Source organism: Hydrogenovibrio sp. JE_KL2 (assembly GCF_009296185.1).
Classification (GTDB): Bacteria; Pseudomonadota; Gammaproteobacteria; order Thiomicrospirales; family Thiomicrospiraceae; genus Hydrogenovibrio.
In genome coordinates, this window is the sequence record NZ_WBJR01000003.1 from 1 (window position 1) to 115,343 (window position 115,343).

Below are 115,343 nucleotides of genomic sequence, written 5' to 3' on the forward strand. Positions count from 1 at the left end.
GGACCATAGCGAGATGGAACCACCTGATCCCATTCCGAACTCAGTAGTGAAACGTCTCAGCGCCGATGGTAGTGTGGCAGGTGCCATGTGAGAGTAGGTCATCTCCAAGCTTATATTCCGAAAACCACTCTAGCGAGTGGTTTTTTTTTAACCATAAATTAACAAAAATCAACTCCTTAAGCGATTATTCTTTCTAGGTTTTTACTAATTTGTATTCGTTTTCGCGCCTCTGTATAATACCGATACAATTTTATAAAATGGAAACTACATGGAACAGCAGTCTAGCTATACTAAAGAAGAATTATTGAAATGTGGCCGAGGAGAATTGTTCGGTCCAGGTAATGCGCAACTACCTTTGCCTCCAATGTTGATGTTCGATAGAATTTCCCATATTTCGGAAGAAGGTGGGGCGTTTGGTAAAGGTCAGATCAGAGCTGAGCTAGATGTTACTAAGGATTTATGGTTCTTTGAATGCCATTTCAACAACGATCCAGTTATGCCTGGCTGTTTGGGCTTGGATGCAATGTGGCAATTAATAGGATTTTTCCTTGGGTGGACCGGTGGTCCAGGTCGAGGACGAGCTCTTGGTTCAGGTGAAGTCAAGTTTTACGGACAAGTTTTACCTAAGGCTAAAAAAGTTGAGTATGTAATTGATATGAAGCGTGTGATCAAAAGAAAGCTATACATGGGTATTGCTGATGCACACATGTTTGTTGATGGAAAAGAAATTTATTCTGCGGCTGATTTAAAGGTCGGTTTGTTTACTAATACGGATTCTTTCTAATTATGAAGCGAGTAGTCATCACAGGTATAGGCATTGTTTCAAGCCTAGGGAATAGTAAGGATGAAGTTACCGATTCACTGCGAAAAGGTAAATCAGGCATTGTATTTGCCCCTGAGTATGCTGAAAATGGAATGAGATCGCAGGTACATGGTGCCATTAAGGATTTGAACTTCCAAGATCACATTGATAGAAAGCAACTTCGTTTTATGGGTGATGCTGCGGCTTATAGTTATATTGCAATGAAACAGGCTGTTGAAGATTCTGGTTTGAGTGAAGATCAAATTTCAAACCCTAGAACAGGTTTGGTTGCTGGGTCTGGTGGTGGATCTAATTCAAATGCCACCGATGCCGTTGAAATTGCTAAAACAAAAGGTGTGAAGCGTGTTGGGCCTTATATGGTTACTCGTACAATGGGCTCAACAGTTTCTGCCTGTTTGGCAACGCCATTCAAAATCAAAGGTATTAATTACTCTATCAGTTCTGCATGCTCAACCTCTGCGCATTGCATAGGTACTGCTGTTGAACAAATTCAACTAGGAAAGCAGGATGTCGTTTTTGCAGGTGGCGGCGAAGAGCTTCATTGGACGATGTCTGTACTGTTTGATGCAATGGGTGCTTTGTCTTCAAAATACAATGACACACCAGAGAAGGCTTCTCGGGCTTACGACTCCGACAGAGATGGTTTTGTAATCGCAGGTGGTGGCGGTATGGTTGTTGTGGAAGAGTTGGAGCACGCTCTGGCTCGTGGCGCAAAAATTTATGCTGAAATAACAGGTTACGGCGCTAACTCCGATGGCTATGATATGGTTGCACCATCAGGTGAAGGTGCCGTGCGTTGTATGAAGATGGCACTTGCAAATATTGATGGTGAAGTGGATTATATTAACCCACACGGGACATCAACACCTGTTGGAGACACGAAAGAAGCTGCAGCTATACGAGAGGTGTTTGGTGATAGGATTCCAAGGATTAGTTCAACGAAATCAATGTCAGGCCACTCATTGGGTGCGGCGGGTGTACACGAGTTGATTTACAGCTTATGTATGCTTGAAAATGACTTTATTGCACCTTCGATTAATGTCGAAAACCTTGACCCAGAGTGTGCAGGCATGCCAATCGTTACTGAGATTGTTGAAAATGCGGGCTTGAATCGTGTCATGAGTAACAGTTTTGGTTTTGGCGGAACAAACGCATGTATCGTTGTGGAAAAGTACAAAGCTTAATTTTCTAAATTGACGATATAAAAAAACCGGCATTTGCCGGTTTTTTTATGTTTGCAATATTTAGCAATAGGGCCATGGTGCATTGCACTTACCTTTATTCTTTGTAGGAGATTTTTTAATCGTTTTTTCCGGTGAAATTTTGTGGCAAGCAATAAGCTGTTTTTTGTAAAGTTCAGCACGATTTTTTACCTTCGTAGCGACGTGTAGTAACCATTTCTTTTTTAGGTAGGTTTTTCTTGCATAGCCGCCTTGTCCTTCATGGTAGGCAAGATAGAGTCTGTATGCATCATCTCTTCTAATTTTATTCTTAATGTGCGACTGATAGTTGTACCATCCGATAAAATCCAAAGAATCTTCGACATTTGTTCTTTTGGCAAAGCGATTCCCTGTTGATTTCTGATACTCATACCAGGCAGGATCTTGTGCTTGCGAGTAGCCATAAGCAGAGGAGTCTCTTGGTAGGGGAATGATACCAAGCGCGTATTCGCGCTTGGGTTGGGCGTCATCCTTAAACCTAGATTCTTGGTAGATAAATGCCATTAGAATGTACTCTGGAACCCCCCATCTTTTTGAGGAAGCTTTGGCTGCGGCTTCCCAATCGCTATCATAACCATAAATGTGGCAGATGTTGTTATGGGTTTGTCTAGGCGGATTGGTAGTACAACCGGAAATCAGTATCAAAAATGTAAGTAGTAAGATGGTCTTTAAAGCGGTATTCATAACGTTCATTGCGAATAAATAAAAGTTTTTCGGTAGATAGGTTGCTTTTGGCTGTTCAGTATCTCGACATCCCAGTGCCCGCTCCATGCGCTACTGAGGCGTTTACTTGACCAAGTACGGAAATTTTGCCCTTTGATTTGAAGGGGAATCGTTGCCATAACTTTTCCATTGTAACGCCAACGGTGGTACAGCATCTCACCACTTGCCTTTTCTATTTGAGTAAAGAAATAAAGTTTTCTGACAAATTTTGGGATGACGTCGTTATAAACTTTTCCTGGTTCCCTGTTTGTTATCTCGGTCGTAAAAACAGCTCTGCGAATTTGAATAGGACTTTGAACTAACGGTGTTTCTGTCAAAGCTGGAGCTGATGTTGCTTCTTGTTTGGATAGCTCCAAGTCCGTTCGCTCATCATGTGAAAGCAAGGATAAAGAGTTGCCAGGTTTTTCGTTGGCGGGTTTCTGAGAGAGTTTTTGTTTCTCTTCTAATGGTGTGCTTGGCTTTTTGGTTTGGCTTTTTGCGGCAGTGAGAAGGCCAAAGTCATCCGAATTGGGAGCTTGAGTTTGCTGAGAAAGTGGTGTTACAGCAGAGGTTGCGGTAACCGGTCCTTTGGCTATCTTTTGGGGTTTGTTTTTTTGTTTTTCTTGCTGGATATTCTGAATCATGACACTGGCAGTTGCTAAGCCTGCAACGATTGCCATCACCATCCAAATTGCTTTATTACGCCATGGGGATTCTTTTTCATTCTCTAATGCTTCAGCCAGGTCATCCTGATACTGGTGCCAGCCACTTTCAAAGTGGGTTTTCATCGCATTGTCCAACTTAATCAGGCTGGGCATAAGCGTTAAAGATTTGCCATCCATAGCCAACCGATAGCCTTTTTTAAAAGCGTATAAGTGATTGGCATTTTGTGTTTCAGGCAATTTCATATTAGCTAATCAAACAAGGCTTCTGAAAAGTCCTTTGCATTAAAAGTTCGTAAATCATCAATGCTTTCGCCCACACCGATAAATCTGACGGGTAAGCCGGTTTTTTCAGCGAGTGCAAAAATAATTCCACCTTTCGCTGTTCCATCCAGTTTTGTAAGCGTCAAACCAGTCAGTTCCATAGCATCATGAAATTGCTGGGCTTGGTTCATAGCGTTTTGTCCTGTACCTGCATCAAGCACTAGCATCACTTCGTGGGGTGCTGATGCGTCCACTTTTTGGATGACGCGTTTTACCTTTTTTAACTCTTCCATTAGGTTGGATTGAGTATGCAAGCGACCGGCGGTATCGGCGATAAGCACATCGATTTTTTTAGCAGTCGCAGATTGAATAGCATCAAAAATCACAGCAGCAGAATCGGCTCCCGTATTTTGCGCGATGACAGGAACTTGGTTACGCTCTCCCCAGGTTTGAAGTTGTTCGACAGCAGCGGCACGAAAAGTATCGCCAGCTGCCAGCATGACTGACTTGCCTTCGTTTTGGAACTTCTTAGCCAATTTACCAATAGTGGTTGTTTTTCCAACGCCATTGACGCCGACCATCAAAATCACGAAAGGTTTGTGGCTTGATGTATCAATTTCCAAAGGCTTTGCTACGGGTTCAAGTAATTCCATTAACTGTAGCTTTAAGGCATTAATTAAGGTTTCTGGGTCTTTGAGCTCTTTTCTGGAGACTTGTTCTGTTAGGTTTTGGATGATTTTATCCGTCGCGTCTACACCGATGTCCGCACCTAAAAGAACCATTTCGAGTTCTTCAAGGAGTTCGTCATCGATTTCTTTTTTGCCCAGAATCAAGTTAGCTAGATTATCTGTAAAGCCTTGTCTAGTTTTCTTTAGCCCAGATTTTAAGCGGGCGAAGAATGAGGGAGATTTTTCTTCGGCAATAGACTGAGTTTCAGATAAGGCATCAGTTTGCGAAAATGTTTCATATGAAACGTTTTCTTCAGACATTTGCTCAGCGTTCTCTTCTAACGCTTTGTTTAGGTTGTCTTTTCGTTTTAAAAAACTGAACATTCGGTTCCCTTAAATTTTTTGGTAATCACCAAGAAAATGATTTAAGTAATCGTAGGGGGCTTTCAAAGCTTCGGTCATACTTAGTTGATAAATATGGGCTATTATAAAGCAAATCAAGGTCTTTTTTAGGGGATTCGAGGCGATGAAGCTTGCGATACATTGGATGTTTTTAGGAATTTTAGCCGTTACGAGTTTTGCTGCGATGGCAAAGAGCGATGCGGGTATTTTTGAGTATCAACTTAAAAACGGATTGAAGGTGGTTATTAAGCCTGATCATCGTGCGCCAGTGGTTGTTCAGCAAGTTTGGTATCGAGTGGGTTCAAATTATGAAGAGAATGGCTTGACCGGCATTTCACATATGCTGGAGCATATGATGTTTAAGGGAACAAAAACCTTAAAGCCAGGTGAATTTTCCGAGAGAGTAGCAAAGCTTGGGGGGCAAGAGAATGCCTTTACCTCTTCTGACTATACGGTCTATTATCAGGTTGTCGGTAAGCAACATTTAGCAGAAGTCATGAAGCTGGAAGCTGATCGAATGCACAACTTGGTTATAAAAAATAAGGAATTCCAAAAAGAGCGAGAGGTTGTTACAGAAGAGAGGCGCTGGCGAATTGAGGACAAGCCAGCAAGTAATCTCTATGAGCAATTTAATGCAATCGCTTTCATAAATAGCCCACCTCATCATCCTACTATTGGGTGGATGAATGATATTCGCCATTACACAGCAAAAGATGTCAGGCACTGGTATCGGAAATGGTATGCACCTAATAATGCGACACTAGTAGTCGTTGGGGATGTCGATCCACAGCAAGTGCTGAAGTTGGCGAAGCGCTACTATGGTGTTTATAAGTCGAAAAAAATTGTGCAACCTAAACCTCAGGTTGAGATTCCACAGCAAGGCGAACGAAAAGTTGTTTTAAAGGGGGCAACCAAAGTGCCTAGTGTTTTGATGGGATTTCACGTGCCAACATTGGCGACAGCAAAGACGCCTGAAGAAAAACAAGATGTCTATGCGCTCTCAGTGCTAAGCAATGTGCTGGATGGAGATGACTCTTCCCGATTGACCAAAGATTTGGTCAGAGGCAGTAAGCAGTTGGCAAGTGCCGGTGCTGGGTACGATGAATTGTCTCGACTCGAAACGTTGTTTTTGATGGAGGGAACGCCTTCCAAAGACGTGACTCCCAAGCAGGTTGAAGATGCCTTGTGGCAAGAAATTGAAAAGTTACAAAATACGCCAATCCAGCCAGAAGAACTCAGCAGAGTACTGGCACAAACTGAAGCTCAGTATGTTTACCACCAAGACTCAATTCAAGCACAAGCGATGGTGTTAGGGGCTTCTATTTCTGTCGGGTTACCTGTGGATACTGATGCTCATTGGATCGAGCATTTACGAACAGTAACCCCTCAGCAAGTCCAAGCAGTGGCGAAAAAGTATTTTTCTAAAGATAAAATGACCTTGGGTGTTTTGCTGCCGAATGGTAAAGCGCCAGTGCAGTCCGAGTCTTCGGCGATTAGTGCAGGAGGGATTCGATAATGAAACGATTCGGTCTGTATTTACTGTTAGGATTGGGAACGTTATTTTTACTTCCTGCGGAAGCCGCTGTAAAAATACAACATTGGAATACGCCAAATGGCGCTAGAGTTTATTTTGTGCAGGCGAATCAATTGCCTATGATGGATGTCGAGCTGAAATTTGATGCAGGTTCTGCAAGAGATGGCGATCAATTTGGTTTGGCTTATATGACGTCTGCGTTGATAGGTACCTCAACCAGTCAGCTGACTGAGGATGGGATCAGCTCTGACTTCAATAATATTGGCGCACAGTTCGGTACCGATGCCGGGCGGGACAGTGCTTCTATTTACCTTAGAACGTTAACTCGTCCCAAGATTCTTCACCAAGCGTTGTCGGTATTTGAGCAGGTGACTTCTGATGCGGTATTCAAACCGGAAATTTTAGATAGAGAGCGCAACCGTTTGTATTTGCAATTGAAGCAAAAGGCCGTCACGCCATCAGCGCTGATGTCCGATAAGTTGTGGTCTGAATTGTATGGAAAACACCCTTACGCACATCCACCGGAAGGTACCCAACAATCGTTGAAGAAATTGACAGCGCAAACGTTGAAAGACTTTTATCGACAATACTACGTTGCCAGTAATGCACAAGTAACCATTGTCGGCAAACTTACTCGAAAGGAGGCTGAGCAAATTGCTACGCGTTTGACGCAGTCATTGCCGGAAGGTAAAAAGCCAGCACCTTTGTCCCAGCCAATGCCGCTTAAAAAGGCGAAGGTCGTTCATATTCCCTTTACCGCGACGCAAACACATTATGCTTTGGCGCAGGTAGGTATTGAACGAGGTAATCCAGACTATGCCGCATTATTTGTAGGAAATCAGATTTTAGGTGGTAGTGGTTTCAGTTCGCTTCTCATGGAGAATGTTCGTGAAAAACGCGGTCTGGTTTACGGGGTGTATAGTTATTTTGTCCCGATGAAAGTTTCTGGCCCATTTGTCATCAGTTTATCGACTAAAAACGCCAATGAAGAAAAGGCCGATAAGGTTGTTAGAGAAACATTGGAAGGTTTTATGAAAGACTTTTCGGATAAGAAATTACAGGCCATTAAAAGCAATTTGATTGATGGTTTTCCGTTAAGAATGGACAGTAACAGCAAACTCTTGGCTTATGCTTCGATGATAGGGTTTTATGGGTTGCCGTTAGATTATTTGCAGAGTTTTCCAAAAGCCATCTCTAAAGTGACCAAGCAAGATATCTTAAAAGCCTGGTCTAAACATGTGCATCCGCAAGCCATGTTGCAAGTTACCGTTGGGCAAAAGTAAAAGAAAGCTGCTAAAAAGAATTAAGCCGTATTTAGGTTTTCTTGGCAGAAAATGCAGTTTCTACCATTGTTTTTGGCTTGGTACAGCATCTTGTCCGCCTCTTTTAGTAAGGCATCGAAATTAACCCTGCCGGATGCTGCTGCAATTCCGAAGCTTGCAGTGACCTGAATACTACATTCAGGAAGTTGTATCGGTGTTGATTCGATTTTATGCCTAATGCGTTCGGCAATATCCTTAGTTGCGTCTAAGCTCAGGCTAGGTAGGATCAGTACAAACTCTTCCCCGCCAATACGTGCCACCAAGTCTCCCTGCCTTGAAGTCTCTTGGAGAACCTTTGCGATTTCTGTTAAAACAGCGTCGCTGACCTTATGACCATAGCTGTCATTCACTTGCTTGAAGTAATCAATGTCAACTGTTATCACATTTAATGGCGTACGTTGAATTTCCGTTGACGACAAAATAATAGGTAGGGCTTTTGTTAGACCTCTACGATTTAAAACGCCCGTTAAAGGATCGTTGAGCGCTAAGTCCAATAGCTTCCTATGGTCGTGAATCAATATGGATGTCAAGAAGCCGATGGACACCAAGATAAAGCTCGTCGTTGTGGCAGTGAATGCTATGGTGTAGGCCGTGTGTAAGCTATTGAATTCGTATGCCAAGTAAGCTTGTATTGGAGCCGTTATAATAATAATTAAAGCACTCAGTGCGATTAATCCGCTGCCGATGTTCTTAAGTTTAATGGCACGCTGTAGTGAGATATAGAAGATAACGGGATAAACAAATAACGCATAGATTGAACCCACCAATATATGCTCCAATGCACCTTCGGCGTGAAAGATGGCATAGAGCGGGATGATATGAAGTCCAGCGATGAGTGCAATTTTTTTGAGGTTGTCTGAGCATTGTCTTACGGCAATTAATAGCAAAAAGCTACTGATGATATAGCCTGTTCCCGGCGGCAGAAATTTGTGATTCGGGCCGTAAAGGTCTCTCATGGCGAGTGAAACCCAGCTGATAATTGCAAACAGAAAAAATAATTTGAACAGTCTGATTGAAGCAACCGGAAGGTCTCTGTTTTGCAAAGAGAAGATGACTAAGAGAATGCTTGCTGTAGACGTGATTAAAACGGCATGTAATGCATAAATATATGTATGAAAGTCTGTTTCTAGCATATTTTCGACTTAATCTTCCTGGAGGCTTGGAGGTCCATTTTATATGGTTCGTGTAAGCTTGGTTTTTTTAAAATTGATTAAATCATACTGATTCCAAACAAGTGTTGCAGACCAAAACCTGTCAAAAAAGCAATGCTGGCAGCCGCACTCCCCATTATCAGCGTTTTCACACCGGAAGCGAGTTGGCGTTTTCCAAGAGATAAGCTTTTTATCAGGCCGATGGAGAAAAACATGAACATGGCGATTAACGCGCTTGCAGTGAATTGTGTCGTTAGACTCAAACCTGACATCAAGTAAGGCACCAATGGCATTGCACCGACGGTGATAAATGCCAAGAAGGTTGCCAGAGCTGAAACCGAACAGTTTGAATGATTCTTCTGTAGACCATGTTCTTCAGTTAGCATGGTTTCAATCCATAGCGTTTTATCTTGAGAAATGGTGTCGACAATTTTTTCCAGTATTTTGCCTTGGAACCCTTTTTGTTGAAAGATTTGTCGTATTTCTTCTTTTTCACCCTCTGGGACTCTGTCGATATGGTCGGCTTCCAGCTTTTTGATGGTGTCTATATATTCGTTTTGGGCTTTGGTTGCTTCGTAGTTGCTTACTGCCATGCTGAACCCATCGGCAAACAAATTTGCAAACCCAAGCACAAGCGCGACTGAAGCGGAAAAACCTGCACCAAAGGCTCCTGAAACAACTGCGAAAGTCGTTACGCAACCATCAATTGCGCCTAACACTGCGTCCGGAAGAACTTGAGGTTTTGATGGTGCGTTCAGCCTTTCGGAAATCATGTCAGGATGATGGTCTTGCCTAAGTTGGTCAAGACTGTCTGGTTTCATATGTGTCCTTTGGGGGTGGATAGTTTAATTCTACTGAAAATCTGCGGCATGGAACAAGTAAACGAAAGGTTTCTACTATCTTAATGATAATGGCGTTTTGCAGGCCCGGGTATCTCCCTATTAGAAGCACGATTCTAGTGTGATAAAATGTATTAATAAAGAAGGTTTTACGTAAAAACACCTGTTTGAGGCTTTTTAGAAGATGTTTACAAGACGTCAGTTTATGATTCGTAGTTTGGTTTCCGCGGCGGCTTTGGCATCTCTTTCTGGTTGTTCTTGTCGCCAGTCTTTGAAAATGGCAATCCACCCGTGGATAGGCTATGAGCCTATTTATCTGGCAGAAGATTTCGGTCTATTGCCTCATGAAGTCTCATTAATTAAAGGGCATAACGCTTCGCAAAGCATTCAACGCCTAAAATCAGGGGAGGTCGATGCTGCCGCTTTGACGTTAGACGAAGTATTTAGAGCGCGGAATCAAGGCATCGCTTTGACCGTTGTTTTAGTTTTTGATAGTTCTGCAGGAGCCGATATGTTGCTTGCTCGTTCAGGAGTAGACGATCTGACCCAGTTGAAAGGCAGGCGCATTGGTTATGAAAGAAGTGCTGTGGGTGAATTGATGATGTCAAAAGCACTGCAAACCGTTGGGTTACAGGAAACGGATGTCGTTAGAGTCAACTTACCGCCGGACAAGCAAGTTGAAGCTTGGAAAAATAATGAGGTTGATGCGGTAATTACCTATGAACCCACCGCAAGCTTGCTGAAAGAGTTGGGGGCAAAAATGTTGTTTGATAGCCGCCAGATTCCTGAAACCATATTTGATGTTTTGGCCGTCAAAACAGAGGTGTTGGAAAACTGTCCGGCAGTCATCAAAAAACTGGTCAAAGCCGATTTTGAGGCATTGACCCGTATGAACACCAATTTGGGCGATGCCATTTACCGAATTGCTAACCACGAGAATATTCTGCCGAACGATATTAAGTCCGCATTAAGAGGTGTGATTTTGCCGAGCTTAGCCACCAATAGACATTATTTGCGTCCAAGCTCCTCTTTTTACCGCGCCGCTCGGACATTAAACGAGCTCATGTATGAACAAGGTATGATTTCTCGTCTTGATGATTTCGACAAATTGTTATCCAACCGATACTTGCCGGAAGATAATATATGAATCGCCTGCATAAAAGACTACGGTCTATTCTATTTGTTTTCGTCAGCTTATGGAGCTGGTCTGCTTGTGCACATTCGAGCCTGGATTCCAACCTGAATTTAGGCGTCTATGCCTATCGCGAGCCTGAGAAAACAAGACAACAGTTCCAGCCGTTGGTCGATTTCCTAAATTCGCAGGTATCGGGTTTTCACATCCACTTACAAGTATTAAGCAACGAGCAATTAAAAACTGCCCTGCATCGCCATGAAGTTGATTTACTGTTGGTTAACCCCAGTCTTTATGAAATTGTGAGAAATGAGAACAGCCTAAGCGGTGCGATCGCTACCGTTCAACGCTCTCGCCATGGTATGACCACGAGCAGTCTTGGCGGTGTCGTGTTCACACTGGCAAACCGTAAAGACATTTCACAGTACAAAGATCTACAACATAAAGTCATCGCCGTTCCTTCAACAAGCAATATGGGGGCGTATCGAATTCCTTTGTTCGAGCTGAAGAAACGTGGCCTGAAAACTGAGGCAATTAGATTTCTATCGGTTGGAACCAATGATGATGTCGTTAAAAGTGTTTTAACAGGAAAAGCGGATGTCGGTTTTGTCCGTACCGGTATTTTGGAAGGCTTGCAAGACGAGGGCAAGTTGAAGCTGACGCAAATCAAAGTGATTCACCCGCGCAAGATGAAAGGTTTCCCTTATCTGGTATCCACGGCCTTGTATCCTGAGTGGCCTTTCGTCGTATTGTCGAATGTCGATGAACATAAGATTCGACAGTTGGTTGTCGCGTTGTTCAAGTTTAAGCCGGATGCCGACTATGTTAAGCAGTTTGGGATGGCTGGTTTTGTACCGCCTGCGGATTATCTTCCTGTACAGAACTTGTTGAGGACGCTTCATCTGCCACCTTACGATGCCTTGCCAGAATTTAACTTGGAAGGTTTCTGGACGGTCTACCATGTGCCGATATTACTGTTGCTGGTACTGTTTATTGTGGTTGTGATTGCTTTGCTGGGTACGGGCGCATTGAGCGCAAACCTCAAGGAGCAGTCAAACCGGCTGTCTGCCATTATTAAAGCAACGCGTTCCGGTAGTTGGGAGTGGGACATCCCATCTGATGGACTGGTCATTAATGAAAGATGGGCGGAAATTATTGGTTATAAACTGTACGAGTTAGAACCTATTAATATTCATACTTGGGCGCGTTTTGCGCACCCGGATGACCTAAAGAAATCCAGTGAACTTATTCGCAAGCACTTTGCCGGAGAGCTGGATTATTATGAGGTAGAGCTTCGTATGCGACATAAGGACGGTCGCTGGATCTGGGTTTTGGATCGAGGGATGGTGACGCGTTGGTCGGCGAAAGGGGAGCCGGTAAAAATGGCGGGCACCCACGTTGAAATTACCAATCTGAAAAATCATGAAGAGCTGCTTAAGCTTAATGCCGCCCGTGATGAAGCATTACTACGTTTGCCACAATTGATGGAGAATTCTACAGAGGCTGACTTTCTATCGGCTGCTCTCGAACAAATTAGAGAGATGGTTGGGAGTGAGTTGGCATTCGCGCACATCATTATCCCTGGGAAAAAGCTCGAAGAGGCGCATTGGTCTGAGTGTTCTTATCCCGTATGCAAAACGCACCTGGATCAGCAGTTTTCTATCGTGTTGACGGAAGTCTGTCATCAAATTGTTGAAACCGGGCAAATGTACTCTAAAGAAGGTGGAACAGATTTATTCCTGATGCAAGAGGACATGACAGCCCAGCTCATTAATGTCCATCGTTGCTTTGTGCTACCGGTTTTTGAGCAAGACAAGGTCATTATGCTGTTTGGCATGGGGAATAAAGCAGCCCCTTATGATGAATCTGATATTGAGACCGTTCGCATTTTGGGGAGTGAAGTTTGGCGTTTGATTGAAAATAACCGTATTCAAATCAAAGCCAATCAGCAGTATTTGCAGTACCAGCGTCTTGTTAAAGAAATAGGTGACAACTATGTGGTGTTTTCGGTTAGTGCGGATGAAAATACTATTCAGTATGCCAGCGACAGCATTGAAAAAGTGTTCGGAGTGTCAAAAGAAAAAATCCTTGGATCCTCTTGGCCCAACATGGTTCAGTGGAATGAAGATTCCGTTCAGGAGGTCTTGGGCTATAAAGAAGCGATGCGTAGAGGGGAGCTCGACTTCAAAGAATACTACATGCGGTTTACCCATCCGAGTGAGCATGAAGAACGTATCATCCATGTCATGCTGCATGCCGTTAGAGATGAACAGGGGGTGTTGATTGGTACGGATGGTCTCATCGAACACGTCACCGATAAAATCAGAGCCGAAAGAGAATTAAAACAAGCCGCCAGTGTGTTTGAGTATGCACAGGAAGGCATCATGATTACCGATGCCAAAGCCAATATTTTGGATGTTAATGAAGCGTTTGTACGGATTACCGGTTACGAGCGTGATGAAGTCATCGGACAAAAGCCCAATATCCTGAATTCGGGACGCCAATCTCCGGCCTTCTATGCCGAGTTGTGGAAAGAACTCTTTATGGGCGGTCAGTGGTCGGGTGAAATTTGGAACCGTCGTAAAGATGGCGAAGAGTATCCTGAAAAAGTCACCATCAGCAGTATTTTTGATGAAGACGGCAATGTCACTCAATATATCGCGCTATTTTCCGACATCAGCTTACAGAAACAGCAGCAGGCTCAGCTTGAGCATATCGCCCACTATGATAGCTTAACGGGGCTACCAAACCGATCCCTGCTTTCTGACCGTATCTCTCAAGCAATGGCTTACTCTAACCGCCATCAATTACAGATGGCTGTGGTGTTTATTGATTTGGATGGTTTTAAAGCTGTCAACGATGTTTATGGGCACCAAGTCGGGGATAGACTGCTGGTAGAAATCGCCAAACGTTTCGAGCGCTCGCTGCGTGAGTCCGATACCATTGCCCGATTAGGAGGCGATGAGTTTGTTGCCGTCATTTCCGACTTTAAACAACAGAACGAGCTCGAAGCCGTGTTAAAACGTTTGTTGGTCGATGCGAATGACCCCGTCACACTGGGTAGCTCCAAGTTAGGGGTTTCGGCCAGTATCGGGGTGAGTTTTTACCGTCAAGGCGCAGACTTGGATGCAGACCAGGTTATGCGTCAAGCAGACCAAGCAATGTATCAAGCCAAACTCAGAGGCAAAAACCAAATCTTTATTTTTGAAGAATCCGATCAAATTGCACAAAGCGCTGATTTGTTGGCTTTGGAAAAGGCGATGGAGCGCAATGAGTTGTGCCTTTACTATCAGCCTAAAGTCAATATGCGCACAGGAGAGGTACTTGGATTTGAGGCCTTGATTCGCTGGGAGCACCCGGAAAAAGGGCTGCTATTGCCAGGCGCGTTTTTAACGTTGCTCAATGACCATCCTTTGACCAATAAGTTAGGTTATTGGGTCATAGAAGAAGCCTTGAAGCAAATGTGCATTTGGGCGCAAGCCGGTAAAGAGATCTCGGTGAGCGTCAATGTTGAAGGCAGCTTGCTTCAAGATGCGAGGTTTGTGAGCCAGTTGAAGAAGCTGCTGGATAAATATCCTAAGGTTAAACCTGGCTGGCTGACGCTCGAAATATTGGAAAGTTCAGCGATTGAAGACCTGTTCACTGTATCGAAAATCATCGTCGAATGTCGCAAACTCGGCGTTTACTTTTCGATAGACGATTTCGGTACCGGTTACGCCTCATTGACTTATCTGAAAAGCTTGCCGGTGCACGAGTTGAAGATCGACCGTTCCTTTATCAAAGACCTCACTAGCGACTTGCAGAGTTTGGCGATTATGCAAAGTTTGGCCAGCATGGGGCAGGCCTTTAACCTCAAGGTCATTGCTGAAGGGGTCGAAAATGATCAACAGGCAGCGATGCTACTCAAGCTGGGCTATGAATTGGCTCAAGGATATCGCATCGCCCGACCAATGCCGTCTGCAAATGTTTTGGACTGGTTGAATGCTTGGCAGGTTTTCCCTCATTGGCAGGCGGTCGAAAAAATTAAGGATGCTAAAGGATTGGTGCTGGTTGCCGTCATCGCTGAGCACAAGGCGTGGGTTGAAATGATTAAACGTTATGTTGAAACCGCGTCGAAAGAGCTGCCGCCACTTCATCCGAGCGAGTGCCGCTTTGGGCGTTGGTTGCAAGGTGAAGGCACCGCTGTGTTGGGTATGTATCGAGATGAAGTCGAAAACCTGCATCAAAGTGTGCATGTTGTGGGTGAAAAGGCCGTAGCTTTGAAAAAAATTGGTGATATTCAAAGCGCGAGAAAGGAGATGGTTGAGCTGGAAAAACTAAAGAACCAGATTGTCTCCATTATCGAGAAATTGATTTCCGAGCGCGGTGAAGAACTGCTTTTCCAAAAAGAGAATCCTTCCTAGTTAAAATCTGCCAGGTTGGGGGTGCCGGCTTTGCGTTAAAATAGCGGCGTTAAATCGGTCGCAAAGAAATCATCACGGCAAAATAGTTAATCATGTCAAAATCCAAAAGAAATTCGCATCACACAAAGAACTCGACGCCCGAAGGGGCAAATCGAGCAAAATCTGCCAGGTTGGGGGGGCGTGATAGCCTTCGCCAGAAAAATGAAATGGGCGAAGCTCGGATTATCGGCGGAGACTTCAGGGGGCGAAAACTTCCTGTTCGCCAAGCGGAAGGCTTGAGGCCAACGTCTGATCGCATTCGCGAAACGCTATTCAATTGGTTGCAATTTGAAGTGCCGGGGGCAAGTTGCTTGGATGTGTTTTCCGGCTCCGGCGCTTTGGGTTTTGAAGCCTTATCGCGTGGTGCGGCGAGTGTGGTGTGTTTGGAATTATCCGCGCAAAACGCCAATCAACTCAAGGCCAATCAGCAGTTACTCAAGGCAGCAAATATCAGTGTCATTCAAACCGATAGCTTGGCTTGGCTGGAAAATCACGCCGAAAAACCCTTTGATATTATTTTTATCGACCCGCCGTTTCATCAAGGGTTGATGCAACCGACATTGGATAAATTGTTTGGAAACGGTTATATCGGCGACTCGACATGGTTGTATCTGGAGCAAGAAAAACCACTTGATTGGCCTTTGCTGCCAGAGGAGTGGGTATGCTACCGAGAGAAAACGACTTCTCAAGTCCGCTTAGGGCTTTGGTGCATTGAACACTGAGCTGAATTTTCCCCGCTTAATCTCTTAATAAGGCATCTAGCTGGTCGACAGCTTCAATCCACTCGGCGTCATCAGCAAATGCTTCGGCAATAAATGCGGCCTGACCGTCATTCCAGAAATCCGCTTCAGCAAGTGATACTGACAAAGGCAAAGGTTTATGCGCCTCAACAAAGGCTTCTATTTCCACTTGTTCATTTGGCAAACCCAGTTGCTGAAACAGGGTTTCCAGTGTGTGTTCAGAAACATCCATATTGCCTCCTTTAGTGGTTAGCTTTCACTTTGTGTTGACCTCATGATACTCCTTAATCAAGATGCATCGCAATCTGAAAAGAATCTCGGTATGATAGTCACCATTAAATAATCTGAGACCTTAGCACGTGATGACTTCACGTCTAAAAACGGCTAAAATCCGCCTTCTCTGCGTTGAAAAACTTACGAATAGCCTGCTATTCATTGCATTTTCCGCCTTGATTAGACGAATTTTATCTCATTTTTATCTTGCACCTCACTCGTGCTAAGGTCTCAATAACTGGTCTGAATTATGAGTATTACCGCTGTTTACCCGGGAACGTTTGACCCGATTACCAATGGGCATTTCGACCTAATAGAACGCGCCGCGCGCTTTTATGATCGCTTGATTATCGCGGTCGCCGATAACCGCAATAAGAACACCTTGTTTACTTTAGAGAAAAGGGTCGAGTTGGCACGCCTGGTCACACAAGGCATTCCAAATGTTGAGGTGATCGGGTTCAGCGGTTTGTTAGTGGATTTCGTGCAGTCGGTGAAAGGAAATGTTCTGTTGCGTGGGCTACGAGCCGTTTCTGACTTTGAGTATGAGTTTCAACTGGCGTCCATGAACCGCAAGCTGGCGCCGGATATCGAGACCATGTTCATGACACCGGCGGAGCAATATGCGTTCATCTCTTCCAGCTTGGTTCGTGAGATTTCGGCATTGGGAGGGGATGTCACCGAGTTCGTTCACCCTCAGGTGGCGCAAGTTTTGCAACAAGCGCAAAACCTTTAACCTTAAGCGCCTAGTCTTTAGCGACAAGGCGCTGCCAACGGCCTTCGACCTGATGCATCTCATACTTTGCCCAGTGCGCAAATTCCTGGCGCGTGATGCAATCGTTTTTCTTCTTTTCCTGTCCGGCGATTTGCTTGAAGATGACATAGTCGGTATTTGAATGGTCGTCATGCCCTTCATCAATGACTTTTCTCATGCTCCAGTTGCTGCCAATCTTTCCATTACTGTAAACACCGCCTAAATGAATTTCTTCGGGCTTCATATTGTGTTGCTTCTGGCTGTGATAAACCAAGTCTAAAATACGGTTCAAATCATATTCATTGATGTCGACAAAAGAGTCGATTTCCTTCAGGGCTTCAATGAAATCCTGATGGGATAGTGATTCGAACTCCGAATGGGCGACAGGCACTTGTTTTTGTGTTTGTTGTAGATAGGCAGGGTAACGGCGCCAGTAAAACAAGCCGTTGAACAACATGGCAACCCCGAAAATCACCACTAGGTTCAAAAGCACGGGTGTGAGCATAAAGCCAAATCCAAGGTGCTGAACCGCATCACCGGCGACAACGGCTGTTAAGGCGGTGGCACCACCCGGTGGATGGATGCATTTCAGGTAGTACATCAGGCCTATGCTGATTCCCACAGCAAGACTTCCCGCCAAGATAGGGTCTGCTATCCAAAGCGCACAAGCAACCCCCACAAAAGCCGATAACAGATGACTGCCAATCAAAGGCCAAGGCTGGGAGAGAGGCCCATGAGGTACCGCAAACAAGAGCACGGCTGAAGCCCCCATCGAGGCAACAATCCCCATGCTTGCCGCACCGGGAATATAGTGATGGCTCACCACCATAATACAAAAAATAGCGATGAAACCGCCAAGTGCGGAGATGATCTTTTCGCTATGGCTGACCGGGGTTTGGCTGACGCCTAGAAAGTGCGAGAGGTTGGCGATAAACGGAGAGTTGTTTTTCAATAGTTTCATAAAGACAGCGACCTTGCTGAAAGAGAGCTTTGCACGAGATGGATGCACGGCTAAAAATGGTTAAAATTCCCCTGAATGTCTCGACTTACCCCTTCGGGCGTCGAGTTCTTTGTTTCGTTGGAAAACTCGCTAATAGCCAGCTATTAGCTTCATTTTCCGCCTAGTTCAGAGGGATTTTACCTCATTTTTATCTCGCACCTCACTCGTGCAAAGCTCTCTGAAGTTTTTGTTGTCGTCGATTCTAGCCTTTTTTGTTTGCATTGCCAAAAATTCTCATTTAGAATGCCTCGTTATGTAATTCAGGTAATAACGAAGGTTTCTAAAGGAATTTGCTTTGACACAATCCTCTCTTCCCGAACAATTGGTGCAGTCGTTTTTGATGGGCAGCAAGCAGTCTCGCTCTGGGCAGAGACGTTTGGAGCTGTTGAGCAAAATCGACAGTTTGGGTTCCTTGTCCTCAGCTGCTAAGGCTTGTGGCATGAGCTATAAAGGTGCGTGGCAAGCGGTCGAGGCGATGAATGAGCTGGCCGGAGGAGATTTGGTTTCTGCCCAAAAGGGTGGTAGTGGTGGCGGTGGCACTCTGTTGACGGAGTCTGGAAAGTCTTTGTTGGCAGCCTACCGTTTATTCAACGAGCAGATGCAGCATTGGATGAGGGAGTTGGAAAATCTTTCTCCGAATATGCTGGGTCAGTTAGAACTCATGAGGAAAATTTCTATGAGAACAAGTGCAAGAAACCTGTTCCACGGTACAGTGAGTCATATTGAAAAAGGCGCGGTCAACTGCAATGTCACGCTGTCGATTGGCGAAGGTACGGAAGTTGTAGCACAAATCACGCTAGACAGCTTGGAGCGATTGGGCGTCGAACTGGGATCGGATGCTTATGTCTTGATTAAAGCCAGTTGGGTGATTTTGACTGAAGACTTGAACGGCGCATTGAAAACCAGCGCACGTAACCAATTCTGCGGCGAGATTTCACATCTTGAGAAAGGTTCTGTGAACTCGGATGTGACCATTAACCTCTCTGGCGGACAACGTATGTCGGCAATCATTACCAATCAAAGCCTGGAAAACCTTGGGTTTGATGTAGGCGACAAAGCTTGTGCGTTGGTAAAAGCAAGCCATGTGTTGTTAGCGGTATCGGACTGATTGGGAACCCTTCCACAGCGAAAAATTTTTTGGCTATCGATATGTATAAAAGGTTATATGCCTTTTCGTGTCAATAATCAGATCGTTAAAAACGGATATCAAGTGGTCGTGACTTGATTTAACAAAAGGAAAAGAGATGAATAAGTTTGTTTCACGTTTATTGGTTGCAGGGCTGTTGCTGACAAGTTCCATGGCTTATGCGGATAACATCAAGATTGCGGTGGCATCGAACTTTTTGGCGACGCTAACGGCTTTGTCCAAAGACTTTACCAACAAGACAGGGATTCCCGTTGAGATTTCCAGTGGTGCAACGGGCATGCTGTATGCACAAATTCAGAAAGGCGCACCTTACGATATGTTCTTTGCAGCCGATGCCAAGCGTCCAAAATTATTGGAGAAGGAAGGTTTGATTGCTTCCAACTCACGCTTTACCTATGTGACAGGTAAGCTAGTATCCTGGGCTCCGAGGTCGTCGAATGTCTCTGCGGATTTGGCATCACTTAACCCTAAGGATGGCAATCTACACTTTATCGCTATCGCCAACCCGAAAACAGCGCCTTATGGTGCAGCTGCCGTGGCGGTTCTGAAGCATTATGGTGTGTATGACAAGTTGCAAAATGCCGGGAAAATCGCCATCGGCGGCAACATCGGCAAGACGTTCCAATATGCCGCTTCGGGCAATGCACAAATTGGTTTGGTGGCAAAATCTTATGTTTCCAACCCTGAAAAACCAGTGGGCGGAACCTTTGTTGAGATTCCTGGCAACCTTTACCCTAAGCTCACGCAGCAAGCAGTGGTGTTGAAAGGAAAGGATTCGGATGCAGTGAAAAAGTTTTTGGCCTACTTCAAGTCAGATGCGGCTAAAAAACAAATCCAAGCGTACGGTTACGGGCTAGGCGATTAATCATCCAAGGGGTGCAAAAGACAGGCATATCGTGGCGAACTCGGCTATGCTATCAGGCTGAATCTATAGTCGAGTCATGATCATATTTAGGAGACAGTAGGAGTGCTAGCGGGGATGGATTTTCAGCCATTGTGGATCACTTTTAAAATCGCGTTTTTGACGACGGTAATCTTGATTGTCCTCAGCACGCCGTTGGCACTTTGGTTGGCTAAAATCCAAGGCAAGAAAAAGGCGGTTTTAGAAGCGGTGGTTGCCCTGCCGCTAGTATTGCCGCCAACGGTTCTGGGCTTTTATTTTCTCGTGTTGCTGTCTCCAACCGGCTATCTGGGTAGCATCTGGGCGTCTTTCGGGTTTTCGCCGCTGACCTTTTCGTTAAGTGGTGTCGTCATTGGTTCGATTATCTATTCTCTGCCGTTTATGGTTCAGCCTTTGATGCAAGGGTTTGAGCAGCTAGGCAAACGCCCGTCGGAAGTTGCTGCCACTTTAGGGGCTGGGCCGCTGGATCGTTTTTTTAGTGTGATCTTACCTTTGACCAAACGCCAATATCTGTTGGGGGCGACCTTGGCGTTCGCCCATACGGTCGGTGAGTTTGGTGTGGTGTTGATGATCGGGGGCAATATTCCCGGCGTTACGCAGGTTGCGTCCATTGCCATCTACGACCATGTTGAGCAGATGGAATATACTCAGGCACATGTATTGTCACTGATTATGTTGATATTGAGTTTGACGGTACTGACCATCGTTTACGGTATGAATCGTCGCATGGAGGTGAAAGTCGGGTGACTCAAATACAAATGACACCAGCCGCTCTTTCCGGCAATCTTTCCGTTCAGCTCGGCGACTTTATTTTACAGACAGGTGACTTCGCCATTCCGCTTACGGGCGTGACGGCAATTTTCGGACATTCCGGTAGTGGCAAGACCACTTTCATTCGCTGTTTGGCAGGCTTTGAAAACAACGCCGAAGGCAAGGTCAATTTCGGTAATCAACCTTGGTTACAAGCTAAAAAATCTCTACCAATTCACAAACGAAACATTGGCTATGTGTTTCAGGAAGCCAGTTTGTTTCCACATCTCGATGTCGAAGGTAACTTGACCTATGGTTTGAAGCGAGCGTTGAAGGCCGGCAAAGCGCAAACCATCACTTTTGAACAGGTAGTCGATTGGCTTGGATTGTCTGCTTTGCTTGACCGGGATGTGCAAACGCTGTCCGGCGGTGAGCGTCAGCGTGTTGCTATTGCCCGCACCTTATTGTCACAACCTGCTATTTTGATGATGGATGAACCCATGGCAGCACTGGATTTGTTTGCCAAGCGCGCCATCATGCCATATCTGGAGCGCTTGCGGGATGCGCTGGAAATTCCGATTCTCTATATTTCCCATTCGCCTCAGGAAGTTGAGCGTTTAGCGGATCGCGTGATGTTTATGGAAAAAGGGCGCATTGTTGACTTCGAGCCGATTGAGCAAGCACTGAACCGCGAAGGCACACCTTTATACCAAGGTGAAGAGCCGAGAAGTGTGTTGAAAAGCCGGCTGGTTGAGCAGCTTGAACCTGAAGGTTTGTCTCGCGTGCAAGTCGGCGACGCGTCTCTGTTTGTGCCACACTTGCCACAGACAGTGGGGAGTGAAGTGCGTTTAGTGATTGCCGCGCAACAAATCAGTTTGATGAAAGAAAAGCCGGAATTCACCTCCATGTTGAACCACTTGCCGGTAACGATTGAATCCATCGAACCGCACAATGATTACAGTGTCATGATGAGGTTACGCTTGTCGGCATCCAGCTTGCCGTTGATGGCGCAAGTGACTAAGCGGTCGATACAAAGCCTTCAGTTGGCACCGGGGCAGCATTGGGTGGCGGCGATAAAATCAGTCGCCATTCTAGACTAATTTTTCTCATCGAAAATCTACCAGGTTGGGGGTGGCAGCACTGACCCCAACCTGGCAGATTTTGGTTCTAAATCCACTTCAGTTTAAACAATTCTTTGACTGCCGATAGCAACAGCGTCGGTGTGGAAGAAATAGCAAATGCCAGTGACAAGTCGGTAAAGGTGAGAGGAACGGTGCCGAGTATCGTATGCCCGATTGGGAAATACACCATGATTAACGACAAACTTCCCGAGCCGAAGACTGCAAGCAAGAGTATGGGGTTGCTCAAAGGGTTTCGTCGGTAAAGCGTGCTGAATGTCCGGGCATCGAAAACATGGAACAACTGCCCGAAAATCAAGGTCATGAACGCCAGTGTCTGAGCATATTCCAAACTTTGTCCATGTGATAACGCCAAGCTAAACATCCAGTAAGTGACGCCGCCCATTGCCAATCCTCTTAGAATAATGCGAGTACCGAGTTGTTCGGAAAAGAAACTCTCGGCGCGGGTTCGAGGACGTCGTTGCATCAAATCCCTCTCGGCATTGTCCACGCCAAGTGCCAGTGAGGGCAGGCCATCACTAACCAAATTCACCCAGAGAATCATCAATGGTGCCAGGGTCAGTAGCGGTTCACCTGACATCAGCGCAAACGCAAAAAGAATGGCCGAGACTTCTCCCACATTGGTGGTGAGGTCTTGGCGGATGAACTTGCGAATATTGTCGTAAATGCGACGACCTTCTTTCACGGCTTTGACAAGTGTAGCGAAGTTGTCATCCAGCAAAATAAGGTCGGCAGATTCTTTGGCGACTTCGGTACCCATCACACCCATGGCGATACCGATGTCCGCCTTGCGTAGCGCAGGGGCGTCATTGACGCCATCTCCCGTCATGGCGACTACATGGTGTTGGGCTTGCAGTGCTTTGACGATGCGAAGCTTATGTTCGGGTGTCACTCGGGCAAACACACTGACGGTTGCAACGTGTCCTCCCAGATCATCATCACTCAGCGCGTCCATTTCCGCACCGCTAATGACTTCTAAAGGGTGGTTAGGAGTGGATAGGTTGATTTGCTTGGCAATGGCCTTGGCGGTAATGGCATGGTCTCCGGTAATCATGATGACGCGAATCCCAGCGCTGTGGCATTCTTGAATGGCGGCAATCGCCTCCGCTCTTGGCGGGTCGATAATGCCATGGATGCCGGTGAAAATCAGGTTGTTTTCCAGTTTGTCGTGCGGCAAGTCCAACTCCGTCGGTTCCAAGTAGCGATAGGCGATCGCCAAGGTTCTCAAAGATTTTGAGCCGAAGTTTTCCAACACCTGCTCAATCATCTCGGCATCGCTCAAAGGGTCGAGTCTTGAGTTTTGGTAGTCAATGGCTTCAGAATGCTTCAGCAAGACATCGGGCGCGCCTTTGGCAATCAGCAAATAGCGACCTTCATGGTCTTTGACGATGACACTCATCATTTTGCGCTTGGGGTCGAACGGAAAGCTGGCAATGAGCTGGTAGTTTTGATGCAGTTCCTGTTTATGCAAATCCGCTTTGGCGGCGGCCACCAAAATCGCCCCTTCGGTCGGTAAGCCTTGAAAACTGTGTTTGCCATCTTTGTGAATGAGTTCGGTTTCGCTACAAAGTGCGGAGTAGGTCAGCATCTGTTTGAGGTAAAAATGACTTGGGTGGTGCGGTGAAACAATTTCCATTTGCGGGGTTTTGAAGTGGCCGACGGGTTCATAACCGACGCCTTCCAAGTGGTACTCCGTGCCTGCGGCCCAGATTTCGACAACCTGCATCTTGTTTTGCGTGAGCGTCCCGGTTTTGTCGGAGCAGATAACCGTGGTGGAGCCGAGGGTTTCAACCGATGCCAGTTGTTTGATGAGTGCATTTTCAGAGACCAGCTGCTTGGCGCCGAGCGTCAGCACAATGGTGACGACGGTCAGTAATCCTTCGGGGATGGCGGCCACTGCCAGTGAAATACCGCTGTCAATCAGGTTGATGAAAGCCAGTCCTTTCATCAAGCCGATGCTGATAATCGCCGCGACAATCAGTAGCGCTATCCAGATAAGCAATTTGGATAAGGCGCCAATGCGTTTTTGTAAGGGCGTGAGCTGATTTTCGGTTGCCTGCATCAAGCTGGCAATCTTGCCGACTTCGGTTTGCATGCCTGTTTCCGTGACGATGGCAATGCCATTGCCCTGAGTGATGGAGGTACTCATGAACAGTTGATTGAGTTGATCCGCCAGAGGAATGTTTTGATCACTGATGGGCTGGATGTGCTTAGCAACTGAATCGGATTCTCCAGTCAGTGCAGACTCGTCCACTTCCAAACGATGCGTTTCGAGCAATCGGCAATCCGCAGGTGTAATGTCACCGGTTTTGAGTTTGATGATGTCGCCGGGAACCAACTCTTTTGCCGGAAGGGTTTGCCATTGACCTTGGCGTTTGACGGTGCAGACCGGCGAAGACATTTGACGAAGCGCATCAATGGATTTTTGTGCATTGTATTCCTGAGTGAAGGTGATGGCGGCATTGATGAGAATAATCACGCCAATGACCATGGCATCAAGATGGTGTTCAGTATAGATAGATAATAAGGCGCCAACCGCCAAAATGATGAGCAGTGGGTTTTTGAATTGAGACAGTAAAATCTTGAGTGCAGATGCCGAGTGTGACTGGCGGATTTCATTGGCGCCGAATTTTTGCTGACGCTCTGCGACCAATTGATCGGCAAGTCCGGCTTCAATCGTGCTTTTAAGAGCGCTAATGACAGATTCTGCTGTTTGATGACCCCACTTCATCATGTTCTCCCTGAGTAAAACTCGGAAATCTTGCTAATACGAAATTAAGAGGTTTCTTTGCGCCTGAATTCTCAGTTAATAACTGTATCAGTCTGCCATAAAAGTTGGGCAAAGCCAACGAATTGAGGAGGGCTTAGTGGGATTGCGTTGTTAAAAGAAAAGGCACTTTGATGATGTGTTTATCATTCTGTGTAATAAGTGCTGAGATTTCCCAGTCCATTTTGTCATTGGTACAGAAGGCCAGCATGATTTTGCCTCGGTAAACGTTCGGGAAACCCGCAACAGGAATCAATGTAGTGCGATTGTACCCCATGTACATGTTGGTACCGACGATATCGATTTGTACATTTTGTGGCGATTTTTTAAACCCTTTCAGGGTCAATTGTGCCGTCAGCAAGTGGGCGACCGGAATCGGGCTATTTGGCGTTATCTGGAGTTCAACGCTTTGCTTGCCGCTGCTGGACGAACAGGTTCCTTGGTGTAAGTGACAAGACGGATCTGTTTTCCACACGTCGATCTGAGGTTCATCACTGTCAGAAAAAGGCGACTGGCAGCCAGATAGCAGTACAGAAGATGCTATCAAGAGCATTGACGAGAGAATAAGATGCCACGTAGAACGTTTCGGCAAAACAAAAGCGCTTTTCATGCGAGACATATTAGAACGAAACCTTGAAGTCTGCAATGTGTAGCGCCGATTTTTCAAAATTTTCGTCATGGTTTTACCCTGATTTTTTCTAACGTTTAGGTTTGGGCTGGCACTGGGGACAAAAATAGCTGGCGCGCTGATTTTGGGTAATGCGCACGATTGGCGTTGCACAAACCGGGCAGGTCTCGCCTTGTCTGCCATAGACGTTGAGTTCCTGTTTGAAATAACCGGGTTTGCCATCAGGTGTTAGAAAGTCCTTCAAGGTCGTGCCACCTTGTTCGATGGCTTTGGCAAGTACCTGTTTGATGTTTGAGATCAAGATGTCCGTTTGTGCTCGGGTGAGTTTGTTTGCCGGTGTTTGTGGATGAATACCGCTCAGGAAAAGCGATTCGTTCGCGTAGATGTTACCGACACCAACAGCATAACGATTGTTCATGATGATGGCTTTGATCGCTGAGGTTTTGCCTTTCATGTGTTGAAAGAGCTGATCTGTATTAAATTCTTCTGACAGAGGTTCCGGCGCCAAATGTGTCAGCAGTGGATGGGGCATAACCGGTTCATCTGTCCACAAAAAAGCGCCAAAACGTCTTGGGTCGTGATAGCGCAGCATAAAGCCATTATCAAATAATACGTCAATGTGATCGTGCTTTTGATGCGGTGTATTTTGAGGCAGAACACGAAGGTTGCCCGACATGCCAAGATGAAGAATCAGATGGCTTTCACGCCCTTTGTCATCCGTTAAAGTGAGCAGTAGATATTTTGCTCGACGAGAGATTCTACTGAGCTTTTTGCCAGGAAGGGTTTCTGTTAAATGTGCTTCCACCGGCCAGCGTAATTTTGGGTTTCTGACAATGAGTTTTTGGATGTGTTGCCCTTCTGTTTTGGGCTGAATCCCTCTCAGGGTGGTTTCGACTTCTGGTAATTCTGGCATGGAATTTTCTACAACCGATTTAAAGGCAGATAAAGTTGACCATATTTTAGCGGCTTTACGACAGGTTTGACATAGGTTTGTCGGAAGCGCTTTGTATTCAGGCTTTGAGGGGTTTGCCGATATAGAAGTTAAGGGCAGTGGAAATCATTGATGCCAAAACAATAAAAACAAGAAGCCAGTGGGCGATTAAAAGTGTCACAAGGGTTTCTAGGAGGTCGAGATGAGTCCTCATCAGTATCACGTAGAATTTGACGAAACGAGTTATTGCGTCACCTGCTTAGATGGCACGGTCATGCAGTTTGATTCGATGGAAGATGCGATTGAAGCAATGCGGGAGTTTGAGCAAAAACGTTTTCCTGAAACTTGGGAAAAAATTCCGCCGGCAACGCGCTATGCCAAGCAGCTTTATTATCAGGCATAAATTTTTTCGTTAAAAACGAAATCAATCTTATACGTAAAAGTATTTAGTTGCGATTATAATCGCCTTTATGAACGCTTTGTATGCAACAGATCGCTATTTTATGAAAACCTGCATCAGAGGGAAGTTGTTTGCCCTCATACTTCTTTTTTTGCCATTTCAAGCGGCAATGGCGGTTACCTCGCAACACACCACTAAGGCTTTATTTCCAGTTTCAGTCGAGTTCAATTGGCATAACCAATATGAGTTTGCGGGTTATTTTGCAGCGGAAAAACAAGGTTACTACCAACATGCCGGCATTAGGTTAGATCTGAAGAAATGGGAATCCAATGACGATGTTTTACACAAAGTAGCCACTGGCAAAGTCGACCTTGGGGTGGTTTATGGTTCAGTGCTTGCAGATTATGTACATGGCGCGCCTATTAAGCTGGTCATGCCGAGTTTTCAATTTTCCCCTATTGTATTTTTATCACATCATCCCATTAACTCTTGGGAGGACTTGAAAGGCAAAAAGATTGTTGAGCATGGCAATCTTTATTTGAAAGATGTCTTGGTCAAGTTGAAAACCTCAGCAAGTCAGAAAGCAAATTTCACCATCACTTCCTCTTCAGGCAGGTTGCAAGACTTTGTGGATGGTAAAGTCGATTTGTACGCAGGGTATGAAACCAATGAACCCTATCGACTAAAACATCTGGGCGTGCCATTTCATATCGTTGACCCTAAAGACTATGGTGTGCAGGGCTATGGCGGATTATTGGTTACTTCTAACAGTTTTGCGCGTGCCTATCCCGATATTGTTTATAAGTTCAAGCAAGCCACAATTAAGGGGTGGCAATACGCATTGTCGCATCCGGCGGAAACTGTCGACTATATTCTGGCGAATTATTCTGTGAAGAAATCACGAGCAGCAATGTTGAATGAAGCCAGTAAAACTGGGCGGTATGTCAGTTCGGGAGATCAAAAGATCGGAGATATTGATAATGCAAAATTGTTGGTCATGGTATCTGAAGCGCGAGAGACCGGGCTGATTACTCAAGCAGAAATGAAGAACTTTGATGTGGATGACTTTGTTTTCAATGGTGGTCAGTTGATGTTTACCCCTGAAGAGTTGGCGTACTTGGCAAAAAAACCGGTCATCAAGCTTGCTAACGACATTCATTGGGGACCTTTCCAATTTATTGATCAACAGATGCACTATAAGGGCATTTGCGCGGATTATTTCCATCTGCTGAGTGAAAAGACCGGGCTCACATTCTCGACGGTGAAGCATAAAGATTGGAGTCAAGTAGTTCAATTGGCCAAAGAAGGTAAGTTGGATGTTTACCCTTGTGCAGTGCCGACGCCGGAAAGAAAAAAATATATGCGTTTTACCAAACCTTATATGTCTTTCCCGATGGTTCTGTTGGGTAGGCAATCCATGTCTTATGTTGGTAAATACGATCAGTTAAACAATCAAGTTGTGGCGGTTGTTAAAGGTGGTTGGTCTTCGGAATATCTCACAGAGCACTTTCCTAAAATTCGCAGATTACCTGTTAGAACGGTAAAAGAAGGTATTCAAGCCGTTTTGGATGGTCGTGCTACCGCGTTCTCGGGCAATTTAGGCGTGATTAACTATATCAACCATCAAAATGGCTTTACTGGCGTTCATGTTATCGGACAGAGTAGCGATCGTTTTGACATTGCCATCGGGGTTCAAAAAGATAACCCGGTTTTATTCAGTATTCTGCAAAAGGGATTGAGTGCCATTTCCGAACACGAGCGACAAGAAATCTACAATAAGTGGATCAAACTGGAAGTTGTCAATCGCCTTGATAAGACACAGCTGTGGAGTATTTTTGTGTCAGTAACGGCGGTTGTATTAAGCGTATTGCTCTTAGCGCTGATATACCGATACCAAAAGAATAAACAGCAAGAATATATTGGACAGATACATGAACTGACGTTTGCCACCTTAATTGATATGTCTAGCTTCCGTTTGATAAAAGTGACCGAATCCTATGCGAGGTTGACTGGGTATGGCAAGCATGAACTTTTGGGTATGAATTATTTGGATTTGGCAGCGAATGAAATGAGTGATGATCAAAAACATCATATTTACAGCCAGGTTTCCAACGGGAAAGTTTGGCACGGGGAGATGAAGGGTAAAAGTAAAGATGGAGAAGATTATTGGGTGTATGTCACTTTTACGCCTGTTACCAATATTCTCGGAAAAGTTGCATATGCTTCGGCGACCCGTGTCGATATCACGGATAAAAAGCGGATTGAAAAATTATCGATTATTGATGAAATGACGGGACTCTATAATCGTCGTCACTTCAATCAAGTGGTTGAGCGGGAGATAAATCGAGCCAAGCGCCAGGGAACCGATTTAGCGGTAGCCATGCTGGATATTGACTACTTTAAAAACATCAATGATAAGTATGGTCATCAAGTAGGCGATGAGGTTTTGATGCGCATCGCCTCCAGCTTTAAGAAGGCATTTCATCGTGGAAATGATTTTACATTCCGCATGGGGGGAGAAGAGTTTTTAGTGCTGTCGGCATTTACTTGCGAAGAAGACTTTAAGAATTATTTGGAAAGATTCTGCCGTGATATACAAGCACTGGGGATTGAAAACGAAGGTTCTAGCTATGGTGTTCTAACAGTTTCAATCGGAGCGGTATTTTACTCAAGTGATATGCTGGAAAATTCCACTAAGCTCTATCAAGACGTTGATCAAAGGCTCTATGAAGCCAAACAATCAGGACGTAATCGAGTGGTTATTTAATGTTTGTTCCTATCTGTAATACATCATTGAGCAGTTACTGCATAAGTAAAACAAACGATTCCACTCAAAGTGCTTAAGTGGATTTCGTCGGAACATGCGGTGTCTTTAATACTCTTAAGTCATTAATAAGTTAAGAGGTGTCTTAATAGTTTTGAGAGCCAATTTGAAAACAGTATTTTTGGGTTATTTTCTGTTGATGCCTACTGATGCAGGCGGCTTAGTTTGTTGTTTGGCTTTAAAAGGAGAAGGCAATCTGTCGGCGTAAGTTGCCAGAGAATCATGAATTTCAGACATAAAAAAACCCGACTTTTTGGGTCGGGTTGCATCAATAAAGTTTGGTAAAACTTATTTGATTTTTGCTTCTTTGAAAAGTACGTGCTTGCGAACAATCGGATCGTACTTTTTAATTTCAAATTTTCCTGCCATGTTGCGCTTGTTTTTATCAGTTGTATAAAAATAAGCACTCTCAGTGGATTGAAGTTTGATTTTATCGCGCATATCGAGTCTCCTTAAACTTTCTCACCACGTGCACGGATTTCCGTAAGCACTGACTCAATACCGTTTTTATCAATAATGCGCATTCCTGATGTAGAAACGCGAAGCTTTACAAAACGGCTTTCGTTTTCAACCCAAAAACGGTGAGTTTGTAGGTTAGGCAAAAAACGACGACGAGTTTTACGATGAGAGTGGGAAACATTATTACCGACCGCAGGTCTTTTTCCTGTGACTTGGCATACTCTAGACATTTCACTTTCCTCTCAAAAATGGACAGCAGTTTCGCTGAACCACACATTAAAAATATTCGAATATTTCTATGTTCGTTATTTCGATGCGACCGAATTCATGAGTTCGGGCATTCGCCATAAAAACAAGAAGCGGAATTATCCACAAAATCGACATCAATAGCAAGTTTTTACACTACTTTTTTAGTGTTGACGTTTTGCGGCTCTGAATTTTATGGGTGAAAGCCCTATGGCATCAAATGTTTGGCATTTTTCCGAGTTGCGCCAACGAGCACCAACGGCCATGATCGCCAAGGATAATATGATCCAGACAGCGAATTTCCATAATGGAAAGCGCCTCGGATAATTGGCGAGTTAAATTAATGTCTGCTTGGCTGGGCGTTGGATCGCCCGATGGATGGTTATGTGCCAGTATGGTTGCGGCGGCATGGTTGTCCAAAGCGGTTTTGACAACTTCCCTGGTGTGGACGCTTGCTTGATTTAAGGTGCCATAAAATAATGGCTGGAAATTAATGACACGATGTTGTTGATCAAGCAGAATCATGCCGAAAATTTCTCTATCAGAGTGACCAATTTGTAAATTAAGCCACTGGGCGACGGTTTCCGGTTGGGTCAGGGCATCGCCTTTTGACAAACCGGACTCGAAGTGGCGTCTTGCCATTTCCAATACGGCTTTTAGCTGTACAAACTTTGCCTCGCCCAATCCTTTAGCTTCACAGAATCGGCTTTGTTCCGCCTTGAGCAGGCTATCCAGCGAACCGAACTCGTCGAGTAGGTCTTGAGACAGTTCGACCGCGCTTTTTCCTTTGACGCCAACACGCAGAAAGATAGCGAGTAATTCGGCATCGCTGAGTGCGGTAGCGCCGAACTTGAGTAACTTTTCACGGGGGCGGTCATTTTCGTGCCAGTCTCGAATTGCCATGGTTGAATTGTCCTGAGTCGAAAGGCGGTTTTTTGATAAGATAACGCAATCATAATTTATAAAGAGTTTGTCTGACAATGTTTAAGCTGGAAATGCGTGTACGTGATTATGAATGTGATCTGCAAGGGGTGGTGAATAACTCGGTGTATCAGAATTATTTGGAGCATGCGCGCCATGAGTTTTTGTTGTCGAAACAAGTCAATTTCCCTGCATTGGCGAGACAAGGCATTGATTTGATGGTTTTGAGAGTGGAAGTTGATTACAAATCGCCGTTAAGACCGCATGATGACTTTTATGTCACAGTTGATGTTGAGCGCGAAGGTCGTCTCAAGCTCGTATTTTTGCAAAACATTTATCATAAAGAAGATGATCGATTGATTATCGCTGCCAGAACTTATGGCGCAGCCATCCAAAACGGGAGACCGATGAAAGGTCTGAAAGAGTTGGATGTGCTGTTTGATGACGAATTTTCCCATTCCATTTCCATGTAGGTTGCCGGAAAGATGAATATATTGCTGGGCGTGACGGGCGGTATTGCGGCTTACAAAAGTTTGGAACTGGTGCGCTTGTTTGTGAAAGCCGGACATGATGTACAAGTAGTGATGACATCCGGTGCCAAAGAGTTTATTCAACCCTTATCTTTTCAAGCCCTATCCGGGCATCCTGTTCGAGACAGTTTATTTGATGCCGACCAAGAAGCGGGTATGGGGCATATCGAGTTGGCGCGATGGCCGGACGTCATTGTGATCGCGCCTGCGTCTGCGGAAACGCTCGCCAAGCTACGAATGGGGCGTGCCGATGACTTATTGACCACCTTATGTTTGGCAACGGATCGCCCGATTTTGCTGGCACCTGCGATGAACCGTTTGATGTGGCAAAATGCAGCGACTCAGGAAAATATCGAACTGCTACAGCGCCGTGGCTTTGAAATTATGATGCCGGGTTCCGGCGAGCAGGCCTGTGGTGAAATTGGAGAAGGGCGCTTGCCTGAACCGGCGGTGATTTTTGATGCGGTGATGGCGGTATTGGCTGCCAAGCAGTCAGACCCAACCTGGCAGATTTTACCGAAATTCTGGCAAGGGAAACGCTTGCTGGTGACAGCCGGGCCAACCTATGAAGATATTGATCCGGTTCGTTTTATCGGCAATAAAAGCTCTGGAAAAATGGGCTATGCCATTGCAGAAGTCGCAGCTGATGCTGGTGCTGAAGTGATTTTGATTTCTGGCCCTGTGTCACTAAAGCCATCGGATAAAGTTCAAACGGTTTCGGTGAGAAGTGCGCAGCAGATGTTTGAAGCGGTTCAACACCATTATACCGATTGCGATGTGTTCATTAGTGCGGCGGCTGTTGCGGATTACCGCATCGCGACACCAAACTTGCAAAAAATCAAGAAAACTGATGATCAAGATGGCATGACATTGAACCTGATTAAAAACCCTGATATCGTCAAATGGGTTGCAGAGCAAACCGAAAAGCCTTATGTGGTGGGGTTTGCAGCGGAAACGGAAAGACTTGAAGACTATGCGCGAGACAAATTGCAGCGTAAGAAGTTGGATATGATTTGTGCCAATGCAGTCGGCGATGGTAAAGGGTTTGAGCAGGACGATAATGCCCTGTTGTTGATGACGAAGATGCAGCATAAAAATTTATCCAACGCGTCTAAATCGCGCTTAGCGAAGAGTTTGCTAGCATTCATTGCTGAATGCCTAGTGGATGCAAAAAAGTGAAAAAAACTGGGTTGAACCTGTTGTGGGTTACGTTGCTGTGGATGGTGGTTGGCTCGCAAGCTGCTCAAGCGGCAGTTGCGTCAAGCTCGACAGCTCAGTCGACTAAGAAGCCTTTGGAAAAGGTGGTGTTACAGCTAAAGTGGCTTCATCAGTTTCAGTTTGCGGGGTACTATGCTGCGCAAAAGGAAGGTTATTTTCGCGATGAAGGCCTGAAAGTTGAAATTCGTCAGCGAGATTTAAGAAAGAACAATGTCGAACAGGTGATTAATGGTGAGGCACAGTACGGCATTGCGGACTCGGTATTATTCCTCTATCTAGCCAAGAAAAGGCCGGTGGTAATTGTCGCACCGATTTTTCAGAATTCTCCTCAGGTTCTATTCACACTCAAGTCCAGTGGTTTGGACAGTCCTTACAAGCTTCAAGGCAAGAAAATTGCATTTTATCTGAATGATACCGATGGTTTCCCGGTATTGGCGATGATGAAACAACTCAATGTGGAGCCTATTTATGATCGTATGTTGATTAAAACCGATCCGAATATTCTGGCTCGTAAAGAGGTGGATGCTTATTCCGGCTATTTGACGAATGAGGCCTATTTCCTCCGACAAGGCGGCAACTCCATTAATATCATCAATCCTCTGAACTATGGCATAGACCTGTATGGCGATATGCTGTTTACCTCTCGTTCAGAAGCAACTGAACATCCCGATAGGGTTTTACGCTTTAAAAAAGCGGTGCTCAAAGGTTGGAAATATGCCATGGCGCACAAAGCCGAAATGGCGAGGTACATTTTAGAGACCTACCATCCACCGCATAAGACCTTCGCGCATTTGATGTATGAAGCGAACGCACTCGACAACATCATTGCACAAAATTCTGTGCCTATCGGTACGCTTGACGAGGGGCGAGTTCGTTTTATCAATCATTTGCTCAAGCAGCATGGGTTGATTAACAATAATATTGATTTGAAAAAAGGCATCTATCGCGAAAATACCTGTGAGCTGCAATTTACGCCCAGTGAGTTGGCGTGGATGAAAAAGCATCCGGTTGTGCGCTTGGCAATCGACAATAATTGGGCGCCGATTGAGTATGTTGGTGAAAACGGCAACTATCAGGGAATCGGTGCAGCGTTTTTCAACTATATCGCCATGAAGACCGGTCTTAATTTTATGCCGGATAAGCGCTCGAGCTGGGTGCAGGCCGTCGAGAAAATGAAAAATGGTCAGTTGGATGTTTACTCAGCGGCTATCTCGACGGCGGACAGAAGAAAGTACGTCAACTTTACAGAACCTTATGTCAGGTTTCCAACGGTTATCGCCACACGGGATAATGCACCTTATATGTCGGATGTTAAGTTGCTGGCGGGCAAGCTGGTTGCTGTTACGGACGGTTATGCCATGCAGGAAGAAATGAGACGCCTGTATCCTAATGTGAAATTGCTGCCGGTCAAAAATGCCTCCGAAGGTTTGAAGGACGTCAGCTTAGGTAAGGTTTATGGTTATATTGACAATGTGGCATCCATTGGTCATTACATCAAGTCACAAGGACTGGCCAATGTCAAAATTTCTGGTGAGTTGCCTTTTAAAGCGAATATCGCGATAGGTGTGCGCAAAGACTGGCCTGAGTTGCAGGGCATTATTCAGAAGGTATTGAATCATATGCCTGCGGAAACCTATGCGTCATTGATCAACCCTTGGCTGAAAGTTAAATACGAAACCAAATACCAATGGAAAGAGTTGCTGATTTATCTGGTGCCGATTTTCGTGATTTTCATCATTGTTCTTTGGTATAACCTCAAATTACGTCAAGCCAAGCAACAACTGAAAGAAACCAATACCCAGCTTTCCATGCTGTTGGTTACCGATCACCTCACTAAAGTCTACAATCGACAGTATTTGGATCAGACATTGGATGCCGAAAAGATCCGTGTTGATCGTTATTCAAGTAAGTTGAGTGTGATTATGGTGGACTTGGATCATTTTAAGAAAATTAACGACGAATACGGTCATATGGTGGGCGATAAGGTATTGGTTGATGTGTCGAATGTGATCCGCCTGGCGATCCGCAAAACCGATGTGTTCGGTCGCTGGGGAGGCGAGGAATTTATGATTGTTTGTCCGGAAACCGGTTTGCAGCAAACGCTTCGTCTTGCCGAAAAAATCCGCCGGACAGTCGAAAAAGCCGTTTTGGTTCATGGCATTCAGCAAACCTTGAGTTTAGGGGTGGCTGAGTACCGTTTGACGGAAAAGATTTCCGATACCGTCAAACGTGCCGATGAGTGTTTGTATGAAGCCAAACGCGCTGGACGTAACCAAGTGAAATGTGACTAAGCATTCACTTGGCGGTTTTATTAATGTCTTTGATACATCCCTTGTAATGTGGCTTTCGCCAACATATTTTGATGCACATAGTACCCGACCGTTGCCGCAGTGGTGTCAGCCTTTAAAGGCAGACTTTTTACTTTCAAAGCATAGATTGTGAATTGATAGCGATGCGGTTTGTCGCCTTTTGGCGGGCAGGGGCCGCCATATCCGGTTGAACCAAAATCTGTTCGGCTTTGAATGACCCCTTTCGGCATAAGATGCATGGCAGGGTTTCCCGCATTTAACGGGAGTTGGTGCACAGATTTTGGGATGTTGAACACAACCCAATGCCACCATCCGCTGCCTGTTGGTGCGTCCGGGTCATAAACCATCAAGGCAAAACTTTCCGTTCCTTTCGGTTCGCCAGACCACTTCAAACTGGGTGAAACGTTTTTTCCTGTACAACCAAAGCCATTAAAGACTTGTTTGGTACTGATGCTCTCGGCAGGCTTCACTTCCGCGCTGGTTAGCGTCATGCCTGCAGCATAAACGTTGCCGAAAAAAGCAATGAGCGGCGTAGCAACAAGTGATTTGAGTAAAGGTGATTTCATGACTACCTCCAGATGATAAAGCATGAGATGAGATAAAGCTGTCTGACTATCATACGCTTAGAGGATGTTGGCGGTAAATCAATTTTGTGGTTCGACAAAAGGCATAAAAAAAGCCTTATTGAGGGCAATAAGGCTTCAATCTGAGGAGAGTAATCTTCCTGAAACGTTGAGGAGCATTCTATTGTTTCAATGTTGAAAGATTAATGACATTTGACTAAAAGGACTTAAGTTTAAATGTCAATAAAGTTTAATTATCTATACATAACTAAACTTTATACACATGATAATGGTTGCAAGAAAAAAATCAATGAAAAAGTTTTATTTATAGCTAATAAATAAAACTAATGACTTGGTGTGTTGGCTTTGTACTCCCTTTTGAAAGGCAGTGTTCTCGTTTAAGTGTTTTTAGTTTAACAAAAGAATGATGTCGCGGAAAGTATAGAAATGAACTCGTGTCGGTAAAGTAAATTTCACTTGATTCCCTATAATGCAGAGGTATAGTAGAGCCTAGTCGATTAATCCAAACAAGCAAGAGTTTTGATATGAAAAAACGCATTCTTATTCTGGTCGTGTTGTTAATAATAGCCGGTGGCATTTATTGGTTTGCATCCAAGTCAAATTCCGCTGACCAAAATGGACATATCAAACTTTATGGTAATGTCGATATCCGCCAAGTGAACCTGGCATTTCAAGTAACGGGGCAAATCGAGAAAATCGATGTTCAAGAGGGGGCTTCGGTCAAAGCCGGGCAGAAACTTGCCTGTGTTGATAAAACGCGCTATCAAGCGCAGTTGGATTTGGCGCAAGAGAAAGTGAATAGTCTTGATGCGCAATTAGACAAGATGCTTGCAGGAAACCGTCCAGAGGACATCGCTCAAGCCAAAAATCGTTATCTGGCAGCTAAAGCAGAAGCTGAGCAAGCAGCAAAAAGCTATCGACGCTTGAAAACCTTGTTGCCGAAAAAGTTGGCTTCTCAAGATGATGTGGATATCGCCTCATCAAAAGCCGATGCCACTCGCCACAATGAAATCGCTGCAGAAAACGCCTGGATAGTTGCTAAACTTGGCGCCCGAAAAGAAGACATTGCCCAAGTTAGAGCACAGATTGCCCAAGCAGAAGCACAAGTCACCCTGGCACAAAAGAATCTGACAGATTCAAATCTGATTTCCCCCGTAGATGGCATCATTCGAGACCGAATTTTAGAACCTGGCGACATTGCTCAGCCTCAGCAAACCGTCATGACCTTGGCGCTACAAAACCCGAAATGGATTCGAGCCTATGTTTCCGAGAACCAGTTGGGTAAAGTCAAAATTGGGTTGCCAGCCACCATCACCACCGACAGTTATCCGAACAAGGTTTATCATGGCTGGGTAGGCTACCTCTCGCCTGTTGCCGAGTTCACGCCCAAAACGGTGCAAACAGAAGACCTGAGAACGCAATTGGTCTATCAGGTCAGAATCTATACCTGTGACACGTCGGGCGAGCTACGTTTGGGAATGCCTGCTACAGTCACTATCGATCCACATGACAAGCCACTTAAGGAACCCACTTGCTCTGCCGGTGCGATAGAGCAATCTGACGAGATGAATGATTTCGGATCGAAGTAGTCTGGGCGACTGTCATGTCAAATTCCACCACGCCCTTAGCAGTTCAGTCTCTCAATAAATGTTTTGTGCTGCCTAATCGAAAAATTGAGGCGCTTTCTGACGTCAGCTTTGAATTAAAACCCGGTCGGGTGACCGGGTTGATTGGAGCCGATGGCGCTGGGAAAACAACGCTTATGCGCTTGATTGCCGGACTTCTCCAGTATGAAGAAGGTGAGATCAGAGTTCTGGGGTTAGATGTTGCCACCCAGTCTTTAGCCGTTCAGTCGATGATCGGCTACATGCCACAACAGTTTGGACTGTATCAGGATTTAACCGTTCGAGAAAACCTTTCCCTTTATGCCGATTTACAAGGCGTGCCAGAGCATACACGTGCGGAACGTTTTGAATTCCTGCTCAGTATGATGGGCATGAATGCCTTCTATGATCGTTTGGCGGGGAACTTGTCGGGTGGGATGAAGCAAAAGCTTGGTCTGGCCTGTACACTGGTCAAAGCCCCGCAATTATTGTTGCTGGATGAACCAACCGTGGGGGTTGATCCGGTGTCCAGAAGAGAGTTGTGGCAAATTGTCTATCAACTGGTAGAAAAAGAAGGCATGAGTGTTTTGTTGAGTACCGCCTATCTCGATGAAGCGGAACGCTGTGATGACATCAAGCTGTTGCATGAAGGGAAGTTGTTGGCCGAAGGGCCGCCGAAGAAGTTTTCTGAGGCGATGCTTCAAAGAACCTTTTTGGTGTCTCACCCTCAGTTGTCAAAACGCGATTTGAAAAAACAGCTCGACACTCTGTCAATGGTGAAAGACGCGCTAATTTTTGGCGACGCACTTAGAGTACTTACTCAAGACAGCATCGACTCGACGGATGTGTTGTCTAAAGCACTGGAAAAAAGTAGTGGCATGACCGGCTATCAAATCGAACCAGTTGCGCCACGATTTGAAGACGCGTTTGTGGATCGTTTAGCCGTGCAAGAGGGAGAAGTTGCTGGAGGCGACAGCAATCAGTCAGCATTTTCCTCGACCCAGCTTTCATCTTCGCAAGAAACGGCAGAGCAGACTACCCAAGGGCCAGCTATTCAAGTCAAAGAGTTGGTCTGTAAGTTCGGAGACTTTGTTGCGGTCGACCACCTGAGTTTTAGCGTGGAGCGTGGTGAAATTTTCGGCTTGCTGGGGGCGAATGGCGCAGGCAAAACCACTACATTCAGAATGTTGTGCGGGTTGTTACCTGCGACCAGCGGCCATCTTGAAGTGGTTGGCTTGAATCTTCGCCATGCCCGTGCGCAAGCGCGAGCCAAGCTGGGATATATGTCGCAGAAGTTTTCATTGTACGGAGTGATGACCGTTGAACAGAATTTGGCATTTTACAGTCAGGTGTACGGCCTTAAAGGTAAGCAAAGACAAGAACGCATTAATTGGGCGGTGGAAACATTCGACTTGCAAGAGATTCTGTCGCAAAACAGCCATGATTTACCGCTGGGTTTCAAACAGCGCTTGGCGATGGCGTGTGCGCTGATGCATGAACCGGATATCTTGTTTTTGGATGAACCGACTTCCGGGGTTGATCCACTGGGGCGGCGTGATTTTTGGGACAAGATCAATGCACTGGCCGACCAAGGCGTCACCATTATGGTCACGACACACTTTATGGAAGAAGCAGAGTACTGTGACCGCATGGCGATTATGGCGAGTGGTAGCATTTTGTCCTTAGGCACTCCGGGCGAAATTAAGGAGCAAGAAGGCGTTTCGGATATGGAAGAAGCCTTTGTACGCATTGTGCAAAGTGGAAAAAGCAGGAAAGCGCCTGATAAAGAGGACACCAGTGACGACGAGGAGGAGGCTTCATGACCGACAATGCCATGCAAACTGAGCCTCAGGGGCGCAAATTGCATATGTTGATGCGTGTCAGAGGGTTGGTGATTAAAGAGTTTCGTCAAATCCTTCGTGACCCAAGCAGCATCAGCATCGCGTTTGTGATGCCGGTTGTTTTGTTACTGCTGTTTGGTTATGGCGTTTCCTTGGATGCAAAACATATCAAAATGGGCGTTGTGCAACAGTCGCCTTCGGTGGCGTCCGCGGACTTCGCCAGTCACTTTTATCGCTCGGAATATTTTGATGCATCTCGTTATGAGGATGTGCCTTCGGCAAAAGAAGCCATGCATCAGGGAACCATTCAAGCAGTGGTGATTTTGAAGTCGAACTTTACTCAAGATTTCTATTCGCGGCCAACCGCACCGGTGCAGCTATTGGTGAACGGTGTCAACTCCAATACCGCCAATTTGATTAATGGCTATGTTCAGGCGGCATGGCAGGTTTGGCTTTCTGATTACGCCAACAAGCATGGTTTGACTCTCACCCAGCCGGTACAGCAGTTGACCCGCATTTGGTTCAACAGTGAAGTTAACAGTAGTTATTTCCTGGTACCTGGATTGATTGCCATTGTCATGACATTGATTGGCGCACTGCTCACCGCGCTGGTGGTGGCTCGCGAATGGGAACGCGGGACGATGGAGGCCTTGTTGGTGACGCCGGTCAGTATTTATGAAATATTGTTCAGTAAGGTATTCCCTTATTTTGTGCTGGGTATGGGCGGTATGTTGTTGAGCTTGCTGATGGCGCTTTATTTGTTTCATGTGCCGCTGAGAGGGTCTTTGTGGATTCTATTGTTGAGTTCCGCGCTTTTCCTTTGGGTGGCCTTGTCGATGGGAATCCTGATTTCAACGGTGGGGCGCACCCAATTTGTTGCCGGGCAAATTGCGATTTTGGTGACCTTTCTGCCGGCGTTTCTGCTCTCTGGCTTTATTTTCGACTTGCACAGTACGCCTTTAGTGATTCAGATGATTTCGCATATCGTGCCGGCGCATTATTTTGTGATGCTGTTGCAGAGTGAGTTTTTAGCTGGGGATATTTTCTGGATTATCTTGCCGAACCTGTTGGCATTACTGATGATGGGCATCATTTTGACCTTGGTGGTGCTGAAAAAGTCCCATAAGCGTTTGGATTAGGGAGGCAGGCTGTTGAATTGGTCAAGTTGGATTTCCTTGTCACGCATCTTTGCACTGATGGTGAAAGAATTACGTGTATTGTTCCGCGATAAGCGTACCCGCTTTGTAGTGATTGGGCCGCCATTGATACAGTTGTTGATTTTCGGGTACGCCGCCACATTTGAGTTGAAGCAAGCGCCGATTGCCATATTGAATCAGGATAGAGGGATTATTTCGCAAGAGATTATCGGTCGATTGGAAGGCTCGGACAGCTTTGAGGTCGTAGCGCATTTGCACAACCAACAAAAGGTCAACCAACTCATCAATGAAAAAAAAGCGTTGGTGGTGGTGAGTTTTCCGATGGATTTTTCCAGCAGGCTTCTCAAGGATGGTACGACCGATTTGCAAGTGATTGTCGATGGGCGTAATTCCAACACCGCGCTGTTGGCGCAAAATGACGTGGCTGGCGTGGTACAGACATTCAATCAATTATGGGCTGAACAGCACAACTTAAAGCAACCGCCCATCACGCTGGTGCCTCGGAATTGGTTTAACGAAAACCTAGAGAACAACTGGTTTTTCGTACCTGGGATTGTGGCGTTGATTGTCTTGATTGTTTCTTTGCTCATTACCGCCTTGTCAGTAGCAAGGGAAAGGGAGGAAGGTACCTTTGACCAACTGCTGGTCACGCCGTGTTTGCCAATCGAAATCCTGATAGGGAAGTCGTTACCCGGCATGATGGTCGCCCTGTTGGAAAGTAATGTCATTATTCTGATTGCCATTTTCTGGTTCGATGTGCCCTTCCGCGGAGACTACTGGTTGCTGCAACTGTCGATGATGTTCTTCATTATTTCTGCAATTGGCGTTGGGCTGATGATTTCGTCGCTGTCGACCACGCAGCAACAGGCATTATTGGGAGCGTTTATGTTCATGGTGCCGGCGGTGATTCTCTCTGGCTTTGCAACGCCGATTGAGAATATGCCGGAAGTGATTCAGTGGCTGACCTATCTTGATCCCATGCGCTACTTTCTGGTTATCGTTCGTGGGATTTTCTTACAGGATGTCGGCATGGATGTGGTTTGGTCGCAAATCTGGCCGATGGCGATTATTGCAATGGTCACGCTTTCTATGGCGGGATGGCTGTTCCGTCACAGAACGGCGTGAGCATCTCGGTTTTCTCTTACCCCAACCTGGCAGATTTTATGCGTGAAAATCTACCAGGTTGGGGGGATAGGTTTCTAGAGGAACCAAGTTTCACCGATGGTAAGATATCTTACCGTTTCGGTTGTGGTGTTTTCTTTCAAAACCTTGGGCGGTAAGCTCAAAGGCTCGTCCGTTAAATCAAAAGTACCATAGTGCATGGGTACCAGAATACCGGCATCCAGTTCTCTGTAAGCTTGCAACGCTTCTTGAGGGTTCATATGGCTGGCTTTCATAAACCATCTCGGTTCATAAGCACCTATCGGTAGGAAAGCAATATCGACTTTGCCGAAAAGCTCTTTGATTTCCTTGAAATGCTCGGCATAGCCGGTATCGCCAGCAAAATAAAGCGTTTGGCTTGGCGTCTTAATCAGAAAGCTACCCCAAAGAATTTCATTTTTATCAAAAGGCGTGCGGCGATACCAGTGATTGGCGGGCAGGTAAATAACTTTAACCCCTTCGGCAAGTGTGTATTGCTGATACCAACCGGCTTCTTGGCACTCAATCGTTGGGTTCATTTCCTGCACGAGGGGCGTCATTTTCAGTGGAATCAAGGCTTTGGCGTGATTGCAGTGTTTTAACGTGTCGCTATCCAAGTGATCGTAGTGTCCATGACTGATCAATAAATAATCAGGTTGGATGGTATCAATGGGTACTGGCAACTCGGTATGGCGCGTAAACATTGGGGGGGCGGTGAGGCAAGGGTCGGTCAATAATCGTTTGCCGTCTATTTGTATCAAAAAGCTGGCATGCCCCAGCCAGAGAATATAATCCTGATCCGTTGTCGGCAAGGTGTTTGAGTGAACGACTTTAAGACCGGGTAGAGACTTCTCTCGCTCTTTCTGAGCTTTGTAAGGTTTGTCCGAAAGTCGCCATTTTAGAATGTCGCCAAAGCCATGATTGGCCGAAGGGTCATTTGCGGTATAGGGGTTGATAAATAACCCGTCTTTTATTGGATTGCCTGAGTAGCCTGATTTAAGGGTTTTCAAGGCGGCATTTTGCAGTGTCGTGGCGTTGCTGGCGTTAGTCTCCGGCGTAGTAGCGCTGGCATTTTTGAAAGATAGCAGCGCGCTCAATGACGAAAGCCAGAGGGCGATCTGCTTTAGAAAATGTCTTCGGGGCATGACGGGTTTAAACCTTTGGCATCTGTATTGCAGAGTCTTTTCAACATATTATCGTCAATCCTAGGGAACATCAATTTATCACTAACTTTTTCATTAACTTTTCAATGGGTGCCACTTTGCGCCGAATATGAGTAAATGATGAAGTAAGAGATTTGCATTTCCACTCACAATTTCTTTTGTTAGAATCGAAGTAAAGCTTTAAGTCCTACTACTTAATAACAAGGTGGTGCTTATAAAAATCAATGGGGATCAGGATGGAATGGAGGTCAGAATGATCTGGAGTCGCATGTATTTCAGTTTAGGTCGGCAACATCTCCAAAAATTACGTTGGATGGCATCTTTATTTCTTTGTTTTCTTTGTTGGTTTCCACTTTCATCTTCCGCTAATACTGCAGCCTTGCCGGATTTCGGCGATGTTTTTAAACAGCAAAATGTTGTGATGCTGGTCATTGATCCTCAATCAGGTCAAATCATAGATGCCAATCCCGCAGCAATAGCGTTTTACGGTTATACCAAACCGGAATTGCTGAAGATGCACATTCAGCAAATCAATCAGCTTTCTAAAGAGCAAGTTGCCGTCGAAAGGCAATTGGCTGAAAGCCTGGGGCGTAACTATTTTATTTTCCGCCATAAGCTTAAAAACGGTGAAGTGCGCACGGTTGAAGTCCATTCCCAGCCCTATAAGATCAACGGCAAGGACTACTTACTATCCATGATCAACGACATTTCGAGTGTGCGTACCAAAAATAAAAACCTTTGGGCATACCAGACGTTATTGGAAAAGATGGTCGATAACCAAAAGCTCCAGATAGCGGCTGAAAAACAGCGTCAGGTTCATTATTTGTTAGCGGCAGTTGTTCTTCAAATGTTGGTGATTGGTTATCTGCTGTATGACATTCGTCGCCGTCAGCAACTACAGAAAGAATTGAACACTGTTGCCGGAACGCTAGGGCGCATCATGAATGCGGCGACAGAGGTGTCGATTATTGCAACCGATAGCAAAGGTTATATCACTTCTTTTAATACCGGTGCCGAGAAGCTCCTAGGATATAGCGCCGAAGAGATGATAGGTAAACAGACACCGCATATTTTTCACTTGGAAGAAGAAGTGGAACGAAAAAGAAAACAAATCGAAAAAGAGTTTGGCGCAATTCAATCAGAGATGCAGATCTTCACGATGCACGCTGAACAAGATGGTGGGGCTCAAGGTGAATGGACGTTTGTCCGCAAAGATGGCAAGCGGATTCCCGTGAGCTTGGTCGTCACTCCTATCTATGAGGACGACAATCAAACCATTATTGGGTATTTGGGCATTTCCAGGGACATCAGTAGGCTCAAAAACTCGCAACAAGCATTGTTGGAAGCGCAAAATCAGTTGCGGGCGACACTTGATGCCATCCCAGATATGTTGTTTGAGGTAAATAATGAAGGGCAGATTATCAATTACCATACTGCCATCAGCAACAAGCTTTATATGCCACCATCGGATTTTTTGGGGAAACGCTACCAGGATGTATTGCCGCCGAATGTTATTGAGGCTTGTGATGCCGCCTTTGGGGAGGCCAGAAAAAAAGGACGCTCTATTGGAAAGCAGTATGAAATGTTTACGCCAAGTGGAAAGCGTTACTTTGAACTGTCGGTTTCCTGTAAGTTGAATGAAAATCAAGAATGTAACTTTGTTGTTTTGGCTCGTGACATTACGGAACGATTTAACGCCCAGCAACACTTGAGGTTGATTAGTAACGTCTTCAACCACGCGCGTGAAGGGATTACCATTACCGATATTGAAGGCAATATTATTGATGTGAACAAAGGCTTTACCGATATCACCGGCTATCAGCGTGAAGAAGTGTTGGGTAAAAATCCTCGCATGATGAAATCGAATTTGCAAAGCGCGGATTTCTACAAAGATATGTGGAAAGAAATCTCGGAAAAAGGTTTCTGGACGGGAGAGATGTGGAACCGTCATAAAGGCGGTGAGGTTTATGCAGAGGTCATTACCATCAGTGCCATTTGTGACGATAAAGGGCAAGTGCAGAACTACATGGGGATATTTACCGATGTCACTGCCCTTAAAGAAAATCAGAAGCGTCTGGAGCATATTGCTCACTATGATATTTTGACGCAGTTGCCTAACCGTGTTTTGTTGGCAGACCGTTTGCAACAAGCAATTATTCATGCGGATCGCAATCATAATTCTCTGTCCGTGTTGTTTGTCGATTTAGACGGGTTTAAAGAGGTCAATGACTTATATGGGCATGATGTCGGTGATCAGTTATTGGTGAAAATCTCCGAGCGGATGCAAGCTTCATTACGTGCTGAAGATACACTTGCGCGTTTGGGGGGGGATGAATTTGTGGCAGTGTTGGTGGATTTGGAATCGCCACAGTCCTGTGAGCCTATTCTTGAGCGTATGTTAATGTCGATCTCCGAGCCGATTTTAATTGGTGAGCACCTTGTTAAAGTTTCTGCCAGCATCGGGGTGGCACTCTACCCGAACGACCTTTCAGACGCGGACTTGTTGATTCGTCATGCTGACCAGGCGATGTATCAAGCCAAGCAGGAAGGTAAAAATCGTTTCCGCTTCTTTGATGTTGACCAAGATGCCATCGTGAAATCTCAAACGGCACTGCTTTCGGAAATCCGTAATGCCATTCTTGAGAATCAATTTGTACTGTATTACCAGCCTAAGGCGGATTTGGAAACGGCGCAAGTGTGTGGTGCGGAAGCCTTGATTCGTTGGGAGCATCCTGTGCGTGGTTTGTTGTACCCGGACGAGTTTTTGCCCGTTATCCATGACCATCCTTTAAGTGTTGATTTGGATGAATGGGTGATGAAAACAGCCATTGAACAGTGGGATTCATGGCATCGGCAAGGCCTGAATATTCCGGTCAGTATCAATATTAGCGCCCGGTCATTGTTGCAAAAAGATTTTAAAGAGCGCATTCAGCATTGTTTTAGTCGCTATCCTGAGGTCAATAGCAGTGCCTTGTCATTTGAGGTGTTGGAAACCACCGCGTTGGAAGATGTTCACCATGTCCGTGACTTGATGCGTTTCTGTCATAAATTTGGACTTGAGTTTGCGTTGGATGATTTTGGCACGGGATACTCGTCGCTGACCTACCTAAGACATTTACCGGCAAGCATGATTAAGATAGATCAAAGCTTTGTGCGGGATATGCTGGAAGACAGCGATGATATGGCAATAGTCAATGGCATCCTGAAACTGGCGCAGGCGTTTGGTCGAGATGTGATTGCAGAAGGCGTTGAAACCATTGAGCATTGCAAGAAGTTATATGAAATGGGGTGTCCGAAAGTTCAAGGGTATGTGATTGCGCGCGCCATCAAGTCAGATGATTTCCCCAACTGGATTAAAGTCGTTTCTCGCAGTGCGATTCAGCATATTTCTGAGGTGGTAAAAGCCCCCTCGCCTTAGGATAAGCCCTGAGTTGGTAACTAAGGCACTCGGTTAATCTGTTAAGTGAATAAGGTGTCCAACCTTCACTAAAATAAGCGTGTCTTCTTCAACATACGGGTGGTGGCGACTTTGGTCAGGGTTTCTTATCCAGCTACCAGCAGGGTAATGACCTGTTTCATCTATAAACGTTCCCGAAAGCACGACAATCTCTTCGCCGCCCCAATGCGTGTGGGGTTGAAAAATCTCTCCAGCAGGCCAAAATACCAATGCCGTGGATTCTGTTTTAAATTGATGTAAAGGCAGAACTTGCAGATTGCCGATGCCCGGTTGCCATTGCTGGTCTTCAGGGCGAATCACGACTTGCTGGGTATCACCAGCTTGAAACTGATCCAGTTTTACGAAAAGCGTGCAGCCTTCTTGGGTAAAAGGCTTGTGTTGAGAACCCGGAGGGTTTCGCAGATAAGTCCCCGCAGGGTAGTCACCATTTTCGTCGGAAAATACCCCCTCCATCACATAGATTTCTTCGCCAAGTGGATGCGTGTGAGGTGGAAAAGAGGCACCAGGTGCAAAGCGAACAAAGCTGGTGGTGTGTCCAGACTCAGCATCTTCTCTCTCTAGATGAACACGGGAAACACCATCCGATGGACTGGTGACCCAATCCAACTGATCTCCCAGTCTATAGACCTGTTTGTCAAAATCCATATTAAGGCGATACATTTCATTCATTTCAATAAACCTATAAAGTGCGTTTTTGCCTTTTATTCTACGTTAGCAAGTCAGAAAAACAGTGAGTAAATGTTAAAACAGCAATTTCATGCCAAAGAATCTTCCCGAATCGGCAGGGTTATTGAGATAATCACCATATTATTTAAAGCAAGTCGGGAGAAGGTCATGGTGATTTGTGGGGTAGAACTCAGTGGGAATGATGCGATTATCAGCTTGCTGAAAGTGGAGGCAGACATTTTTCATTTGCCTGATTGTCGAGTGCGTCGCGTGACTTGTCAAAACCCGGACAGGGCTGATGACTTGAGGTACTTTCAAAAAACATTCGCTAAATTGATTGAAGACTATCAAATTGATACGGTTGTCATTCGTATGCGCTTGAAAAAAGGTAAGTTTGCAGGCGGAGCGGATGGCTTCAAGCTAGAGGCTGCGTTACAGTTGATGCCGAACGTGAGCGTGACTTTGCTATCGGCAACAGAGCAAAAAGAGAACCTGAAAAAGTACCCTTTGCCGATTACCTTTGCGGAAACTGGCTTGAAAAAATTTCAAGAACCTGCATTCATGGCGGCATTTGCCTACTATGCCGGGCAACATGAATGGTGATGCAGGCGGGTTAAAAATCTACCAGGTTGGGGGTAAGGAGACTCTTAGCTAGTCTTTTGGTCTGGGGTCTCTGACCGACTCTTCGGTAGATAAACTGAGTTTTTGGAAAACCCCCAGTCCAACGATCAAGATGACCGAAACCACCAACAACACGGCAGGATAGGGCAACAACGTAATGTTCTCACTGCCGGCTTTAAAGATATAAACCAGCCCTTCAATGCCAACGGCAATAGAAATGATGACTATGACTTTGGTCATAGTCTCGCGTGCTTCTTTCGGTGAGCGTAATTCTTTATCGCGAAAAATCTCTTCTTCAACCATATATTTAGAAACATCGATGATGGCAATGGCGATAACAATGGCTCCCACCGCCTGCAACATAATCGCGACGAACTCGGATTTTTGTAGGCTGGCATTAAAAAGTTGTTCAAACACTTCAGACACCGACCAACCCATTATCATCACCGCAATGGCAAATAATGATAGGGCGGAGAACATATAACTTGATGTAATTAAGGTATTGAGTACTTTTTTCATAATCACTTCTTTGTGGAAAATCCTTACTTTCTACTATTGAACATGATTCTACGGCATTAGTTTTTAAATCACCAATCGATACTCTGTATGAATGAAATGATGCTTGGCGGCTATTTATTTTTACGTTGCCGGGTGAATGGGTTTTGAATCAGCGCCGTTTTCAACCAGTAGCTTTGGCTTTAGTACAGAAACAACCAACAGGATCACCAGCCCTGTTAAGGAAAACATTAAGGCTTGATGATTGCCAAGATGTTCCCATAGCTGTCCGATAATAAGATTGCCCAAAGCAGTGGCAATGGCGGTTCCCAAGTAAAAAACACCATAAGCTTTGCCCTTGGCATGTTTCGTTTGGCCAATGCGGGTACGCAGAGCATTAAGCCCTGTCACCATAAAGATACCTTGAAACACGAAGGCAATGAAGATGCCGGTTGGGTGTTCAGAAAACAGCAGGGCGGTTGAGACAATGCCAGATAATAAACTGATGAGCATTAGGATGCGTGCCCCGCTCGTATCCAGTTTTTTACCGACCGCATAACTGATAAGTGTTTGGGTGAGCCCTGATGTCACCATCAGCAAAGGTAGCCAGAAAGTCGCCACACCTTTGTCATGGCCTTGAAGCAACATAAAGGCATCATTGAGCATGAAAAATACCGCAAAAAAGTAGATGAAAAACCAACCCCACAACCCTTGGTCAAATTGCTTCTGCGGTATGTCATCGTTCAAAGCAGTAGGGCGAGGTTTCATGTATTCTGATTTCACCTTGTCCTGCACAAAGACAATGAGGATGAGCACGGCGATAGCCCCTGGCAAGAGTGTTGACATGAAAATCATTTGAATAGGTTCGGCTGATTGACCAAGCAGGATGAGCAACACAAAAACGACAACACCGCCCAGCGTTTCACCGGCAATATCCAGTGTTTTGTGAACGCCGAACGCTCGCCCTTGGTGGCTGGATTGTGCTGATGCGGAAATCAAGACATCTTTGGGGGCGCTGCGAATGGCTTTGCCCAGCCGTTCTGTTGCGCTATAGAAAGCAATGCTCTGCCAACTGCCTGCAAATGCCATCAAGGGCTTCATAATCATCGATAGACCGTAGCCAACGATAAGTAAGGGTTTGGTGACTTGAAGTTTGTCGCTGAGCCAACCGCCGAACCAGCGGAATAAATAGGAAACAAAGGTGGTGATGGCAAGTATGTAGCCTAGTTTGTCCACGCCTTGGTTGAGAACCAAAACCACATAAATCGGGATAAGCGGTTTGGTAATGGCGGTTGCCAAGTCGGTAAAGAAACTGACCCAACCCAGTGCCCAGATGTTTCTAGGTGCTAACATGATTCGATTAAAACACTATTCTTTGCTGAGTGATTTGCGCAACTCAGCAATTTCATTGTGCATGTTGCTCAAAAGCTGGTTTGTTTGCGCCTGCGCTTGAATCAATTCCTCTAACTTGCTTTTGGTGCCGAAAACAGCAAAAGGCATTAAAAACCATAAAATGCCTGCGACCAGCAGGAAAACAAAAAAGATCAGTCCGAAAAAACCTGAAAACATCCCTGACATTTTAAGCTCCTTGCACTAGATGATATTAATAGGTGATAGTAATAAATGATCCGTTCATTCTAGTCGTTTGCCGCGGAAGGTCTAATTAAAACACTTTATAAGTTTAGGCTGAAACTTAGATAGGTCGCCCTTTTTTGGGTTTTGTGCCAAAATAGCGGGCAAAATTTAAACAGAGAAAGGAAGTCATATGACCATTCAAGTCGAATACAAAATCTTGGATAAACGTTTGGGAAATGAGATTGAGATGCCGCACTACGGCACCAAAGGTTCGGCTGGATTGGATTTGCGCGCTTGTATTGATGCACCGCTGACTATCGAACCGGGACAAACCGTTTTAATCCCGACGGGCATGGCAATTCACCTTGATGATGCGGGTTTGGCAGCAATGATTTTGCCGCGTTCCGGTTTGGGGCATAAACATGGTATTGTTTTAGGGAACTTGGTAGGATTGATTGATTCAGATTACCAAGGTGAGCTAAAAGTATCCTGTTGGAATCGTAGCGACACACCCTACACTGTAGAAGTTGGCGAGCGCATCGCGCAAATGGTAATCGTCCCCGTTCTACAGCCAGTATTTACCGAAGTTCAAGAGTTTGGTGAAGCAACCGAGCGTGGCGTAGGCGGGTTTGGTCATACCGGAACACATTAAAAAAGATTGAAGGAGAAGATTTATGTACATGACGCATGAAGATGAACACGAATATCGTTTTGAAACCCATGGTCCAAAATATTTAACCACAGGACCTAATGTAGACTTGGGTGTCGTAGTGATTACACCGGGTGAGCACCATCCTTGTCACAAGCATGTTAAGCAGGAAGAATCGTTTTTAGGTCTGGAAGGCGAGTGTGCGGTTTATGTTGATGGTGAGCGTGTCGTCATCAAGCCGGGCACCTATTTACGTTGCGACCCGAATGAAGCGCATTACTTCCGCAATGAGACGGACACGCCTTTTAAAGCGGTGTTTATCAAGGCGCCACATTTGGAAGAAAAAGACTCGGTTTATATTGATTGGGAGCCCGGTCAACCGTTTATTAAAGAAGACGCTTGAGTCGCTGACGGCAACAAAAAATTAGGTGTATTGATGCAAAATTATTGGAATGAAGCGGAAGCTGCGGAAATTCGCAGTGATTTGGATATGAGAGTCTATACCTCTCGTCTATTGGGTAAAGATATGAATTTGGTGATGCATGGCGGAGGCAATACCTCGGTTAAATCCCAAGTGAATGGCGAGGACATCCTTTATGTTAAAGGCTCAGGCTGGGATTTGGAAACAATTGAGCCAGCAGGTTTCGCCCCGGTAAAACTAGGCGCACTATTGAAAATGGCGGAACTTGACAGCATGTCGGATATGGACATGGTGGCGCAACAGCGTGAGGCAATGATCGATGCTTCCGCCCCAAACCCTTCGGTAGAAGCGATTTTGCACGCAGTGATTCCGTTCAAGTTTGTTGACCATACCCATGCAGACGCGTTGGTGACTATTAGCAACACACCAAACGGCGAAGCGATTTTAAAAGAGTTGTATGGTGATACGGTTTTATTTGTACCTTATGTGATGCCAGGGTTTATTTTGGCTAAAGCGGTTTATGAGCAGACTAAAAACGTTGACTGGTCAAATATCAAAGGCATGGTCTTGATGAATCATGGTTTGTTTACCTTCTCGGATTCCGGTAAAGAAGCCTATGACAGGATGATTGAACTGGCAGGCAAAGCAGAAGACTATTTGCAAAGTAAAACGCATTTGCCGGCATTGCAAGGTGCACATGAAATTTCAGAAGATTATCTAGAAGAATTAGTTGGCTGTGTTGCTCAGATCAAATCACCAGATGCTCCGGAAGATGTGATTGGTCTGGTGAGCGAATCTATGGTTTCGCAAATATTCGCTCAACAGTCAGATAGTGTTTTAAAGCAAGTGAGTGTTTTGACGCCAGACCATATTATTAGAACCAAGCAAAAGCCTGTTATTCTGTCGGGCGATATAGAGTCTATTGAAGACGAAGTGCAAGCTTATATAGCTTCCTATAAGGCTTACTTTAATCAACATCAGACTCATGAGATATGCCTTAATCCCGCACCTCATTATGCAGTAATCAAAGGCGTAGGATCAGTTGCATTCGGAAAGTCAGAAAAAGAAGTTGAGATTATCCAAGACATAAATGACCATACCTTTGAAGCTATTTTGCGTGCACAGGATTTAGGTGGCTATCAACCACTTTCCGATGCTGAATTGTTTGAGATGGAGTATTGGGAGTTAGAACAGGCTAAGCTTAAAAAATCTAAGTAAGCTGACAAGTTTGCAAAGCGGCACATGGGGTAAGTAAATGGATGCAGTGTTATTGGCGATAGATGCGGGAACTGGTTCGGGCAGGGCGGTTATTTTTGATGCTGCTGGACATCAGTTAGGTGTTGGTCAAGAAGAGTGGGTGCATATCGCAGAACCTAATGTGCCGAATTCCATGTCATTTGATTGTCACAACAATTGGGAATTAATTTGTCGTTGTATCAAAAAAGCGATTCAGCAAGCCGGAGTCTCGCCTAGCCAGATTCAAGCTGTTTCCTCAACCTCTATGCGGGAAGGAATCGTACTTTATAACGAATCAAATCAGCCAATTTGGGCGGTGGCTAATGTTGATGCAAGAGCCTCGGAAGAAGTCAAAGAATTGCACCAACAGTTTCCTGGGATGGAAGAAGCCTTCTATCAAGCGTCAGGGCAAACGTTTGCTTTAGGTGCCTTGCCAAGACTGTTGTGGCTAAAAAAGCATCATCCGGAAACTTTTGCACAAGTTCGACATATCAACATGATTAGCGATTGGGTTTTGACAGAGCTTTCAGGCAAGATTGTGAGTGAACCGTCTAATGCTGGAACAGCGGGCATTTTTTCACTCAAAGACCGCAGTTGGTTGCCTCAGTTGGTAGAAGCCTTGGATATTCCATCCTCAATTTTTCCGGATACCTTTGAAACCGGCACTCGAGTGGGTGAAGTGTCGGAGCTGGCTGCTAAGAAAACGGGACTATTGGCGGGTACGCCTGTGATCATGGGAGGTGGCGATGTTCAATTGGGCTCAGCTGGATTAGGTGTTGTCGAGTTGGGAGAGTCCGCAGTATTAGGGGGAACTTTCTGGCAACAGATTGTTAATATCCCAGCGGATACGCCAGTGCCGAAGGATTTGTCGATTCGTGTGAATCCGCATGTCATTCCGGGAGTGTCTCAAGCAGAAGGGATTACGTTTTTCAGTGGCTTGGTGATGCGTTGGTTTCGAGACGCTTTTTGCGATTTGGAAGTCATGCAGGCGCAAGAACAGGGCGTCGATGCTTATACTCTGCTTGAACAAAAGGCGCAAAAAGTCCCGGTTGGTTCAAATGGGATATTGCCTGTTTTTTCGGATGCGATGAATTACGGTCATTGGATGCATGCTAGTCCTTCGTTTATTAATTTAAGCCTAGATGCAGAAAAGTGTAATAAAGCGTCAATGTTTAGAGCCTTGCAGGAAAACGCTTGTATTGTTTCGGCAATTAATTTGAAAAATATTGAAGCTTTTTCTGGTATTTCCAGTGAGCAACTGGTGTTTGCCGGTGGTGCAAGCAAGGGACTGCTTTGGGCGCAAATTTTAGCGGATGTGACTGGCAAGACGATTCATATACCTGAAGTTAAAGAAGCAACTGCACTGGGAGCAGCTATGGCTGCAGGCACTGGTGTCGGCATTTATGACTCCATGGTGCAAGCATCCCGTGAAATCGTGAGGTGGGAAAAAACGTTGGAACCCAATCTTGGTCATACTCAACGTTATGCTGATATTGCCGAACGGTGGCAAAAAGTTTATCAAGCCCAATTGGAATTAGTGAAGGCCGGCTTGACAGATTCCATGTGGAAAGCACCGGGTTTGTGAGGTTTACCACGTTTGACATTGCAGTATAACCCCGCTATTTTCAAAGCCTACGATATTCGTGGCAAAGTTGATGTCACGCTCGATGAACGGGTCACTGAAGCGATAGGCATTGCCTTTGCCGCAGTACTAAGGGCTTGTGGTGAAGATCGTTTGGTGGTCGGTCGTGATGGCAGGTTGTCCAGCTTGCGGTTGCAGAGTGCCTTTATGCGAGGTGTTGCGAGCCAAAATGTTTCTGTTATCGACGTTGGTGAAGTGACTTCGCCAATGGTTTATTTTGCAGCGGAAACTTTAGACGGCGTTAACTCTTGTGCGGTCATTACAGGCTCTCATAATCCACCAGAAGACAACGGCATCAAATTGGTGCTACAGGGGCAAGCAATGTATGGCGATCAAATTCAAGCGCTGTATCATCGCATTAGCTCTGCCGCCTTTGATGATGCTTTCAAAACCGCCCAAAATCTGCCAGGTTGGGGGCAGCCTTCTATCCAAAACCTTTCTGTTTTTTCCAGTTATTGTCATCGTATCTCAGAAGAAATTCAGGTTAAGCGTCCCTTAAAAGTGGTGGTGGATGCTGGAAATGGCGTTGCTGGACGTTATGCACCAGAAGTACTGAGATCAATCGGTTGTGAGGTCATTGAACTGTTCTGTGAAGTGGATGGGCGATTTCCTAATCATCATCCAGACCCCGCAAAACTGGACAATCTTGTAGCGCTAAGAGAAGCTGTGTTGGCCTCCAAGGCGGATGTCGGACTGGCATTTGATGGTGATGGAGACCGTTGTGGTGTTTTGGATAATTTGGGCAATGTGTTGGAGCCTGATCGCCAATTGATTCTGTTTGCCAAGGATATTTTGGCTGTTCATCCACGAGGGGAAGTCATTTTCGATGTGAAGTGTTCAGCGCTGGTGTCGCAGGAAGTAACACGTTACGGTGGTAAGGCGACCATGTGGAAAACAGGGCACTCGCTGATGAAGGCCAAAATGAAAGAAACAGGCGCGCTATTGGGTGGAGAAATGTCAGGGCATCTGTTTTTTCAGGACAGATGGTATGGCTTTGACGATGCAATTTACACGGCGGCAAGATTGTTGGAGTTGGTGGCCAGTCAAACAAAAACGTCTGCAGAACTGTTTGGTAATGTTCCCAAAGCACATAATACGCCGGAGATTCATGTGCCTGTTGCTGAGGGGCAAGCTGTGTTGCTCGTGGATGGCTTAAGGCAAAATTTTGATGAAATGCCAGATGATGACCTGAAAAGCATCATTACCTTAGATGGCATTAGAATGGAGTTTGAAAAGGGCTGGGGATTGGTACGATCTTCTAATACCACATCAACCCTGAGTATGCGTTTTGAAGCTAACACTCAAGCCGAATTAACCGACATTCAAACACGCGTTAAACAGCGTTTGCTCAAGATAAAACCGGATTTAGAACTACCGTTTTAGCTTTGTTTTTTAACTATACGGTTCTAAATCACAAAGCAATGGCGGTCAGAATTTTTGCTTGGTAAAAATATAAGAATTGGTTAGACTAAAGTTTAATGTTCGAGGTATCTAAAATTTAATAATAGCTAATGGCAGAGTAAATGAATCCTAGTCATATTTTCAGAATGACTCATATACTAAATATTGATATTTTTCTAAACGATGGTTTCTTGTATGCTCCAAACTATCGAAATCAACCTCAATATAGCGTTAGTTATGATGGCATTAATCAACGACGCGGAACTATGACTTTACCGAATGGTCGTGCATTACATGATTATGTTCCGTTTTATTTCTCTCCTTTGACTCCGATGGCTTATACCATAAGCCAAGGTAATTTGTCATTGATATCGCCAAATCAAGATAACTTGGGGCGTGTGAATGTTGATGACATAGTATTTTGTGTTCTAAATTTAGAAACGGTATATCGTATTGGTTATGAGTGCAAAGTTAGCACTTCGGCATGTAATAACTTCGCATATGAAATTTGCGATGATATCCAGCAAGCGGATATAAATTGGCAGTTATTTAATGAATATCCAATTAAGGCATCCATACCAGAAGAGGGGTATGGAGGAGCGTGTGCATATTTTCATGATAGGGACTCTATTCCGTATCAAAACAGAAGAGCAGTTAGAGGAGCAGAGTTTCTAATTGCAGATAAACTCGATGTAAATCATATTGATTTTTTTGTGGTTAAAAATGATGAAATCGCCTTTTCAGTTCGTCAAAAGCTCTCCGACAAAGGATTTGGACAACCAGTTTATGTTAAATCAGATTGTTATTATTAAGGTTGAGTTATGACTTTAATATTTAAAAAAGGTGATCTCTTTGAGTCTCACGATGAAGCAATTGTAAATACGGTCAATTGTGTTGGTGTGATGGGTAAAGGGATTGCATTGCAGTATAAAAATCTATTCCCTGAAAATTATGTGGAATATAAGAAGCAATGTTCATTAAACAGCGTTGTGCCGGGAAAAATGTTTGTCTATGAATACAAGACGGAGGATTTGTTTTCTAAGGGTAAGCCTAAGTTCATTATAAATTTTCCAACAAAAGATCATTGGCGTGCAAAATCTAGAGTTGAATACGTTGAGAAAGGTCTTGATGATTTAATTTTCGTAATAAAAGAAAAGAACATCAAGTCAATCAGTATGCCTGCAATTGGTTGTGGTAATGGTGGGTTAGATTGGTCAAATGTTAAAGAGATCGTGAGTGAGAAGCTTGCTTCTCTAGATAATGTGATAATTCATGTCTATGAACCTAAAGACTATTTCGAGCCTGAATATCTAGGTCAAGATAATATTTGGACAGTTCCTAGAGCAATTTTAGTTCGACTATTTGGTCAGCTTCAGGAGAGTTTTGGTGGCAGAATAACTCACCTGTCTATGCAAAAAATTGTTTATTTTCTTCAAGAGTTTGGAGTGGATTATAAAGTCAGCTTTTCTGAATCTGACTTTGGTCCTTATTCTGAAGAACTTAAAATGCACTTTATGACTTTGAATTTAAAAAAATATCTCAAAGGCTTTGATGAACAGAGAGAGCAAGGTAAAACTCGTAGTATTGAAATTTCTGCACATAGTTTTGCAGAAGCGGGTGAGTTTTTAGACTCTAGTGAAGAATATAAAACATCTGTTGAGCTCATAGAAAAAATTGAAAATTTAATAGCAGGTTTTGAAAGTCCTCTTGGCATGGAGCTTATTTCAACAGTTCATTTATGTGCTAAAAAAATACAGAGTGATGATGTTAATTCTATTTATGAATGCATTGAGAAATGGTCACCAAAAAAATTAGAAAGATTTAGTTTTTCAAATATAGAAATAGCGACTCAACGACTACATAAATTAGGTTGTATATAGAAACATGTTGATCTTCTACCTTTGACTTCATCCCTGTCTGGCAGTTTTTTGCCAGAAAACCCGCATTAGCGAGTGTCGGAACGAGCCAATAGCTTGTTGATATCGACAGAATGTAAAAACTCCAAGAATGCTTGAGCTGGCGGCGGTGGTGTTTTTTGTTCAAGTTTTACCACATACCAGTCCCTGTTCAACGGGAAGCCTTCCACATCTAATATTTCCAAATGTCCATGTTTTGATTCAATGCGAATCGCATGCTGGGGGATAACGGAAATACCTAACCCTGCCATAACGGCTTGTTTAATGGATTCGGTACTTCCTAGCTCCATGTAGGGCTCTATTTGCACGCCGTTTTGGGCAAACAGTTCTTCCGTTGCGATACGAATGCCGGAACCTTTTTCCCTGAGGATAAAGTTTTCATTGGCTATCTGGTCTTGCGAAATGTTTTTTACTTTGGCAAGCGGATGTTTCGGCGGTGCAATCACCACCAAGTCACTTTTGAAGAACGGAAAGGCTTCCATTTTATATTCTTCAGGTACACGTCCCATAATCGCCAAGTCGTATTGGTTTTGTTTGAGTTCGTCCAAGATTCGACGGCGGTTGACCACCGTAATGCGCGGGATAACGTTTGGATAACGGTTCAGGAAAGACTTCAAAATATAGGGCATGAAGTATTTAGCCGGTGTGACCACCGCCATCGTCAGTTCGCCTTCGACTTTTTGCTGCGCAGACTTGATGCTGATATTCAGGTCTTTCAGCTCATCAAGGATTTTTTGGCAGCTTTTGTACATTTGTTCGCCGGCACGTGTCAGGTATAAACGTTTGCCGACGACTTCTATGAGTTTGACGTCATTGTTTTCTTCGATTCTTTTGATTTGAATCGAAACGGCCGGTTGAGAAAGATAGAGTTCTTCGGCCGCTTTTGTATAGCTTTTATTGCGGGCGACAGATTCAAAAATACGAATTTGTTGTGCCGTCAAATGTAAATTTTGCATTTTTATGCTCTATTTTGGAGGTGCTTTTATTATTAGATTTCCCTTAAAAGCGGGGTTTTTCAATTTTATCATAAACAAATGTAAATGGATCGCATAAGAACGCATGCATAGCCATGTATGCGTTTTTCGTTAAACTTTGCTTCAACTGGAATCGCTGGGAAATTTTTCGGGAATGTTTTCGAAAATCACACCAAGGGGTTTTTCAGCTAAACGTAACCAATTTCATTGAAAACAAAGAGGTGAAAAATGGCAAAGACTTATAACGCAGGTGTAAAAGAATACCGCGAAACTTATTGGATGCCAGAGTATGAGCCAAAAGACTCAGACTTTTTAGCGTGTTTTAAAGTTGTTCCACAACCAGGTGTACCACGTGAAGAAATCGCAGCGGCTGTTGCGGCAGAATCTTCAACAGGGACTTGGACTACAGTATGGACTGACCTTTTAACAGATTTGGATTATTACAAAGGACGTGCATACAGAATTGAAGACGTTCCAGGTGACGACTCTGCATTCTATGCATTTATCGCTTACCCAATCGACTTGTTCGAAGAAGGTTCAATCGTAAGTGTTATGACCTCTTTGGTTGGTAACGTTTTCGGATTTAAAGCGCTTCGTTCTATCCGTCTTGAAGATATCCGTTTCCCACTAGCATATGTTATGACTTGTGGTGGACCTCCACATGGTATCCAAGTAGAACGTGACAAAATGGACAAGTATGGTCGTCCAATGTTGGGTTGTACTATCAAGCCTAAACTAGGTCTATCTGCTAAGAACTACGGACGTGCGGTTTATGAGTGTCTTCGTGGTGGTCTTGACTTTACTAAAGATGATGAAAACGTAACGTCACAACCATTCATGCGTTGGAGAGATCGTTTCCTATTCTGTCAAGACGCTATCGAGAAAGCACAAGCTGAAACTGGTGAGCGTAAAGGTCACTACTTGAACGTTACTGCTGGTACGCCAGAAGAAATGTACGAGCGTGCTGAGTTTGCAAAAGAAATCGGTTCTCCGATTGTTATGCATGACTTCTTGACAGGTGGTTTGACTGCAAACACTGGTTTGGCTAACTACTGCCGTAAAAACGGTCTGTTGTTGCACATTCACCGCGCAATGCACGGTGTAATCGACCGTAACCCAATGCACGGGATTCACTTCCGCGTATTGTCAAAAGTACTTCGTTTGTCTGGTGGTGACCACCTTCACTCAGGTACGGTTGTTGGTAAGCTAGAAGGTGACCGTGAAGCGACCCTAGGTTGGATCGACATCATGCGTGACAGCTTCATCGCTGAAGACCGTTCACGTGGAATCATGTTCGACCAAGACTTCGGTGCAATGCCTGGTGTTATCCCAGTTGCTTCTGGTGGTATCCACGTATGGCACATGCCAGCACTTGTCGCTATCTTCGGTGATGACTCAGTTCTTCAGTTCGGTGGTGGTACGCTAGGTCACCCATGGGGTAACGCAGCGGGTGCAGCGGCTAACCGTGTAGCACTTGAGGCTTGTGTACAAGCACGTAACGAAGGTCAAGAAATCGAGAAGAACGGTAAAGAGATTCTGACAAATGCTGCTAAGCATAGCCCAGAATTGAAGATCGCTATGGAAACTTGGAAAGAAATCAAGTTCGAATTCGATACTGTTGACAAACTTGATGTTAGCCACAAGTAATTGAGAAATTAGGAGAACTATTATGAGTCAAGTACAAGATTATCCTTCAAGATTATCTGATCCAACGTCACGTAAGGCTGAGACTTTCTCTTACCTTCCAAAAATGACAGCTGATCAAATCAAAGCGCAAGTTGAGTACATCATCAGCAAGGGTTGGAACCCTGCTATTGAACACTCAGAGCCAGAGAACGCGTTCTCTTACTACTGGTATATGTGGAAGTTGCCAATGTTTGGTGAAACTGACGCTAACGTAGTATTGGCTGAAGTTGACGCTTGTATCAAAGCTAACCCAAACAACCACGTTCGTTTGATTGGTTATGATAACTTTGCACAGTCACAAGGCGCGAATATGCTAGTTAAACGCGGCGACATGTAATTCATTCGCTGATATTTTCCTGCTAAGCACACAATTTCTGCGTTGGGAAATGGACACCTACTAGTCGTAGGCTTACATTTCCCGCCTTGAACTTGAGCACTTATCAGGCAATCTAAGCGAAGAATTGTTGTCTTGGGGTTTGTCAATGACAAGCCTAATAAGCACATTTTTGCGTAGTAAAAAATCGTGATTTCTTATCCCTTTTAATTTGGAAATCACGTCAGCTTCCATGAACAAAAAGCGATTGGAAGCTGCTATTTGAATTCTGATGGCTGCCCAATAAGTTAGGCAGTCATTAACCAGGTTTGGTTTTGGTGGTACTTACCTCCCGCTTGAACTAGACGCCAGCCAGCCCCCGAAACTGGCTGGTTTTTTCTTTAAACCAATTTGTTTTGCTGATTGGCGAAATTAGACATCCAAATCATCAAACCAAATTCGTTTTCACTCTAACATGGAGAAACAACATGTCTGAAATCAATGCTCTTGACCCACAACAATACATCATTAAAAACGAGCCTTTCTATCGTCCAGTTTCGGATGAAGTAGAACTGTTCGAGTCGGCTTACGCTTCACGCATGCCGATGATGCTAAAAGGTCCGACAGGATGCGGTAAATCACGTTTTGTTGAATACATGGCGCACAAACTGAACAAGCCATTGATTACCGTTGCCTGTAACGAAGACATGACTGCATCAGATTTGGTCGGTCGCTTCCTGATCGATATCAACGGCACCAAATGGCAAGATGGTCCTTTGACGGTTGCTGCGCGTATTGGTGCAATCTGTTATCTGGATGAGGTCGTTGAAGCGCGTCAAGATACCACGGTTGTTATCCACCCTTTGACTGACCACCGTCGTGTATTACCTTTGGATAAAAAAGGTGAGTTGGTTGAAGCCCATCCTGATTTCCAATTGGTTATTTCATATAACCCTGGTTATCAGTCGATGATGAAAGATTTAAAACAATCGACCAAACAACGTTTTGGTGGGTTCAGCTTTGACTACCCTGCTGAGCAGATCGAAGCGGAAATCATTGCTAAGGAAGCCGGCGTTGAAATGTCTATTGCCGAGAAACTGGTACAGATCGCTCAGCGTTCACGTAACCTGAAAGGTCACGGTTTGGATGAAGGGATTTCTACTCGTCTATTGGTTTATGCAGGGCAATTGATTGGTAAAGGTGTTTCACCAAACAAAGCTTGTCGTATGGCGTTGATTACACCACTAACAGACGATTTGGATATTTTAGATACCTTGATGACAACAGTCGAAACCTTCTTTGAAGAATAGAGAGACCTTAACATGAGTGAGAGCACGCATAAAAATGGCTAAAACTTCTCCTTTCGTTGTTGGGAAATTTGGCAATAGCTAGCTATTACCTGGATTTCCCGCCTAGAAAGGAAAATTTTTCTCTCATTTTTCTATCGCGCTTCCCCCATGAAAAGGTCTCTACAAAGTTTTCTCACATGGACAAATTTCAGAATAGTTTGTCCAGTTACGCGAAGATAGCACAAGAGACTGCATTATGAGTTCAGAGATTGAAGAAATTAAACAAGCCTTGATTGAGGCCGTTCCTGAGTTGTCGGACAATTTGGATTCGATGATACAGGAAGCGTCTCATCATATGAATGAGGCGACCCGTAAAATCTGGTTGCAGAATGCTCAGGGCATTGCTTATCTGGGCAAAGGCAAGCAGATCGTTATCAGCTACATGGAGTCGATTCCGTTAGTGATCGCGCAGGTCGAAGATGAAATCCTGACCGACATTCTTGAAACGGTCATGAAGTTGTCTTCAGTGACCTCCGGCGAAGTGGTTTCCTTGTTGTTGGACTCTTTGCCGTTGGCTGCAGAGAGAACGGGCGATATCGATCTATTGCGTCAATATTTGAAATTGATCTATCAAATCGGTTCCAAATCCCCTCGTGGCTTGCGTCCGATGTTGATGAACATCGATGAGATTTTGTCGAAGTTGACGGTGTCTGGTCTACGTCGCTGGGCGATGTGGGGTGCGCAAGCACATGCACGTAACTTTGAAGCGCAAATGGAGTACTTCGCACTGGAGTCTGCCGACTCAAAAGCGGTTTTCCAGCAGCAGCGTAAAGGGACGTTGTTCATTGATTTCCACCGTTCAATCAATTTCTATTTGAGAGCGTTCTGGGGGCGTGATTTCTTTATCCGTCCTTCCGCGGCAGATTTTGAAGGCTTTAAGCCTTTCTATGAAAACCATGCCATGCACTTGCCGGATGCATTGAACGACATGGGCGACATTAAAGGGATCGAACTTTACCGTGCGATGTCCGCGCATATCGCTGCGCACTTGATGTATACCACTCAAGCCATCAGCATGGAACAGTTGAACCCTCAACAAATGTTTTTCATTGAGTTGATGGAAGATGCACGTGTTGAGTACAAAGCCATTAAAGCTTTCCCGGGTTTGAAAAAACTTTGGAAAAAAGTCAGTGCCCAAGCCATGGAAGACGGCAAGTTGCATCCTGAATCGACAGCGGGTCGTTTGGAACAATTGGCACTTGCGTTGATGGACCCAAAACATCCGTTTGAAGACGAAGTGTTAAGCGAAATTCGTGAACGCTTCTATGCAGAAGTCGAAGAGCAACAAGACAACGAGAAATGGTCTTGGGACATGGGGATTACGTTATACAACACGTTGAATAAATCTTTAACGCGTTGGGAGTCTCTAACCGAAATCAGCAAGATTCGCTTGGCTTACCGTGACGACAACCGTTTGGTGTGGGCGTCCGACGAGTGGGGCGAAGTTGAAGGGGGCGGTGCGCCGACTGAGACCGTTCGTAAACATGTATCTTTGATGGAGATGATTAACGAAATCGATTCTGAATTGGTTGATGTTGATCATGATGAAGTTTGGGTGTTAGGTACAGAATTGTATCCTTACGAAGACCACGGTGTTTCTTGGAATGAAATGGAAGGGATTGAACCGATTTCCGATCCGTTCCATTATCCTGAGTGGGATTACCGCGTGCAATTGCACCGTCCAAACTGGGTAACACTTTATGAGCATCGCGCACGTAAAGGCGATCCTGCGTTGTACGAGCGTATTTTGGACGACAACAAGCAGATAGCGCATCGTATCAAGCAAATCGTCGATAAATTGCAGTCTGTTGGTTTGCAGCGTATCCGTCGCATTGAAGACGGTGACGAGTTGGATTTGAATGCCTGCGTTGAAGCCATTACCGCTTTACGTATGGGGCAGGAGCCTGATCCTCGTATTACCATGAAAAATGTGATTCGTACCCGTGAAGTATCGGTCATGATTTTGTTGGATTTGTCTGAGTCCACCAATGAAATGGTGCCGGGTTCAGAGAAAACCATTATTGAGGTGACGCAAGAGGCGGCTATTTTGGTCTCTCATGCCATCAATGGTATCGGTGACCAGTTTGCGGTACACGGCTTCTCATCCGATGGACGCCATGACGTGCAGTACACGCGCTTCAAGCAGTTTGACGAACCGTTCAACGCGGACGTTCACGCTAAAATGGCGGGGATGACTGGAGGCTTGTCAACGCGTATGGGGGCGGCAATGCGACATGCTGGTGCCTACTTGGACAGACAAACCTCAAAACAGAAGTTGATGTTGGTGATTACCGATGGTGAACCGGCGGATATTGATGAAAAAGACAGTCAATATTTGAAGCAGGATGCGAAAAAAGCGGTTGAAGAATTGGCATCACGCGGTATCTATAGTTACTGCTTGACCATTGACCAGTTTGCCGACAAATATGTTCAGCAGATTTTCGGTGCCAACCGTTTCGCGATTGTAGATAATGTGATGAGACTTCCTGAGAAGTTGCCGACATTGTTTGCGAATTTGACATCATAACCCTTGTCCTTGCGAGAGCAGGGAAGGACTTCAAAATTTCGGGAATAGAAGTATGAATGCACAAGAGTTTAAAGAAGCGGTCAACGCTTTGACAGAAGAAGAGCTAACGGCGATTTTGCAGGATGAAGGTTTGATTATCCATCAAGATCAAAGTCTGAAAACAGGTCCTGCTGATGCGGCATTCGTCATCTATGAATTAGGCGATGACGGCTTTACACAGGCATCGGAAGTGAAGAACTACTTGTTGGAAAACGCAGAATCTTTAATTGAAACCTACTACAAGTTCAACCCTGTTAGTAAAGAATGTTTCAATCGGGAGTTGCAAGGCTTGTTCAATGAACATGGTCAAGACGCGTTTGTGTGCAAGCAAGGAAAAACACCGCAAAAAGTGATTTTTGTCGAGCAAGGAAACTTGATTGTCGAAGACGAGTCGAGCCCACGCTTTAAGTATGGCATTTATTTGCAGGTTGAAGATGACAGCTCATCCATGGTGAAAATCAATAAAGCCAAAAACTGGCTGCAATCCGGTTCCGCCTATGGGGATTACATTAGCACCAATGTCTGTCGTTTCAGTGCAATGGAGTAAAAAACTATTACGAAGACCAGATTCTTTGTTAAAAACGGTCTCAGAATGCTCATTTACTAGAGTAAACTCCGCTTCTTCGCCCATTTTTGCCTCGACTCTGTTCTTCTCATAACGTTTTTAGATAGCAAACATAGAACTTGATGCCCCAACCTGGCAGATTTTCAATATAAAAATCTACCAGGTTGGGGTTTTTCACATTTAAGCCCTTATTAATTCAGGGGCAGATAGACGTCCGTGATTAACTCATGCTCAGGTACTTCCGGGAAGAAGTTCAGATATTCAAAAAAGCACGGGAAGTCTCTCGGCGTTTCGTTGTTTTCCGCCAGCCAGTTACGATAAAGATAGTAAACTGTTTCATCCATATCGTCATGACTACCGTAGTGGCGAATCTTTACGCATCGACCACCGGGAATGGTTTTGTTGACGATGCCATAGCTGTTCGCTGGAATTTCTTCACGAACTTCACCACAAAGATCAAAACGGAATTTTTCCGGTTCGACTACGCTAGGATCATCGTAGGCAAGCCCAAAACTTCTACTGTGTGTCACCGGAGAAAGTCCGGTTTCTTTACGCCAGGCAATAAATTGGCTGACGGATTCGTTTAATTTTTCGTGCGGTCCTCTGTGCTCGAAAACCGCGATTTTTAACTCGGGAAAGGCAATGATTTCTGCTTCCATGGTTATTTGACCTCTTGTCGGTTTAAATTGGTAGTTTGTGTGCCAATCAGACCACATAGGCGTTCGTCGGAATTCAGTCGGCGATAAGCCGAAGCTCCTTTTGAATGCTCGGCTAAAGCTTTCATGGCTATCGTATCCTGCGGACAGGGCGATATCGGTGATGCGGGTATCCTGATGAAATACCAATTGATATGAGGCGCGTTTAAGCCTAAGCAATTGGATAAACTTGAATACATTCACACCGACGCTATTCGAAAACTGGCGATGAAAATGGTATTTGGAAAAATGCGCAACGTCACTGAGCTGTTCAACGGTAAGCGTTTCATCCAGATGTTCATATATGTAATTGCAAACACGTTGAATGCTTTGCTCGTAGCGTTTATTTTTCATAATCAATAACCAAACCTATGTTCTTTTCGGTACAGAGGTATTATGTTTTTTTGAATTTGCAAAAACTTGACCGTAATTGCGAAATCTCATATTTACAAAAATATAAAACAGTTTATTATTGCGCATGCAGTGTCGCGAAGGGATATTTGTTCCCATGTATAAAGACTATACGACTATCACTCAAGGAATAGAGAGGACGATTTGATGGAGCAAAGGCTTCGAAAAGCGATTGATGTCATTAAAGGGGTAAAAATCCCGGATTTGCCAAAAGAAATCATGGAATTAGATACGGAGCTTGCCTGTAAGTTTCCAAATAATCAAAAAGTCGCCGACATCATAGAAAGCAATACCAAGCTTTCTGGAGAAGTACTGAGATTGGTGAACTCTCCCGTCATGAAGTTGAAATCTCCGGTGACCTCTATTCGTGAAGCAGTAGACCGTCTTGGGTATGATAACCTGAAAAACTTGGTTATCGCTGCCGCCATTAAAAATATGTTCGACAAACCTCAGGTGCAAGAAATCGTCGAGCATTCGACAGATACCGCCTTTTGTTGTGCAGAGTTGTCTGAACACATTGCAGATGTCTCGCGTGATGAAGCCTATTTGCTTGGGCTTTTCCACAACGGTGGCTGTTTGATGTTGGCGACCAAAGATCCGGAAAACTACCTTAAGGTCTTCTCTCATTTAAACACTCACCCAGTGAGCGGTGTGCATAAAGAATACGAGCTTTATGATACCTATCACATGGATGTCGGTTTGTTGCTGGGTCAAAAGTGGAAGTTGCCGATTGAGATGCTGAACGTCATTTTGAATCATCACGATGATGCAGAGCATTCCAACGACAAATTACGGGCTATGACATCTATGATTAAAGTCGCGAACATCATCGTGAATGAGGTGTCTTACGGCTCTTATATGACAGAAGAAGCCTATACCTACTTGGATCGCGCTTGTGAAGACTTGATGATTGATAAAGAATCGGTCAATGCCGTACGCAGAGCCTTGGTGGCATTCGCATAATATTTAGCATTTTTGCAAAAAAACCGTTTTATAAGCTACGTAATGGAACTAAAATAAGCCTGAATATTATCAGGCTTTTTTATGGAACAAAGATTAAGACAGGCGGTTCAGGCGATAAAAGGAATTAAAATTCCGGACCTGCCGAAGGAAATCATGGAACTGGACGAGGAAATGTCTAGAAAGTTCCCGAACAACCAAACCATTACCCGCATCATCGAGAGCAATACCAAGCTCTCCGGCGAAGTATTGCGTATCGCCAACTCACCTGTCATGAAGTTGAGAAGCCCGGTGAAATCCATTCGCGAAGCGGTGGATGCATTGGGTTATGACAACCTCAAAAATCTGGTGATTTCCGCAGCATTGCAAAACCTTTTTGACAACCCGCAGATTCAAGAAATTATCGAGCATTCTGCCGATGTGGCTTTTTGTTGTGCAGAGCTGTCGGAGCATGTGGCGGAAGTAACGAGAGATGAAGCCTATCTGCTAGGCTTGTTTCACAATGGCGGCAGTTTGTTGTTGGCCATGAAAGACCCGAAAGGCTATTTGAAGACCTTTGCCTACCTCAATACGCATCCGGTTTCTGGTATTGAAAAAGAGATGAGTCTATACCAGACCAATCACATGGATGTCGGCTTGTTGTTGGGGCAAAAGTGGAAGTTGTCTGTTGATATGCTGAATGCTATTTTGCTGCATCACAGTGCGGAACTGAATCACCCGAATGATCGACTTCGTGGCATGGCTTCTATGTTGAAGATTGCGAATGTGATTGTCAGCGAGGTGTCTTTTGGCTCGTATATGACAGAGGAAGCCAATCGTTACTTGGAAGCGGCACGTGAAGATTTGATGATCTCAAAAGAAGCTGTCAATGAAGTGCGTCGCTCGTTGATTGCTTTTGCCTAATAGGAGAGTGTTGCCAATGATGAGGTTTCACCTAGCATTGGCGATAAACGACTGAATTTTCCTGACAGCCTCCAGCAGCTCGTTATCGTCCGTTGTATAAGCGATGCGAACATGTTGCTGAGAACGATACTCTCCAAAGTCTTTGCCGGGCGTGACTACCACGCCGGTATGGAGCATTAATGTCTGGCAAAACGTTTCAGCATCGTCCGTTAATTCTGATACATCCCAATACAAGTAGAAAGCTCCTTCAGGTTTGCAGGGAATCTTAAATCCCGCTGACGTCATGGCATCATACAGTCGGTTGCGACGTTGTTCGAAAACCTGCCTGCGTTCTTCAAGTTGCGCCAAGGCATCGGATTCCAACACCCGCAAAGCGCCATATTGGGAGGGAGTGGGTGCGGCAAGGTACAAGTTCTGGGCTAATTTATCCAAGGTGGGCACCAAAAATTCCGGTGCAACAATCCAACCCAGACGCCATCCTGTCATGCCGAAAAACTTCGAAAACGAATTAATCACCACCACATTGTCCGGCAAGTTTGCGTTGGCAAGTATCGTTTCCGCTTGTCTTTCATAGACCAGCCCCTGATAAATTTCATCAACAATCAAATAGGCATCTTGTTCAGCAAGGAAATGCGCCATCGCAAGCAGTTCGGGCTGTTCGATTAAGGTTCCTGTCGGATTCGAGGGTGAGGCGACCATCACTGCTTTAATGCCTTTTTGCCAATGCTGTTCGATCAACTTGGCGGTCAATTGAAAACCGGTGTCAGCTTCCACCGGAACACTGAGGATTTCCCCATGTAGAAGGTTGACGAACTCGCGGTTGCAGGGGTAAGTCGGGTCGCACATCATTACTTTGTCATTTGGATTCAGCAGCGCGGTTAGCAACAGATGCAAAGCGCCGGATGCTCCTGGAGTCAGCACAATTCGTTGTGCGGCAACATCCGCATGGTAAAAATCATGATAGAAACTGGAAAGTTTCTCACGCAATGCCGGTAAGCCTAATGTTGGGGTGTAGTGAGTGTTGCCATGATTAATGGCGTTCGTTACCGCTTGATGAACGCAATCCAAAGAAGGAAAGTCCGGCTCGCCGATTTCAAGGTGAATCATTTCACGCCCTTCGGCTTCAAGTGCTTTTGCTTCGCCAAGCAGTTTCATGACGTGAAAAGGCTCGACCGCGCTGGAGACCTTGCTAATAGGGAAAGGGAATTTGTTGTGCATGTTGCTCAATGTTCGTCACTCTTAGGAAGTTTGCTGAATTATAACAGCAGGCGGTTCCGGCGCGGAAAAACCCAAAATGAAATGCCGAGTAAGCAATGGTAAAATAACTCTTATTGATGGCTCAAAGGTAAGCAAAGCTGTTTGAGACCGAAAGAAAGTAACCAGGGAGAGAGTCATGCCTTCTTTTGATATTGTTTCTGAATTAGATAAACACGAATTAACCAATGCGATTGATCAAGCCAATAAAGAAGTAACGACGCGTTATGACTTTAAAGGCACGGATTCAGTGTTCGAGGTAAACGGGACAACCGTCACCATGAAAACAGAATCTGAATTTCAGTTGAACCAGATGTATAACATCTTGGTTGAAAAGGCGAATCGCCGTGGAATTGATATTAAATGCATGGAAGTCAAAGATCCTGATATTCAACTAAAGAGCGCTAAGCAAGTGGTTGATATGAAAGAAGGCATTGATGCGGCCTTGGCGAAGAAAATCATCAAGAAGATCAAAGACTCCAAAATCAAAGTTCAGGCAGCTAACCAAGGGGACAGCATTCGTGTCACCGGTAAAAAGCGTGACGATCTTCAAGAAGTGATGCAAATGCTTAGAACGCAAGAAGACATCGAGCTGCCACTACAGTTCAATAATTTCAGAGATTGATTTAGAAAAATAGCCTTGAGAGTGTTTCGCAAAGTTATTTTATATGCCTTATTTTTAAGGTTTTCGCACGCTGACCGCGTTAGGTGAGTCAATCATTTGCAAGACTTCAGGCGCTACCATGCTTCTGACGCTTGCCAAACTATCATCCAGCCACAACATAAACTGTCTGATTTCTTCAGTGCTGACGGTTTCGTTAATGAACGTAATCGAAGCTTGAACCTGGCCTGCCTTATTGTGGTCTATCATTGAGAATTTAGCGAAATTCAGCTTACGGTTAAGGACGGTGGTCATCGCCTGAAGTTCTGGTGAATGGCGGTATTCAGGCTTGATTCTCACTACGCGGTTGACGACGATTCGGCTCAAACCGCCTTGGACTATTTTCGGTTCCATAATGAAGGTTTGTTGATCGTAGAATACGATAAACTGGGTGTCGTTGACCTTTTTGGTTTCATAACCTTCGTCAAGCAAGGTGTTGACAATAATGTCGGTAGCTTGCTTATTGTCCTTTTCATGAAGGACAATTATTTTTCCTGATGGAGAACTGGGGGTGCTGCTACAAGCACTTAAGCCTGACAGAATAATGATTGCCAAAATGGATTGGAAACTGCGTTTGGTTAAGTTAAAGGGCATAGTGTCATTCCTTCGAGATAGCATTTTTTGATGCGTCGATTGTAAAGGTTTCTTGCCTAGGAATCTATGAACCATTGTGAATTGGTGCTAGGTTCCTTAAAATAGCCGAAAATTATTACTTTTTATTTCCGAGTTCGCTATGAGAGTTCAAAACACGATGAATCTAAATAAGGCACAAGCCCAGAATATTGCTTCGGTACTGGCAGAAGCGCTTCCCTATATCCAACGCTTTGCCGGTAAGACCATTGTCGTCAAGTATGGTGGCAATGCGATGACCGAGGAAGCACTCAAAAACGGTTTTGCAAGAGACATCGTTTTGATGAAATTGGTCGGTATGAACCCGGTTGTGGTTCATGGCGGCGGCCCGCAAATCGGTAACCTACTGACAAAAATCGGCAAGCAGTCCGAGTTTATACAAGGGATGCGTGTCACCGATGCCGAAACCATGGATATCGTCGAGATGGTTTTGGGTGGATTGGTGAACAAGGAAATTGTTAATTTGATTCATCAACACGGCGGCAACGCTGTGGGCTTGACCGGTAAAGACGGTGATTTGATTCGTGCCAAGAAACTGGAGATGACGGCCTTTAACGAAGACTTGAATGCCCCGGAAATTATCGATCTTGGTCATGTGGGTGAAGTTTCCCGTATCAACACCAAAGTATTGGATATGTTGATTCAAGATGACTTCATCCCGGTCATCGCACCAGTAGGTGTCGGGTCAGATGGACACTCCTATAATATCAATGCCGACTTGGTGGCGGGCAAAGTCGCCGAAGCCTTACAAGCCGAGAAGTTGATGCTGTTGACCAATACGCCAGGTTTGTTGAACAAAGAAGGTGAACTGTTGACGGGCTTGAATGCAGAAAAGGTGGATGAGTTGATTGCCGACGGTACGATTTACGGCGGAATGTTACCTAAGATTCAGTGCGCCTTGGATGCGGTACAAAGTGGGGTCAAATCAGCGCATATCGTTGATGGGCGAGTAGAACACGCCGTTATGCTGGAAGTGTTTACCGATGAAGGTGTAGGGACTCTCATCACTTCTCGCTAAGCGCTGTCTAATTTGCGCTAATTCGTCGTTAAGAAAAGACTCATTTACCATTGTAAACGTCGCCTTTTCTTGCCTAGACTTAGCGCAAATTATCTCAGCTTGGTTGTGATGTTGAGATTTTTACGCTGTCTCTTTTTCCCGGTTTCTGCGTTATGGCTCGACTCGTTTATTGTTATCAACTTCGTCAAGCCAAGCCTTGAGCTCGGAAAATAGCTCGGCTTGTTCAAGTCTGTTATTTAAAAGCCTTATTCTTTTATTCCACTCTCTATTGGATACCTTTTGGAAAGTTTAGCCAGCCAATTCATTCTTTTTATCATTTCGTTTATTGCGAATCTGTTTTCGGCATTGGCGGGTGGCGGTGCCGGGTTATTACAACTTCCTGCGTTACTATTTCTTGGATTGCCGTTTTCCATTGCATTAGCGACCCATAAGGTTGCCAGTGTGTTTCTGGGCATTGGCGCGACTGCACGCCACGTCAAATCTGCCAGTCTGAATGGGACATTCGTGCTGGTCATCCTTGCCTTTGGCTTGCCGGGGGTTTGGTTGGGGGCAAATATCATTTTGCATATCGAAGACCGTTATGCTCAGCTGGCGCTCGGAATTTTGACCTTAGGTTTGGGCGTTTATTCTTGGCGAAAGCCGGAGTTGGGACAAACGCTTAATTTGAGCCATCAAAATCTGCCAGGTTGGGGGGTCGGTGGTTTGGTATTGTTTTTTATCGGCGCACTGAATGGTTCTCTGACCTCTGGAACAGGTTTGTTCGTTACCCTTTGGTTGGTGCGTTGGTTCGGTTTGGACTATAAGTTGGCGGTAGCTTATACGCTGATTTTGGTGGGGTTGTTCTGGAATGGCACTGGCGCTTTGGCGCTAGGTTTGCAGGGACAAATCGAGTGGGGGTGGTTGCCGGCATTGATTGTTGGTTCACTACTGGGCGGTTACCTTGGCGCGCACTTGGCAATCGTAAAAGGCAACCGACTGGTGAAGCGCAGCTTTGAAATCATGACCGTACTGGTCGGGCTGGCGTTGATTGCGAAATCTTTCTAGTTGAAACGCTGAGAATCCACTTTTCAATAAGCGCCGGAGGTTTGCTGAGCCGGTTCGTTTTCAACGGCTTTCGGTTTGTGTTCTTTATGTGTTTTGATGTCTTTCGGGCGGATAAATTGCACCAGCTTGCCGGAACCTGCACTTAGGTTTTCCCAACTATTTGGCAGAATGAAATGCGCTAAAGAACCTGTTGGGAAAAGTCTAGTTTCGCAATCGTCACAATGGTTTTCATGTTCCAGGTACTGAGCCAGTTCTTCCAATCCCGGGTTGTGGCCGACAATCATGACACGTTCGTAGTGGGTTGGAATTTGCGCCAGGGTTTCAATCAGTTGTGCTTGAGTCGCGAGATACAGATCATCCAGCGTTAGGTGCGGGCAGGTGTCTTTGCTGAACTTGAGGCGTTTGAAGGTTTGTTGCGCACGTTGGGCAGGTGAAACTAGGGTATAGGTTGGAATGAGGTTTTTGTCTTGCAGCCACTGTCCCAGTCGACCAGCCGCCTTTTTTCCTTTTTCCGATAAGGGTCGATCAATATCTTCCAAATCTTCTTTCCAGTCAGATTTGGCATGGCGAACCAATAATAGTTCGCGCAACCGATGTTCACTCATTGCATGATTCCATATTGAGAACGGTAGTCGGTCATGGCTTCCAGGTAATGGCTCATATCCGGTTTGGTCGCCAAATAATCAATCAAATCGTTCATATTGATAATGCTGTATACGGGAATGCCGTAATCACGTTCAACTTCCTGAATGGCAGAGAGTTCGCCTTGCCCTTTTTCCATGCGATCCAATGCGACGATAACCCCTGCCGGCTTAGCACCTTGCGCCTGAATTAGATCCATTGATTCACGGATAGCAGTTCCGGCCGTGATGACATCATCGATAATCAAAATCTTGCCTGCCAATGCATGACCGACAATATTGCCGCCTTCACCATGGTCTTTGGCTTCCTTACGGTTGAAAGCGTAAGGCTTATCAATGCCTTGTTTTTCTGCAAGGGCAACGCTGGTAGTGGCTGCTAGCGGAATGCCTTTATAGGCAGGGCCAAACAATACGTCAAAGTCTGCGCCTTTGTCTGCAATAGTTGCCGCATACGCTTGAGACAGTTGTGCTAGTTGTTGCCCAGTGTTAAACAGGCCTGCATTGAAGAAGTAAGGGCTTTTGCGACCGGATTTCAGCGTAAATTCGCCAAGTTTCAGTACGCCGGTTGCCATAATGAAATCGATAAATTGGGTTTTATTCATGAATTTTTAGAAAGGTTAGTTGGTTAACAAAATGTTTTGTCGTGATTTGATTAAAAGAAGATAAGAAACAATGTTACTCGGGCTATCAAATTTATCAAGCAATTTCTTTGTGCTTTGCCTTAACGGAACAGAAAAATGATGTTTGAGAGGGAGTTGGCATAAATGATGCATGTAGATTTTCAAAATAGATTGCATAACAACAAACTGTCAGAAAAATGACGTTCCTTTTGACGTTTTCATCAAACCGAATGCATTCAGATAGTTTTTCGACAAGGGAAAAGACCAATGGCTATTGATTTGAGAAGAATTGAACCTCTAGGATCTAAAAGCGTTTTACTAGAACAGGCACTTCGTCGTCATAAGGGGTCGAAGGACATGGATAGCGATATTGATATGTCGGATATGGTAACGCCGGATTACCAGTGGTTGAATGAAGACAAGACTGCATTGAAAAACCTTGTGGCACAAATGGATGCTTCAATCGGGCAGCTATCTAAGCAAATGCGTGATCTGGAAAATGAAAGCGAAAAAGTGCGCTTGAAGATGGATAAAGAACAACAACTGCTTTTCAAGCAAATCCGTACTTTGAACAACCTGCTAAAAAACCAAGTCACCGTGTTTTCGTCAGTTGAGCGTCAGATGGAAGAAATTGACCTGAAATCCAACAATACCTTGTCTCAAGTTGGAATCGGTTTGGTGTCCGGTCTGATCGGCGCGGTGACCATCTTGGTGTCAGCCCCTTGGATGACATTGTTGATGGAACACCTTCGCGGTTAAGTGACTAGACACCCCTTAGAAAATCTTGATTGTAAAACAAACTCAATTGTCGATATACCGCCGGAAAAACCTTGTTCAAATGCTCCGGCGCTTCAAAAAAATATTCAGTGCAAACGGCAAAAAATTCCGCGGGGTTGGTCGCCGCGTAAGGGTTGATTGCCGGTTTACGTCTTTTGGAAATCTGTCGGTTTAACTGGTTGTATGCCGTTTCAAACGCGTCATACCAATCTTTCGAATTCATATTGTGATGCAGTGGTGGATAGCCGTTGATGTCACCGTTAAGCATATCCATCTTATGCGCCAGTTCATGTAACAACACCTGATTCGCTTGCGGTCTGAGCGGGTGAGGTGCATCACTGTTCCAGTTGATGATAACCGGGCCTTGGTAAAAGGTTTCTCCTGCTTCAATGGCATCGGTTGGTGTTTCCACTCCGAGTAAGCCGCCGAGTATCGGTTGGACTTGGTTGTGATGTGCTCGATAGGCATAAGGGTAAACGACGATTTCATGCCAATTACCAATCCAGTCGAACGACAGGTCTTGTTCTGCATCCATTAACCCGAAAAGCATGATTGCCGTTTGTGTGGCAATGATAATCCGCATGTGATCGGTTACCTGAAAACCTCTGGCAGCGGAAATCCGTTTTTTTCTGAGAATGCGGGATGCCAGGATGCGAAGCTGGGTTTTCTGATGTGGGGTATAACGCGACAATAAAGGCATTTCTGCTTCGATTTCCTGCCAGAGCGCCGCAGGGATTTTGTAGCTTTGCAAACCATGTCGAATGTAGGCGCGTTTTGCTTTCTGCAACCAGTTCATAGAGTTCACTTTTAAAAAAAGAAAGTTTATAGTGTGTTTAAAATCGCCATTGTAATGGTTGATCAGGATATGTTTACCCAAGAGATTACTTAGGATACCCGTTATGCAGTTTAAAGTGATAGAAAATCGCAATATGACCGCACAGGATAATGAAAAGGATGTGTATTTCATCCGCCTAACCTACGAAGAGCCTGTGAATTATGATGCGGGTGACTGGTTGTTGGTTGAGTCGCAAAATAGACCCGACCTGGTAGATTTTGTATTGCAATTACTCGACTTGAGCGGCGATAAAATGGTTGAGGTACGTCGAGTCGGCGAACGAACTGTGCGAGACGCCTTGCGGGAAAACTATGAACTCACGCAACTGAACCCTGCCATTCTCAATCGCATTCAACGTGAATATGGATTGGATCAATGGGCCGACCGAGACGCGATGATGGCTTATGCCGATGGACGTGATATTGTCGACCTGTTGCGAGCCTTTCCACAGCTTCAGTCACTGGGAACCGAGTTTTGTAAGATGTTGTCGCCATTGTCTCCACGTTATTATTCGATTGCCTCTTCTCAGAAGTCGGCGGCGGCACAATCTTATGGTGGTCATATGGTGGATTTGGTATACAAGAAAATCGCCTATCACAAAGAAGGGCGTGATCGCCTTGGCGTTGCGACCTGTCAATTGAGCGACCTGAAAGTAGGAGACGTGATCGAAGGTGACTTTTGCGCCAACAAAGTTTTCAAGTTACCGGAAGATTTGGCGCACAATCAACAGCCGCTCATTATGGTCGGCGCTGGGACAGGCATTGCACCCTATATCGGGTTTATGGAAGAAATTGCCTATGAGCATCCGCAGCATTTTGCCAAAACCTGGTTGTTCTTTGGTGAGACGCGTGAGGAAACCTGTTTCTTGTGTCAGGACCAACTGCAATCGTGGGAAGCACAAGGCTTCCATCTATTGACGGCATTTTCCCGCGACCAAGCCGAAAAAGTGTATGTACAGGATTTGCTCTGGCAACATCGTGAGGCGGTTTGGGCGCAATTGGAAGCGGGCGGCATTTTCTATCTCTGTGGCGACAAGACCAAGATGGCGAAAGATGTCGAACAGACCATGAAAAGAATTCTGGTGGAAGTCGGGAAAATCGAAGACCCGGATTTGGTTTGGAAAGAGTGGCGTCGAGCCAGAAAAGTACAATCAGACGTTTACTAGGCGTTTAAATCAAGACTCGATTACTCGAAGGTTAAATTGAAGTTCATCGCCTTCAGGCGCTCGGCTTCTATTTCCAAATCCAGCCGAGTCAAAGGGTGTTCGGCTAACCAGCCAGCTTCAAAAAACAGTTTCAAATCCGTTCCGTTTTCAATCTGCAAGCGGATTTTGGAGGCTTCCATATTGGAAACATCCATATCGCGACCACGGTGAATTCGCACAGCGAGTCGCAGTAGTACGGTGAGGTAAACCAAGCTTTCATTGTGCGGGGCGGTCAACGCCTCAAAAGGTTCTCTGGAGAATTTACCGCGGTGGTTCAGCATCATGGCCGCCAACATCGATTTTTCTTGTTGTGTGAAGCCCGCCATTTCCGAGTTTTCAATCAAGTAGGCCGAATGGTGGCGGTAGCGTTTATAACTGATTGCCATGCCGGCTTCATGTAGTTGTGCGGCCCATTTCAACAACTTCGGATAATTGTAGCTGTCCTTGTCCAGTTTCCATTTCTCATGTACTTCCTGGAAAAAGCTCAAAGCGGTATAAGCAACGCGTTGCGCTTGAGCGGTATCGATTTTTAGCCAGTTTTGCATGTTGGCGACACTGGTTTCACGAACATCGGCCTCATATAGTCGCCCCAGGGTGTCGAAGATCAAGCCTTCACGTAGTGCGTTGGCGGAAACCTGCATCTTGTTGATGCTCAGTTCTTGGAAGGTGGCGATTAATATTGCCAATCCGCCGGCCAATACCGGTACACGTTCGTTTTTCAAGCCCTTCAATCCGGCATAAATCGCCTGGGAGATGGAACCGTGTGTTTCCAGATAAGACTTGAGTTTCAACATGCCTTCTAGTGTGATGTCATCATCGGACCAGCCATTTTCTTGCAGTAGCGCGCCAATCGCCTTGATGGTACCTGAGGCGCCGATAGCTGTGTTCCAGCCAAGTCTTGTCAAGTTCATGTGGTGTGGGCGCAAAATAATTCGGCAGGCGTTGATGGCATTCACCATATCGCGCTCGGTGATTTCATCGCCTTTGAAATAACGCTGAGTGATGCTGACACAACCCATTTCAGTACTGGTGAGGTGGCGTTGTTCAAAGCCGACACCAATGATGTACTCGGTACTGCCGCCGCCGATGTCCATGACAAGGCGTTGCTCGTCGCTACTCGGCAAGCCGTGGCTGACGCCAAGATAAATTAAACGCGCCTCTTCTTGCCCGGCGATGATTTGGATTTCATGCCCAAGCGCTTCTTTGGCTTGACGTAAGAATTCTTTACTGTTGCGGGCGTTGCGCAAGGTGTTGGTGCCAACGGCACGGACATGCTCTTCCGGGAAGCCTTTCAGCAGTTGCCCGAATCGTTCCAAACAAGAGATGGCGCCGTCAAAAGACACTTCATCCAGATAGCCGTTTTCATCCAAGCCAGCACGTAATCTGACCATCTCCTTATGCTTGTCGACAACTTGCATTTGTCCGTCAATATCTCTGGCGATAATCATGTGAAAGCTGTTGGAGCCTAGATCAATCGCAGCATAAAGTTGTGCGTCTGAGGTGTCGTCTTTATCTGGTGAAGATAGCGTGGAATCGACGAGACTTTGCATGAGATTTTGCATGAAATAAGGGTGCTTCTGGGTAAAAATGCTATTTTACGACTTTTTGATGGCAGGTGTTGAGGAAAGCACTCCCGAAATGCTTCGGAAGTGCTACATGAGCCTTAGTCTTTGTCGATGTATTTATCCATCAACCATTGTTGTGCGGAGAAAGCGATTTCATCATCAGTTCTTTCTTTATGGAGATAGCTGCCGTCTGGTTGTAGTATCCAAGCACCGACATTGTCTTCCAGATAGACCGCCAAACCTTCGGTATAAACCTGTTGGAAATTGTCTTTGTCCAGAATCGGAAAACAGGTTTCCACACGAGATAATAGATTGCGTCGCATCCAGTCGGCACTCGAACAGTAAAGTTCTGGAGAGCCTTGAGTATTCTCAAAATAATAAATACGGTGATGCTCTAAGAAGCGTCCGACAATCCCCGTTACCGTAATGTTTTCCGACATATTCGGAACACCCGGTCTCAAACTACAGATACCACGGACAATCAGGTCGATTTTGACACCGGCATTTGAGGCATCGTAAAGCGCATCGATAATGGTTTTCTCTTCCAAGCCGTTCATTTTGGCGATGATTCGAGCTGGCAACCCTTGGCGAGCATTTTCCGCTTCACGTTCAATGCGCTCAAGCATGCCTGAGTGTAACGTGAATGGTGATTGCAAGATGGTTTCAAGATTCTTGGTGTCGCCCAAGCTGGTCAACTGTTGGAAAATCTTCGCGACATCGTTACACAATCTTGGATTCGCGGTAAACAAGCCGAAGTCCGTGTAGAAACGTGAAGTGATGTGATGATAGTTCCCTGTTCCCAAGTGGACGTATTGGCGTAACTTGTGGTCTTCACGGCGGACGATATAAATCATTTTAGCGTGGGTTTTGTAGCCGACTACGCCATAAACCACGTTGACACCGGCATCTTGCAGGCGGTTAGCCTGCAAGATGTTGTTATCTTCATCAAAGCGCGCACGCAACTCGACAACGGCGGTGACTTCTTTACCGGCACGAGCAGCTTTTTCCAAAGCATCGATGATGGCGGATTTCTCACCGGTACGATATAGCGTCATGCGAATCGCCAAAACGTTCGGGTCCTTTGCCGCTTCATACAGGAAGTCGATAACCGGCGCGAAAGAATCATACGGATGATGGAGTAACACGTCTTTACGTGCGATGCGTTCAAACATCGACTCGGATTCTTTTTTACGATTAAATAGCTTGAACCCGCCTTTCTTGTTCGACTGATTGGTTTTCGCCATGCTTGGAGAAAATGGATCGAACAATAGGTCAGGGCGGTTTGCTAAATCCGGTACCGAGTTCAAACGAATCAAGTTAACCGGACCATCAACCATATAGAGTTGGTCCTCAGACATATTGAACTGATCTAGCAGGAACTGGTACATGTTTTTCGGACATTGGTCAGAAACCTCTAAGCGAATCGCTCCGCCATAATCACGGCTATACAGCTCGCCTTGCAAGGCGCTCATGATATCGTCGATTTCTTCTTCATCAATAAACAGGTTGGTGTTACGCGTCAAGCGGAACTGGTGACACCCGGTGACCGTCATGCCTGGAAATAAATTCGATACGTTGGAGTGCAGTATCGAAGATAGGAAAACAAAGTCATTCTCGCCATCTGTCGCTTCCGGTGGCAATTTGATAATACGCGGCAAAGAGCGCGGTACCTGAACGATCGCCAAACCATTGGTACGACCGAAGGCGTCTTTTCCTTCCAGTGAAACGATGAAATTCAAACTCTTGTTTAGCAAGCGGGGGAATGGATGCGATGGATCCAACCCCATTGGGCTCAATACCGGTTGCATTGAGCTTAAGAAGTACTCACGAACCCATTCTTTCTGTTGTTCGTTCCATTGGCGTCTACGCAGGAAACGAATGTTCTCCTTTTCCAGTTCAGGAATCAGGATGTGGTTCAACGTGTTGTATTGATCGTAAACGATTTCTTTTGCCACTTCCGACAGAGTTGCAATGGCCTGAGATGGCACTTGACCATCTGGCTTAGTGCGTGCGGCGGCATCGGTCGAAATCTCATACAAACTCGCCATGCGGACTTCAAAGAATTCGTCCATATTGCTGCTGGAGATACACAAAAATTTCAGGCGTTCCAGAATCGGAATATCAGGGTTTTTGGCTTGTGCCAGAACGCGTCGATTGAATTCTAGAAGACTTCTTTCTCGGTTGATATATGGGGTATATTCCGGTGCTGTTTCTTGAACATCACTTTGCATAAAATTTCCTTGTTAGAACTTGCCTATTGAGTGTATCCGCCTTGTTTCACCGTGACACTATCCTTTAATTTGGACAGGTTTTTGTCTATTGCTGACGGGAGAAAATTATCTCCTTATTTTAGCGCCAGTCGGTGTTGCTTTAAATAAAAATCGTAGCAGTTGGCAGGAAGCATAGCCTGCCAAAATGACAGGTGTATGACAACATTTATTCGGGTTTAGTGGGTTTGTCTGTCGGCTCGTGTTTTGGGTCGTGATTGTGCCCACAATGACAGCCATTCTCTGGAACCGGATCAATACCGCCTTCATTGCCTGGATGGCAACGACTGACGCGTTTCACCCCAAGCCATAGCCCACAAAATACACCATGTTTTTCAATGGCTTCAATCGTGTAATGAGAGCAGCTTGGGTAAAAACGGCATCTCGGGCCCAGTAATGGACTGATAAACCATTGATAGAATTTTATTGGCAATATGAAAGGCCACTTGATTAGCCGTTTGAGGGTTTCCATTGATAAATCAACTATGTCGAATGTTTGAATGAAGTCATTCTATCAATCATAGAATATTTATAGGTTTCTGTACAGTTTGCTCGGTGAAGAGTTATCGAAAAGCACAACAGAAAGCGGTAGAATACCAAGCCCATATACTGTAAAAAAAACTGGCCGCAAACATGCAAAAGATAATGCTACAAAGGAGAACAGGATGAGCCGTATTTTAATCACCCAGGCAACAATCGTAAACGAAGGTCAAATATTCGAAGCCGATGTCCTGTTAGCAAATGGCGTTATCGAGAAAATTGGCTCTCAGTTGGATGTTGAAGCCGATCAGGTGATTGATGCCGCAGGCATGCACCTTCTGCCGGGGTTTATTGATGACCAAGTGCATTTTCGTGATCCAGGGGTGACTTATAAAGGCTCTATTGCAACGGAATCCAAAGCGGCATTGGCAGGGGGGACAACCTCTTTCATGGATATGCCAAACGTGAAGCCTTCGACGACGACTATTGAGCATCTGGAAGCCAAGTATCAACATGCTTCAGAGGTGTCTTGGTTGAACTACTCTTTTTATCTAGGAGCCACCAACGATAATATCGAAGAAGTGAAAGCGTTGGACCCGACCGGTTCTTGCGGTGTCAAAATCTTTATGGGGGCTTCTACGGGAAATATGCTGGTGGATCGTGAACAGGCGCTGACCGATATCTTCACACACAGCCCGACATTGATCACCACGCACTGCGAAGATACACCGATGATTAAGGAGCAAGAAGCGATTTATCGTGAAAAATACGGTGAAGACGTGCCGATGATTTACCACCCGGATATCCGTTGTCGTGAAGCTTGCTATAAGTCTTCTTCTTTTGCTGTCGATTTGGCGAAAAAGACGGGTGCCGATTTGCACGTGTTGCACCTGACTACCGCCGAAGAAATGGCGCTGTTTGAGCCAGGCCCGGTTGAAGGCAAGAAAATCACTGCCGAAGCCTGTGTGCATCACCTATGGTTCAGTGATGCAGATTACGAAACCAAAGGCAGCTTGATTAAGTGTAACCCAGCGGTGAAAAAAGCTTCTGATCGTGATGCGATTCGCCAAGCGGTTCGTGAAGGGCGCATAGATATTATTGCCACAGACCATGCGCCGCATACTTGGGATGAGAAGCAAAGCACTTATTTTGATGCGCCAGCCGGTTTGCCTCAAGTTCAACAGTCGTTGTCGGCATTGTTGGATTTGGTGCATCAAGGGGTGTTTGATTTGCCGATGGTGGTACAAAAAATCGCGCACAACGTGGCCATTCGTTATCAAATCGACAACCGTGGTTTTATCCGTGAAGGGTATGCGGCGGATTTAGTGTTGGTTGATATGAACAAACCGCATGTCGATAGACGTGAAGATGTCCTTTATAAATGCGGTTGGTCGCCGTGGGAAGGGCATGAGTTCAAATCATCAGTCATCGGCACCATTGTCAATGGTGAACTGAAGTATTATCAAGGCGAGTTTGCCGACTTTACACCAGGTCAAAGATTGCGCTTCAATCGTTAAGGGTGAGTCGGGCTTAAACCTGCATATTTGATTAAGCAAGTAGCAGATTTTCGGTAAAAACTATTTTCCTGATAAAAACTTGGGTATTTTTACGGGGCTTTGCTTGCTTTCCATGGGTGGGAGCGGTAAAGTTTCGACTAAATAACCACGCAATTCTCACGCTTGAATCCGCTGGGTTTGGCGAGAGTCTCAACATCAAAGATGACAGGAAAATTTATGTCTGAAGTATTTATTGGACGCCAACCGATTTTAGACAGAAATATGGATGTTTTTGCCTATGAGTTGCAGTTTCACATGGGGCTAAACCCAAGTCAAAAAACCATTGCAGCCACAGAAGAACTTTTGAGAAAAACCGAAACGGAAATCGGTTTTCAGACCATTATCGGCAAGCATGCTGCCATGATGGCACTCCCTAAGGAATTAATCAATTCCGACCATCTTCCCGTATTCGACAAAGGTGAGACGCTCGTTTTGGAAATTCCAAATGATGTGACTCGTGATGTTGAAGTTCTGAAAAAACTGAAAGAGCTAAAGTTGTCAGGATCATCAATTGCACTTCATGACTACATGGATGACGACTCAAGCCTGAAGCTTGCAAGCATCAGTGACTTCGTTAAAATCAATAATGAAGCCCATACCGAAATCAAACTCAAGCAGATGATTCAAGACTTGCATGAAAAAGGCATTAAAGTCATTGCTGAGAGAGTTGAAACAGAAGAAATGTTCCGCTATTTGAAAAACCTCGGATTCGACTATTTTCAAGGTCATTTTTTCACCAACCCGGTGATTATCAATGGTGAAAAACTAACCGGTAATAAACTAAACCTGTTGCAGTTGATGGCGAAAATCAATGATCCTTTGACCGACTATCATCAGTTGGCGGAGATTTTGAGTCAAGATGTGGCGCTAAGCCATAAGTTGCTGATTGCTGTTAATAACCCAATGACAATGATTCCTGTCCGAGTGGAATCCATTTCGGATGCGTTGAAATACATGGGGTTGAAGCGCCTGAAATTTTGGGTCAATATGTTATTGCTGGCAGATATGGGAGATGCGCCTCAGGAGCTGTTGGTGAATTCTTTGATCCGTGCCAGATTCTGCGAGCTATTGGCTGAAAAATCGGGACACAATTCCGAAAAAGAAAGTTATTTCTTGGTTGGGTTGTTTTCATCATTGGGGGCGTTCTTCCGTACACCGATTCAACGTGTTGTCGACGAAATGCCTTTGACGGAGAGTATCAAATTGGCATTGGTTGATAAACGAGGGTTGATGGGTAAGGCGTTGGAAGTGCTCCACAACTTAGAATGCACCAGTGACAAATACGCTGACTTAAATTATGAAAACTTAGGTATTACCGAAATCGGTAATATCTACCTGAACTCTTCCGCTTGGGCACAACAAGCAATTGCCCATTAATTTCAAGTGCGTCGCTTACCAAGGTTGGGATACGGCGCATACCTAAAAAACCGCTGACAAAAGGATGTGACTTATGGCTATGAAATCAATTAACCCAGCGACGGGCGAAGAGATTGCCGAGTTCGATACCTGGGATCAAGCCACATTGGATGATGTGGTAACACAAGTAGGATACGGCTTTGCCGATTGGGCGAAACTCACCACACTAGAAGAACGTTGCCTGTTGCTTAAACGCATGGCAGACGTGTTACGTGACGACCAAGACATTCTTGCCGAGCTCATTACGTTGGAAATGGGCAAGCTTTATAGCGAAGCGCAAGCCGAAGTCGAAAAATGCGCCATGCTCTGTGACTACTATGCCGAGCACGCGCCGGCGCAGTTGGCGGATGAAATTATCGAATCCGGCGCATCGAAAAGTTATGTTGCCTATTTGCCGCTGGGTGTGGTGTTGGGTGTTATGCCTTGGAACTATCCTTTCTGGCAAGTGTTCCGTTTTGCCGTGCCAGCCGTTACGGTTGGTAATATGGCATTGCTGAAGCATGCTTCAAATGTGCCTCAATGCGCATTGGCAATTCAAGAAGTTTTCCGTAAAGCCGGTTATCCAGACGGTGTGTTTACCACCTTGATGATTGGTGCAGACAAGGTCGAGTCAGTCATTCGTCATCCTGCGGTGCAAGCGGTTAGCTTGACCGGGAGTGAACCTGCCGGGCGTAAAGTGGCGGCTGTTGCCGGAGAAGAGCTGAAGAAAACCGTGTTGGAGTTGGGCGGTTCGGATGCATTCATCGTCATGGATGATGCCCATATCAAAACGGCAGTCGAAGGTGCGGTGAAAGGGCGTTTCCTCAATATGGGACAAAGCTGTATCGCCTCTAAACGGTTCATTGTCGACTCCATGATTTACGATGATTTTATCGAAGCATTCAAGACGGCGGTAGAAGACAAATTTATTGCCGGCGACCCCATGGATAAGGAAACTACCTTGGCGCCGATGGCGCGTCAGGATTTGTTGGATGAGTTGCATGGTCAAGTCACGGCATCGGTTGAGCTGGGGGCGGAAATTGTCACCGGCGGTTATCAATTAGATCGCCCTGGCAGCTACTATGCGCCAACCATTCTGACCAATATCTCCAGTAATATGCCGGCATTCAGTGAAGAGTTCTTCGGACCGGTTGCGATTGTATTGAAAGCAACCGAACCTGCTCATGCTTTAGGCTTGGCGAATGCGACGGACTTTGGTCTGGGAGGTTCCATCTGGTCTAACGATATTGCAACCGCGGAAACCATGGCAAGAGGCATGGAGTCAGGTGCGACTTACATTAACAGTATTACCTTCTCCGACCCTAGATTGCCGTTCGGTGGTGTGAAAAACTCCGGCTACGGGCGTGAGCTTTCCGAGCATGGCATTCGCGAGTTTACTAATATCAAAACCATCTGGATTAAGTAGTCCGCATGGGTTCATCAGTGGGGTCTGATTTTATGATGATTCCACTTCAATTCTGTTCCACCTACCTTTAAAGGTATTCACGCATGTCCTTATTGTTTAAAACGTTGATAGATCTAAAGAACCCTGCCATTCTCATTCGGTTGTTCATGCCGTTTTTCATTGGGCTGGTTCTAGTGTCATTACTGGGTTATGGTTTGTTCGGTATTTTTCTCACCAGTGATTTCGTGACTCAAAGTCCTATGGTTCAAGATTTTGAAACCTGGCATGCCCATGCAGAGCAAACCATTGGCGCCATTCCGGTGATAGGTGGATTGATTCTCTGGTTTATTGGCTTGTCAGTTGCCGTCATTGCCGGGTTGCTTGGCATTATTTTAGGCAGCTATCTGGTGTTGCTGTTTGCCATGATTATCACCGGATTTATGACCGACTCTTTGGTGAAAACCGTTCACAAGAATCATTACAGTCATCTGACTTATGAAGGGCATGGCTCAACGCTTGGCATGATCTGGAAGCTCGTCAAGTTCGGGTTATTGATGATTTTATTATTGCTGGTGACCTTTCCAATATTGTTTATCCCGCTCATCAATGTGATTTGGTTCTGGTTGATTGGTTTTGTGTTTTTCCGCTACGCCATCGTGTTGGATGTCGGGCAGGTGATTCTACCGGAAGCCGTTTTCGCCAGAGTTAAGCCGATTACGGATTGGCCTTCCACCACACCGATGATGGTGCTTTACGCCACCAGTGTGTTTCCGGTGATGAGTTTCTTTGCACCGGTATTTGCGGTGATTTTGCTGAGTCACTACTACTTTGAAAAGTTACAGGACGAGCAATGGGTGACGACACAAGCGCAAAAGAATGTTGAATCTGACCACTCGTTTTAAGTAAAGCTTGATGCAATTTTAAGATTGGGAGAAGGAAAAATGAAAGTTCGTAAGCTTTTTTTAGCCGCGCCGTTGCTAATGTTTGCGGCTTTTTCAGTGAATGCCGACATGGCGGATCTCATGTTGCAGCAGAAGATCAAAAAAATTGAGAAAAAACTCACTCAGCAGTATCTTCCAAATTGCTCAACACCTAGAAATAAATATGACAAGGTTTATTGTTCAGGAAAGTTGTACTCAATGTTTGATGACGCGCTTAATAAAAAGTATTCTGAAGCGCAAAAAAGTCTTTCAACAGCGCAAAAGAGTGCATTGAAGAAAGTTCAGCTTAAATGGATAAGAAAGAGGGACGGGCAATGTGCGACTGTAACTAACAAGGGGGTGATGATGAATTTGACCTGTGCAAAAGTTAGAACTCTCGAAAGTTATTTTTATTTGGATTTGATCGAAAACAACCCTCAAAACTTTAATCAGCTAATGAAAGACTACTCGAAGAGAGCTAGCATGCATTAATCCTCGGAAAGCTTTTGACTTAGTAAAACGCCTCCTCAAAGGGCTTGCAGGTCGTTGGGGTAGTTTTTCTGAGTCATGCAACTTTGAAAAGTTACAGGACGAACAATAGGTGTCGTCGCAAGAACAGAAGAACGTCGCACCCTGATTTAGAGTTTTATCAATCAATATACCCAACCACCCGACCTGGTAGATTTTCTCGCCTTACCCCTTCGGGCGGCTCCAGTAAACTTTCTCGCGGCGGCGAGTGCTTTGTTTCTCGCCTGACTCCTTTGGTTGTTGAAAATCTACCAGGTTGGGGTTTGTGTGAATTATGACTCAATGAGATAGATGCCATGTCCGACAATTTTTATATTGGTATGAAAGTCGTTTTCATAGTGTCTTAAGAATTGTTTATATGGATATAGATTAAACTAATTGTTAATCAATCTAGCTCATTGTGGAAAAAGTATGAAATATAAATGGTTGAAAATCATGGCCTTGCTTGAAGGGACATCTTTATTGTTGTTATTGTTTATCGCCATGCCGCTGAAATATCAATTCGGCATACCGGAAGCGGTCAGTTGGGTAGGTAGGGCACACGGCGGTTTGTTTATTGCCTTTAACCTTGTGCTGGTAAGCTACGTTCTGAAAGGACTTTTGTCTGAAATGCAGGGACTTAAAGGGTTTCTGGCTTCTTTATTACCATTCGGCACTTTTATCTATAAAGCAAAAGTATTGAAATAACGGTCATTACTACCTGGCAGATTTTTTCGCCTTACCCTTCGGGCGGCGAGTTCTTCGTTTCTCGCCTTACTCCTTCGGGCGGCGAGTTCTTCGTTTCTCGCCTTACTCCTTCGGGCGGCGAGTTCTTCGTTTCTCGCCTTACTCCTTCGCGAGTGCTTCAGCTATTGAAAATCTACCAGGTTGGGGTTATTTCTTCTTAGCGGTCTTTTTGGCTTTTGCCGCTTTTTTGGCGAGTTTCTTTTTATGCGGTTTCTTGACCGTTTTCTTTGCTTTTCCGGTATTGAATTTAGGTTCAAGTCCTTCGATTTTGTGGACAGGAATCTTGGCTTGCATGTGGTATTGAATGCGTTCAACTTGCTTCAGGTCGTGCGGTTCCACCAGACTGATGGCAATCCCGACGTTTTGTCCACGACCGGTACGACCAATGCGGTGAATATAAATATCGCCGCGATGCGGTAGGTCGTAGTTGATGACATGAGTGATGTTGAGCATGTCCAAACCACGGGCAGCAACATCCGTTGCCACTAGGACTTTGGTTTTGCCTTGTGTGAACTTCTTGGTGATTTCCAAGCGTTTGGCTTGAATCATATCGCCATGAAGCACATCGGCGGAAACGTCTTGCTCCAACAACCAAGCTTCCAGTTCAATGGCTCTATCTCTTTTGTTGCAGAAAACCAGCGCACTTTTGCAGCTATCGTCTTCAAGCATGTTTTTCAATAGTGCGCGTTTATGGTCGCGGTCATCGGCAAAATAAAGTTGTTGCTGTACTTGTTGTGATTGCTGGTTCGGTGCGTCGATTTGTACGATGACGGGATCGTCGAGTATGTCTTCAGCAAAACGTTCAACGCCAGAGCCGCCTAGCGTTGCCGAGAAACAGGCAGCTTGGAAATCGGTAGGAATCGCTTCCAACAGCGCAAGAACATCTGGGCCTTGCCCCATATCGAGCATACGGTCGGCTTCGTCGATAATCACCATGTCGATATACGACAGATCAATGAATTCTTTTGACATGATATTGAGCAGACGACCAGGCGTGGCGACCAGAATGTCGAGTGGTCCGGTTAGGTTGTCTAGCTGTTTATCGGAAGCGAAACCACCGGTGACGATATTGGAGCGGAATTCACAATGAGTACCAAGCTGTTTGACGACTTTGTGAATCTGAAAAGCCAGCTCGCGAGTTGGCGCGAGAATCAACGCTCTCGGCAACTTGGACGGGCGTGGCTCATCCAGTAAAACCTGCAACATCGGTAAAACGAAAGCGGCGGTTTTGCCTGTACCAGTGGCAGCGCCCGCTAGAATATCTTTACGCAAAATGAATTCGGGGATGACTTCAGCTTGAACCGGCGTAGGCTTGTGGAAATGCTGCTCTTCAATCGCAGCCAGTAAAACTGGGTCTAGTTCAAGTTCTTCAAATGTCATCGGGGAATTCTTTTATCAATTTAGGTTGTCAGAGAGTCATGACAGGCAGCGCCGGGTAAAGGCGCTGCAAAAGGGCGCTTACTGCCCCTTGCCGTCGGTGATGATATTATAGCAGGGCACATAATTTTCCGTTCCCAATTTCATGCGGCGTTGGGCGACAAAAGTTTTCAGTAAGTTGTCGATGCGGGTCATGATTTCCGGATCACCATGAATCTGGAAAGGCCCTTTCTCTTCAATCTGTTTGATACCATCCGATTTCACATTACCGGCGACGATAGCGGAAAATACCTGACGTAACTCGGCAGCCAGCTCGTGCGCAGGTTGGTTTCTGTGCAGCTTCAATTTGGCAATGCCTTCATGTGTCGGCTTAAACGGTTTTTGCAGTTCAAACGGAATATAAAGGTTCCAGTTGTAGAAGTAGGCGTCACTGGTTTCTTTGCGGTGGAAGCGCACATCTTGAATGCCTTTTTTGATGAGTTGCGCTACGCGTGATGGATTATCGTGGATAAAGGTCAGCTTTTGTCGTGCTTCTTCGCCCAAAGCGTTTTCAATGAACTCTAACACCGCTTCAAAGTAGCCTTTATGGTTACCCGATGAAGTGAGAATAACCGGAATCGGCACATCCATGTTTTGAGGATGCAGCAACACGCTGAGGAGATACAGAATTTCTTCCATGGTGCCCGCGCCACCTGGGAAAATAATAATGCCATGTCCCAAGCGCATAAAGGCTTCCAGACGTTTTTCGATGTCCGGTAAGATAGCCAGTTCCGTCACGATGGCATTCGGCGCTTCTGCGGCGATAATGCCCGGTTCGGTTAAGCCAATAAAACGTGCGCCTTTGTGGCGTTGCTTGCCGTGCCCTAACACTGCGCCTTTCATTGGGCCTTTCATCGCGCCTGGACCACAGCCGGTGCAGATGTCGAAGCGTCTTAACCCCAACTCATAACCGACGTGTTTGGTGTACTTGTACTCTTCGAGACTGATGGAATGCCCGCCCCAGCAGACAACGATATTCGGATCACGGTCAATGCACATCAAGTTGGCGTTACGCGCCAGATGAAAAATGGCATTGGTAATCCCAAAGGAGCTTTCCAAGTCAAATTCAGGGTTGTCGATGATTTCGTTTTTGGCGTAGAGCAGGTCGCGAATCACTGCTGACAGATGCTCTTGTAAACCGATAATCATTTCGCCATCAACAAATGCATTCTCAGGCGCATTTTCGATTTCGAGTTGAATCCCGCGCCCTTTGACATTGACGTTCACGCGGAAATCCGGGTGTGCTTCTAGTAGAACCAGCCCGTTATCTTCCTTCGCTCCGGTGTTGAGTACGGCAAGCGCACAACGTCTGAGGAGTTCGTTCAGGCCGTGATCGTTTTCGTCACAAAGCTGGTGCGCCTCTTGGTAAGAGAGGATTTGCATGTTTTCAACAGGGCGAATTAAGACTTTTTTGATGGCGTTATTCATGATAGATTAATGGCTCTTCTTGTTAAGGCTAGAGTTAAGGTAACATGCGCTCACAACAAAGTTTGGCGGAAAGCTTTTTATTCATTCTTCTCATAGTCGCCATCGTTGGATTGTTGTGGCTCTTCTCTCCATTTCTGGAAGCGCTGTTCTTCGCAATGATTTTAGCAACAGCGACCTATGCAATCTATCAAAAACTATTACTAAAGGTCAATTCCGAAACGACAGCATCCGCGTTGATGAGTGTGGGGGTTTTTCTGACGGTCATTGCGCCGGTGACTTATCTTCTGTTGGAAGTTGGTTTGCAGGTCGGTCAGGTTTATGGTGAAGCGCAGCATTGGTTGTCGATGCAGACGCCGCAAACCTTTGCCGAGATGAACAGAAATCTGGTGAATATCATTCCCATTCCCGAAGATACTCAAGCGCAGTTGATTCAGCAACTTCACGATAATGCCGGCAAGATCATCAAGTTCGCTCAGGAAACCATTGTTTTTTTGGTGAGAGGGGTGTTCGGGAGCACGACGTCGTTTTTGACATTTGTTTTGTTGGCGGTCTTCGCCATGTTCTTCTTTTATCGCGACGGGCACAAAATTGCACAACACCTAAAAGTGCTCTCTCCGCTGGAAAACCACTATGACATGATGATTATGTCGCGCTTTTCCAATCTATCGACCATCTTGTTGTTGTCGGTGCTGGGTGTGGCGCTGGTGCAAGGCGTGACCTTTGCGACGGTGGCATGGTTGCTCGGCCTGCCGGGGCTCTTTTTGGGGATGGCAATCGCCGTTACCTCCTTTATTCCCGTAGTCGGTTCGGCGCTGATCTGGATTCCGGTGGCATCGTTCCTGGTGTTTCAAGGTCAGTATGTCGAGGCTGGTGCGGTAGTATTTATCGGTGCAGTTATCAATGGCTTTTTGATAGATAACGTTTTACGTCCGATTTTGATCCGCCGTATTTCCATGACGCTCCATGCCAGTGGCGAAGGCTTAGAGGTCGCCAATCATACGATGATGACTATCTTGTCGACATTTGCCGGGCTGATTCACTTTGGGATTATCGGGTTGTTTTTCGGTCCGGTTATCGCTGCTTTGGCGATCACTATCTTCGATGTTTACGCATTGAAACATTCCGATTTGTTGGATAGAACGTAACCCAAAAGAACTCACGGCACCGCGTTGCTCTTTTGATTGAAAAGAGGATAATGGTTTTGAGACTTATTCAAAGTGCGTTAGAAAAAGCTTCTTAGAAAGCTGTATATCAAAAATTGGAAAACTGTTTGGGAGGATGGTTATGAAACGACGAAGTTTATATTTACCGGTAGTTTTTGTGGCATTGCTAGGGGTAACTGAGCGCAGTTATGCGGAAAAGGGTGATCCTTATGTGGATGGTTTCAAAGCTTGGTCTCAAGAACTGAAAACGCAAAAATCCCAAGACCAATCTCAAGCGGCGGATGCCTATCTTCGTGACATCGCCACCACCGAAGCAAAAGCCGGCTATATCGGTAAAGAGCTGCCTCTGCCTAAAGCGATTAAAGTCAAAGAAGGGGTTTACACCATTGTCGGTAGCCAGATTTGGCACAACCCTTCTAATTTCGGTTTGAACAACAACATTTCTTTCGTGATCTTCAAAGATGGCGTATTCGTTTTCAATGCCGGTGCGAACCCTGCCATTGCCTATAGTGTGCATCAGCAAATCAAACGTATCACCGACAAACCTGTGAAATGGTTGGCGGTGGAAAACAACCAGGGTCATGCCTACTTGGGGGCGAGTTATTGGTGGGATGTCGGTGTGCGTCATCTTTACTCAAGTGCGTTGGCAAACAAACAGTTTGATGAAGCCTTCCCAAGTATCAAAGCGGAATGGGGTCGTAGAGTGGGCGAAGAGTTGACGCAATCTGCCCGCAATGTCGCCGATAAGTTCACTACTTTTGAAAACAAGCTGGCGGTGGATGTCGGCGGTGGCGAGAAGTTTATCCTGATGGATTTCGGGCCGGGTCATACGCCTGCGTCGACGAGTGTCTATATTCCAAGCCGCAAGCTGTTGTTTACCGGTGACTTAGGGTTTAACGAACGTATGCCGGTGATGTTCAACTATACCAACAGTTTTGAGTGGACGAAGTCATTTGAGAACATGATGAACCAAATCCCTCATGATGTGACGGTGATTCCGGGGCATGGTACGCCAGCGGATATGGCGACGATCAAACGTCAAACCTACGACTACTTCCGTTATGTGCAGAAGCAGGTACAGAAGGTGGTGGACAACGGCGGCAATCAGCAAGATGCTGAAGCCATTGACCAGTCTATGTACAAAGACCGCCCGGTGTTTGATCAAGCGGCGAAAAACAATGCCAGACGCATCTATCAGGAAATCACTGGTGGTGATTTCTAGACGTGATTTCTAATCGGATCATCCGGGCATTAAAAAGGGCGCTATTTGCGCCCTTTTTTGTTTGTATTGAGGATAGTTTTCTACCCCAACCTGGCAGATTTTATTGCACAGCGGAAATCAACGCTTGCATCATTGCTGACAGACTGTCTTCCATCATGGCGACACCAATGCGTTTTTGTCCGCCGACCTGTACATGAATATAGGCTATCGCCTTGGCTTCTTTGCCTTGGTGCATGGCGTGTTCCGCGTAATCCAAGACATCGATTTCATTTTGGGTTTTGTTCTGCCAAGCGTTACAAAGCGCACTCAAAGTTCCGTTGCCTACGCCTTGCCAGGTTTCGCCGTTGACTTCCAGGCTAAGGTGTTCCTTGCCATCCTGTTTATCCAACTTGTAGTGGTTGAACTGGCTATGACTGTCGTCCAAGCGATAATGCTCGATAAAGGCGTCAAACAATACCTTATGGCTGACAACGCCATCGGTAGACTCCGCACAGTTTTGAGCGACAGGGGCAAAATCCTGCTGAACCCACTTTGGCAGGTTCAAACCATACTCCTGCTCCAGTACAAATGCCGCACCCGCTTTACCGGACTGACTGTTGACGCGGATAATCGCTTCATAGTCGCGCTGGATGTCTTTCGGGTCAATCGGCAAGTAAGCCACATCCCAAGGTTTGTCATCGTTTTGTACCGCTAAACATTTGCGGATGGCATCCTGATGGCTGCCCGAGTAAGCGGTGTAAACCGCTTGCCCCACCCAAGGGTGGCGAATGTGCGTTTGGATTTGCGTGACTTCTTCTACCACTTCAATCCAATCGTCCGGGTTGCTGAAGTTCAACTCAGGGTCGATGCCTTCACTGTAAAAGTTCATTGCCAAGGTGACGACATCCATGTTTCCGGTGCGCTCACCATTACCCAATAGGGTGCCTTCTACGCGATCTGCCCCTGCCAAGATTGCCAGCTCCGCAGCGGCAACCGCACAACCTCTATCGTTATGAGTATGTACGGAAATAATCGCGGACTCCCGGTTTTGCATGTGGGTGATGAAATACTCGATCTGGTCGGCAAAGCGGTTAGGAGAGGTGCTTTCCACGGTTGAAGGCAAGTTCAAAATGCACTTGTTCTGTGGGGTGGGTTGCCAGACGTCCATCACCGCTTGGCAAACTTCTACCGCAAAGTCGGTTTCGGTTTGCGAGAAGCTTTCCGGCGAGTATTGGAAAACCCAGTTGGTTTCAGGATAACGCTTGGCATAGTCCTGAACCCAAGTGGCGCCATCGACAGCAATCTGTTTGATTTCGTCTTTGGTTTTACAGAAAACCTTGTCACGTTGCACACGGGACGTGGTGTTGTAAACATGAATCACCGCCTGCTTGACACCAGCAAGTGCTTCATAAGTACGTTCGATTAAATGTTCGCGCGCCTGCACCAAAACCTGCACCGTCACATCGTCCGGAATGCGGTTTTCTTCAATCAAGCGGCGGGTGAAATCGAACTCTAATTGACTGGCTGACGGAAAACCGATTTCAATGGTCTTGAAACCGATAGAAACCAATTTATCCCAAAGTTTAAGCTTCTGCTCCACGGTCATGGGCTTCGCCAAAGCCTGGTTGCCATCTCTTAGATCGACGCTCACCCAAATCGGCGCCTTGGTAAGACGACGGTTCGGCCACTGACGATTGGGTAAATCGGGAGTCACCGTTGGGCGATACTTATGGAAGTTCATTGTGTTCATTTATTTTCTCGTTTTTCAGTAAGGTTAATTAGAGTTCGCAGAGTGATCTTTACGCTTAAAGAGCGCTTTACACGAGATGGGTTCACGTATAAAAATGGTTAAAATCCGCCTGATTTTTGTTTGAAAACTTGCTAATAGCTAGCTATTAGCTGCGTTTCCCGCCTCAACCAGACAAATTTTTCCTCATTTTTCTTACGCGTCCCACTCGTGCAAATCTCTCTGAAATAAATTCTAGCAACTTGTCTGTCGGATTAAATTGCAAAGATACGATTAAATCGCTTATATTTAGCATTAAATTCTAATTTAAAGTATTTTTTTGAAATTAAATTGTTTTTAGAGAACTAATGATTAAATACTATTGTTTGGTTTCGGGATGAAGGACAGTTTTATGTTGCAGTTGGATAAGTTTGATAAAGCCATTTTGTCGGCATTGCAGGAAAATGGCAGATTGAGCAATCAGGAGTTGGCGGACCAGATAGGTTTGTCGCCCTCGGCTTGTTTGCGTCGGTTCAAGGCGCTGGAAACCAGTGGATTGATTGTGGGGTATCGTGCTTTATTGGATGCCAAGAAACTCGGTTTGGATTTAATGGCGCTGGTACACATTTCTGTCGATAAACACACCAAAGAACGGTTTCAGGGATTTGAAAGTGCCGTGCAGGCGATTCCCAATGTATTGGAGTGCTTATTATTGACCGGGCAGTCTGCCGACTATCAGTTAAAAGTGGTGGTGAAAGATATGGATGCTTACCAAGATTTGTTGCTCAATCACCTCACGCAAATCGATGGGGTGAGCGGCGTGCATACCAGTTTTGTATTGAGAAAAGTGGTGGATAAAACCGCATTGCCGATAGGTTAAGAATCTTTAAGTTGCTGGCGAGTTGAATTGCCACCATGGTATTTAGAAAAAAAATATGTGGTGGCAATTTGTATGATTAGTCATACTCAGATATCGTTTCAGTAATTTTGCTACTGTACTGAAAAATATCATCTAAAGAATCAATAGCAATTTTTGTCTCAACCTTGTTTTTCATTAACCCTAGATATTTTTGTTTACCGTTAAAGTGGAATCTGCAAATTGGTTTTCTATTTTTGTCATCTAAAAGTACGCCACAATACGACTTAGTGTCTCTCATATAAATGCGATTTGCAGGTACAGCTGTTCGGGCAATTGCCTTGACAATGTTATAGGCTTCGATTTCTTCTTCCGTGGTCACAACTCCATCTTCAGAATTAATATTGCTGGAGTTTGTGTCGTTTGTTTCTAAATCATCTTTATCTTGCGACTCGGGATGGGATAGAGCATTTTCAAGTCGCTCATTGATTTTTTCACTAATAAATTGTTTTCTAGCTTTTTTAACTAACTCCTTGAATTGCTCCATGACTGATTGTGTCAGTCTTCCCGAGTAAACTTGTGAGGCAAAGAATCTTACGAATTCATCCGAAGGATTTTCTAGTTCTGCATTGAGGATTTTTTTGACTTCATTTGTATATTTAAGGTCGCTGGCGGTATTTAGGATGTTTTCAAGGTCAAATGCAGATTTTGAGAATTTTTTCAGCTCTTCAACTTCATGTTTTTCAAATTTACATATGTCAAAAGAAAAGAAAGGTTTGGAGTCCATTTGATTGGCTTTTTCTAGGTCTGTAAAGAACATATATTCTTGACCGTTAGTTAATACACCAAATCTTGCATCGGAGACAGAGAAATAACGATATAGCTGACTTGCATGGTCAGGAGATAGTTTGGCGCCGAACTTTTTGCACTCAAAAAGCATGATAATGTCATCATCCTTTTTTACGGCATAGTCAACTTTTTCACCCTTTTTAACACCGTGGTCTGTAGTAAATTCTGGCACAACCTCGAGGGGATTAAATACGTCATATCCTAAAGCCTGTATGAACGGCATTATCAGTGCGTTCTTGGTCGCTTCTTCGGTTTGAAGTGTAGAGCCAATCGCATCAATTCGTTTGGTAATTTCTAATATTCTATCGATTAAATCCATTGGTAAAACTCCGTATTTTAGTGGAGCTTTGATAATATCATGTTGATTTTAAAGATTCTATTTTTGTCTAGCAGATATAAATTAATTTAATTATAAAAAAACCCGCTTACGCGGGTTTTATCAGATGGAACAAAAATTACATTAAAAAAATCTTCACTAATTAACCGAAAGTCTATCCATAAAGTTAGGCTCATCGTCATAACCGCCCGGAATGCCTTTGGTGACAATCGCCACCGCATCGTGCGGATGCAAGCTTTCTAAGTGGTTGACGCGAATCCAGAAGTCCAAGTATTCGGTTTGTTGGCTGAACTTGTTCTGCAAGCGGCGTGCCGCGTCTTCACAGAACATCAGGTTACTGGCGTTCAAACGCGCGAATTCTTGTTCGTCTTCACGTTTTACCGTTGATTGCACCGGTGTTTGCACCGCATCTTCAATCTGGTTGATTAATGCGGAAATCGACAAAGGCGCATCTTCAGCAATCTTGACCTTAACCTGAGCATAAGAGCGCTGGCTGTGCGGCGTGGCGCAGATGCCTTCCGGTGTACCCAGCCAAGCAAGCACTTCTTGGTAATCGACTTGATCACCGGAGAATTTTTGCTCAAACGCTTCTTGAATCAGTTGGCGAGACAAGGCTGCCGAACAGGGGCAAGTGGAGGAGTAGGGTACGCTGATGCTGACTTCGCATTCAAAGTTTCCATCTTTCAGTTCACCGCGCAAAGTGGTTGGATAATGTTTCCAGCCTGAATTGTCGGATTTCAATGAACGACGTCTTTCATAGTAGTCGAAACGGAATTCGACAAAAGCGTGGTTGCTCAGTCCTTCGTGGGAGTCGATAAAGGCTTGCAATAAACCTTTGACATGTTGCGCGGATAACGGCGCTTCGGCTCCTTTTTGATCCAACAGTACATATAGGCGAGACATGTGAATGCCTTTGCTAAGTGGATCGTCAAGACTGACATAGGCTTGGACTTGTGAGGAAAGTTGGGTTGGTGTGCGTTGCTCGTTTTCGACCAGAATCGGCAGTTCAATGCCGGACATTCCGACCCAGTTTAGTTTTCCTTGAGGGTTTTCATATGGCTGACAAGCGATATCGGGCATGTTCTTCGTCATGCAATTTCCTTCGGCTTTTATGAGACCTGATTTGAGTGAGGTCTGTGTTTTTTCAAACAGTTTGTTGTGAGTAAGTCAGCACAAAGGCCTTGTAGGACTAAGTTTGAATCGCCTTCGTCGTTGAAGTTGAACGATTTTGCTGACAGCAAGCGGTGCATTATATCACTAAAAATAAAATAATTCCTGACTAAAGTGGTCGGGTATTAAATTTGTTGATTCCGGGTGAAAAGACATTCTGATAACCCGCTTTCCAGCGTGGCAATGTCCTGCTCGTTTAATGCTTGGTTGAAGATAAGTTCGAGCCGACTGTCTTGGCGCCAAGCAATGTCGGAAAGCTGGGTTTGCTGGTCAATGGTGTTGAGGTGTTGCCATTCATTCCCGGTCTTGATTAAGCCTTTTGCTCGTAGCAGATTTTTGTCCGCATCGGTGATTAAGCTGTTCAACCATGCCAGAAAATGGGTGCGGTGAAATTGCAGTTGCGGGTCAAATACCCAGCCGATGGTACTGGTGTTGCCAATGCGCATTTCCGAGCGCGTGCATAAAGGCAGTGTCGAGACAAAAGGTTGTGGGGTGCCAGCGGTTTGCTGGGCGTGTTCTTCCAGCCCGGCGATGAGAAAAAAGGGCTGTTTTGTTTGCTTAAAATCTACCAGGTTGGGGGTGTCAAGCGAAACGCTGTTTTGCAAAGAAGTGACAATGCAGTTTTCCTTAGGCGGGTAGGTGCTGTTGAGAACGGACTGCGCCGCTGCCAATTCTGCAGGTGTGGCAAGGTCATTTTTATTGACGATGAGGGTATCGGCAAGTGTGACGATGTCGCGCATAATCGCGGACTTTTGCCAGCGCTCCGGCGAGAGTTGGGCGGCGGTGACAACGCCGATAATGCCGGCCATTGAAACAAGGTCTTTGAAAGGAGGCTGTTTCAATAGGTCGATAATTTTGGCGGGGTGTCCCAGCCCGGTCGGCTCGATGAGGATGCGGTCAACCTTTTGCGCCAGCAGGGTTGATAATGCCTGTTGATAACCCTGAAATGCAGTACAGCATAGACAACCACCGGATACTTCAACTAAGGGTGAATTTTCTGAATTTTGGCTGTTTGTAAGTGCGGCGGCATCTATGCCGATTTCACCAAAGTCGTTGATGAGCAGTCCCCAAATTTCATTTTGAGGTTTGGAGCCAAGCAGATGCTGGATAAGGGTGGTTTTGCCGTTGCCCAGTAGCCCCGTGACAAGATTGACGGGGCACTTGGCGTTGGGAGCCGGTTGGTTAGAGGTCTTCACCGTCTAATAGATCGTTAATCAATTGTTCGCGTTTCATTGGGATTTCCAAACGCTCACAAATGATTTTAGCGTCGCGGTATGCATTGCCTAAACAAGTGGTCGCCCCTGGTGATGGCGTCATGTTAAAGATGATATGGTCATCTTCAGGCACGATGCTGGCCTCGCCCAGTTTAAGCTCTCTAGTGGTTTTGTCGATAACTTGTGGGCGCACACCGCCGTAGCCATCGGCATAGCAGATGTCGGAGGCTTTTAAATCCGGTAGGATTTTTTGGGCGTCTTTGACGAATAGGCGTTTGTTCAACCAAGGGACTTCAAACAGGAAGTTTTTCAAAACATAGTTACGAATGGTGCCGTCGCGCATCAAGTCCCAGAAGACTTTCAGTACTTTGCCATCCAACTTCAAGCTGCGCCAGAAATCCAGATAAGTTCCGCCGGTGTAACGTTCCAGTTTTGGCAACATTAGAGCCGTTGGTCCTAGGCGGGTTTTGTCTGGCGCGGTCAAATCTGGATCACCATGAGTGGCGGCAAACGGCAGTTTGTCGTTTTGCATGGTATAGACTTTACCGTTTAGAATTTTTGGTGCGAAGTAGAAGCTACCAGCCATCGGTAGGATAGAAAGATCCATGCCGTGCCCTAACTGGTTGGCAAGTAACAGGCTGTGTGCACCGGCTGAAACCACCACAAAGCGTGCATTGAACGTACCTTGTGCCGTTTGGCATTCATAGTGGTCGTGTTCCACTTCGACAATACGCTCGACTTCTGTGCTCAAGTAAACCTGTACGTCTTTACCGGCTTTACGTGCGCTGTCGATAAACGAGCGAGACAAGTTGCCGTAGTTGACGGCAGAGTATTCGTCGGTGCAACCGCTTGCCATGATTTTTTCAGGGCGTGGCTTGCCGTCTTTGTAGGCAACCGCTGGCTCGACTTCGGCAATGCGGTCGAAGTCCCAAAGTTCCATGTAAGGGAAGGCATCTTTGAATTCTTCATGGCGTTTTTCAAGGCGTTCACATTCTTCTTCGCCCACCGCCAAAATCATTTTCGGAAATTTGAAAAGAAAGTCGTTTTTTTCAACTTGCTTGGCATAATGCACCAGCATATTTGCGGTGTGCTTGACTTGCGTGGCTTTTGCCAGGGTGTAATTGGTTTCAATATCGCCGCAATGCAAGGTTTGGCTATTGCTGGTTGCATTGGAGTTTAGGGCGGCGATAGCGCCATATTTTTCCAGGATACAGATGCTTTTGACGTCAGTGTATTTCGCTAAGACGTAGCTCAACGCTGTACCGGTGACTCCACCGCCAACAATAACAACATCAAAATTTCGGGTGCGCATAGACTTATCCATTTCGTTGAAAAATTCAGAGCCGGGTATTATAAATCGCTTTTATGGAATTAATAAGTATTTTCTAATTTAATTTTTTGAGAGCTGTGCTTCCATCTCGTGGCAAATCTCTCTTTCTGTTTTAACGGTTCTATTTTACGACTTTTTGCAGGGCTTTTTCATAGATTACACTGCCTTTCCTTTGTCTCATAAGCTTCAAGAGCCAATAGGTCTTGTTGGCAAGATTCGACGTTGGCAAGCTGTTCTTTGAGTGTCTCTAGGTAGGAGGATGGAAGGAGTGATGTCTCCAATTGGTAATGCATCCAGGTACCTTCACGATGAGATTTCACCCAACCTGCGTTTTTCAGGTAAGCCAAATGTCTTGAAATCAAACTTTGACCCGCTTGCATCACTGCCACAAAATCACAAACACACAGGTCTTCCCGGTTGAGTAGAAGGTAAAGGATGCGCAGGCGCATCGGCTCACTCAAGGCTTTGAAAAACTGGCTGTAATCTTCAATAGATGTCATGTTTGACTCCGTATTTGAACATGAAGTTTTTGTGACTTCGCGAATATTTATTGAATATATCCGTATAAACGGATATTATGCTTTCATCCTATATTAACTATCTTAACAGAGATGAAAGATGTTTGAACAAATTGCCAGTTTTCTAGTGTATCGAGTTTTTGCTATGTCTGCCCATACGCAGGCAGCAGAGGCATTGCATTTTTTTATCATGGACTTGCTGAAAATATTTTTCATGCTGGTGGTGATTATTTATGTCATCGGTTTGTTCCGTGCATTTATCTCGACGGAGTGGATTCGCGATAAGGTGCAGGGCAAAGCGAAATGGCTGGCGAGAAGCATGGCGATAACATTGGGCAGCGTGACACCGTTTTGTTCTTGTTCTTCGGTGCCTTTATTTGTCGGGTTTGTGGAAGCGAGAATTCCGATGGGAATCACCTTTGCCTTTCTCATCGCCAGTCCGATGATCAATGAAGTCGCGGTGGTGTTGCTGTGGAGCCTACTTGGCTGGCAGGTGACCTTACTTTACGTTGCGGCAGGCTTGGTTGTGGCATACATCGGTTCAGTCGTGTTGGAGTGGTTCAAACCGGAGCGCTGGGTGGAGTCCTATGTTTGGGAATTGAAAAGTCATGGCTCGGCCGGCAGTGCGATGAACCCGAAAATGTCTTGGCAACAGCGTCACCAGTTTGCGCGTGAAGAAGTGAAAACCATCGTCGGAAGAATCTGGAAATGGGTGGTTGTCGGGATTGCATTAGGCGCGTTATTTCATGGTTATGTGCCGCAGGAATGGGTAACGACTTATTTAAGCGGTAAAGATAATTGGTGGTCAGTGCCTGCGGCGGTGTTGCTAGGCGTTCCACTGTATTCAAATGCAACGGGTGTGGTGCCGATTGTTGAGGCGATGTTGAACAAAGGCGTGCCGATTGGTACCAGCTTGGCGCTGATGATGAGTATTGCAGCCTTGTCGTTGCCTGAATTGTTGATTTTGAGAAAAGTGATTCGCTGGCCTGCATTGGCGGCTTTTGTCGGGGTACTGACGGTGGCGTTTATATTGGTCGGTTATCTGTTTAATTTTGTATTTGGTTAATTTTGTATTGGTCTTGAGAGGGTAGGTATAGCAATGAAAGACAATTTGATGGTTCGTATGATGACGTCGATGATTTTGTTTTCAATCATCATGGCGCATGTTTTCGGGCAGGTGAACCTATTTGAACTTAACTGGTTGTGGTTAGGTATCTTTGCCGCGGGCATGGGGTTACAAGCCACCTTTACCGGATGGTGCCCAAGCAACTTGGTTGGCAAGTTGTCTAAAACCGGTGAGTGTTGTCCTAGCGGTAGTTGCGAAACGACTGCGGAGAAAAAAACAGAGTCTTCTTGTTGTTCAGGTGCCGAACAAACGTCCTGCTGTGATTCAACTGCGGAGAGCGCAACAGACGGGATGGAAATCAAGGTATTGGGAACCGGTTGCGCCAACTGCGACAACACGATCAAACGTATTGAGATGGTCGCGAAAGAGATGAACATTGCGGTGAATGTCGTTGCCGTTCATGATGTAGCGAAAATTCTGGAATATGGCGTCATGTCTACGCCTGCGGTGGTAATCGCTGAAATGGTGGTGCATTCAGGGAGTGTGCCCTCCAAAGAAAAAATTCAGGAATGGTTTGAGCAAACCCCTCAAGCGTAAAATTTCATCAGACTTTCATATATTCGTCATTTATTGCTGATGGAATGTATAGGTTTTTTCTTGTACCGGAGACCGAGATGTTTAATGTTTTATTTATTTGTACCGCAAATTCAGCGAGAAGCATTATTGCGGAAGCTTTATTGAACAATGTTTCAAACGGGCGCTTTCAAGCGTTTAGCGCAGGGAGTGCTCCGTTGGGGCATGTTCACCCTAAGACACTGGAGGTGTTGAAAGGCGCGGGACTGAGCACGGAAGGACTACGTTCAAAAAGCTGGGATGAATTTTCCGGCTCAGACGCACCGCAAATGGATTTGATTATCACCGTATGTGATGCCGCAAAAGGCGAAGTTTGCCCTGTATGGCCAGGGCATCCGGCCACGGCACACTGGGGTATTGAAGATCCTTTGAGAAATGGCAATGAGGACATCAGACCTTTCCGTGAGGCTTTGCGTTATTTGGAAAACCGCATTCGCTTGTTTACCGAGCTGCCAATGGAAAAATTGGAACACCTTAAATTGCAACAACACATGGATGAAGTCGCTGCTTTGCATCATGAAGCCGCATCTTTGAAGTAATCATCCACCTGATTAAGAATAGGAAAATATCATGCAAAAAATACGCGTAGCGATCAACGGCTTCGGCCGCATGGGGCGTTTGGCGTTAAGAGAAGCCTTTGATTGGCCTCAGGTTGAGTTTGTGCACATCAATGAGATTGCCACTGACGTGGTTGGGTCGGCGCATTTGCTACATTTTGATTCGGCGCACGGGCGCTGGCACCATGAGGTGACGGCCAACCCAGAAGAGCAAACCATGGCGATTGAAGAGCAGACAATTTCTTACTCAAGCAACAAAGACATTGCGGATACCGATTGGGCGGCATTGAGTGTGGATGTGGTGATTGAAGCCACTGGTAAATTTCGCACCAAAGAAGCATTGCAGCCTTATCTTGACCAAGGTGTGAAGCAAATCATCGTTGCCGCGCCAATGAAAGAAGGTATCAAGAATATCGTCATGGGCATTAACGATGATGTCTTCGTTGCCGGGCAAGACCCGATTATCACTTCCGCTTCTTGTACCACCAACTGTATCGCGCCGGTCATCAAGGTGATGCATGAAAAGTTGGGCATCAAGCACGGGATGATTACCACCATGCATGATCGCACCAACACGCAAAAAGTAGTTGATCACGGCCATGCCGATTTGCGTCGTGCCAGAGCTTCGTTTGAATCTTTGATTCCGACTACCACGGGGTCAGCAAAAGCGATAGGGACGATTTTCCCCGAATTGAACGGGCGATTGAACGGCATTGCGGTGCGTGTCCCTTTCATGAATGCTTCCCTGACGGATTTGGTGTTGGAAATGGAGCGAGAAACTTCCGTCGAGGAAGTGAATGCCTTGTTGAAAGAAGCTTCTGAAACTTATTTGAAAGGCATTCTTGGTTTTGAAGAGCGTCCTTTGGTTTCGGTCGATTTTGAAGGTGAACCTTGTTCTTCGGTGATTGATGCACCATCGACTATGGTGGTGAACGGCACGCAAGTGAAACTGCTGGCATGGTACGACAATGAAATCGGTTATGTGTTGAGGATGATGGAGCTGGCGGTAAAAGTCGGTCAACTGAATCCTTAAGCAAAACCTTACTTACACGACATAAAATCTGCCAGGTTGGGGGGTAGCCATACCCCAACCTGGTAGATTTTGCACGGCGGAAGGCACTATGATGAAACTCTCTTCATTACAGCAATATGGCTTGGTGACTGCCAATTATTGGGCGTTTACCTTGACCGACGGTGCCATCCGCATGCTGGTGCTGCTCTATTTCAATCAACTCGGTTACTCTCCTTTCGACATTGCCCTGTTGTTCTTGCTGTATGAATTCTTCGGCGTGGTGACAAACTTAATCGGCGGTTGGCTTGGCGCGAGGCTGGGGCTGAATGTCACCATGAACCTCGGCTTGGTGCTGCAGATTATTGCCCTGATGATGTTGACGGTGGATAGCAGTTATTTGACGGTGGCTTATGTGATGGCCGCACAGGCTTTGTCCGGTATTGCCAAAGACCTCAACAAAATGTCGGCGAAAAGTTCCATCAAAAGTCTGGCATCAGATGCCAGTGGGCAGCTCTACTCATGGGTGGCATTGCTAACGGGTTCGAAAAACGCATTGAAAGGCGTTGGGTTCTTTATCGGGGCGGCGTTGCTGGAAGGCATCGGCTTCACCAATGCGCTTTATGTGTTGGTCGCCATTATTGTTTTGCCATTGGTGTTTTCCATTTTCTTGTTGGATGCGTCGCTTGGCAAAGCAAAAACCCAATCCAAATTCAGTGAAATCTTTTCTAAGTCGCAAGCCATCAACTGGTTGTCTGCGGCACGATTCTTTTTGTTTGGTGCAAGAGACATTTGGTTTGTGGTGGCATTGCCGGTCTTTTTGGAGTCGGTGTTGGGATGGTCGTTCATGGCGGTCGGAACCTTTATGGCGGCTTGGGTAATCGGTTATGGATTTGTACAAGCAATCACGCCCAAACTGACAGGCATTAAAAAAGGTAAGGCTGTCGAAGGTGGTGCGAAGCCGACATCCATGACGGCGATGAAACTGGCGGTATTGTTGGCGTTGATTCCAATCGCGATGGCGCCGTTGCTGTCATGGCATCCGCAAACGGTCATCGTAGTCGGCTTGATGATTTTTGGTATCGTGTTTGCACTCAACTCTGCGGTGCATTCTTATCTGATTGTGTCTTTTGCGGATGAAGACGGTGCATCGAAAGATGTCGGTTTTTATTACATGGCAAATGCCGGCGGGCGTTTAATCGGTACGTTATTGTCCGGTTTGACCTATCAGTTTGCAGGAATGGAAGCGAGTCTAGTGGTCTCTTCTGTGTTTGTTATGTTGGCGGCGGCGTTGGTTTTAAAAGCCAAGCCGCATGCGCTTTAGTCGATGTTAGTGATGATGTAAGCTTGAAGGGTCTACAATGGAAATTACCAGTAGAACTAAAACCAACAGGGTATAGAAAATCCCCGCTGCCCAGGCTACCCAGCTATGGAAGCCACCGACTTCTGTCATGGCATGTAATCGCTCTTCTTCAGTTTCATAACGGTTTTCGATTTGCTGTTTGAGCATGGCATAACGTTTGACGATGAAAAACGGTGCAATCCCTCCCAATACAATCATGCAGACAAAGGTGCCGAAAGGAATGAAACTGATAGCGGAGGTGATAAGAAAGGTCACTAATGCCGCTAAATAGGTTTTGCGATAAAGCAGGAAAACCCACCCACCAAAGAATCCCCACCAGCTCCAGTGCCACTGCAGGTTGGGGGAGCCCGTGACCATCATTTTTTGCAACGCTTTTTGGTAATAAGTCATTTTGGAAGGCTTTTGTACGAAAGCTTCCAGCATGGCTTGTTCGTATTGGTCGTTTGTCTCTGAGGAGTGGATGAATTCGGCTGACGTTTGACTTTCGTTTGAGGTTTCATTCGACTGCGGTTGATTCGATGTTTCCGTCATAGTAAGTATCCTGATATGATTATTTTTATAGACGAAGCTTACCATATTGCATCAAGTGTGCAAATGCCGAAAAGCGCGAAATGGTAGCGATAATCTCTATCCGTTCGTACAAAAACTTATCAATAAAGGAAGCGTGACAATGCTGGAAAGAAAACTGGAAAATGCAATCTTGATTACCGGTGCGGGACAGCGTATCGGGCGTTATTTGGCGCAGCATTTTTTGGACAAGACCGATTATCCTGTGATCTTTACTTATCGTACCGAACGCGCGGCGGTCGATGAGCTTAAGGCAGCGGGGGCATTTGGTTTTCAGGTCGATTTCACGCATCCCCATAGCTTGAAGGATTTTTGCACGGTGCTGGAAGAGGATATCCAAAGTTTACGTGCAGTGATTCACAACGCCTCTTTGTGGGTAAGTGAACAGAAGGTTGCCGAGAAAACGGAACTGATGCAGGCGATGTACGATGTGCATGTCAATGCACCTTATCGCTTGAATCAGGTTTGTCTACCTCTGCTTCAGGCTTGCCATAGTGAACAAAAGGATATCATCGCGTTGTCGGATTGCCGCACTTTGCAGGGGCAGGGCGCTTATGCCGCGTATCTCAGCAGTAAGGCAGCGCTGGAGTCTTTGATGTTGTCACACGCGCGAGCGTTTGCGCCAGAAGTAAAGGTGAATACTATTGCACCTGGGCTGGTGTGCTTCAATGAGGGTGATTCGGAGGAATATCAACAACAGCGCCTGTCAGAAAGTGCAGTTCCGAAACCGGCAGGGATGGAATCTATTTGGCAAGCCGTGAATTTTTTGATGAATAGCCCGACATCGACAGGGTCACGTATCGAAATCGGGCACTTAAAAAGTTAACGATTCTTGGTTTGCTGCATTCTCTCAGCATTGGCTTGAACTTTTTGTCTCTCCAACGCATCAGCAGCTTGATCCATGCCTTGTCTTTCCGGCCAACCGAGGGTTTGAGTCAGTAGAATGTCTGCCAAGGCATCGGTATGGTCATCTCTGGCATTCAACGCTGGAATATAACTGAACTGCTCACCGCCAGCTTCCATGAAGTACTCACGGTTTTCCTGATCGATCTCTTCAATCGTCTCCAAGCAATCCGCCGAGAAACCGGGGCAAATGACCTGAACATGTTTTACACCTTCAGACGGCAGGGATTTCATGGTGGCATCGGTATAGGGTTTGATCCACTCTTCTTTGCCAAACAGCGATTGGAAAGTCACTCTATATTCGTCAGAGTTCAACCCTAGCTCTTCCGCAACCAATCTTGATGTGACGTGGCATTCGCAATGATATGGATCGCCACCATCAAAATAGCGTTGCGGAATACCGTGGTATGACATGACCAGTAAATCAGGTTTTCCATGCTCAGCTTGGTGTTCGCGAATTGAGTTTGCCAAAGCTTTGATATAGCCGTGGTGACGGTGATACTTAGCAACAAAGCGTAATTCAGGAACCCAGCGCCAAGTCTGTATGGCTGCGGAGACGGCGTCGAAGGTAGAACCGGTTGTGGCAGCGGCGTACTGTGGGTAAAGCGGTAGCACGACCAGTTTGGTACAACCTTTTGCCGCAAGCGATTCCAGTGCCGAAGCAATGGAGGGATTGCCATAACGCATGCCCAGCGCGAACTCGACTCTGCCGCTGAAATGTGGGCGGATTTTATTGGCGATGGCTTCCAATTGCGCGTTACCAATATCCAGTAAAGGAGAACCTTCGCCATAGTGTCCCCAAACTTCTTGGTAGGCTTCAGCGGACTTCGCAGGGCGCGTGTTTAAAATAATGCCGTTTAAAATCAGTTTCCATAGCCATCTTGCTGGTGGCGGTTCAACCACGCGTGTATCCATGAGAAATTCTTTCAGATAAGGTTTTAGTGCTTCCTTGGTTGGCGCATCCGGTGTGCCTAGGTTGGTGATTAAAATGCCTACTGCTTGGTCATCACCATGTTGGAATTGAATTGGGTTGTGGTAAACCATGCTTTATCTGCTCCTGAATTTGATGTTTGGGGACTATCATAAGAAAAACTGGCAGCCATTGAAAGCACTTAAGATAAGCAATATTTGGTAAAAAAGCTGTTTTACGTTGATTCCTCAACGCTTTTTTGTTAAAAAGCTAAGCGGAACAACTGATTTTTCAAAGTCACTTCTGTCAATGCGCCTTTACGGTTATTTTGTGTCGGGCATGTTTTGACTGACTGGATGTATTTCCTCAGAAACACCTTCGATCGATTAGGAATTCCAAGCAATATCATTAGTTAAGTAAAAGGAAGAAGCATGTCAGACGTAGTTTCAGGCACTGTTAAGTGGTTTAACGACGAAAAGGGATTCGGTTTTATCGAGCAACCAGGTGGGAAAGATGTATTCGTACACTTTTCAGCTATCCAGGGTTCTGGTCGTAAAACGCTTGTTGAAGGTCAAGCGGTAACAATGCAAGTTGTTGAAGGAGCGAAAGGTCCTCAAGCGGAAAACGTTGTTCCAGCCTAACTCCCTCAGCTGCAATTTGTAGTTTCAAAGCATTTCGCTTTGTTGACGACCCCCGGTTCTGCCGGGGGTTGTTGTTTCTGGGGGGATGAAAAATGAATCCTTTATGAATTTTGCCTTCTAAACCGCCCAGTGGCGCTAAAAGCAAAGATAATAAATTTGTTATGACTTAGAATATTATCAAATGCATGATACAGGTATTTTAAAAACAGCTTTTATGAGCAACCTTATTTCTATCATTAAGCAATGAGCGAGTTCGGAATTATTCAGGTATTGGGTCTATGGTAAAGCAATTGAAATTGTGGTTTTTTCTGGCGTTGGTGGGTGTTATTGCCATTGGCGGCTACTTTTGGTTTCAGTACCGTGACCTGCATCCGTCTACTTCTGATGCCTATTTGTCAGCGAATACCGTTTACTTGAGCCCTCAAGTCGAAGGACAGGTTTCTAAAGTCTTGGTACAGTCATACCAAAGGGTCCATAAAGGACAGGTGCTGGTGCATATTGATCCAAGCAATTTCTCATTGGCATTGGCGCAAGCGCAAGCGCAGTTGACTCTGGCAAAAACTCAGGCAATATCGGCAACTGCGGATGAAAGGACTGCACGAGCCCAAGCCAGAGATGCCTTGAATGTTAAGAATTTTCAAGAAATAGATTACAAGCGCGTCAAGTCGCTCAGCAAGAAAGGGTTGGCTTCTCAGCAACAATCAGACGACAGTCTTTATAAGTTGAAAGAAGCCACCGCAAAATACGATGCTGCTGAATCAGAAATCAACTCCGCTCAGGCACGCTTGCAACAAGCCGCGGCACAAATCGAAGCGGCTCAGGTTGCCATTAACAAAGCCAAACTGAACTTGTCTTATACCGATATCAAAGCACCAACCGATGGTGTTTTGGGAGAAGTGATGGTTCAGCCGGGGCAATATGTTTCTGTTGGCGAGAAACTTTTCCCGATGGTCGAAAATGATGCGTTTTGGGTTGCGGCAAACTTCAAAGAAACCGATCTGTTACGCATTCATCCAAATCAAAAAGCGGAATTGCAACTAGATATGTATCCCGGTCATCGCTTTGAAGGGACGGTCGAATCAATCAGCCCAGCAAGTGGCGTTGCATTTTCCTTAATTCCTTCGCAAAATGCGACCGGGAATTGGGTAAAAGTGACCCAGCGTTTTCCAGTGCGTGTGCATCTGAATACCGAGAAGCTGAGTGATGAGTGGCTTCAAAAACTTCGTATTGGTGCCAGTGTCGATGTAACCATAGACACAACGCAATAATCACGGACACATCCTTATGAGCAATGCGCAAGCTCAAGTTATGGAAGGGGGCGTTGCCAAGCCCGGTGTATCGAAAGGTCTGATTTCGATTACGGTCATGTTGACGACCATTATGGTCATCTTGGATATGACCATCGTCAACGTCACGCTGCCCGATATGATGGGGGCGTTGGGTGCGACCTCCGAACAAATCACTTGGGTCCTGACGAGTTATATCGTTATCGAAGCTATTATGATTCCGGTCACCGGGTTTTTCGTCAGAATGTTTGGGCGAAAGCGACTGATGCTGATCAGTATTGTCGGGTTTCTGGTGACTTCAGCCTTGTGTGGGCAGGCCGACAGTTTGGCGGAAATGGTCGTGTTCCGACTGCTTCAAGGCTTCTTCGGCGCCCCTGTCGTGCCTATGTCTCAATCCATTATGGTTGATACTTTCCCCAAGGAAGAGCGTGGTAAAGCCATGGCGCTTTGGGGAGTAGGGATTATGATTGCGCCAGTTCTCGGGCCAACTCTTGGCGGCTTTATTACGGAACATCTGAATTGGCGTTGGGTTTTTTATATGAACCTTCCGGTTGGCATCATTAATGTCGTGATGGTGTGGATGCTACTCCAATTCGAACCTACACATAAAGTGAGTGCTGATTGGTTGGGTGCTCTTTTCATGGCACTGGGGATCGGTTCTTTCCAGTTGATGCTGGACAGAGGTAATCAGGAAAACTGGTTTGACTCGTCCTTTATTCTTTTACTGTCGGTGATCAGTTTCTTGGCGATAATTGCCTTCATATTGCGATCCTGGGGGCGAGAGAACAGTATCGTCAATCTGGCTGTTCTTAAAGACCGGAATCTCGCGACCTCCTGCTTTATGATGTTCACCTTCGGTTTGGGACTGTTCGGTACGATTGCCTTGCAGCCGTTGATGTTAGAGGACTTATTCGGCTATAACGCACAGACTGCTGGGCTGGTGATGGCCCCGAGAGGCATTGCTTCCGCAGTGGGAATGTTCGCCATTTCGCGTTTTATTAATAAAGTGGATCTGCGCTTGATTATCTTGGCAGGTTTTCTATTTGCTTCCAGCGGTACCTATTTGTTCACGACCGTCAGTTTGGATGCGGCAGAAATTGATTTCATTATTCCGAGTATTGTCCAAGGTTTGGGAATGGGGATGATTTTTGTACCCTTATCGACACTGGCCTATGAAACCCTTCCTAAAGCGGAAACCAGTCAGGCGGCGGGCATCTACAATCTCTCAAGAACACTGGGAAGTTCGGTGGGGATCTCAATTGTGATTACCGTTTTGAATCATGCTGACAGAATGAGTCAACAGGGGCTAAGCGCACATATCGTACCGGAAAATCCAGAGGTAAGCCGGTGGTTGGCATTGCAAGGTATGAGTTTATCCAACCTGCAACCGGCGGTACAAAAGTTGGCAGATGAATTAAATCGTCAAGCGCTGATGGTAGCTTTTATGGATACCTTTTGGGTGGTGATGATGAGCTTTGTGGTGTTGATGCCACTATTGCTCATCATTCGGCGAAATAAAAATGCGGCCTAGTTCAAATGCTTGGTCTGTTGGCCGATATTGAACTTTTTCATACTGTCGAGCAATTCATCCGAGGCATGTCGCACTTGTTCAACCGTTGAGAAAGTTTCCTCTACCAACGCCGCATTTTGCTGCGTGATGCTATCAATGCTTGATATTGCATTGTTGACCTCGGAAATCCCTTTCGACTGCTCTGCAGACGCCTGAGAAATATCGTTCACGACTTTTTGCAGTGCTCCGGTTTTCTCCGTTATCTGTTCAAGTTGCTGGTTGACCATGTCGACTTTATTGACACCACTATCTACAGCAATGGCGGTTTTCTCGATGAGTTGACTGATTTCTTTCGCAGCGTCTGCAGACTTGCCTGCTAGACTTCTAACTTCACCTGCCACAACCGCAAACCCACGGCCATGTTCACCAGCACGTGCGGCTTCTACCGCAGCGTTCAACGCCAATAGGTTGGTTTGGAAGGAAATGCTATCTATCAAACTGGTGATGCTTTGAATCTGCTCGGAAGCCGTTTTAATGTCCGTCATTGCTGTTTGAGTTTCCTGCATGACTTTGTTAGCGTTTTGTAATGCTTTTCCTTGCTCGTTGGCGATGGTGGCAGCTTCTTGGGTAGACTCAAGGTTTTGGTGTACTTGAGAGGCGGTTTCTTCCATTGCCGCGGACGTTTCTTCCAAGGAAGCGGCTTGCTCTTGGGTACGATCATTCAAAGATTCAGTTCCAGAGGCAACAGACGCAACCGATGAAGAAACAGATTGTGCGATATTGATGATACCCGAGACGGTTGAACGTAAATCCGTAATCGATTGGTTGATAGCTTGTTTGGCTTCATCAATAGCGTATTCATATTCATTGTTGATGGGATGAGTAAAGTCACCATCTGCGATACGCTGTGCAGCAGAAACAATATCGGCAAACCCGGCATTTAAACGAGTCATGGATTCGTTGATGGTGTTGGCGAGTTTTTCAATGTCTCCACGGGCGGAAACCGAAACGGTTTCGTTGAAGTTTCCGCGTCTGGCCATTTCCATGACACGAGAGATTTCGGCAAAGACACCAGATAGTGTGGACATGGTGCTCAAACAATCATCAATGACGCGGTGATAAGCGCCTTTCAAATTGTTTTGGTGTTGATTGCCAAAATCACCGTTTTTCAAATCCTGCATGACACTTTCGATTTGTGCAAAGGTCTGTTTTAAGCCTGTAGTTGTGTTGTTAACGGAATCTTTCAATAAGCCGAAATCGGATTGTAGTGGGTAGGTGATTTGACGCTCAAGTTGACCTTCCTCAATCTCTTTCAATGACATGGAAGTTTCTGAAATGGCAAATTGCGTTAGCATGGCTTGCTGGTTGTATGCAGCGCCCATTTGCGCGACTTCGTTTTTACCGTAAGAGTCCAGTCGAAGGAAAAGATCGGATTCTTTTACCGCTTCGTTAATGGCATTTTTCGATTTTCTCAAAGGTAGGCTAATAAAGAAAATCATGAAACTGACGAAGGCAAATATTGCGATAGCAAGCATTGTTAAAGAAATCAAAAAGCCCTTTTCAATTGGGGCATAAATTCCCTCAAGTTGTTTATGCATTGTTTCGGCGTCTTCAGAAACAATAGAATAGCCGATGACCTTTTTGTTTTGGTTTTCTATCGGGATGGCAGTATGGAGATAGCCGTTATGCAACCAGGTTTGACGCTTGATGAGTTCGGAAATCGGGACATCTTTCAGTAAATCGATTTGAGCTGCTTCCGACTTTGAAGAGCGTCCTTTATGACCGACGACATAGTGACCGCCGTTTCCGATAGCTTTGTTGTCAGCGTTGCTACCAATATTGCCGCCGAGCGACGCTACAAACTCTTTATTGAGAATAGGGGTATAAAGAAGGTTATCTTTCAGCAGTTGGCGGCGAACAGAACCGGTACCTTGGATTAATTCTACTGAACCACGGTATCGTCCGTCGACATCAAATACCGGAGTCAGCGAGCGGAACCCAATTCCCTTTTCGCCCAACTCGAAGATGGTTTTTATTTTGGGGTTTTGCGTCTGTTGACTAATGTAGTCACGATTGTTTTCATTTATCTCATGTTGATCTTTTCCATGCCAAGAGCGGAAGAAAGAAATCCCTTTGTCATCGGTGATGTCGATTCTGATGTTTTTAAAGGTTGTGCGCTCTGCAAAGAAAGGCTTCAAGTCGGAGAAATAATTAACCAATGCGGGGACATCTTTGTTCAATACAGCTGTTCTAACTTCAGGGTTGACTAATAGTCCTGTTACGATAGATTCACCGACATTTTTTTTGCTGATGAATAGATTCTCAATGGTGGTATGGGTTTTAGTGTTGTAGTCTGCAATGGTTTGACTTTTGACCTTTTCTTTCTGAGTGACTTCATTGAAATACAAAAATGTCACGCTAGCTAGAGCAAAAACCACTGAGAAAATCATCATCAATTGGCTCGCTTCAAAACGATATAGCCCCAAGCTATTCATGATGAAATAAGACCAACGTTTGATTAGTTGTCCTTCTTTGATTAATAGAGAGCCGTTTGTCAGGTTGTTGTAGATTTTTTCGACTTTTGGTATGTTTTGGACGTCTAGAAGACGTTTAATGGACGTGTAACCTTGGTATTCGCCGTTCTCGAAAAAGGGTAAACAGCTCATTTCTGTCCAATATTCTTCACCGGATTTCTTAGCTTCGTGCGCATAAAAATAGTAAGGCTTGCCGGAACGCAATGTTTTGCCCATGTCGTCGATTAAACTATCGGGATACGGTTTGAGAAGGAAGGAAACATGTTGACCGAGAAGTTCATCTTTGCTGTAACCAGTCCACTTGAGGTAATCCTGGTTCAATTCGGTAATGTTACCTTCAGTATCAACTCTGAGTACCAAACGATAATTTTGATCATCCATTTTATGCATGCCTAAACCTCTCTGTTTTTATCTTTTTTATCTTCTTATATTTATTAAGTTTTATTACGTAATGATGGTTTGCTTTGCTTGGCATGTCAAGGCGGAGTCACTTTATGGGGAGGAATAGAGCCTTTTAATAAAGGGGTGCGTATGAGGATAGGTGCCTGTAGCTGGTGATTCATTTCCATACTGAACTTGAATCTTTTATAATAGCTTCGCTTTTAAACAAGCGCCCATAGCTCAGCTGGATAGAGCGTTCCCCTCCGGAGGGAAAGGCCGGGAGTTCGAATCTTCTTGGGCGCGCCATTTTCCTTCTAGAATACTTTTCGGTTTTATCTATACTTTGGGTTCCGCTTTGGGTTTGTCTAAAAGACACCCTTGAGAGTAATCAATACTGTGGTTCCATTTCCAGTTTTCAATCAAACATTCCAAAACCTTTGATGTATGGATATCTTGCATGTTGAGGTTAATCCTGAAGTGATTTTGAGATTTAGCCAAAGCAACAAATACATGCCGAATGATGATTTGAGTGGTGGCACTATACAAGCGTGCTCTTTGGTGATATCTAGGAACATAAATGGTCCTATGATCTTTTATTAATGCGTTTTGAACCGTACTAGAGATTCATGCTTATGGATCAGTGAGCCATCAGCTTAATTAAGTGCACTTATTTAAGCTCTAAAGCATTTCCTATCGCTTTTTTGGTGAATATTTTCACTCTTATTAAGATAATCCTACTACGAGTTTTTGTGGTTTGCTACCCTCTAGGATCAGTGTTTGGATGTTATTTTTTTATAATAAGATAAACCCCAGTTAGGGCAACAATAGCTCTAAACCAGTCTTCGTGTAAAAACGAAGGAAGATCTAAGTTAGTGGTGAAAGCCGCGGCACCAATCAACAGCAATCCTATCCAGCGGCGGTGCTCTGCTTTGCGCTGTTTTTCCATTTGTTGCTGTACCTTTTCAAGCTTTTCGGCAGTTTGCTGAAAATCGGCATGGGCAAGCTTGCTCAAGCTGGCATGCAGCAATCCTGGAAGAGCCGGTGCCTGCTCAATCCAGTAGGGAAGGTTGGCTTTGGTGTTCTTGATAAGGCTTTTGAGGCCAACGCGCTCTTGCATCCAATCTTCCAAGAAAGGTTTCGCGGTATCCCATAAATCCAGTTCATCGTCTAATTGACGCCCCAGACCTTCAATATTCAGTAGAGTCTTTTGCAGTAATACCAACTGTGGTTGTACTTCCATACCAAAGCGTCGAGCAGTCTGAAATAGACGCATCAAGAACAAGCCGAATGAAATTTCTTTTAAAGGTCTGTCCCAGATCGGTTCGCAGACGGAACGAATGGCGGATTCAAGCTCATTGACACGAGTATCTCTTGGCACCCATTCCGACTCAATGTGCAGTTCGGAAACGCGAAGGTAATCGCGATTGAAAAATGCCAGAAAGTTCTCTGCTAGATAACGCTGGTCTTCGGGGGTGAGTGTACCCATGATGCCGAAGTCGATAGCCGCATAACGGCCGTCCGGCAACACGAAGATGTTCCCCGGATGCATATCTGCATGGAAGAAATTGTGTTTGAAAACCTGAGTGAAGAAAATGGTGACGCCTTTGGCGGACAAGTCGGTCAAGTCGACACCGGCTTCAAGTAGTTTGTCGGTATCAGAAATGCGGATGCCGTAGATACGTTCCATGGTCATGACATGGTCGTTAGTATGTGACCAATAGATTTCGGGAACATAAAGTAAGTCGGAGTTTTCGAAGTTACGACGTAATTGGGCTGCGTTGGAGGCTTCACGCATCATGTCGAGTTCATCGAGCAATGTTTTCTCAAACTCGGCAACCACTTCTGTCGGATGTAGACGTCGCGATTCCTTAATGGCGGCTTCCAGTAGTTGTGCCAGGGAGCGTAAAATCGAGACGTCTTGTTCAATCACCGGTTTGATGTCAGGGCGCACGACCTTCACAACCACTTCGGTGCCATCCAGTAATGTGGCGGCGTGTACCTGTGCGATAGAGGCAGATGCCATCGGCACCGGGTCAAAGCTTGCATAAGCCTCGGCAATAGAGCGCTTTAACCCTTTTTCGATGATTTCAATTGAGTGTTGTTCATCAAAAGGAGGGCAGTCGTCCTGCAGTTTGCGCAATTCGACGGAAATATCTTCCGGTAG

The 115,343-nt window shown here is 45.4% G+C and carries 100 protein-coding genes, 1 tRNA gene, 1 rRNA gene and 2 pseudogenes (1 of these 104 running past the window's edge); 62 read left to right on the forward strand and 42 right to left on the reverse strand.

From position 1 onward, the window contains the following. The 3 genes from rrf to fabB all read left to right on the forward strand — a co-directional run. Positions 1-110: ribosomal RNA gene (rrf, locus tag F8R13_RS06085) — 5S ribosomal RNA — on the forward strand; the annotation flags it as partial. A 158-nt stretch (positions 111-268) separates the two neighbouring features. Beyond that, positions 269-784, forward strand: coding sequence for a 3-hydroxyacyl-[acyl-carrier-protein] dehydratase FabA (gene fabA / locus F8R13_RS06090; protein ID WP_152832682.1), 516 nt, complete (start codon positions 269-271; stop codon positions 782-784). 2 nt (positions 785-786) lie between these two features. Continuing rightward, positions 787-2,007, forward strand: a complete 1,221-nt coding sequence (gene fabB / locus F8R13_RS06095) for a beta-ketoacyl-ACP synthase I (RefSeq protein ID WP_152832685.1) — start codon at positions 787-789, stop codon at positions 2,005-2,007. 60 nt (positions 2,008-2,067) lie between these two features. On the opposite strand, the gene F8R13_RS06100 is transcribed toward fabB, so the two are convergent. The 3 genes from F8R13_RS06100 to ftsY are packed head-to-tail and all read right to left on the reverse strand — an operon-like array spanning position 2,068 to position 4,723. Further along, a complete protein-coding gene (locus F8R13_RS06100; protein ID WP_152832687.1) occupies positions 2,068-2,727 on the reverse strand; it encodes a transglycosylase SLT domain-containing protein in 660 nt (219 codons plus the stop codon). Between the two features lie 5 nt (positions 2,728-2,732). Beyond that, positions 2,733-3,653 carry a DUF2914 domain-containing protein gene (locus F8R13_RS06105; protein ID WP_152832689.1) on the reverse strand — a complete coding sequence of 307 codons (921 nt, stop codon included), beginning with the start codon at positions 3,651-3,653 and terminating at the stop codon, positions 2,733-2,735. Positions 3,654-3,658: 5 nt separating this feature from the next. Beyond that, positions 3,659-4,723 carry a signal recognition particle-docking protein FtsY gene (gene ftsY / locus F8R13_RS06110; protein WP_152832691.1) on the reverse strand — a complete coding sequence of 355 codons (1,065 nt, stop codon included), beginning with the start codon at positions 4,721-4,723 and terminating at the stop codon, positions 3,659-3,661. 142 nt (positions 4,724-4,865) lie between these two features. On the opposite strand from ftsY, the gene F8R13_RS06115 reads away from it, so the two are divergent. Both F8R13_RS06115 and F8R13_RS06120 read left to right on the forward strand, forming a co-directional pair. Then, complete coding sequence (locus F8R13_RS06115; RefSeq protein ID WP_152832693.1) at positions 4,866-6,257, forward strand: pitrilysin family protein; 1,392 nt, start codon at positions 4,866-4,868, stop codon at positions 6,255-6,257. Further along, entirely contained in the window at positions 6,257-7,558 is a 1,302-nt protein-coding gene (locus F8R13_RS06120) for a pitrilysin family protein (RefSeq protein ID WP_152832695.1), read from the forward strand. Before F8R13_RS06115 ends, F8R13_RS06120 begins: the two co-directional genes overlap by 1 nt. A 20-nt stretch (positions 7,559-7,578) precedes the next feature. Here F8R13_RS06120 and F8R13_RS06125 read toward each other — a convergent pair whose 3' ends face one another. Together F8R13_RS06125 and F8R13_RS06130 are read right to left on the reverse strand one after the other, a co-directional pair. Further along, on the reverse strand, positions 7,579-8,730 hold the full coding sequence (locus F8R13_RS06125) for a GGDEF domain-containing protein (protein WP_152832697.1): 1,152 nt from the start codon (positions 8,728-8,730) through the stop codon (positions 7,579-7,581). 77 nt (positions 8,731-8,807) lie between these two features. Further along, entirely contained in the window at positions 8,808-9,569 is a 762-nt protein-coding gene (locus tag F8R13_RS06130; protein ID WP_152832699.1) for a VIT1/CCC1 transporter family protein, read from the reverse strand. A gap of 202 nt (positions 9,570-9,771) precedes the next feature. Between F8R13_RS06130 and F8R13_RS06135 the strand changes: the two genes are divergently transcribed. The 3 genes from F8R13_RS06135 to rsmD all read left to right on the forward strand — a co-directional run bounded on the left by F8R13_RS06135 (position 9,772) and on the right by rsmD (position 15,883). Continuing rightward, positions 9,772-10,734, forward strand: a complete 963-nt coding sequence (locus F8R13_RS06135) for an ABC transporter substrate-binding protein (protein WP_152832701.1) — start codon at positions 9,772-9,774, stop codon at positions 10,732-10,734. Further along, a complete protein-coding gene (locus tag F8R13_RS06140; protein ID WP_152832703.1) occupies positions 10,731-15,122 on the forward strand; it encodes an EAL domain-containing protein in 4,392 nt (1,463 codons plus the stop codon). Before F8R13_RS06135 ends, F8R13_RS06140 begins: the two co-directional genes overlap by 4 nt. 92 nt (positions 15,123-15,214) lie before the next feature. Further along, positions 15,215-15,883 carry a 16S rRNA (guanine(966)-N(2))-methyltransferase RsmD gene (rsmD, locus tag F8R13_RS06145; RefSeq protein ID WP_253806376.1) on the forward strand — a complete coding sequence of 223 codons (669 nt, stop codon included), beginning with the start codon at positions 15,215-15,217 and terminating at the stop codon, positions 15,881-15,883. Between the two features lie 16 nt (positions 15,884-15,899). Here rsmD and F8R13_RS06150 read toward each other — a convergent pair whose 3' ends face one another. Then, a complete protein-coding gene (locus F8R13_RS06150; RefSeq protein WP_152832705.1) occupies positions 15,900-16,133 on the reverse strand; it encodes a DUF2789 family protein in 234 nt (77 codons plus the stop codon). 291 nt (positions 16,134-16,424) lie between these two features. On the opposite strand from F8R13_RS06150, the gene coaD reads away from it, so the two are divergent. Continuing rightward, positions 16,425-16,907, forward strand: a complete 483-nt coding sequence (coaD, locus tag F8R13_RS06155; protein WP_152832706.1) for a pantetheine-phosphate adenylyltransferase — start codon at positions 16,425-16,427, stop codon at positions 16,905-16,907. Positions 16,908-16,917: 10 nt separating this feature from the next. Here coaD and F8R13_RS06160 read toward each other — a convergent pair whose 3' ends face one another. Then, on the reverse strand, positions 16,918-17,886 hold the full coding sequence (locus tag F8R13_RS06160; RefSeq protein WP_152832707.1) for an HPP family protein: 969 nt from the start codon (positions 17,884-17,886) through the stop codon (positions 16,918-16,920). Positions 17,887-18,220: 334 nt separating this feature from the next. Here F8R13_RS06160 and F8R13_RS06165 point away from each other — a divergent pair, with 334 nt between their 5' ends. The 4 genes from F8R13_RS06165 to modC all read left to right on the forward strand — a co-directional run bounded on the left by F8R13_RS06165 (position 18,221) and on the right by modC (position 21,823). After that, positions 18,221-19,033, forward strand: coding sequence for a TOBE domain-containing protein (locus F8R13_RS06165; RefSeq protein WP_253806377.1), 813 nt, complete (start codon positions 18,221-18,223; stop codon positions 19,031-19,033). Between the two features lie 136 nt (positions 19,034-19,169). Continuing rightward, complete coding sequence (gene modA, locus F8R13_RS06170; RefSeq protein WP_152832709.1) at positions 19,170-19,937, forward strand: molybdate ABC transporter substrate-binding protein; 768 nt, start codon at positions 19,170-19,172, stop codon at positions 19,935-19,937. A gap of 114 nt (positions 19,938-20,051) precedes the next feature. Continuing rightward, on the forward strand, positions 20,052-20,720 hold the full coding sequence (gene modB / locus F8R13_RS06175; protein WP_152832711.1) for a molybdate ABC transporter permease subunit: 669 nt from the start codon (positions 20,052-20,054) through the stop codon (positions 20,718-20,720). Next, positions 20,717-21,823, forward strand: a complete 1,107-nt coding sequence (gene modC, locus F8R13_RS06180; protein WP_152832713.1) for a molybdenum ABC transporter ATP-binding protein — start codon at positions 20,717-20,719, stop codon at positions 21,821-21,823. Before modB ends, modC begins: the two co-directional genes overlap by 4 nt. 67 nt (positions 21,824-21,890) lie before the next feature. On the opposite strand, the gene F8R13_RS06185 is transcribed toward modC, so the two are convergent. The 3 genes from F8R13_RS06185 to mutM form a co-directional block, all read right to left on the reverse strand. Continuing rightward, the gene (locus F8R13_RS06185) at positions 21,891-24,596 is read right to left on the reverse strand and encodes a cation-translocating P-type ATPase (protein WP_253806378.1); all 2,706 of its coding nucleotides are present in this window, start codon (positions 24,594-24,596) and stop codon (positions 21,891-21,893) included. Between the two features lie 130 nt (positions 24,597-24,726). After that, positions 24,727-25,248 carry a hypothetical protein gene (locus F8R13_RS06190; RefSeq protein WP_152832715.1) on the reverse strand — a complete coding sequence of 174 codons (522 nt, stop codon included), beginning with the start codon at positions 25,246-25,248 and terminating at the stop codon, positions 24,727-24,729. 79 nt (positions 25,249-25,327) lie between these two features. After that, positions 25,328-26,170: a bifunctional DNA-formamidopyrimidine glycosylase/DNA-(apurinic or apyrimidinic site) lyase gene (gene mutM, locus F8R13_RS06195; RefSeq protein WP_152832717.1), complete on the reverse strand. Its 843-nt coding sequence runs from the start codon at positions 26,168-26,170 to the stop codon at positions 25,328-25,330. 220 nt (positions 26,171-26,390) lie between these two features. Between mutM and F8R13_RS06200 the strand changes: the two genes are divergently transcribed. Together F8R13_RS06200 and F8R13_RS06205 are read left to right on the forward strand one after the other, a co-directional pair. After that, positions 26,391-26,591 (forward strand): hypothetical protein, encoded by a 201-nt coding sequence (locus tag F8R13_RS06200; protein ID WP_152832719.1) that lies wholly within the window; start codon positions 26,391-26,393, stop codon positions 26,589-26,591. A 166-nt stretch (positions 26,592-26,757) separates the two neighbouring features. Next, positions 26,758-29,355, forward strand: a complete 2,598-nt coding sequence (locus F8R13_RS06205; RefSeq protein ID WP_172967714.1) for a diguanylate cyclase — start codon at positions 26,758-26,760, stop codon at positions 29,353-29,355. Positions 29,356-29,700: 345 nt separating this feature from the next. Here F8R13_RS06205 and rpmG read toward each other — a convergent pair whose 3' ends face one another. The 3 genes from rpmG to radC all read right to left on the reverse strand — a co-directional run bounded on the left by rpmG (position 29,701) and on the right by radC (position 31,020). Further along, positions 29,701-29,853 carry a 50S ribosomal protein L33 gene (gene rpmG / locus F8R13_RS06210; protein ID WP_029912314.1) on the reverse strand — a complete coding sequence of 51 codons (153 nt, stop codon included), beginning with the start codon at positions 29,851-29,853 and terminating at the stop codon, positions 29,701-29,703. A gap of 11 nt (positions 29,854-29,864) precedes the next feature. Beyond that, positions 29,865-30,101 carry a 50S ribosomal protein L28 gene (rpmB, locus tag F8R13_RS06215; RefSeq protein ID WP_152832723.1) on the reverse strand — a complete coding sequence of 79 codons (237 nt, stop codon included), beginning with the start codon at positions 30,099-30,101 and terminating at the stop codon, positions 29,865-29,867. A gap of 232 nt (positions 30,102-30,333) precedes the next feature. Then, the gene (gene radC / locus F8R13_RS06220; protein ID WP_152832725.1) at positions 30,334-31,020 is read right to left on the reverse strand and encodes a DNA repair protein RadC; all 687 of its coding nucleotides are present in this window, start codon (positions 31,018-31,020) and stop codon (positions 30,334-30,336) included. A 77-nt stretch (positions 31,021-31,097) separates the two neighbouring features. On the opposite strand from radC, the gene F8R13_RS06225 reads away from it, so the two are divergent. Genes F8R13_RS06225 through F8R13_RS06235 form a run of 3 tightly spaced genes read left to right on the forward strand, consistent with a single transcriptional unit; the run spans position 31,098 to position 35,077 of the window. Further along, a complete protein-coding gene (locus F8R13_RS06225) occupies positions 31,098-31,511 on the forward strand; it encodes a thioesterase family protein (RefSeq protein WP_152832727.1) in 414 nt (137 codons plus the stop codon). A 12-nt stretch (positions 31,512-31,523) separates the two neighbouring features. Beyond that, the gene (gene coaBC, locus F8R13_RS06230) at positions 31,524-32,747 is read left to right on the forward strand and encodes a bifunctional phosphopantothenoylcysteine decarboxylase/phosphopantothenate--cysteine ligase CoaBC (protein ID WP_152832729.1); all 1,224 of its coding nucleotides are present in this window, start codon (positions 31,524-31,526) and stop codon (positions 32,745-32,747) included. Then, on the forward strand, positions 32,744-35,077 hold the full coding sequence (locus F8R13_RS06235) for a diguanylate cyclase (protein ID WP_172967715.1): 2,334 nt from the start codon (positions 32,744-32,746) through the stop codon (positions 35,075-35,077). The genes coaBC and F8R13_RS06235 overlap by 4 nt, the downstream gene beginning before the upstream one ends. A 20-nt stretch (positions 35,078-35,097) precedes the next feature. Here F8R13_RS06235 and F8R13_RS06240 read toward each other — a convergent pair whose 3' ends face one another. Further along, positions 35,098-35,661 carry a YbhB/YbcL family Raf kinase inhibitor-like protein gene (locus F8R13_RS06240; protein ID WP_152832733.1) on the reverse strand — a complete coding sequence of 188 codons (564 nt, stop codon included), beginning with the start codon at positions 35,659-35,661 and terminating at the stop codon, positions 35,098-35,100. Positions 35,662-36,203: 542 nt separating this feature from the next. Between F8R13_RS06240 and F8R13_RS06245 the strand changes: the two genes are divergently transcribed. Genes F8R13_RS06245 through F8R13_RS06260 form a run of 4 tightly spaced genes read left to right on the forward strand, consistent with a single transcriptional unit; the run spans position 36,204 to position 41,406 of the window. Next, positions 36,204-37,268 (forward strand): efflux RND transporter periplasmic adaptor subunit, encoded by a 1,065-nt coding sequence (locus F8R13_RS06245; protein WP_152832735.1) that lies wholly within the window; start codon positions 36,204-36,206, stop codon positions 37,266-37,268. 14 nt (positions 37,269-37,282) lie between these two features. Next, positions 37,283-39,106 carry an ATP-binding cassette domain-containing protein gene (locus tag F8R13_RS06250; RefSeq protein ID WP_152832737.1) on the forward strand — a complete coding sequence of 608 codons (1,824 nt, stop codon included), beginning with the start codon at positions 37,283-37,285 and terminating at the stop codon, positions 39,104-39,106. Beyond that, positions 39,103-40,263: an ABC transporter permease gene (locus F8R13_RS06255; RefSeq protein ID WP_216642604.1), complete on the forward strand. Its 1,161-nt coding sequence runs from the start codon at positions 39,103-39,105 to the stop codon at positions 40,261-40,263. Before F8R13_RS06250 ends, F8R13_RS06255 begins: the two co-directional genes overlap by 4 nt. Before the next feature lie 12 nt (positions 40,264-40,275). Continuing rightward, on the forward strand, positions 40,276-41,406 hold the full coding sequence (locus tag F8R13_RS06260; protein ID WP_216642605.1) for an ABC transporter permease: 1,131 nt from the start codon (positions 40,276-40,278) through the stop codon (positions 41,404-41,406). A 74-nt stretch (positions 41,407-41,480) separates the two neighbouring features. On the opposite strand, the gene F8R13_RS06265 is transcribed toward F8R13_RS06260, so the two are convergent. Continuing rightward, entirely contained in the window at positions 41,481-42,518 is a 1,038-nt protein-coding gene (locus F8R13_RS06265) for an MBL fold metallo-hydrolase (RefSeq protein ID WP_172967716.1), read from the reverse strand. A 319-nt stretch (positions 42,519-42,837) separates the two neighbouring features. Between F8R13_RS06265 and F8R13_RS06270 the strand changes: the two genes are divergently transcribed. After that, the gene (locus F8R13_RS06270; protein WP_172967717.1) at positions 42,838-46,002 is read left to right on the forward strand and encodes an EAL domain-containing protein; all 3,165 of its coding nucleotides are present in this window, start codon (positions 42,838-42,840) and stop codon (positions 46,000-46,002) included. A 33-nt stretch (positions 46,003-46,035) separates the two neighbouring features. On the opposite strand, the gene F8R13_RS06275 is transcribed toward F8R13_RS06270, so the two are convergent. Then, positions 46,036-46,710, reverse strand: a complete 675-nt coding sequence (locus tag F8R13_RS06275) for a cupin domain-containing protein (RefSeq protein WP_371414913.1) — start codon at positions 46,708-46,710, stop codon at positions 46,036-46,038. Positions 46,711-46,779: 69 nt separating this feature from the next. Here F8R13_RS06275 and F8R13_RS06280 point away from each other — a divergent pair, with 69 nt between their 5' ends. Next, positions 46,780-47,310: a DUF3010 family protein gene (locus tag F8R13_RS06280; RefSeq protein WP_253806379.1), complete on the forward strand. Its 531-nt coding sequence runs from the start codon at positions 46,780-46,782 to the stop codon at positions 47,308-47,310. Positions 47,311-47,358: 48 nt separating this feature from the next. On the opposite strand, the gene F8R13_RS06285 is transcribed toward F8R13_RS06280, so the two are convergent. The 3 genes from F8R13_RS06285 to F8R13_RS06295 form a co-directional block, all read right to left on the reverse strand. Continuing rightward, positions 47,359-47,847 (reverse strand): hypothetical protein, encoded by a 489-nt coding sequence (locus F8R13_RS06285; RefSeq protein ID WP_152832743.1) that lies wholly within the window; start codon positions 47,845-47,847, stop codon positions 47,359-47,361. A gap of 120 nt (positions 47,848-47,967) precedes the next feature. Then, positions 47,968-49,176 carry an MFS transporter gene (locus F8R13_RS06290; protein WP_152832744.1) on the reverse strand — a complete coding sequence of 403 codons (1,209 nt, stop codon included), beginning with the start codon at positions 49,174-49,176 and terminating at the stop codon, positions 47,968-47,970. Positions 49,177-49,191: 15 nt separating this feature from the next. Beyond that, a complete protein-coding gene (locus F8R13_RS06295) occupies positions 49,192-49,401 on the reverse strand; it encodes a hypothetical protein (protein ID WP_152832746.1) in 210 nt (69 codons plus the stop codon). Between the two features lie 187 nt (positions 49,402-49,588). Between F8R13_RS06295 and dut the strand changes: the two genes are divergently transcribed. The 7 genes from dut to F8R13_RS06330 all read left to right on the forward strand — a co-directional run bounded on the left by dut (position 49,589) and on the right by F8R13_RS06330 (position 56,627). After that, a complete protein-coding gene (gene dut / locus F8R13_RS06300; RefSeq protein ID WP_152832748.1) occupies positions 49,589-50,050 on the forward strand; it encodes a dUTP diphosphatase in 462 nt (153 codons plus the stop codon). Positions 50,051-50,072: 22 nt separating this feature from the next. Beyond that, on the forward strand, positions 50,073-50,450 hold the full coding sequence (locus F8R13_RS06305; protein WP_152832750.1) for a cupin domain-containing protein: 378 nt from the start codon (positions 50,073-50,075) through the stop codon (positions 50,448-50,450). A gap of 33 nt (positions 50,451-50,483) precedes the next feature. Next, the gene (locus F8R13_RS06310) at positions 50,484-51,686 is read left to right on the forward strand and encodes a class II aldolase/adducin family protein (protein ID WP_152832752.1); all 1,203 of its coding nucleotides are present in this window, start codon (positions 50,484-50,486) and stop codon (positions 51,684-51,686) included. Positions 51,687-51,723: 37 nt separating this feature from the next. Further along, entirely contained in the window at positions 51,724-53,289 is a 1,566-nt protein-coding gene (gene lsrK, locus F8R13_RS06315) for an autoinducer-2 kinase (RefSeq protein WP_152832754.1), read from the forward strand. 12 nt (positions 53,290-53,301) lie between these two features. Beyond that, complete coding sequence (locus F8R13_RS06320; protein WP_216642606.1) at positions 53,302-54,729, forward strand: phosphomannomutase/phosphoglucomutase; 1,428 nt, start codon at positions 53,302-53,304, stop codon at positions 54,727-54,729. Between the two features lie 140 nt (positions 54,730-54,869). After that, positions 54,870-55,559, forward strand: coding sequence for a DarT ssDNA thymidine ADP-ribosyltransferase family protein (locus tag F8R13_RS06325; protein ID WP_152832756.1), 690 nt, complete (start codon positions 54,870-54,872; stop codon positions 55,557-55,559). 9 nt (positions 55,560-55,568) lie between these two features. Further along, entirely contained in the window at positions 55,569-56,627 is a 1,059-nt protein-coding gene (locus F8R13_RS06330; protein WP_152832758.1) for a macro domain-containing protein, read from the forward strand. A gap of 65 nt (positions 56,628-56,692) precedes the next feature. Here F8R13_RS06330 and F8R13_RS06335 read toward each other — a convergent pair whose 3' ends face one another. Further along, positions 56,693-57,619: a LysR family transcriptional regulator gene (locus F8R13_RS06335; protein ID WP_152832760.1), complete on the reverse strand. Its 927-nt coding sequence runs from the start codon at positions 57,617-57,619 to the stop codon at positions 56,693-56,695. 246 nt (positions 57,620-57,865) lie between these two features. Between F8R13_RS06335 and F8R13_RS06340 the strand changes: the two genes are divergently transcribed. The 5 genes from F8R13_RS06340 to F8R13_RS06360 all read left to right on the forward strand — a co-directional run bounded on the left by F8R13_RS06340 (position 57,866) and on the right by F8R13_RS06360 (position 64,098). Further along, positions 57,866-59,284, forward strand: a complete 1,419-nt coding sequence (locus tag F8R13_RS06340) for a form I ribulose bisphosphate carboxylase large subunit (protein WP_029912390.1) — start codon at positions 57,866-57,868, stop codon at positions 59,282-59,284. A gap of 22 nt (positions 59,285-59,306) precedes the next feature. Beyond that, positions 59,307-59,660 (forward strand): ribulose bisphosphate carboxylase small subunit, encoded by a 354-nt coding sequence (locus tag F8R13_RS06345; protein WP_152832762.1) that lies wholly within the window; start codon positions 59,307-59,309, stop codon positions 59,658-59,660. 464 nt (positions 59,661-60,124) lie between these two features. After that, positions 60,125-60,946: a CbbQ/NirQ/NorQ/GpvN family protein gene (locus F8R13_RS06350; RefSeq protein ID WP_152832764.1), complete on the forward strand. Its 822-nt coding sequence runs from the start codon at positions 60,125-60,127 to the stop codon at positions 60,944-60,946. A gap of 235 nt (positions 60,947-61,181) precedes the next feature. Continuing rightward, positions 61,182-63,512 carry a nitric oxide reductase activation protein NorD gene (locus F8R13_RS06355; RefSeq protein ID WP_152832766.1) on the forward strand — a complete coding sequence of 777 codons (2,331 nt, stop codon included), beginning with the start codon at positions 61,182-61,184 and terminating at the stop codon, positions 63,510-63,512. 52 nt (positions 63,513-63,564) lie between these two features. Beyond that, entirely contained in the window at positions 63,565-64,098 is a 534-nt protein-coding gene (locus F8R13_RS06360; protein ID WP_152832768.1) for a hypothetical protein, read from the forward strand. A 209-nt stretch (positions 64,099-64,307) separates the two neighbouring features. On the opposite strand, the gene F8R13_RS06365 is transcribed toward F8R13_RS06360, so the two are convergent. After that, the gene (locus tag F8R13_RS06365; protein WP_152832770.1) at positions 64,308-65,165 is read right to left on the reverse strand and encodes a GyrI-like domain-containing protein; all 858 of its coding nucleotides are present in this window, start codon (positions 65,163-65,165) and stop codon (positions 64,308-64,310) included. 204 nt (positions 65,166-65,369) lie between these two features. Here F8R13_RS06365 and F8R13_RS06370 point away from each other — a divergent pair, with 204 nt between their 5' ends. Then, positions 65,370-66,185, forward strand: a complete 816-nt coding sequence (locus tag F8R13_RS06370) for an HDOD domain-containing protein (RefSeq protein WP_152832772.1) — start codon at positions 65,370-65,372, stop codon at positions 66,183-66,185. Positions 66,186-66,266: 81 nt separating this feature from the next. After that, entirely contained in the window at positions 66,267-67,085 is an 819-nt protein-coding gene (locus F8R13_RS06375) for an HDOD domain-containing protein (protein ID WP_152832774.1), read from the forward strand. Between the two features lie 27 nt (positions 67,086-67,112). On the opposite strand, the gene F8R13_RS06380 is transcribed toward F8R13_RS06375, so the two are convergent. Continuing rightward, the gene (locus F8R13_RS06380; protein ID WP_152832776.1) at positions 67,113-68,303 is read right to left on the reverse strand and encodes an aminotransferase class I/II-fold pyridoxal phosphate-dependent enzyme; all 1,191 of its coding nucleotides are present in this window, start codon (positions 68,301-68,303) and stop codon (positions 67,113-67,115) included. Positions 68,304-68,478: 175 nt separating this feature from the next. On the opposite strand from F8R13_RS06380, the gene F8R13_RS06385 reads away from it, so the two are divergent. Continuing rightward, a complete protein-coding gene (locus F8R13_RS06385; RefSeq protein WP_152832778.1) occupies positions 68,479-68,964 on the forward strand; it encodes a YajQ family cyclic di-GMP-binding protein in 486 nt (161 codons plus the stop codon). Positions 68,965-69,018: 54 nt separating this feature from the next. Here the strand turns inward: F8R13_RS06385 and F8R13_RS06390 are convergent, their stop codons facing one another. Beyond that, on the reverse strand, positions 69,019-69,594 hold the full coding sequence (locus tag F8R13_RS06390) for a hypothetical protein (protein ID WP_152832779.1): 576 nt from the start codon (positions 69,592-69,594) through the stop codon (positions 69,019-69,021). 139 nt (positions 69,595-69,733) lie between these two features. Here F8R13_RS06390 and argB point away from each other — a divergent pair, with 139 nt between their 5' ends. Further along, on the forward strand, positions 69,734-70,648 hold the full coding sequence (gene argB, locus F8R13_RS06395; RefSeq protein WP_152832781.1) for an acetylglutamate kinase: 915 nt from the start codon (positions 69,734-69,736) through the stop codon (positions 70,646-70,648). Positions 70,649-70,927: 279 nt separating this feature from the next. Beyond that, complete coding sequence (locus F8R13_RS06400; protein ID WP_152832783.1) at positions 70,928-71,692, forward strand: sulfite exporter TauE/SafE family protein; 765 nt, start codon at positions 70,928-70,930, stop codon at positions 71,690-71,692. A 23-nt stretch (positions 71,693-71,715) separates the two neighbouring features. Here the strand turns inward: F8R13_RS06400 and F8R13_RS06405 are convergent, their stop codons facing one another. Next, complete coding sequence (locus tag F8R13_RS06405; protein WP_152832784.1) at positions 71,716-72,297, reverse strand: histidine phosphatase family protein; 582 nt, start codon at positions 72,295-72,297, stop codon at positions 71,716-71,718. Then, entirely contained in the window at positions 72,294-72,935 is a 642-nt protein-coding gene (gene pyrE, locus F8R13_RS06410) for an orotate phosphoribosyltransferase (protein WP_152832786.1), read from the reverse strand. Before pyrE ends, F8R13_RS06405 begins: the two co-directional genes overlap by 4 nt. A gap of 285 nt (positions 72,936-73,220) precedes the next feature. Between pyrE and F8R13_RS06415 the strand changes: the two genes are divergently transcribed. Further along, entirely contained in the window at positions 73,221-73,712 is a 492-nt protein-coding gene (locus F8R13_RS06415) for a hypothetical protein (RefSeq protein ID WP_152832788.1), read from the forward strand. 4 nt (positions 73,713-73,716) lie between these two features. Here F8R13_RS06415 and F8R13_RS06420 read toward each other — a convergent pair whose 3' ends face one another. Beyond that, the gene (locus F8R13_RS06420) at positions 73,717-74,526 is read right to left on the reverse strand and encodes a zinc-dependent peptidase (protein ID WP_172967718.1); all 810 of its coding nucleotides are present in this window, start codon (positions 74,524-74,526) and stop codon (positions 73,717-73,719) included. A 103-nt stretch (positions 74,527-74,629) separates the two neighbouring features. On the opposite strand from F8R13_RS06420, the gene F8R13_RS06425 reads away from it, so the two are divergent. Then, positions 74,630-75,730 carry a hypothetical protein gene (locus F8R13_RS06425; protein WP_152832792.1) on the forward strand — a complete coding sequence of 367 codons (1,101 nt, stop codon included), beginning with the start codon at positions 74,630-74,632 and terminating at the stop codon, positions 75,728-75,730. 20 nt (positions 75,731-75,750) lie between these two features. Here the strand turns inward: F8R13_RS06425 and ppx are convergent, their stop codons facing one another. The 3 genes from ppx to yidD all read right to left on the reverse strand — a co-directional run bounded on the left by ppx (position 75,751) and on the right by yidD (position 80,073). Next, on the reverse strand, positions 75,751-77,319 hold the full coding sequence (gene ppx, locus F8R13_RS06430; RefSeq protein WP_152832794.1) for an exopolyphosphatase: 1,569 nt from the start codon (positions 77,317-77,319) through the stop codon (positions 75,751-75,753). A 113-nt stretch (positions 77,320-77,432) separates the two neighbouring features. Then, positions 77,433-79,565, reverse strand: coding sequence for a polyphosphate kinase 1 (gene ppk1, locus F8R13_RS06435; RefSeq protein WP_152832796.1), 2,133 nt, complete (start codon positions 79,563-79,565; stop codon positions 77,433-77,435). Between the two features lie 205 nt (positions 79,566-79,770). Beyond that, positions 79,771-80,073, reverse strand: a complete 303-nt coding sequence (gene yidD, locus F8R13_RS06440; protein WP_152832798.1) for a membrane protein insertion efficiency factor YidD — start codon at positions 80,071-80,073, stop codon at positions 79,771-79,773. 193 nt (positions 80,074-80,266) lie between these two features. Between yidD and F8R13_RS06445 the strand changes: the two genes are divergently transcribed. From F8R13_RS06445 to F8R13_RS06470, 6 genes are all read left to right on the forward strand, one after another. Further along, the gene (locus F8R13_RS06445) at positions 80,267-81,598 is read left to right on the forward strand and encodes a dihydroorotase (RefSeq protein ID WP_152832800.1); all 1,332 of its coding nucleotides are present in this window, start codon (positions 80,267-80,269) and stop codon (positions 81,596-81,598) included. Positions 81,599-81,814: 216 nt separating this feature from the next. Beyond that, entirely contained in the window at positions 81,815-83,014 is a 1,200-nt protein-coding gene (locus F8R13_RS06450) for an EAL and HDOD domain-containing protein (RefSeq protein WP_152832802.1), read from the forward strand. 73 nt (positions 83,015-83,087) lie between these two features. Then, on the forward strand, positions 83,088-84,458 hold the full coding sequence (locus F8R13_RS06455) for an NAD-dependent succinate-semialdehyde dehydrogenase (protein WP_152832804.1): 1,371 nt from the start codon (positions 83,088-83,090) through the stop codon (positions 84,456-84,458). 83 nt (positions 84,459-84,541) lie between these two features. Then, positions 84,542-85,339 (forward strand): EI24 domain-containing protein, encoded by a 798-nt coding sequence (locus F8R13_RS06460; protein ID WP_152832806.1) that lies wholly within the window; start codon positions 84,542-84,544, stop codon positions 85,337-85,339. 39 nt (positions 85,340-85,378) lie between these two features. After that, positions 85,379-85,849 carry a lysozyme inhibitor LprI family protein gene (locus F8R13_RS06465; protein ID WP_152832808.1) on the forward strand — a complete coding sequence of 157 codons (471 nt, stop codon included), beginning with the start codon at positions 85,379-85,381 and terminating at the stop codon, positions 85,847-85,849. Positions 85,850-86,296: 447 nt separating this feature from the next. After that, a complete protein-coding gene (locus tag F8R13_RS06470; RefSeq protein WP_152832809.1) occupies positions 86,297-86,572 on the forward strand; it encodes a DUF3817 domain-containing protein in 276 nt (91 codons plus the stop codon). 186 nt (positions 86,573-86,758) lie between these two features. Here F8R13_RS06470 and F8R13_RS06475 read toward each other — a convergent pair whose 3' ends face one another. Beyond that, entirely contained in the window at positions 86,759-87,991 is a 1,233-nt protein-coding gene (locus F8R13_RS06475; protein WP_152832811.1) for a DEAD/DEAH box helicase, read from the reverse strand. Between the two features lie 78 nt (positions 87,992-88,069). Continuing rightward, a complete protein-coding gene (ppnN, locus tag F8R13_RS06480) occupies positions 88,070-89,455 on the reverse strand; it encodes a nucleotide 5'-monophosphate nucleosidase PpnN (protein ID WP_152832813.1) in 1,386 nt (461 codons plus the stop codon). A gap of 44 nt (positions 89,456-89,499) precedes the next feature. On the opposite strand from ppnN, the gene F8R13_RS06485 reads away from it, so the two are divergent. Both F8R13_RS06485 and F8R13_RS06490 read left to right on the forward strand, forming a co-directional pair. Beyond that, entirely contained in the window at positions 89,500-90,600 is a 1,101-nt protein-coding gene (locus tag F8R13_RS06485; RefSeq protein WP_152832815.1) for an AI-2E family transporter, read from the forward strand. Between the two features lie 139 nt (positions 90,601-90,739). Further along, positions 90,740-91,840 (forward strand): MBL fold metallo-hydrolase, encoded by a 1,101-nt coding sequence (locus tag F8R13_RS06490; protein ID WP_152832817.1) that lies wholly within the window; start codon positions 90,740-90,742, stop codon positions 91,838-91,840. A gap of 100 nt (positions 91,841-91,940) precedes the next feature. Here the strand turns inward: F8R13_RS06490 and F8R13_RS06495 are convergent, their stop codons facing one another. Further along, a complete protein-coding gene (locus F8R13_RS06495; RefSeq protein ID WP_253806380.1) occupies positions 91,941-93,569 on the reverse strand; it encodes a 2-isopropylmalate synthase in 1,629 nt (542 codons plus the stop codon). A 388-nt stretch (positions 93,570-93,957) separates the two neighbouring features. On the opposite strand from F8R13_RS06495, the gene F8R13_RS06500 reads away from it, so the two are divergent. After that, the gene (locus F8R13_RS06500) at positions 93,958-94,425 is read left to right on the forward strand and encodes an Lrp/AsnC family transcriptional regulator (RefSeq protein WP_152833261.1); all 468 of its coding nucleotides are present in this window, start codon (positions 93,958-93,960) and stop codon (positions 94,423-94,425) included. Positions 94,426-94,501: 76 nt separating this feature from the next. Here the strand turns inward: F8R13_RS06500 and F8R13_RS06505 are convergent, their stop codons facing one another. The 5 genes from F8R13_RS06505 to F8R13_RS06525 form a co-directional block, all read right to left on the reverse strand. Beyond that, on the reverse strand, positions 94,502-95,569 hold the full coding sequence (locus tag F8R13_RS06505) for a type I restriction endonuclease (RefSeq protein WP_152832819.1): 1,068 nt from the start codon (positions 95,567-95,569) through the stop codon (positions 94,502-94,504). 156 nt (positions 95,570-95,725) lie between these two features. Further along, a complete protein-coding gene (gene folE2, locus F8R13_RS06510) occupies positions 95,726-96,679 on the reverse strand; it encodes a GTP cyclohydrolase FolE2 (protein ID WP_152832821.1) in 954 nt (317 codons plus the stop codon). A gap of 203 nt (positions 96,680-96,882) precedes the next feature. Next, on the reverse strand, positions 96,883-97,953 hold the full coding sequence (locus tag F8R13_RS11820) for a GTP-binding protein (protein ID WP_152832823.1): 1,071 nt from the start codon (positions 97,951-97,953) through the stop codon (positions 96,883-96,885). Further along, on the reverse strand, positions 97,940-99,283 hold the full coding sequence (locus F8R13_RS06520; protein ID WP_152832825.1) for an FAD-dependent oxidoreductase: 1,344 nt from the start codon (positions 99,281-99,283) through the stop codon (positions 97,940-97,942). The genes F8R13_RS11820 and F8R13_RS06520 overlap by 14 nt, the downstream gene beginning before the upstream one ends. 167 nt (positions 99,284-99,450) lie before the next feature. After that, positions 99,451-99,801, reverse strand: coding sequence for a metalloregulator ArsR/SmtB family transcription factor (locus F8R13_RS06525; protein WP_152832827.1), 351 nt, complete (start codon positions 99,799-99,801; stop codon positions 99,451-99,453). A gap of 118 nt (positions 99,802-99,919) precedes the next feature. Here F8R13_RS06525 and F8R13_RS06530 point away from each other — a divergent pair, with 118 nt between their 5' ends. The 5 genes from F8R13_RS06530 (at position 99,920) to arsJ (ending at position 104,408) form a co-directional block, all read left to right on the forward strand. Next, a complete protein-coding gene (locus F8R13_RS06530) occupies positions 99,920-100,885 on the forward strand; it encodes a permease (RefSeq protein WP_152832829.1) in 966 nt (321 codons plus the stop codon). Between the two features lie 33 nt (positions 100,886-100,918). Further along, positions 100,919-101,482: a thioredoxin family protein gene (locus F8R13_RS06535; protein WP_152832831.1), complete on the forward strand. Its 564-nt coding sequence runs from the start codon at positions 100,919-100,921 to the stop codon at positions 101,480-101,482. A 77-nt stretch (positions 101,483-101,559) separates the two neighbouring features. Then, positions 101,560-102,057 (forward strand): arsenate reductase ArsC, encoded by a 498-nt coding sequence (locus F8R13_RS06540; protein WP_253806381.1) that lies wholly within the window; start codon positions 101,560-101,562, stop codon positions 102,055-102,057. Between the two features lie 31 nt (positions 102,058-102,088). After that, entirely contained in the window at positions 102,089-103,108 is a 1,020-nt protein-coding gene (locus F8R13_RS06545; protein ID WP_152832835.1) for an ArsJ-associated glyceraldehyde-3-phosphate dehydrogenase, read from the forward strand. 91 nt (positions 103,109-103,199) lie between these two features. Further along, positions 103,200-104,408 carry an organoarsenical effux MFS transporter ArsJ gene (arsJ, locus tag F8R13_RS06550; RefSeq protein ID WP_152833263.1) on the forward strand — a complete coding sequence of 403 codons (1,209 nt, stop codon included), beginning with the start codon at positions 103,200-103,202 and terminating at the stop codon, positions 104,406-104,408. A 6-nt stretch (positions 104,409-104,414) separates the two neighbouring features. Here arsJ and F8R13_RS06555 read toward each other — a convergent pair whose 3' ends face one another. After that, entirely contained in the window at positions 104,415-104,978 is a 564-nt protein-coding gene (locus tag F8R13_RS06555; protein WP_172967719.1) for a DUF2628 domain-containing protein, read from the reverse strand. A gap of 139 nt (positions 104,979-105,117) precedes the next feature. Here F8R13_RS06555 and folM point away from each other — a divergent pair, with 139 nt between their 5' ends. Beyond that, positions 105,118-105,840, forward strand: a complete 723-nt coding sequence (folM, locus tag F8R13_RS06560; protein ID WP_152832839.1) for a dihydromonapterin reductase — start codon at positions 105,118-105,120, stop codon at positions 105,838-105,840. Here folM and hemH read toward each other — a convergent pair. Continuing rightward, a complete protein-coding gene (gene hemH, locus F8R13_RS06565; protein WP_152832841.1) occupies positions 105,837-106,961 on the reverse strand; it encodes a ferrochelatase in 1,125 nt (374 codons plus the stop codon). The two genes, folM and hemH, sit on opposite strands and share 4 nt — an antisense overlap. 297 nt (positions 106,962-107,258) lie before the next feature. On the opposite strand from hemH, the gene F8R13_RS06570 reads away from it, so the two are divergent. From F8R13_RS06570 to F8R13_RS06580, 3 genes are all read left to right on the forward strand, one after another. After that, positions 107,259-107,468, forward strand: coding sequence for a cold-shock protein (locus F8R13_RS06570; RefSeq protein WP_029912515.1), 210 nt, complete (start codon positions 107,259-107,261; stop codon positions 107,466-107,468). Positions 107,469-107,746: 278 nt separating this feature from the next. Continuing rightward, positions 107,747-108,736 carry an HlyD family secretion protein gene (locus F8R13_RS06575; protein WP_152832843.1) on the forward strand — a complete coding sequence of 330 codons (990 nt, stop codon included), beginning with the start codon at positions 107,747-107,749 and terminating at the stop codon, positions 108,734-108,736. Between the two features lie 16 nt (positions 108,737-108,752). Beyond that, positions 108,753-110,285, forward strand: a complete 1,533-nt coding sequence (locus F8R13_RS06580) for a DHA2 family efflux MFS transporter permease subunit (RefSeq protein ID WP_216642607.1) — start codon at positions 108,753-108,755, stop codon at positions 110,283-110,285. Here F8R13_RS06580 and F8R13_RS11825 read toward each other — a convergent pair. Next, a pseudogene (locus tag F8R13_RS11825) lies at positions 110,282-110,809 on the reverse strand (methyl-accepting chemotaxis protein); the annotation flags it as partial. The gene F8R13_RS06580 and the pseudogene F8R13_RS11825 sit on opposite strands and share 4 nt — an antisense overlap. Positions 110,810-112,882: 2,073 nt before the next feature. Next, positions 112,883-113,188, reverse strand: a pseudogene (locus F8R13_RS11830) (PAS domain-containing protein); the annotation flags it as partial. Positions 113,189-113,408: 220 nt separating this feature from the next. On the opposite strand from F8R13_RS11830, the gene F8R13_RS06590 reads away from it, so the two are divergent. Further along, positions 113,409-113,485, forward strand: a tRNA-Arg gene (locus F8R13_RS06590). A 478-nt stretch (positions 113,486-113,963) separates the two neighbouring features. Here the strand turns inward: F8R13_RS06590 and ubiB are convergent. After that, positions 113,964-115,343: the 3' portion of a ubiquinone biosynthesis regulatory protein kinase UbiB gene (gene ubiB, locus F8R13_RS06595; RefSeq protein WP_152832847.1), read on the reverse strand. 261 nt of this gene lie beyond the right edge of the window; the window shows 1,380 of its 1,641 coding nt (coding positions 262-1,641); its start codon lies beyond the right edge, outside the window — the gene reads right to left on this strand; the stop codon is at positions 113,964-113,966.

Bases quoted from the DNA above. Each gene is read 5' to 3' on its own strand.
- fabA (WP_152832682.1), top strand. From the start codon at position 269: ATGGAACAGCAGTCTAGCTATACTAAAGAAGAATTATTGAAATGTGGC.
- fabB (WP_152832685.1), top strand. From the start codon at position 787: ATGAAGCGAGTAGTCATCACAGGTATAGGCATTGTTTCAAGCCTAGGG.
- F8R13_RS06100 (WP_152832687.1), bottom strand. From the start codon at position 2,727: ATGAATACCGCTTTAAAGACCATCTTACTACTTACATTTTTGATACTG.
- F8R13_RS06105 (WP_152832689.1), bottom strand. From the start codon at position 3,653: ATGAAATTGCCTGAAACACAAAATGCCAATCACTTATACGCTTTTAAA.
- ftsY (WP_152832691.1), bottom strand. From the start codon at position 4,723: ATGTTCAGTTTTTTAAAACGAAAAGACAACCTAAACAAAGCGTTAGAA.
- F8R13_RS06115 (WP_152832693.1), top strand. From the start codon at position 4,866: ATGAAGCTTGCGATACATTGGATGTTTTTAGGAATTTTAGCCGTTACG.
- F8R13_RS06120 (WP_152832695.1), top strand. From the start codon at position 6,257: ATGAAACGATTCGGTCTGTATTTACTGTTAGGATTGGGAACGTTATTT.
- F8R13_RS06125 (WP_152832697.1), bottom strand. From the start codon at position 8,730: ATGCTAGAAACAGACTTTCATACATATATTTATGCATTACATGCCGTT.
- F8R13_RS06130 (WP_152832699.1), bottom strand. From the start codon at position 9,569: ATGAAACCAGACAGTCTTGACCAACTTAGGCAAGACCATCATCCTGAC.
- F8R13_RS06135 (WP_152832701.1), top strand. From the start codon at position 9,772: ATGTTTACAAGACGTCAGTTTATGATTCGTAGTTTGGTTTCCGCGGCG.
- F8R13_RS06140 (WP_152832703.1), top strand. From the start codon at position 10,731: ATGAATCGCCTGCATAAAAGACTACGGTCTATTCTATTTGTTTTCGTC.
- rsmD (WP_253806376.1), top strand. From the start codon at position 15,215: ATGTCAAAATCCAAAAGAAATTCGCATCACACAAAGAACTCGACGCCC.
- F8R13_RS06150 (WP_152832705.1), bottom strand. From the start codon at position 16,133: ATGGATGTTTCTGAACACACACTGGAAACCCTGTTTCAGCAACTGGGT.
- coaD (WP_152832706.1), top strand. From the start codon at position 16,425: ATGAGTATTACCGCTGTTTACCCGGGAACGTTTGACCCGATTACCAAT.
- F8R13_RS06160 (WP_152832707.1), bottom strand. From the start codon at position 17,886: ATGAAACTATTGAAAAACAACTCTCCGTTTATCGCCAACCTCTCGCAC.
- modA (WP_152832709.1), top strand. From the start codon at position 19,170: ATGAATAAGTTTGTTTCACGTTTATTGGTTGCAGGGCTGTTGCTGACA.
- modB (WP_152832711.1), top strand. From the start codon at position 20,052: ATGGATTTTCAGCCATTGTGGATCACTTTTAAAATCGCGTTTTTGACG.
- F8R13_RS06185 (WP_253806378.1), bottom strand. From the start codon at position 24,596: ATGATGAAGTGGGGTCATCAAACAGCAGAATCTGTCATTAGCGCTCTT.
- F8R13_RS06190 (WP_152832715.1), bottom strand. From the start codon at position 25,248: ATGTCTCGCATGAAAAGCGCTTTTGTTTTGCCGAAACGTTCTACGTGG.
- mutM (WP_152832717.1), bottom strand. From the start codon at position 26,170: ATGCCAGAATTACCAGAAGTCGAAACCACCCTGAGAGGGATTCAGCCC.
- F8R13_RS06200 (WP_152832719.1), top strand. From the start codon at position 26,391: ATGAGTCCTCATCAGTATCACGTAGAATTTGACGAAACGAGTTATTGC.
- F8R13_RS06205 (WP_172967714.1), top strand. From the start codon at position 26,758: ATGGCGGTTACCTCGCAACACACCACTAAGGCTTTATTTCCAGTTTCA.
- rpmG (WP_029912314.1), bottom strand. From the start codon at position 29,853: ATGCGCGATAAAATCAAACTTCAATCCACTGAGAGTGCTTATTTTTAT.
- rpmB (WP_152832723.1), bottom strand. From the start codon at position 30,101: ATGTCTAGAGTATGCCAAGTCACAGGAAAAAGACCTGCGGTCGGTAAT.
- radC (WP_152832725.1), bottom strand. From the start codon at position 31,020: ATGGCAATTCGAGACTGGCACGAAAATGACCGCCCCCGTGAAAAGTTA.
- F8R13_RS06225 (WP_152832727.1), top strand. From the start codon at position 31,098: ATGTTTAAGCTGGAAATGCGTGTACGTGATTATGAATGTGATCTGCAA.
- coaBC (WP_152832729.1), top strand. From the start codon at position 31,524: ATGAATATATTGCTGGGCGTGACGGGCGGTATTGCGGCTTACAAAAGT.
- F8R13_RS06240 (WP_152832733.1), bottom strand. From the start codon at position 35,661: ATGAAATCACCTTTACTCAAATCACTTGTTGCTACGCCGCTCATTGCT.
- F8R13_RS06245 (WP_152832735.1), top strand. From the start codon at position 36,204: ATGAAAAAACGCATTCTTATTCTGGTCGTGTTGTTAATAATAGCCGGT.
- F8R13_RS06250 (WP_152832737.1), top strand. From the start codon at position 37,283: ATGTCAAATTCCACCACGCCCTTAGCAGTTCAGTCTCTCAATAAATGT.
- F8R13_RS06255 (WP_216642604.1), top strand. From the start codon at position 39,103: ATGACCGACAATGCCATGCAAACTGAGCCTCAGGGGCGCAAATTGCAT.
- F8R13_RS06270 (WP_172967717.1), top strand. From the start codon at position 42,838: ATGATCTGGAGTCGCATGTATTTCAGTTTAGGTCGGCAACATCTCCAA.
- F8R13_RS06275 (WP_371414913.1), bottom strand. From the start codon at position 46,710: ATGAATGAAATGTATCGCCTTAATATGGATTTTGACAAACAGGTCTAT.
- F8R13_RS06280 (WP_253806379.1), top strand. From the start codon at position 46,780: ATGTTAAAACAGCAATTTCATGCCAAAGAATCTTCCCGAATCGGCAGG.
- F8R13_RS06285 (WP_152832743.1), bottom strand. From the start codon at position 47,847: ATGAAAAAAGTACTCAATACCTTAATTACATCAAGTTATATGTTCTCC.
- F8R13_RS06290 (WP_152832744.1), bottom strand. From the start codon at position 49,176: ATGTTAGCACCTAGAAACATCTGGGCACTGGGTTGGGTCAGTTTCTTT.
- F8R13_RS06295 (WP_152832746.1), bottom strand. From the start codon at position 49,401: ATGTCAGGGATGTTTTCAGGTTTTTTCGGACTGATCTTTTTTGTTTTC.
- dut (WP_152832748.1), top strand. From the start codon at position 49,589: ATGACCATTCAAGTCGAATACAAAATCTTGGATAAACGTTTGGGAAAT.
- F8R13_RS06305 (WP_152832750.1), top strand. From the start codon at position 50,073: ATGTACATGACGCATGAAGATGAACACGAATATCGTTTTGAAACCCAT.
- F8R13_RS06310 (WP_152832752.1), top strand. From the start codon at position 50,484: ATGCAAAATTATTGGAATGAAGCGGAAGCTGCGGAAATTCGCAGTGAT.
- lsrK (WP_152832754.1), top strand. From the start codon at position 51,724: ATGGATGCAGTGTTATTGGCGATAGATGCGGGAACTGGTTCGGGCAGG.
- F8R13_RS06325 (WP_152832756.1), top strand. From the start codon at position 54,870: ATGAATCCTAGTCATATTTTCAGAATGACTCATATACTAAATATTGAT.
- F8R13_RS06330 (WP_152832758.1), top strand. From the start codon at position 55,569: ATGACTTTAATATTTAAAAAAGGTGATCTCTTTGAGTCTCACGATGAA.
- F8R13_RS06335 (WP_152832760.1), bottom strand. From the start codon at position 57,619: ATGCAAAATTTACATTTGACGGCACAACAAATTCGTATTTTTGAATCT.
- F8R13_RS06340 (WP_029912390.1), top strand. From the start codon at position 57,866: ATGGCAAAGACTTATAACGCAGGTGTAAAAGAATACCGCGAAACTTAT.
- F8R13_RS06345 (WP_152832762.1), top strand. From the start codon at position 59,307: ATGAGTCAAGTACAAGATTATCCTTCAAGATTATCTGATCCAACGTCA.
- F8R13_RS06350 (WP_152832764.1), top strand. From the start codon at position 60,125: ATGTCTGAAATCAATGCTCTTGACCCACAACAATACATCATTAAAAAC.
- F8R13_RS06355 (WP_152832766.1), top strand. From the start codon at position 61,182: ATGAGTTCAGAGATTGAAGAAATTAAACAAGCCTTGATTGAGGCCGTT.
- F8R13_RS06360 (WP_152832768.1), top strand. From the start codon at position 63,565: ATGAATGCACAAGAGTTTAAAGAAGCGGTCAACGCTTTGACAGAAGAA.
- F8R13_RS06365 (WP_152832770.1), bottom strand. From the start codon at position 65,165: ATGAAAAATAAACGCTACGAGCAAAGCATTCAACGTGTTTGCAATTAC.
- F8R13_RS06370 (WP_152832772.1), top strand. From the start codon at position 65,370: ATGGAGCAAAGGCTTCGAAAAGCGATTGATGTCATTAAAGGGGTAAAA.
- F8R13_RS06375 (WP_152832774.1), top strand. From the start codon at position 66,267: ATGGAACAAAGATTAAGACAGGCGGTTCAGGCGATAAAAGGAATTAAA.
- F8R13_RS06380 (WP_152832776.1), bottom strand. From the start codon at position 68,303: ATGCACAACAAATTCCCTTTCCCTATTAGCAAGGTCTCCAGCGCGGTC.
- F8R13_RS06385 (WP_152832778.1), top strand. From the start codon at position 68,479: ATGCCTTCTTTTGATATTGTTTCTGAATTAGATAAACACGAATTAACC.
- F8R13_RS06390 (WP_152832779.1), bottom strand. From the start codon at position 69,594: ATGCCCTTTAACTTAACCAAACGCAGTTTCCAATCCATTTTGGCAATC.
- argB (WP_152832781.1), top strand. From the start codon at position 69,734: ATGAGAGTTCAAAACACGATGAATCTAAATAAGGCACAAGCCCAGAAT.
- F8R13_RS06405 (WP_152832784.1), bottom strand. From the start codon at position 72,297: ATGAGTGAACATCGGTTGCGCGAACTATTATTGGTTCGCCATGCCAAA.
- pyrE (WP_152832786.1), bottom strand. From the start codon at position 72,935: ATGAATAAAACCCAATTTATCGATTTCATTATGGCAACCGGCGTACTG.
- F8R13_RS06415 (WP_152832788.1), top strand. From the start codon at position 73,221: ATGGCTATTGATTTGAGAAGAATTGAACCTCTAGGATCTAAAAGCGTT.
- F8R13_RS06420 (WP_172967718.1), bottom strand. From the start codon at position 74,526: ATGAACTGGTTGCAGAAAGCAAAACGCGCCTACATTCGACATGGTTTG.
- F8R13_RS06425 (WP_152832792.1), top strand. From the start codon at position 74,630: ATGCAGTTTAAAGTGATAGAAAATCGCAATATGACCGCACAGGATAAT.
- ppx (WP_152832794.1), bottom strand. From the start codon at position 77,319: ATGCAAAGTCTCGTCGATTCCACGCTATCTTCACCAGATAAAGACGAC.
- ppk1 (WP_152832796.1), bottom strand. From the start codon at position 79,565: ATGCAAAGTGATGTTCAAGAAACAGCACCGGAATATACCCCATATATC.
- yidD (WP_152832798.1), bottom strand. From the start codon at position 80,073: ATGGAAACCCTCAAACGGCTAATCAAGTGGCCTTTCATATTGCCAATA.
- F8R13_RS06445 (WP_152832800.1), top strand. From the start codon at position 80,267: ATGAGCCGTATTTTAATCACCCAGGCAACAATCGTAAACGAAGGTCAA.
- F8R13_RS06450 (WP_152832802.1), top strand. From the start codon at position 81,815: ATGTCTGAAGTATTTATTGGACGCCAACCGATTTTAGACAGAAATATG.
- F8R13_RS06455 (WP_152832804.1), top strand. From the start codon at position 83,088: ATGGCTATGAAATCAATTAACCCAGCGACGGGCGAAGAGATTGCCGAG.
- F8R13_RS06460 (WP_152832806.1), top strand. From the start codon at position 84,542: ATGTCCTTATTGTTTAAAACGTTGATAGATCTAAAGAACCCTGCCATT.
- F8R13_RS06465 (WP_152832808.1), top strand. From the start codon at position 85,379: ATGAAAGTTCGTAAGCTTTTTTTAGCCGCGCCGTTGCTAATGTTTGCG.
- F8R13_RS06470 (WP_152832809.1), top strand. From the start codon at position 86,297: ATGAAATATAAATGGTTGAAAATCATGGCCTTGCTTGAAGGGACATCT.
- F8R13_RS06475 (WP_152832811.1), bottom strand. From the start codon at position 87,991: ATGACATTTGAAGAACTTGAACTAGACCCAGTTTTACTGGCTGCGATT.
- ppnN (WP_152832813.1), bottom strand. From the start codon at position 89,455: ATGAATAACGCCATCAAAAAAGTCTTAATTCGCCCTGTTGAAAACATG.
- F8R13_RS06485 (WP_152832815.1), top strand. From the start codon at position 89,500: ATGCGCTCACAACAAAGTTTGGCGGAAAGCTTTTTATTCATTCTTCTC.
- F8R13_RS06490 (WP_152832817.1), top strand. From the start codon at position 90,740: ATGAAACGACGAAGTTTATATTTACCGGTAGTTTTTGTGGCATTGCTA.
- F8R13_RS06495 (WP_253806380.1), bottom strand. From the start codon at position 93,569: ATGAACACAATGAACTTCCATAAGTATCGCCCAACGGTGACTCCCGAT.
- F8R13_RS06500 (WP_152833261.1), top strand. From the start codon at position 93,958: ATGTTGCAGTTGGATAAGTTTGATAAAGCCATTTTGTCGGCATTGCAG.
- F8R13_RS06505 (WP_152832819.1), bottom strand. From the start codon at position 95,569: ATGGATTTAATCGATAGAATATTAGAAATTACCAAACGAATTGATGCG.
- folE2 (WP_152832821.1), bottom strand. From the start codon at position 96,679: ATGACGAAGAACATGCCCGATATCGCTTGTCAGCCATATGAAAACCCT.
- F8R13_RS06520 (WP_152832825.1), bottom strand. From the start codon at position 99,283: ATGCGCACCCGAAATTTTGATGTTGTTATTGTTGGCGGTGGAGTCACC.
- F8R13_RS06525 (WP_152832827.1), bottom strand. From the start codon at position 99,801: ATGACATCTATTGAAGATTACAGCCAGTTTTTCAAAGCCTTGAGTGAG.
- F8R13_RS06530 (WP_152832829.1), top strand. From the start codon at position 99,920: ATGTTTGAACAAATTGCCAGTTTTCTAGTGTATCGAGTTTTTGCTATG.
- F8R13_RS06535 (WP_152832831.1), top strand. From the start codon at position 100,919: ATGAAAGACAATTTGATGGTTCGTATGATGACGTCGATGATTTTGTTT.
- F8R13_RS06540 (WP_253806381.1), top strand. From the start codon at position 101,560: ATGTTTAATGTTTTATTTATTTGTACCGCAAATTCAGCGAGAAGCATT.
- F8R13_RS06545 (WP_152832835.1), top strand. From the start codon at position 102,089: ATGCAAAAAATACGCGTAGCGATCAACGGCTTCGGCCGCATGGGGCGT.
- arsJ (WP_152833263.1), top strand. From the start codon at position 103,200: ATGAAACTCTCTTCATTACAGCAATATGGCTTGGTGACTGCCAATTAT.
- F8R13_RS06555 (WP_172967719.1), bottom strand. From the start codon at position 104,978: ATGACGGAAACATCGAATCAACCGCAGTCGAATGAAACCTCAAACGAA.
- folM (WP_152832839.1), top strand. From the start codon at position 105,118: ATGCTGGAAAGAAAACTGGAAAATGCAATCTTGATTACCGGTGCGGGA.
- hemH (WP_152832841.1), bottom strand. From the start codon at position 106,961: ATGGTTTACCACAACCCAATTCAATTCCAACATGGTGATGACCAAGCA.
- F8R13_RS06570 (WP_029912515.1), top strand. From the start codon at position 107,259: ATGTCAGACGTAGTTTCAGGCACTGTTAAGTGGTTTAACGACGAAAAG.
- F8R13_RS06575 (WP_152832843.1), top strand. From the start codon at position 107,747: ATGGTAAAGCAATTGAAATTGTGGTTTTTTCTGGCGTTGGTGGGTGTT.
- F8R13_RS06580 (WP_216642607.1), top strand. From the start codon at position 108,753: ATGAGCAATGCGCAAGCTCAAGTTATGGAAGGGGGCGTTGCCAAGCCC.